Annotated in this window: 96 protein-coding genes, 1 other RNA gene and 16 pseudogenes (1 of these 113 only partly in view); 69 read left to right on the forward strand and 44 right to left on the reverse strand. The window is 62.5% G+C overall.

Annotated features, from left to right (window positions below; translation table 11 throughout):
- From CupriaWKF_RS32620 to CupriaWKF_RS32655, 8 genes are all read left to right on the forward strand, one after another.
- A protein-coding gene (locus tag CupriaWKF_RS32620; protein ID WP_276103469.1) for an alkene reductase crosses the window boundary here: on the forward strand, positions 1-991 show its 3' portion. The gene continues 119 nt to the left of window position 1, outside the view; 991 of the gene's 1110 nt are visible here — the last part of the coding sequence; the start codon falls outside the window, past its left edge; the stop codon is at positions 989-991.
- Positions 992-1059: 68 nt separating this feature from the next.
- Positions 1060-1722, forward strand: coding sequence for an NAD(P)H-binding protein (locus CupriaWKF_RS32625; protein ID WP_276103470.1), 663 nt, complete (start codon positions 1060-1062; stop codon positions 1720-1722).
- 104 nt (positions 1723-1826) lie between these two features.
- Complete coding sequence (locus tag CupriaWKF_RS32630) at positions 1827-2804, forward strand: tripartite tricarboxylate transporter substrate binding protein (RefSeq protein WP_276104094.1); 978 nt, start codon at positions 1827-1829, stop codon at positions 2802-2804.
- 135 nt (positions 2805-2939) lie between these two features.
- Complete coding sequence (locus CupriaWKF_RS32635; RefSeq protein WP_276103471.1) at positions 2940-3440, forward strand: helix-turn-helix domain-containing protein; 501 nt, start codon at positions 2940-2942, stop codon at positions 3438-3440.
- A gap of 276 nt (positions 3441-3716) precedes the next feature.
- Positions 3717-4142 (forward strand): organic hydroperoxide resistance protein, encoded by a 426-nt coding sequence (locus CupriaWKF_RS32640; RefSeq protein ID WP_276103472.1) that lies wholly within the window; start codon positions 3717-3719, stop codon positions 4140-4142.
- A gap of 62 nt (positions 4143-4204) precedes the next feature.
- Positions 4205-5542: an epoxide hydrolase gene (locus CupriaWKF_RS32645; RefSeq protein WP_276103473.1), complete on the forward strand. Its 1338-nt coding sequence runs from the start codon at positions 4205-4207 to the stop codon at positions 5540-5542.
- Between the two features lie 333 nt (positions 5543-5875).
- Positions 5876-7168: a cytosine permease gene (locus CupriaWKF_RS32650; RefSeq protein ID WP_276103474.1), complete on the forward strand. Its 1293-nt coding sequence runs from the start codon at positions 5876-5878 to the stop codon at positions 7166-7168.
- Between the two features lie 71 nt (positions 7169-7239).
- The gene (locus CupriaWKF_RS32655; RefSeq protein WP_276103475.1) at positions 7240-9594 is read left to right on the forward strand and encodes an ATP-binding protein; all 2355 of its coding nucleotides are present in this window, start codon (positions 7240-7242) and stop codon (positions 9592-9594) included.
- On the opposite strand, the gene CupriaWKF_RS32660 is transcribed toward CupriaWKF_RS32655, so the two are convergent.
- A complete protein-coding gene (locus tag CupriaWKF_RS32660; protein ID WP_276103476.1) occupies positions 9513-10268 on the reverse strand; it encodes a response regulator transcription factor in 756 nt (251 codons plus the stop codon). The genes CupriaWKF_RS32655 and CupriaWKF_RS32660 overlap by 82 nt on opposite strands.
- Before the next feature lie 193 nt (positions 10269-10461).
- On the opposite strand from CupriaWKF_RS32660, the gene CupriaWKF_RS32665 reads away from it, so the two are divergent.
- Together CupriaWKF_RS32665 and CupriaWKF_RS32670 are read left to right on the forward strand one after the other, a co-directional pair.
- Complete coding sequence (locus CupriaWKF_RS32665) at positions 10462-11922, forward strand: amidase family protein (protein ID WP_276103477.1); 1461 nt, start codon at positions 10462-10464, stop codon at positions 11920-11922.
- Between the two features lie 35 nt (positions 11923-11957).
- Entirely contained in the window at positions 11958-13262 is a 1305-nt protein-coding gene (locus CupriaWKF_RS32670) for a cytosine permease (RefSeq protein ID WP_276103478.1), read from the forward strand.
- Positions 13263-14050: 788 nt separating this feature from the next.
- On the opposite strand, the gene CupriaWKF_RS32675 is transcribed toward CupriaWKF_RS32670, so the two are convergent.
- From CupriaWKF_RS32675 to CupriaWKF_RS32695, 5 genes are all read right to left on the reverse strand, one after another.
- Positions 14051-15139: a porin gene (locus CupriaWKF_RS32675; RefSeq protein WP_276104095.1), complete on the reverse strand. Its 1089-nt coding sequence runs from the start codon at positions 15137-15139 to the stop codon at positions 14051-14053.
- A gap of 532 nt (positions 15140-15671) precedes the next feature.
- A complete protein-coding gene (locus CupriaWKF_RS32680; protein WP_276103479.1) occupies positions 15672-16427 on the reverse strand; it encodes an IclR family transcriptional regulator in 756 nt (251 codons plus the stop codon).
- Between the two features lie 146 nt (positions 16428-16573).
- Positions 16574-17908: an MFS transporter gene (locus CupriaWKF_RS32685; protein WP_276103480.1), complete on the reverse strand. Its 1335-nt coding sequence runs from the start codon at positions 17906-17908 to the stop codon at positions 16574-16576.
- Between the two features lie 199 nt (positions 17909-18107).
- Positions 18108-18953 (reverse strand): fumarylacetoacetate hydrolase family protein, encoded by an 846-nt coding sequence (locus CupriaWKF_RS32690; RefSeq protein WP_276103481.1) that lies wholly within the window; start codon positions 18951-18953, stop codon positions 18108-18110.
- 48 nt (positions 18954-19001) lie between these two features.
- A complete protein-coding gene (locus tag CupriaWKF_RS32695; protein ID WP_276103482.1) occupies positions 19002-20510 on the reverse strand; it encodes a bifunctional 3-(3-hydroxy-phenyl)propionate/3-hydroxycinnamic acid hydroxylase in 1509 nt (502 codons plus the stop codon).
- 115 nt (positions 20511-20625) lie between these two features.
- Here CupriaWKF_RS32695 and CupriaWKF_RS32700 point away from each other — a divergent pair, with 115 nt between their 5' ends.
- From CupriaWKF_RS32700 to CupriaWKF_RS32720, 5 genes are all read left to right on the forward strand, one after another.
- Entirely contained in the window at positions 20626-21174 is a 549-nt protein-coding gene (locus tag CupriaWKF_RS32700) for a VOC family protein (protein ID WP_276103484.1), read from the forward strand.
- Positions 21171-21593 carry a nuclear transport factor 2 family protein gene (locus tag CupriaWKF_RS32705; RefSeq protein ID WP_276103485.1) on the forward strand — a complete coding sequence of 141 codons (423 nt, stop codon included), beginning with the start codon at positions 21171-21173 and terminating at the stop codon, positions 21591-21593. The genes CupriaWKF_RS32700 and CupriaWKF_RS32705 overlap by 4 nt, the downstream gene beginning before the upstream one ends.
- A 48-nt stretch (positions 21594-21641) precedes the next feature.
- Entirely contained in the window at positions 21642-22652 is a 1011-nt protein-coding gene (locus tag CupriaWKF_RS32710; RefSeq protein ID WP_276103486.1) for an NAD(P)H-quinone oxidoreductase, read from the forward strand.
- Between the two features lie 1513 nt (positions 22653-24165).
- Positions 24166-26082, forward strand: a complete 1917-nt coding sequence (locus CupriaWKF_RS32715; RefSeq protein ID WP_276103487.1) for an AI-2E family transporter — start codon at positions 24166-24168, stop codon at positions 26080-26082.
- 215 nt (positions 26083-26297) lie between these two features.
- Entirely contained in the window at positions 26298-26519 is a 222-nt protein-coding gene (locus CupriaWKF_RS32720; RefSeq protein WP_276103488.1) for a hypothetical protein, read from the forward strand.
- A gap of 9 nt (positions 26520-26528) precedes the next feature.
- On the opposite strand, the pseudogene CupriaWKF_RS32725 reads toward CupriaWKF_RS32720, so the two are convergent.
- Positions 26529-26672, reverse strand: a pseudogene (locus CupriaWKF_RS32725) (ATP-binding protein); the annotation flags it as partial.
- Between the two features lie 270 nt (positions 26673-26942).
- Between CupriaWKF_RS32725 and CupriaWKF_RS32730 the strand changes: the two are divergent.
- The 12 genes and pseudogenes from CupriaWKF_RS32730 (at position 26943) to CupriaWKF_RS32785 (ending at position 42093) form a co-directional block, all read left to right on the forward strand.
- Positions 26943-27215, forward strand: coding sequence for a helix-turn-helix domain-containing protein (locus tag CupriaWKF_RS32730; RefSeq protein ID WP_276103489.1), 273 nt, complete (start codon positions 26943-26945; stop codon positions 27213-27215).
- A 258-nt stretch (positions 27216-27473) separates the two neighbouring features.
- A pseudogene (locus CupriaWKF_RS32735) lies at positions 27474-27896 on the forward strand (phosphate acyltransferase); the annotation flags it as partial.
- A 4-nt stretch (positions 27897-27900) separates the two neighbouring features.
- Positions 27901-29091 (forward strand): acetate/propionate family kinase, encoded by a 1191-nt coding sequence (locus CupriaWKF_RS32740; protein ID WP_276103490.1) that lies wholly within the window; start codon positions 27901-27903, stop codon positions 29089-29091.
- A complete protein-coding gene (locus CupriaWKF_RS32745) occupies positions 29088-29735 on the forward strand; it encodes a 3-oxoacid CoA-transferase subunit A (RefSeq protein ID WP_276103491.1) in 648 nt (215 codons plus the stop codon). Before CupriaWKF_RS32740 ends, CupriaWKF_RS32745 begins: the two co-directional genes overlap by 4 nt.
- Before the next feature lie 29 nt (positions 29736-29764).
- Positions 29765-30430 carry a 3-oxoacid CoA-transferase subunit B gene (locus CupriaWKF_RS32750; RefSeq protein WP_276103492.1) on the forward strand — a complete coding sequence of 222 codons (666 nt, stop codon included), beginning with the start codon at positions 29765-29767 and terminating at the stop codon, positions 30428-30430.
- 411 nt (positions 30431-30841) lie between these two features.
- A complete protein-coding gene (gene fabI, locus CupriaWKF_RS32755) occupies positions 30842-31600 on the forward strand; it encodes an enoyl-ACP reductase FabI (protein ID WP_276104096.1) in 759 nt (252 codons plus the stop codon).
- A gap of 182 nt (positions 31601-31782) precedes the next feature.
- Positions 31783-34101: a DUF3141 domain-containing protein gene (locus tag CupriaWKF_RS32760; protein WP_276103494.1), complete on the forward strand. Its 2319-nt coding sequence runs from the start codon at positions 31783-31785 to the stop codon at positions 34099-34101.
- 555 nt (positions 34102-34656) lie between these two features.
- Entirely contained in the window at positions 34657-34911 is a 255-nt protein-coding gene (locus CupriaWKF_RS32765) for an RNA-binding protein (protein ID WP_276104097.1), read from the forward strand.
- Between the two features lie 40 nt (positions 34912-34951).
- Complete coding sequence (locus tag CupriaWKF_RS32770; RefSeq protein ID WP_276103497.1) at positions 34952-35971, forward strand: hypothetical protein; 1020 nt, start codon at positions 34952-34954, stop codon at positions 35969-35971.
- A gap of 529 nt (positions 35972-36500) precedes the next feature.
- Positions 36501-37898 (forward strand): TolC family protein, encoded by a 1398-nt coding sequence (locus tag CupriaWKF_RS32775; protein ID WP_276103498.1) that lies wholly within the window; start codon positions 36501-36503, stop codon positions 37896-37898.
- Complete coding sequence (locus tag CupriaWKF_RS32780) at positions 37895-39007, forward strand: efflux RND transporter periplasmic adaptor subunit (RefSeq protein ID WP_276103499.1); 1113 nt, start codon at positions 37895-37897, stop codon at positions 39005-39007. The genes CupriaWKF_RS32775 and CupriaWKF_RS32780 overlap by 4 nt, the downstream gene beginning before the upstream one ends.
- Positions 39004-42093 (forward strand): efflux RND transporter permease subunit, encoded by a 3090-nt coding sequence (locus CupriaWKF_RS32785; RefSeq protein WP_276103500.1) that lies wholly within the window; start codon positions 39004-39006, stop codon positions 42091-42093. Before CupriaWKF_RS32780 ends, CupriaWKF_RS32785 begins: the two co-directional genes overlap by 4 nt.
- A 151-nt stretch (positions 42094-42244) precedes the next feature.
- Here the strand turns inward: CupriaWKF_RS32785 and CupriaWKF_RS32790 are convergent, their stop codons facing one another.
- The 3 genes from CupriaWKF_RS32790 to ppk2 all read right to left on the reverse strand — a co-directional run bounded on the left by CupriaWKF_RS32790 (position 42245) and on the right by ppk2 (position 45735).
- A complete protein-coding gene (locus CupriaWKF_RS32790; protein WP_276103501.1) occupies positions 42245-43963 on the reverse strand; it encodes a SulP family inorganic anion transporter in 1719 nt (572 codons plus the stop codon).
- Positions 43964-44037: 74 nt separating this feature from the next.
- Positions 44038-44835: a potassium channel protein gene (locus CupriaWKF_RS32795; protein WP_276103502.1), complete on the reverse strand. Its 798-nt coding sequence runs from the start codon at positions 44833-44835 to the stop codon at positions 44038-44040.
- A gap of 78 nt (positions 44836-44913) precedes the next feature.
- A complete protein-coding gene (gene ppk2 / locus CupriaWKF_RS32800; protein WP_276103503.1) occupies positions 44914-45735 on the reverse strand; it encodes a polyphosphate kinase 2 in 822 nt (273 codons plus the stop codon).
- A gap of 995 nt (positions 45736-46730) precedes the next feature.
- On the opposite strand from ppk2, the gene CupriaWKF_RS32805 reads away from it, so the two are divergent.
- From CupriaWKF_RS32805 to CupriaWKF_RS32820, 4 genes and pseudogenes are all read left to right on the forward strand, one after another.
- Positions 46731-46985 carry an RNA-binding protein gene (locus CupriaWKF_RS32805; protein WP_276103504.1) on the forward strand — a complete coding sequence of 85 codons (255 nt, stop codon included), beginning with the start codon at positions 46731-46733 and terminating at the stop codon, positions 46983-46985.
- Between the two features lie 597 nt (positions 46986-47582).
- Positions 47583-48300, forward strand: a pseudogene (locus CupriaWKF_RS32810) (IS3 family transposase); the annotation flags it as partial.
- 125 nt (positions 48301-48425) lie between these two features.
- On the forward strand, positions 48426-48968 hold the full coding sequence (locus CupriaWKF_RS32815; protein WP_276103505.1) for an Hsp20/alpha crystallin family protein: 543 nt from the start codon (positions 48426-48428) through the stop codon (positions 48966-48968).
- A gap of 134 nt (positions 48969-49102) precedes the next feature.
- The gene (locus CupriaWKF_RS32820; RefSeq protein ID WP_276103506.1) at positions 49103-49351 is read left to right on the forward strand and encodes a hypothetical protein; all 249 of its coding nucleotides are present in this window, start codon (positions 49103-49105) and stop codon (positions 49349-49351) included.
- A 125-nt stretch (positions 49352-49476) separates the two neighbouring features.
- Here the strand turns inward: CupriaWKF_RS32820 and ssrA are convergent.
- Positions 49477-49801: a transfer-messenger RNA gene (gene ssrA, locus CupriaWKF_RS32825) on the reverse strand.
- Between the two features lie 428 nt (positions 49802-50229).
- Between ssrA and CupriaWKF_RS32830 the strand changes: the two genes are divergently transcribed.
- The 5 genes from CupriaWKF_RS32830 to CupriaWKF_RS32850 all read left to right on the forward strand — a co-directional run bounded on the left by CupriaWKF_RS32830 (position 50230) and on the right by CupriaWKF_RS32850 (position 54276).
- The gene (locus tag CupriaWKF_RS32830) at positions 50230-50712 is read left to right on the forward strand and encodes a universal stress protein (RefSeq protein ID WP_276103508.1); all 483 of its coding nucleotides are present in this window, start codon (positions 50230-50232) and stop codon (positions 50710-50712) included.
- Positions 50713-50721: 9 nt separating this feature from the next.
- On the forward strand, positions 50722-51558 hold the full coding sequence (locus CupriaWKF_RS32835) for a universal stress protein (RefSeq protein WP_276103509.1): 837 nt from the start codon (positions 50722-50724) through the stop codon (positions 51556-51558).
- 847 nt (positions 51559-52405) lie between these two features.
- Complete coding sequence (locus CupriaWKF_RS32840; protein WP_276103511.1) at positions 52406-53245, forward strand: universal stress protein; 840 nt, start codon at positions 52406-52408, stop codon at positions 53243-53245.
- A gap of 317 nt (positions 53246-53562) precedes the next feature.
- Positions 53563-54021, forward strand: a complete 459-nt coding sequence (locus CupriaWKF_RS32845; RefSeq protein ID WP_276103512.1) for a BON domain-containing protein — start codon at positions 53563-53565, stop codon at positions 54019-54021.
- A gap of 45 nt (positions 54022-54066) precedes the next feature.
- Complete coding sequence (locus CupriaWKF_RS32850; protein WP_276103513.1) at positions 54067-54276, forward strand: hypothetical protein; 210 nt, start codon at positions 54067-54069, stop codon at positions 54274-54276.
- A gap of 59 nt (positions 54277-54335) precedes the next feature.
- On the opposite strand, the gene CupriaWKF_RS32855 is transcribed toward CupriaWKF_RS32850, so the two are convergent.
- The 3 genes from CupriaWKF_RS32855 to CupriaWKF_RS32865 form a co-directional block, all read right to left on the reverse strand.
- Positions 54336-54626, reverse strand: a complete 291-nt coding sequence (locus tag CupriaWKF_RS32855; RefSeq protein WP_276103515.1) for a universal stress protein — start codon at positions 54624-54626, stop codon at positions 54336-54338.
- A gap of 70 nt (positions 54627-54696) precedes the next feature.
- The gene (locus CupriaWKF_RS32860) at positions 54697-55965 is read right to left on the reverse strand and encodes an IS256 family transposase (protein ID WP_276098122.1); all 1269 of its coding nucleotides are present in this window, start codon (positions 55963-55965) and stop codon (positions 54697-54699) included.
- Positions 55966-56027: 62 nt separating this feature from the next.
- Positions 56028-56321, reverse strand: coding sequence for a hypothetical protein (locus tag CupriaWKF_RS32865; protein ID WP_276103516.1), 294 nt, complete (start codon positions 56319-56321; stop codon positions 56028-56030).
- Between the two features lie 134 nt (positions 56322-56455).
- On the opposite strand from CupriaWKF_RS32865, the gene CupriaWKF_RS32870 reads away from it, so the two are divergent.
- The 4 genes and pseudogenes from CupriaWKF_RS32870 (at position 56456) to CupriaWKF_RS32885 (ending at position 59041) form a co-directional block, all read left to right on the forward strand.
- On the forward strand, positions 56456-57061 hold the full coding sequence (locus CupriaWKF_RS32870) for a SagB/ThcOx family dehydrogenase (RefSeq protein WP_276103517.1): 606 nt from the start codon (positions 56456-56458) through the stop codon (positions 57059-57061).
- A 30-nt stretch (positions 57062-57091) separates the two neighbouring features.
- On the forward strand, positions 57092-57718 hold the full coding sequence (locus CupriaWKF_RS32875; RefSeq protein WP_276103518.1) for a phosphoribosyltransferase family protein: 627 nt from the start codon (positions 57092-57094) through the stop codon (positions 57716-57718).
- Between the two features lie 72 nt (positions 57719-57790).
- Positions 57791-58138: pseudogene (locus tag CupriaWKF_RS32880) on the forward strand (ABC transporter permease); the annotation flags it as partial.
- Positions 58139-58663: 525 nt separating this feature from the next.
- Entirely contained in the window at positions 58664-59041 is a 378-nt protein-coding gene (locus tag CupriaWKF_RS32885; protein WP_276104145.1) for a hypothetical protein, read from the forward strand.
- A gap of 538 nt (positions 59042-59579) precedes the next feature.
- Here the strand turns inward: CupriaWKF_RS32885 and CupriaWKF_RS32895 are convergent.
- On the reverse strand, positions 59580-59987 hold the full coding sequence (locus CupriaWKF_RS32895; protein WP_276103519.1) for an HIT family protein: 408 nt from the start codon (positions 59985-59987) through the stop codon (positions 59580-59582).
- Positions 59988-60256: 269 nt separating this feature from the next.
- Here CupriaWKF_RS32895 and CupriaWKF_RS34445 point away from each other — a divergent pair.
- Positions 60257-60457 (forward strand): annotated as a pseudogene (locus tag CupriaWKF_RS34445) (ribose-phosphate diphosphokinase); the annotation flags it as partial.
- 74 nt (positions 60458-60531) lie between these two features.
- A complete protein-coding gene (locus CupriaWKF_RS32905) occupies positions 60532-61077 on the forward strand; it encodes a TraR/DksA C4-type zinc finger protein (RefSeq protein ID WP_346348633.1) in 546 nt (181 codons plus the stop codon).
- Between the two features lie 272 nt (positions 61078-61349).
- Here CupriaWKF_RS32905 and CupriaWKF_RS32910 read toward each other — a convergent pair whose 3' ends face one another.
- Both CupriaWKF_RS32910 and CupriaWKF_RS32915 read right to left on the reverse strand, forming a co-directional pair.
- Entirely contained in the window at positions 61350-61592 is a 243-nt protein-coding gene (locus tag CupriaWKF_RS32910) for a hypothetical protein (RefSeq protein ID WP_276103522.1), read from the reverse strand.
- Between the two features lie 50 nt (positions 61593-61642).
- Positions 61643-61777 (reverse strand): annotated as a pseudogene (locus CupriaWKF_RS32915) (SagB/ThcOx family dehydrogenase); the annotation flags it as partial.
- Between the two features lie 539 nt (positions 61778-62316).
- Between CupriaWKF_RS32915 and CupriaWKF_RS32920 the strand changes: the two are divergent.
- The gene (locus CupriaWKF_RS32920) at positions 62317-63960 is read left to right on the forward strand and encodes a SulP family inorganic anion transporter (protein ID WP_276103523.1); all 1644 of its coding nucleotides are present in this window, start codon (positions 62317-62319) and stop codon (positions 63958-63960) included.
- A gap of 249 nt (positions 63961-64209) precedes the next feature.
- Here the strand turns inward: CupriaWKF_RS32920 and CupriaWKF_RS32925 are convergent.
- A pseudogene (locus CupriaWKF_RS32925) lies at positions 64210-64287 on the reverse strand (adenylate kinase); the annotation flags it as partial.
- Complete coding sequence (locus CupriaWKF_RS32930) at positions 64272-65603, reverse strand: ISL3 family transposase (RefSeq protein WP_276103524.1); 1332 nt, start codon at positions 65601-65603, stop codon at positions 64272-64274. The pseudogene CupriaWKF_RS32925 and the gene CupriaWKF_RS32930, both read right to left, overlap by 16 nt.
- Positions 65604-65682: 79 nt before the next feature.
- Here CupriaWKF_RS32930 and CupriaWKF_RS32935 point away from each other — a divergent pair.
- Positions 65683-65910: pseudogene (locus CupriaWKF_RS32935) on the forward strand (IS30 family transposase); the annotation flags it as partial.
- 260 nt (positions 65911-66170) lie between these two features.
- On the opposite strand, the gene CupriaWKF_RS32940 reads toward CupriaWKF_RS32935, so the two are convergent.
- From CupriaWKF_RS32940 to mdlC, 9 genes and pseudogenes are all read right to left on the reverse strand, one after another.
- Positions 66171-67316: an alpha-hydroxy-acid oxidizing protein gene (locus CupriaWKF_RS32940; RefSeq protein ID WP_276104098.1), complete on the reverse strand. Its 1146-nt coding sequence runs from the start codon at positions 67314-67316 to the stop codon at positions 66171-66173.
- Between the two features lie 65 nt (positions 67317-67381).
- Positions 67382-67563 (reverse strand): annotated as a pseudogene (locus tag CupriaWKF_RS32945) (4-hydroxybenzoate 3-monooxygenase); the annotation flags it as partial.
- A gap of 340 nt (positions 67564-67903) precedes the next feature.
- A pseudogene (locus CupriaWKF_RS32950) lies at positions 67904-68562 on the reverse strand (3-keto-5-aminohexanoate cleavage protein).
- Between the two features lie 98 nt (positions 68563-68660).
- Positions 68661-68858 (reverse strand): annotated as a pseudogene (locus CupriaWKF_RS32955) (porin); the annotation flags it as partial.
- Positions 68855-69799, reverse strand: a complete 945-nt coding sequence (locus tag CupriaWKF_RS32960; protein ID WP_276103526.1) for a 2-dehydropantoate 2-reductase — start codon at positions 69797-69799, stop codon at positions 68855-68857. The gene CupriaWKF_RS32960 and the pseudogene CupriaWKF_RS32955, both read right to left, overlap by 4 nt.
- Positions 69800-69815: 16 nt before the next feature.
- On the reverse strand, positions 69816-71198 hold the full coding sequence (locus tag CupriaWKF_RS32965; protein ID WP_276103527.1) for an MFS transporter: 1383 nt from the start codon (positions 71196-71198) through the stop codon (positions 69816-69818).
- A gap of 271 nt (positions 71199-71469) precedes the next feature.
- On the reverse strand, positions 71470-72660 hold the full coding sequence (gene pobA / locus CupriaWKF_RS32970) for a 4-hydroxybenzoate 3-monooxygenase (RefSeq protein WP_276103528.1): 1191 nt from the start codon (positions 72658-72660) through the stop codon (positions 71470-71472).
- A gap of 13 nt (positions 72661-72673) precedes the next feature.
- Entirely contained in the window at positions 72674-74122 is a 1449-nt protein-coding gene (locus tag CupriaWKF_RS32975) for an aldehyde dehydrogenase (protein ID WP_276103529.1), read from the reverse strand.
- Positions 74123-74172: 50 nt separating this feature from the next.
- Positions 74173-75792: a benzoylformate decarboxylase gene (gene mdlC / locus CupriaWKF_RS32980; protein WP_276103530.1), complete on the reverse strand. Its 1620-nt coding sequence runs from the start codon at positions 75790-75792 to the stop codon at positions 74173-74175.
- A 121-nt stretch (positions 75793-75913) separates the two neighbouring features.
- Between mdlC and CupriaWKF_RS32985 the strand changes: the two are divergent.
- A pseudogene (locus CupriaWKF_RS32985) lies at positions 75914-76827 on the forward strand (LysR family transcriptional regulator).
- Between the two features lie 333 nt (positions 76828-77160).
- On the opposite strand, the gene CupriaWKF_RS32990 reads toward CupriaWKF_RS32985, so the two are convergent.
- Positions 77161-77415, reverse strand: coding sequence for a hypothetical protein (locus tag CupriaWKF_RS32990; RefSeq protein ID WP_276104146.1), 255 nt, complete (start codon positions 77413-77415; stop codon positions 77161-77163).
- On the opposite strand from CupriaWKF_RS32990, the pseudogene CupriaWKF_RS32995 reads away from it, so the two are divergent.
- A pseudogene (locus tag CupriaWKF_RS32995) lies at positions 77410-77613 on the forward strand (lipoyl synthase); the annotation flags it as partial. The gene CupriaWKF_RS32990 and the pseudogene CupriaWKF_RS32995 sit on opposite strands and share 6 nt — an antisense overlap.
- Before the next feature lie 312 nt (positions 77614-77925).
- Here the strand turns inward: CupriaWKF_RS32995 and CupriaWKF_RS33000 are convergent.
- Positions 77926-79386 (reverse strand): aldehyde dehydrogenase family protein, encoded by a 1461-nt coding sequence (locus CupriaWKF_RS33000; RefSeq protein WP_276103532.1) that lies wholly within the window; start codon positions 79384-79386, stop codon positions 77926-77928.
- Positions 79383-80329, reverse strand: a pseudogene (locus CupriaWKF_RS33005) (LysR family transcriptional regulator). The gene CupriaWKF_RS33000 and the pseudogene CupriaWKF_RS33005 overlap by 4 nt, the downstream one beginning before the upstream one ends.
- A 388-nt stretch (positions 80330-80717) precedes the next feature.
- On the opposite strand from CupriaWKF_RS33005, the gene CupriaWKF_RS33010 reads away from it, so the two are divergent.
- The 5 genes from CupriaWKF_RS33010 to CupriaWKF_RS33030 all read left to right on the forward strand — a co-directional run bounded on the left by CupriaWKF_RS33010 (position 80718) and on the right by CupriaWKF_RS33030 (position 86351).
- Positions 80718-82166, forward strand: a complete 1449-nt coding sequence (locus CupriaWKF_RS33010; RefSeq protein ID WP_276104099.1) for a UbiD family decarboxylase — start codon at positions 80718-80720, stop codon at positions 82164-82166.
- A gap of 4 nt (positions 82167-82170) precedes the next feature.
- Positions 82171-82764, forward strand: a complete 594-nt coding sequence (locus CupriaWKF_RS33015) for a UbiX family flavin prenyltransferase (protein WP_276103533.1) — start codon at positions 82171-82173, stop codon at positions 82762-82764.
- A gap of 69 nt (positions 82765-82833) precedes the next feature.
- Entirely contained in the window at positions 82834-83796 is a 963-nt protein-coding gene (locus tag CupriaWKF_RS33020; protein WP_276103535.1) for a tripartite tricarboxylate transporter substrate binding protein, read from the forward strand.
- A gap of 16 nt (positions 83797-83812) precedes the next feature.
- On the forward strand, positions 83813-85570 hold the full coding sequence (locus CupriaWKF_RS33025; protein ID WP_276103536.1) for a GMC family oxidoreductase N-terminal domain-containing protein: 1758 nt from the start codon (positions 83813-83815) through the stop codon (positions 85568-85570).
- Between the two features lie 79 nt (positions 85571-85649).
- Complete coding sequence (locus CupriaWKF_RS33030; protein WP_276103537.1) at positions 85650-86351, forward strand: sterol desaturase family protein; 702 nt, start codon at positions 85650-85652, stop codon at positions 86349-86351.
- A gap of 20 nt (positions 86352-86371) precedes the next feature.
- Here CupriaWKF_RS33030 and CupriaWKF_RS33035 read toward each other — a convergent pair whose 3' ends face one another.
- Positions 86372-87277, reverse strand: a complete 906-nt coding sequence (locus CupriaWKF_RS33035; protein WP_276103538.1) for a LysR family transcriptional regulator — start codon at positions 87275-87277, stop codon at positions 86372-86374.
- 452 nt (positions 87278-87729) lie between these two features.
- On the opposite strand from CupriaWKF_RS33035, the gene CupriaWKF_RS33040 reads away from it, so the two are divergent.
- From CupriaWKF_RS33040 to CupriaWKF_RS33065, 6 genes are all read left to right on the forward strand, one after another.
- The gene (locus tag CupriaWKF_RS33040) at positions 87730-90768 is read left to right on the forward strand and encodes a molybdopterin cofactor-binding domain-containing protein (RefSeq protein WP_276103539.1); all 3039 of its coding nucleotides are present in this window, start codon (positions 87730-87732) and stop codon (positions 90766-90768) included.
- A complete protein-coding gene (locus CupriaWKF_RS33045) occupies positions 90765-91580 on the forward strand; it encodes an FAD binding domain-containing protein (RefSeq protein WP_276103540.1) in 816 nt (271 codons plus the stop codon). Before CupriaWKF_RS33040 ends, CupriaWKF_RS33045 begins: the two co-directional genes overlap by 4 nt.
- A gap of 44 nt (positions 91581-91624) precedes the next feature.
- Complete coding sequence (locus tag CupriaWKF_RS33050) at positions 91625-92140, forward strand: (2Fe-2S)-binding protein (protein WP_276104100.1); 516 nt, start codon at positions 91625-91627, stop codon at positions 92138-92140.
- A complete protein-coding gene (locus CupriaWKF_RS33055; protein WP_276103541.1) occupies positions 92133-93737 on the forward strand; it encodes an AMP-binding protein in 1605 nt (534 codons plus the stop codon). The genes CupriaWKF_RS33050 and CupriaWKF_RS33055 overlap by 8 nt, the downstream gene beginning before the upstream one ends.
- Positions 93738-93740: 3 nt before the next feature.
- Positions 93741-94556 carry an enoyl-CoA hydratase/isomerase family protein gene (locus CupriaWKF_RS33060; RefSeq protein ID WP_276103542.1) on the forward strand — a complete coding sequence of 272 codons (816 nt, stop codon included), beginning with the start codon at positions 93741-93743 and terminating at the stop codon, positions 94554-94556.
- 178 nt (positions 94557-94734) lie between these two features.
- Complete coding sequence (locus CupriaWKF_RS33065) at positions 94735-96078, forward strand: MFS transporter (RefSeq protein ID WP_276103543.1); 1344 nt, start codon at positions 94735-94737, stop codon at positions 96076-96078.
- 147 nt (positions 96079-96225) lie between these two features.
- On the opposite strand, the pseudogene CupriaWKF_RS33070 reads toward CupriaWKF_RS33065, so the two are convergent.
- Positions 96226-96417: pseudogene (locus tag CupriaWKF_RS33070) on the reverse strand (amidase family protein); the annotation flags it as partial.
- A gap of 105 nt (positions 96418-96522) precedes the next feature.
- Positions 96523-97086, reverse strand: coding sequence for an IclR family transcriptional regulator C-terminal domain-containing protein (locus CupriaWKF_RS33075; RefSeq protein WP_276103544.1), 564 nt, complete (start codon positions 97084-97086; stop codon positions 96523-96525).
- A gap of 82 nt (positions 97087-97168) precedes the next feature.
- Here CupriaWKF_RS33075 and CupriaWKF_RS33080 point away from each other — a divergent pair, with 82 nt between their 5' ends.
- Both CupriaWKF_RS33080 and CupriaWKF_RS33085 read left to right on the forward strand, forming a co-directional pair.
- Positions 97169-97471 (forward strand): ABC transporter substrate-binding protein, encoded by a 303-nt coding sequence (locus CupriaWKF_RS33080; protein ID WP_276103545.1) that lies wholly within the window; start codon positions 97169-97171, stop codon positions 97469-97471.
- 192 nt (positions 97472-97663) lie between these two features.
- Positions 97664-97963, forward strand: coding sequence for a hypothetical protein (locus CupriaWKF_RS33085; RefSeq protein WP_276103546.1), 300 nt, complete (start codon positions 97664-97666; stop codon positions 97961-97963).
- 413 nt (positions 97964-98376) lie between these two features.
- On the opposite strand, the pseudogene CupriaWKF_RS33090 reads toward CupriaWKF_RS33085, so the two are convergent.
- From CupriaWKF_RS33090 to CupriaWKF_RS33100, 3 genes and pseudogenes are all read right to left on the reverse strand, one after another.
- Positions 98377-99513, reverse strand: a pseudogene (locus tag CupriaWKF_RS33090) (IS3 family transposase); the annotation flags it as partial.
- Between the two features lie 119 nt (positions 99514-99632).
- On the reverse strand, positions 99633-100112 hold the full coding sequence (locus tag CupriaWKF_RS33095; protein WP_346348634.1) for a GNAT family N-acetyltransferase: 480 nt from the start codon (positions 100110-100112) through the stop codon (positions 99633-99635).
- A 314-nt stretch (positions 100113-100426) separates the two neighbouring features.
- Positions 100427-101491 carry a porin gene (locus tag CupriaWKF_RS33100; protein ID WP_276103169.1) on the reverse strand — a complete coding sequence of 355 codons (1065 nt, stop codon included), beginning with the start codon at positions 101489-101491 and terminating at the stop codon, positions 100427-100429.
- A gap of 488 nt (positions 101492-101979) precedes the next feature.
- Between CupriaWKF_RS33100 and CupriaWKF_RS33105 the strand changes: the two genes are divergently transcribed.
- Both CupriaWKF_RS33105 and CupriaWKF_RS33110 read left to right on the forward strand, forming a co-directional pair.
- Positions 101980-103245 (forward strand): M20 family metallopeptidase, encoded by a 1266-nt coding sequence (locus CupriaWKF_RS33105; RefSeq protein ID WP_276102980.1) that lies wholly within the window; start codon positions 101980-101982, stop codon positions 103243-103245.
- Complete coding sequence (locus CupriaWKF_RS33110; protein ID WP_276103547.1) at positions 103245-103871, forward strand: trimeric intracellular cation channel family protein; 627 nt, start codon at positions 103245-103247, stop codon at positions 103869-103871. The genes CupriaWKF_RS33105 and CupriaWKF_RS33110 overlap by 1 nt, the downstream gene beginning before the upstream one ends.
- A 201-nt stretch (positions 103872-104072) precedes the next feature.
- Here the strand turns inward: CupriaWKF_RS33110 and CupriaWKF_RS33115 are convergent, their stop codons facing one another.
- Together CupriaWKF_RS33115 and CupriaWKF_RS33120 are read right to left on the reverse strand one after the other, a co-directional pair.
- A complete protein-coding gene (locus CupriaWKF_RS33115) occupies positions 104073-105341 on the reverse strand; it encodes an IS256 family transposase (RefSeq protein ID WP_276098122.1) in 1269 nt (422 codons plus the stop codon).
- A 523-nt stretch (positions 105342-105864) separates the two neighbouring features.
- Positions 105865-106251, reverse strand: coding sequence for a hypothetical protein (locus CupriaWKF_RS33120; protein ID WP_276103548.1), 387 nt, complete (start codon positions 106249-106251; stop codon positions 105865-105867).
- A 366-nt stretch (positions 106252-106617) separates the two neighbouring features.
- Here CupriaWKF_RS33120 and CupriaWKF_RS33125 point away from each other — a divergent pair, with 366 nt between their 5' ends.
- The 3 genes from CupriaWKF_RS33125 (at position 106618) to CupriaWKF_RS33135 (ending at position 108311) form a co-directional block, all read left to right on the forward strand.
- Complete coding sequence (locus CupriaWKF_RS33125) at positions 106618-106935, forward strand: hypothetical protein (RefSeq protein ID WP_276103549.1); 318 nt, start codon at positions 106618-106620, stop codon at positions 106933-106935.
- 67 nt (positions 106936-107002) lie between these two features.
- Positions 107003-107431, forward strand: coding sequence for a GNAT family N-acetyltransferase (locus CupriaWKF_RS33130; protein ID WP_276103550.1), 429 nt, complete (start codon positions 107003-107005; stop codon positions 107429-107431).
- 658 nt (positions 107432-108089) lie between these two features.
- On the forward strand, positions 108090-108311 hold the full coding sequence (locus tag CupriaWKF_RS33135) for a hypothetical protein (protein ID WP_276103551.1): 222 nt from the start codon (positions 108090-108092) through the stop codon (positions 108309-108311).
- A gap of 532 nt (positions 108312-108843) precedes the next feature.
- Here the strand turns inward: CupriaWKF_RS33135 and CupriaWKF_RS33140 are convergent.
- Entirely contained in the window at positions 108844-109179 is a 336-nt protein-coding gene (locus CupriaWKF_RS33140) for a hypothetical protein (protein ID WP_276103552.1), read from the reverse strand.
- Positions 109180-109350: 171 nt separating this feature from the next.
- Positions 109351-109674, reverse strand: coding sequence for an H-NS histone family protein (locus CupriaWKF_RS33145; protein WP_276103553.1), 324 nt, complete (start codon positions 109672-109674; stop codon positions 109351-109353).
- A gap of 185 nt (positions 109675-109859) precedes the next feature.
- Between CupriaWKF_RS33145 and CupriaWKF_RS33150 the strand changes: the two genes are divergently transcribed.
- The 3 genes from CupriaWKF_RS33150 to CupriaWKF_RS33160 all read left to right on the forward strand — a co-directional run bounded on the left by CupriaWKF_RS33150 (position 109860) and on the right by CupriaWKF_RS33160 (position 111994).
- Complete coding sequence (locus CupriaWKF_RS33150; protein WP_276103554.1) at positions 109860-110609, forward strand: DNA/RNA non-specific endonuclease; 750 nt, start codon at positions 109860-109862, stop codon at positions 110607-110609.
- 216 nt (positions 110610-110825) lie between these two features.
- A complete protein-coding gene (locus CupriaWKF_RS33155; RefSeq protein WP_276103555.1) occupies positions 110826-111200 on the forward strand; it encodes a PHA-granule associated protein 4 in 375 nt (124 codons plus the stop codon).
- Positions 111201-111349: 149 nt separating this feature from the next.
- Positions 111350-111994: a pyridoxamine 5'-phosphate oxidase family protein gene (locus tag CupriaWKF_RS33160; RefSeq protein ID WP_276103556.1), complete on the forward strand. Its 645-nt coding sequence runs from the start codon at positions 111350-111352 to the stop codon at positions 111992-111994.
- 68 nt (positions 111995-112062) lie between these two features.
- Here CupriaWKF_RS33160 and CupriaWKF_RS33165 read toward each other — a convergent pair whose 3' ends face one another.
- On the reverse strand, positions 112063-112488 hold the full coding sequence (locus CupriaWKF_RS33165; protein ID WP_276103557.1) for an NUDIX domain-containing protein: 426 nt from the start codon (positions 112486-112488) through the stop codon (positions 112063-112065).
- A 332-nt stretch (positions 112489-112820) separates the two neighbouring features.
- Between CupriaWKF_RS33165 and CupriaWKF_RS33170 the strand changes: the two genes are divergently transcribed.
- Both CupriaWKF_RS33170 and CupriaWKF_RS33175 read left to right on the forward strand, forming a co-directional pair.
- Positions 112821-113135, forward strand: coding sequence for an IS3 family transposase (locus CupriaWKF_RS33170; RefSeq protein ID WP_039014754.1), 315 nt, complete (start codon positions 112821-112823; stop codon positions 113133-113135).
- Positions 113084-113914: an IS3 family transposase gene (locus tag CupriaWKF_RS33175; RefSeq protein ID WP_276103558.1), complete on the forward strand. Its 831-nt coding sequence runs from the start codon at positions 113084-113086 to the stop codon at positions 113912-113914. Before CupriaWKF_RS33170 ends, CupriaWKF_RS33175 begins: the two co-directional genes overlap by 52 nt.
- Before the next feature lie 104 nt (positions 113915-114018).
- On the opposite strand, the gene CupriaWKF_RS33180 is transcribed toward CupriaWKF_RS33175, so the two are convergent.
- Positions 114019-114294: a hypothetical protein gene (locus CupriaWKF_RS33180; protein WP_276103559.1), complete on the reverse strand. Its 276-nt coding sequence runs from the start codon at positions 114292-114294 to the stop codon at positions 114019-114021.
- 467 nt (positions 114295-114761) lie between these two features.
- Positions 114762-114992, reverse strand: coding sequence for a hypothetical protein (locus CupriaWKF_RS33185; protein ID WP_276103560.1), 231 nt, complete (start codon positions 114990-114992; stop codon positions 114762-114764).
- Positions 114993-115343 lie beyond the last annotated feature (351 nt).

A 115343-nucleotide genomic window follows, 5' to 3' on the forward strand; every position in this document is an offset into this window, starting at 1 on the left:
GGCGCCGGCGTATTACGGCCAGCGCGCTACGGGTGGTGGCTTAATCATCGCCGAAGCGACCCAAGTCACACCCTCTGGCCAGGGCTATCCCGCAACACCCGGAATCCACTCCGCCGCGCAGGTGGAAGGCTGGAAGAAGGTAACGGATGCAGTCCATGCAAAGGGAGGGCTCATCTTCCTACAACTCTGGCACACCGGCCGATCGTCCCATTCGAGCTTCCAGCCAAATGGCGAGTTGCCCGTCGCGCCTTCCGCGATCGCCATCGAAGGTCATTCGGCATTGACGCCGGAGTGGAAGAGGGTGCCGTACGAGACGCCGCGCGCGCTTGAACTTGCGGAGATTCCGAAGCTCATCGAGAGCTATCGTGAAGGCGCGCGAAATGCAATGACTGCAGGATTTGACGGCGTAGAACTGCACAGCGCCAACGGCTACTTGATCGAACAGTTCTTGCACAGCCGATCCAACCGTCGGACGGATAGCTATGGCGGGTCAATTGAAAACCGGGCGCGGTTGCTCCTTGAGGTAACGGTGGCGCTGATCGAAATTTGGGGCGCCGATCGCGTCGGTGTTCGACTGTCGCCGTTCGGCACGTACAACGATGTCGGTGACGACGATCCGATTGCCCTTTATAGCTATGTCCTCACTCAGCTTGGCGAGCTTGGTATTGCCTACGCTCACCTGATCGAAGCACGTGATGGCGCGGGGATGGAAATCGATGCCCCGCAGGCAGTGGACCAGCTCAGGCCCTTCTGGCACAAGACCTTGATCGTTGCGGGAGGCTTCACGGCCGAGTCGGCGGATGACGCGATCCGCTCGGGTCGCGCCGATGCGGTGGCCTTTGGAAGGCAGTTCATCGCCAACCCGGACCTGCCTCACCGGCTTAAGGTGGGCGCTTCGCTGAATGCCTATGACCGTTCGACGTTCTACGGTGGGGGCGCCGCAGGTTACATCGACTATCCAGCGCTGGAGACGGCACGCGCGGCAGAGTGACCGCCGGGCCCGAACTGGGGCCTTGACTCGCAAGCCAGCAACAATTCCCAATGACCCAGGAGTACCGAATGCATGTAGCTCTACTGGCATCCACAGGCCGTGCAGGCCGAACCATCCTCGATGAGCTCGTTCGGCGCGGCCATCATGTCACGGCAGTGGCGCGAAACCTGGACAAGCTTCCTGAGGGCCTTCCCGAAACTGTCACGGCGGTGCAGGACGGCCTGACGAGCGTCGACCGCATCGCGGAAATTATTCGCGGAGCGGATGCGGTGGTGAGCGCCTTTGGTCCATCGAGCAGTGATCCGCGCTATTCGACGGATATTAGCTATACGGATCAAATGGTCAGTGTTACCGAGCGACTGATTGCCGCGGTTCGCGAGGCCGATGCACCTCGCCTGATTGTGGTGGGAGGAGCCGGATCCCTTGAGTTCTCTCCCGGCGTGACTGTACTTAAGTCTGGCTATTGGCCGGAGCCTTACGTCAACATCGCCACTTCTCACATGAAGGCCTTTGCCGCGCTGCGGGCATCCGACATCAACTGGACATACTTCAGCCCGCCCATGTTGATCACCCCTGGTGAGCGAACCGGTCAGTTCCGCCTGGGGGGCGACAGCCTTATCAAGGATGCGGAGGGGAAAAGCCTGATCTCGTTCGAAGACTATGCGGTCGCGCTGGTCGACGAACTCGAAAAGCCAGCGCACGAGCGCGCCCGCTTCACCGCCGGCTACTAACAGCGTTCTGGTACTGGCGAATCCCGATGGCTGCCGCAGCCTAGCCGGTCAGGTATTCATCCCAACCTGGAACAACAAACATGCGTATTCGATTTATCAATCGGATGGCCCACTCCCGGCGTCGAGCCATCCTGGGCCTGGCCGCCATGCCGCTGGTGGTCGCGAGCGCCTTCGCGCAAGACTGGCCCAGCAAGCCCATCAAGCTGATCGTGCCGTTCCCGCCGGGCGGTCCCACGGATACTGCATCGCGCATCGTGGCACAGAAACTGGGCGAGGCGCTCAAACAGCCGGTGGTGGTGGAAAACCGGGCTGGCGCATCAGGCTCCACCGCCGCCTCGCAGGTGGCCAGGGGCACGCCCGACGGCTACACGCTGATGATGCTGGCCATGCCTACGCTGTTAGCGCCGCATTTGTATAAGAGGGCGGGATATGACACCACCAAGGACTTCACGCCCGTTGCGACCATTTATGACCTGCCGATCGTGATGGTGGTCAACCCGACGGCGCTGCCCAACGTGACGGATCTGTCCAAGCTGATCGCGCAGGCCAAGGGCCAGCCTGGCAAGCTCAATTACACCAGTGCGGGCGCGGGCAGCTTCGGCCACCTGAGCATGGAACTGCTCAAGCAGATCGGCGGATTTGACATGCAGCACGTGCCATACAAGGGCGCCGCGCCCGCGATCAGCGACACCCTCGGTGGGCAGGTGCCCGTGATGTACGCCGACCTAATTGGCGCACTGCCGCACATCCAGGCAGGGAAGCTGCGTGCGATCGCGATCGGCTCGCCGCAGCGCGTGAGTATCCTGCCCGATGTCAAGACCATTGCCGAGCAGGGCTTCCCGGGCTACGACGCGGTGTCCTGGGGCGGCCTGTTGGCGCCGCCGGGAACGCCCAAAGAGGTGGTGGACCGCATCTCCGGCGAGGTCGGCAAGATCCTGGCCAACAAGGATGTCCAGAACAAGCTGCTGAAGGCCGGGGCCATCGCCAACTTCCAGCCGCCAGCGCAGATGAGCCAGCGCATCGGCCAGGACTACGCCAAGTGGGGCAAGGTGATCCGCGACAAGGGTATCGCGGCCGAGTAAGACGCTGGCGGTACCGACGTTACCTTGGGGTACTACAAAAGCGATTGCGCGGCGGTGGATCTTGGTGATTCTTCCACGCGTTAAGTGATGAGTACCGTCGTATATGCGCACGCAATCTGATAAAGGATGTCAACGATGCGTTATCTTTCGTTACCCCACGGCGTGGGCGAAGTCGATTCCTACGTGGGCAGGCCGGCGGCGGAAAGGCGCTGCTCGGTGGCAGAGGCGACGCGAGTGGTCGGCGACCGATGGGCGATCCTTGTCATGCGCGAAGCGTTCTACGGGCGTTCCCGTTTCGAGGAATTCGAAAGATCGCTTGGCGTCGCGTCAAATGTCCTGAGCGGACGTCTCAAGTCGCTTGTCGGCGCAGGCCTGCTGGAACGTCGGGCGAGTGTCGAGGCAAAGCGGCCTAGCTACCACCTGACGGAGAAGGGACGCGCCTTCTTCCCGGTCTACTTGGCGCTCAAGTGCTGGGCAGACGACTGGTCGAGTAGCCAGGAAGGCGTCGTGACGGAGACGGGAACGCCGAGCAGCACCGGGTTCGCCTCCGCGGCTGCCATCCGTGCAGGCAGAGAAGGGGTGCGCGCAGGCGCTCGCTTCGTTGGGACGGGCGACCGTGGCCACGCGGCGAAGTGACGAACCTTCCGCGTTGCGCGGCAGCAGGGAGTGACCACGAGCTCATCCGAGCGAGCGGCACGAACCGTTGTCCGGCCATGCGAAAAGGGGCGGTTAAATCGCGTTTCTGTCGTCGCGCAGGTGATCGTTCCGGAGCATTATTATGGGCATCACGGATTCCATCGCCCATCGCGGTTGTCTGCCTTCGCGGTTTATGTCCTGAATCGCGCCATGTCTGTCATTTGAGTGGCGACGTCAAGCGCCAATCATTAGTAAGACCCAATCAAGGAGATCATCATGATCCAAGTCGACAAAGTTCTTTACATCGGCAAGACCCACACCACGGGTGGACGCGACGGCGCGGCCCGCAGCGCGGATGGGCGCCTCGACGTCAAGCTGTCGCCCCCTGGTGGCGCAGGCAGTGGAACCAATCCGGAACAACTATTTGCCGCTGGCTGGTCGGCCTGCTTCATCGGCGCGATCGGCCTCGCCGCCCGCGCGAGAGGCGTGACGCTGCCGCCTGACCTGGCGGTCAACGCCGAAGTGGATCTGGGCATGGCAGGCGAAGCCTTCCTCCTGCAGGCTCGCCTGAACGTCAGCATGCCCGACATCGACGCGGCGACTGCAAGAGCGCTGGTGGATGCGGCTCACCAGACCTGCCCCTATTCGAAGGCCACTCGCGGCAATATCGGCGTGGAGATCAACGTGGTGCAAGCCGCTTGACCTTTGCCGGCCAACTCGTCATTCCAATGTCACCACCGATTCATGCGCTTAAGGAAAGCTCGATGACACTGTTCAACAACCCGACTCCTGAGGAGAACCGGTTCACGCGACGCCATTTTCTCGGGGTCTCCGCAGCAGCGGCAGGCTACGGCATGGGCCTGATGTCGCTGTCCGGCGAAGCGTCGGCCGCAACCACTGGTGCCGGGAAGCCCGACGCCATCCGCCCATTCAGTGTCTCCTTCCCGCAGGAGGCCCTGACGGACCTGCGCCGGCGTATCGCTGCCACCCGTTGGCCATCACGTGAAACCGTGGACGATGCATCGCAAGGCGTGCGGCTGGCGACGATGCAGAGGCTCGCCGACTACTGGGCGACCCGGCACGACTGGCGCAAGGCAGAGGCCAGGTTGAATGCGTTGCCGCAATTCATGACGACCATCGATGGCGTCGATATTCATTTCGTCCACGTTCGCTCGAAGCATCCGGGTGCGCTGCCAGTCATCATCACCCATGGATGGCCCGGATCGGTGATAGAGCAGTTGAAGGTCATCGGGCCACTCACAGACCCGACGGCTCACGGCGGCCAAGCCTCCGATGCGTTCGATGTGGTGATCCCGTCGATTCCTGGTCACGGATTCTCCGGCAAGCCAACGACCACGGGCTGGGATCCTGTGCGTATTGCCCGCGCATGGATCGTGCTGATGAACCGCCTCGGTTACAAGCAGTACGTGGCGCAAGGTGGAGACTGGGGCGATGCCATCACCGAGCAGATGGCGCTGATCGCGCCCCCGGAACTGCTTGGCATTCACGTCAATATGCCCGCCACCCTGCCGGCCGACATATCGAAGGCGCTCAAGTACAACGAACCGGCACCGGCGGGACTCTCTGCTGACGAACGGCACGCATACGAGCAGCTCGACACCTTCTACAAGCACGGACTCGGCTACGCTATCGAGATGGCGAACCGTCCCCAGACGCTCTACGGGATCGAAGATTCCCCCATCGGGTTGGCTGCCTGGATGCTCGATCATGATGCCGCGAGCCAGGCGATGATCGCCCGCGTGTTCGATGGCAAGAGCGAAGGTCTCACGCGTGACGACATCCTCGACAACGTGACGCTGTACTGGCTGACAAGGACTGCCGTCTCGTCGGCGCGCCTGTACTGGGAAAACAATCTGGCGTTCTTCGACGTCAAGCACCTCGCCATACCGGTAGCCGTCAGCGTCTTCCCGGACGAGATCTACGCGGCGCCGCGAAGCTGGGCCGAGCGTGCCTACCCGAAGCTCATCCACTACAACCGTCTGCCGAAAGGCGGCCACTTTGCCGCATGGGAACAGCCGATGGTCTTTGCCGACGAACTGCGCGCGGGCCTCAGGACGTTGCGAGATGGTAAATCTGCATGAGGCGGCACCGGTCCTTTGGACCTGATGGGATTAGTGGAAGAGCAAAAGGGTACAAGATGAGGTTATCAATCAAATGTTTACTGGGCTTCGCCATCGCGGCGGCGTTCACCGTCGCCGCCTTCGCCTCTCGCGAAGCCCCGACACCGGCGCGCGGCTCGGGCAAGGCAGTGACAATGCCTGAAACAAGGGGAATCAGTTTGCGCGTGGCCGGGACGGCCGGAACCTGATGGCAAGGCTATCGCCGGCCTCCGTTAAGAACCACTGGCATCCCGCGCCTGTGGGACTATCTGGCATGCAGATCAGCCTCCAGCATGACTGGATTGACCAGGATCCATGAACTGTCTTGACGAATCAAGTGACGGCAGCGTTACGAGGCCCATCCCGCTACCCCGGCGGCGTGGCCTCCTGTTCCCCGCGTTTGCGTGGACGGGCTTCTCGTCCGCATTTGCCTCTATCATCGTCGGCGGTTACCTGCAGGCCTCCCTGGACACGTTCGACGCGCTGTTTGCGGCGATCCTCGGCAACTGGATTCTCTTCATCTATTCGGCGGCAATAGGTTTCGCCGCCGGGCGCTGGGGCCTGAGTTCGCAACTCGTGCTGGAAGGCGTCTTTGGCCGCTGGGGTGCCGTCATGCCCGGCGCGTTGCTGGGGGCGCTAGTTACGGGCTGGTTCGCGTTCCACGTTGCCGTGACGGCGAACATCCTGGTCACCGCGCTGCACGTGCAGGGCGAATCGGCGCTCGCAATCTGCCTCATAGGCGTCCTGTTCGCGATGCCGGTCATCGTCCGCATCAGCCGCGGCTTCAACATGACCGCGATCGGGATCCCTGCGATGGCCATATTCGCCATCGTCGTCTTCGCGCATCGGCTCGCACCCAGGTGGGACGCGCTGCTGGATGGTCCGATCGGCGGGCCGATGCCGTTCGGAACGGGCGTGTGCATTGCCTTCGGCACCTTCGTGGTGAGCGGTACGATGACGGGCGACATCGTAAGGTATTGCCGCACCGGCAACGAAGCGGTACAGGCGACGGCATTCGGTTTCCTGTTCGCGAACCTGCCGTTCCTGATCCTGGGTGTACTGCTGGCGGCATCAGGCATCAAGGTGAACGACCTCTTCACTGCGGGCAATGCGCTGTCGTGGCTGCTGCTTGCGCTTGTCATCATCGCCAACTGGACCACCTGCGATGCGTGCCTGACAAACGCCGCCGTGACGTTCAAGAGTGCGTTTCCGACACTGCGCTGGATGGGTGTCGCGGGCGCCGCTACGCTCCTTGGCATTTTGCTCGCCATCACCAATAGCGTTGGCGATGTGTCCGGCTGGACGCTGCTGCTCACAGCCATGGCATCTCCGATCGGCGGTGTGATCATCGCGGATTACTACGTCGTGCGCGTACGGGCGGGTTTTTCGCGCGCACGGACAGCGTCGGTGAACATGGCGGCATTGCTCGCCACCGGAGCAGGGATGCTGGTGGCGTTGCTCTGTCACCGGCTGATTCCGGGCGTGGTCACACCGCTGGTTAGTGCGCCCGTTGCCGGATGCCTCTATCTCGTCATGTCCGGCATCGCTTCACGTCAGCTTGGCGCAGATCTCGGCGGCCAGTCTGCCGGGGCGGAAGCGCTCGACTGATACGTATGTTCGGCGCCCGAAGCAGAACGGTCACTCCGCGTCCCCCTGCCGAGGCGAGAACCGCCATTGTGGTGATCGTACTCATCTCCTCGCTCGCGTATCTGCTATTCCAGGCACGCAAGGACGCACTCGACAATCTGCTACTGCATCAGGCACGTCTTGCCATCCAGTTTGCTTCTGCCGAACTCCGTTCCGATACGTCGGGGGGCGCGACGCTTATCGACGACGGCGAATTCCGTTCGGGAAACCCGCTCGCCGGCATCTCCGCATGGCCGGGGCAGATGACGACCGCCATTCCGCTCGCATCGGGCTGCGCGGCAAGTCCGCTTTGCGATGATTTGTCGGGAGTGCGGAGCGAGGACACCAAAGGCCGGTTCGTCATCCGGAATGGGGCGCTATTCGCTTCGCTTCATGGCAGCAAGGTCGTCGTCACGACGTCCGCGCCACTCTCGGCGCTGACGGCGGGCCTGTTCGGCCGTCTTGCGATGGATATTGCAGGGGTGTTCTTCCTTGGGTGTCTGCTCCTGCTGGTGCGCGAGAGCCGCCTGAGCGACTACTCGGTTCACCGCCTCCTAGACGCTTCTCCCATTCCGCTTCTTTTGATCGATGCGCAAGGGCAGGTCGAATTCGCCAACCGCCAGGCGATTGACCTCTTTCTGGACGACCCGCTGCGCACTCCGGGACGGCTGCAGGAAGCACTGCGGCGCGAGGGGGAACTGTTCACCTGGCTGGTCTCTGAACAGGGAACGGGCGACGCGACCGAGACCTGCGAATTCGAGACTGGCAGGCAGGCAGGTGCAGTGCGCCACCTGCTGGTCTCGCGACAGTCGCTGGCGGTTCGCTCGAAGCGCATGATCATCGCGAGTGTGGCGGACATTACGGTGAGGCATGAAGCCGAGAGCGCGCTCGTCAAGGCGAAGAACGCGGCGGAGGCGCTCGAGCGGATGAAGTCCGAATCGCTTGCAATGATGAGCCATGAACTGCGCACGCCCGTCAACGGGGTGCTCGGGCTTGCGCAACTGCTGGTCCAATATGAGCTCCCCGATGGCGCGGCCCAGATCGTGCGGCGGATGATCCAGGCAGGCAAGACGCTGGCCGTCATCATCAACGATATTGTCGATTTTGCGTTGCTCGAGGTTCGGCACATCCGGCTGGAGCGGCGCCGCTTCGATCTGCGTGAGGTGATCACGAGCGCGGCCACACTGGCGAGCGCGGCTGCCGCGGAGAAGGGATTGATGGTCCGCGTGAGCGCGCTCGCGCCGTTGCCGCCAGCCGTGTTCGGTGACCCTGCACGCTTGCAGCAGATCATCATCAACCTCGTCGGCAATGGCATCAAGTTCACTGACGCCGGGCATATCGAGGTCAGGACGGATGTCACTGGCCGCGTCAACGATTCGATCGAAATCGTCATCGACGTAGCCGACACGGGGATCGGCATTGCGCCAGAAGTCATCCCGCAGCTCTTCCGGCCGTTCTCGCAGGCGGAAGCCGGACATGAAAGGCGCTTTGAAGGAACCGGCCTTGGCCTCGCCATTAGCAAGGGCCTTGCCGAAGCTATGGGCGGCTCGATTTCGGTGCGCAGCATGATCGGGGAAGGCACGACCTTCTCGGTGCGCCTGCCGTTCGACCTTGCGCTGGGTAAAGCGGAGCGCGCACCGAGGCCGGCGCCTGCCTCGCGCGTGCTGGTTGTCGACGACGTGGCGCTGAATCGCGATGTCGTGGGCGAATTGCTGCGCGCCGAAGGATGCGATGTGACGACTGCCGGCTCTGGGCAGGAGGCGCTGGATATCCTCAAGACCCGACAATTCGACCTGATATTGATGGACATCCGCATGCCCGTGATGGACGGTCTTGCCACCACCGCCGCGATCCGGTCGAGCCGCGAGCCGAACCGGCATACAGGTCCGATACTCGGGCTGACGGCGAATCCGCTGCCGACCGACAGACCGCTCTATTTGCTGCGCGGCATCGACGGAATCATCGAAAAGCCGGTCGAGGTGGAAGCGCTGCGCTCGGCGCTGAGGCAGGTGGCGCTGCCGGTGACATCCGCTGCCATCGAAGAGCCGGAGCGCCTCAGCCGGCTGCGCCAGAAGCTCGGGCAGGATCGCACCCTGCGCATCGTCGTGGCGTTCTCGCAAACGGCGGCCGATGCAGTGGAAGGCATCGCGACCGGCTGCGCCCGCGCCGCGCTGGACACGGTCGCGGAAGGCGCGCATCGCCTTGCGGGCGCCGCATCGAACGTCGGATTTGACCAGTTGGCGGAGGCGGCCGCTAGGCTCGAGCAGATTGCCCGGACAGGCAGCGCCACAGAAGTCCTGGATGCGGCGTTGACGGTCGTGACGATCTACCGGGACGTGGAGCGCTTCGTGGGCGTCCTAATATCGCCCGCGGCCGCCGGGCCCGAGAACAGATACCCGGTGCCGTGAACCGTCTTGATCAGGTGCGGGTTGTCGGGGTCCGCCTCGATCTTGCGACGCAAACGACGCACCAGCGTGTCGACCGTCCGGTCCATTGACTCGAAGCGGCGCCGCTTGATTGCCGAGATCAGCCGCTCCCGCGACATAACGTGGCCTGCGTTCCTGACGAGTACCAGAAGAAGGTCAAACTCCGCGGTCGTGAGTGGCACGTTCTCACCTGCCGGATCGGTCAGGCTGCGGCCACGCGTGTCGAGCCGGAACTGGCCGAACGACAGCGTCGAGGGCGCAGCGACGCCGCGGCTGTGTTCCACACGCCGCAGCAGGTTGCGCACGCGCGGCAGCAGTTCACGTTCATCGATGGGCTTCGCAATGTAGTCGTCCGCGCCATATTCGAGGCCGAGAATGCGATCCACCCGGTCGTTGCGGCCCGTGATCAGGATGATGCCCATTTCGGACTTCTCGCGCAGGTCGCGCGTCAGCGACAGGCCATCGCGGCCTGGCAGCCGGATATCCAGCAGCACGAGATCCACGGGACGGACGAGCATCAGGCGGTCGAGTTCGTCGGCATCGGCGGCACAACAGATATCGTAGCCCTCCGCCTCCAGAAAGCCTTCCAGTGTTTCGCGAATGGACGGATCGTCGTCGACCACGGCAATGCACTGGTCTGTCCGGCTGTGCTGCATGGGGTCCTCGCGAAGTCTTCGGCCACCTGTCCGGGGCGCCGGCCGACGCTCGTGCGTCTCATGTCGTTTTTGCGCCTCTATTCACAAATTTTAACAAACCGCCATAGCTTGTTCAATTTGCGGGGCAGACTCGTTCACAAGATCGCCCGATAGTGAGGTCACCACCCCAACAAAACTGCTACAGGGATTGACCATGGATATCAAGCAACAGATTTGCGGCATGGACGCGGTCGGCCTCGCAAGGGCCATGCGCAGCAAGGAGCTTTCGCCCGTCGAAGTGGTCGAGGCCCATCTGACGCGGATGGAGGCTGTCGAGCCGGCGATCCATGCGTTCTGCACCATCACGGCGCAAGCGGCGCGCGACCAGGCCCGCCAGGTGGAGGCGCGCATCCTGCGTGGCGATGAGGTCGGTCCCTTGGCAGGCGTGCCCGTCGGCATCAAGGACCTGGTTTGCACGGCTGGCATCAGGACGGCTTCCGGATCTCCCGCATACAGGGATTTCGTGCCCGACGAAGACGACGTCGTGGTCGAGCGCCTGAAGCAGGCCGACGCTATTATCGTCGGCAAGACCAACGTCCCGGAATTCGGATACAGCGGTGTCGGCCACGACCCAATATTCGAAACCACCCGGAACCCATGGAACCTGGACATGACGCCGGGCGGCTCCAGCGCAGGCTCCGGCGCGGCGGTGGCAAGCGGAGAGGTTCCGTTTGCCATCGGCAGCGACGGCGGCGGGTCGATCCGCATTCCGGCGGCGCACTCGGGAATCTACGGCATCAAGCCGTCGATGGGACGCGTGCCGCTTTACCCCGGTTGTCGCGATGAACGCTATCCGGGGGTGTCGAGCTGGGAGAGCCTCGAACATATCGGCCCGATGAGCCGGACCGTGGCGGACAGCGCCCTGATGCTGTCGGTCATCGCAGGCCCCGATTCGCGCGACCGCCATTCGCTGCCAACCGCTGGCTTCGATTGGCGCCAGGCGCTCGATGGCGACCTGAAAGGGCTGCGCGTCGCGTACAGCCCGGACTGGGGCTACGCGGCCGTCGACCCGCAGGTGCGACGCGTCGTTGATGACGCCGTGCGTGTCTTCGAACGCGATCTCGGCTGCAGCGTCGAGATCGCGCATCCCGGCTGGAGCGATCCCTTCGACGCGTTCTGGGCAATCGTCGCGATGGATACCGACCTCAAGGGCATGCGCGAAATGGTGGCGCAATGGGGAAAGGAGATGTCGCCACACCTGGTCGCATTGCTGAATCATCCGTGGACGGCGGAGGACTTCACCAATGCAATGGTGACTCGTAAGAGCGTGGTAAACAAGATGTGGCGCTTCATGGCGAACTATGACCTCCTGCTCACGCCGACGCTGGCGGTTCCGCCGTTCCCGGTGCATTGCCAGGGTCCCGAGAAAATCGACGGACGCATGGTTGCGCCGACACAGTGGCTCGCCTTCACCTATCCGATCAACCTGACTGGACAGCCGGCAGCCTCGGTGCCCGCGGGCTTCACCAGCGATGGGTTGCCGGTCGGCCTGCAAATCGTCGGGCGTCATCTCGATGATCCGTTAGTGCTGCGCGCGTCGGCGGCGTTCGAGCGGGCGCGTCCGTGGCGCAACACGTTGCCGCCGCTGCTCAAGGACCTCGGTCTCGTGCAGTGACCCGCCTGTCTAGTAAAGAAACCCAGGGGAACACCATGACCCATCCAACCGATCAGCATGGGCTCGACGAAGAGTTCGAGCACAAGCCCGTCCCGCTCTCGCATCGTCATCGGCTGTCGTCGGTAGCGGCGGTGTGGTTCGGCTTTCCAATGATCATTACGAACGCGGTATTCGGCGGGATCATCGCCTATAACCTCGGCTTCTCGCGAGCGCTGCTCGCGATCCTGATGGGCAATGCGATCCTGCTCGCCTACGTCGGCACGCTGAGCTTCATCGCCGGCAGTACCGGGCGCAATTTCGGGCTCCAGGCCGAACGCACGTTTGGCAGGAAGGGCTATGCGGTCACTTCCGGCTTCCTCGCGAGCGTCGTCGTGGGATGGTACGCGTTCCAGACGGGCCTCACCGGCACGACGGTCCATGCGTCGTTCGGCTGGAACGAAACGGCCACCATCATTGGCGCCACCGTGCTCTACACCGGCGTGACGTTCATCGGCATTCGCGCCCTGTCGATCGTCGGCATGATCGCCGCGCCGCTCTACGTGGTGCTCGGCCTCGTGGCGTTGTACCTGATCGGATCGGAGCATTCGCTGGGAGCCGTGTTTCACTACGACGGGCTTGGGGTGGGCAGCATGATGTCCTTCGGCGGCGCGGTCACGTTGGTGGTGGCGACCTTTGCCGATTCCGGCACGATGACCGCAGACTTCACCCGCTGGTCAAAGGACGGAAGGAGTGCAGTCTACGCGACGCTGACGGCGTTTCCGTTTGCGAACATAACAGCCCAGCTTTTTGGCATCCTGATCGTATGCGCGGGCGCTGCCGCGGCGCCGGCCACGCAGGGGGGCGACTTCATGTCGGTGCTCACCGGACATGGGGGCTTGCTGTCGGCCATTGCGCTGGTGTTCGTCTTTGTGAACCTGGGGTCCGTATGCACGCATTGCCTCTACAACGGTGCGGTTGGCTGGGGACGCATCGCGAGCAAGAAGATGCGAACCATGACGGTCCTGCTTGGCCTGCTTGGCGGGTTGCTGGCCGTGGCCGGCGTGTGGAGCCTGTTCCTGGACTGGCTGAACTTGCTCGGCGTGCTGGTACCGCCGATCGGCGCCGTCATCATCGTCGACCAGATATTCGTTCGGCATTACTCGCATGACGATGACGTACCGAACTTCCGCGGCAGCGCCTTCGCCGCGTGGGCACTGGGCGCGCTCTCCGCATTGTTCGTTCACGGGATGGCGCCGTGGTTTTCGGAAGCCGTTGCTGGGATGCTGGTCGGTGCCGTGGCGCATTATGTGTTGTCGCAGGGTGCGCTGCGCGAGGTGCGTCAGCGCAATGGCTTGCTGTAGGGGGGCGCCGTTCTGCGAGCCGCAAAACGGCGGCCCTGCAAAACGCGGGGGGCGAATCAACGCAGAATGACAAGAGGCAGTGCTCGCCCCCGGGGCGCCGAAATGTCATAGCGATATCGCAGGTAACAGTCCATCCGGTCGACTCCGTCATTCATGACTGCGCGTAGCCGAGGCGATTTCTTAGCCGTGGAATTCGCAAAGTCAAGGAACGCCCGCAGCTTCAGTGGTATCTGGCCCTGGCTGAAGTATATGAGGCTAACGGGCACCCGATGACAGTAATGGCGGCTTTGGGATGCAGAGGCGTCGCTCAATTGACTACGTGACGGAAGTTGCGAACGGCAGTTAGTGGCCGACAAGCGCCTGCTCGCCCTGAACCCCGCTACGCCGGCGCAGCCCGCAAGAGCCCCAATCGGCCGTTCATCAAGTGACGGGTGTGGAGCGAAGCAGCCGCACGCCACACGCCCAGCAGGCTCACGGCCCCTTGCTGGGAGTTGAAAGGCCCGGGCTTTTCCCGAATTCACTACAGACCCGCGCCTCTAGCATCGTTTCACACCCGGCAGATGTTTCACTTGGACGCGATCTCGAGAATGCCGTCGGCCGCCAAATTTGCCTGGAGGCATAACGATTTCCCGGAGGCGACGCGCATGAGCTGTACTCCTCTATCCGCAAGCTGCTGGACCTTTCGGGTGAGACGAGATTGTTCATGTGCCCGTCGGCGATGATCGAGCCAACGGCCGAGGGTGCTCCATCGACGACCTCCACGCACCCTCACGAACGACAGGCACTGCTCAGAACACCTGCTTGATCCCGAGCATAGCCCCCAACTGCGTGCCGCCCGGGACCGTGTTTGAAGCCGGGCTCGAACTCACCGATGTAGTCAACTTGCCGCCGTTGTCGATGAACCCAGCGGTTGCATAGACGGAGGTCCGCTTGCTGAACGCATACATCGCGCGCATCGCGTAGAGCCAGGACTTGTTGCTACTGTTGTGGTAGCGCTGGTGGTAGACCTGCCCCGCCACCGTCACAGACGGCAGGACGTCATAGGCAAGTCCCGCCCAGTAGAGGTCGCTCTTCGGCGTCGGAATGCCGTTGTTGTCGTGCCGCAGCCAGCCGATGCCCACCTTTGCGCGGTCCAGCAATGCGTAGCCGGTCAGCGCGAGACGATCATCGGTCTTTGCGCTCGATGTCAGGCCGCCGAATGCGCCAGGGCCCCCGCGCACCGATTCGTACAGCGCCGAGGCACCGAACCTGGCGGTCTCGTACAGGACCATCGCGGACCATTCACGGCAGGCGCTCTTGTCGGCGGGGTTCTCGCCTGCGCAGTTGGTGGCGCCGGGGCCGAACGGTGCGGCTGCCGTATCGCGACCGAAGCTGTATGTGGCACCAAGCGTCAGGCCGCCGAACTTGCCTTTGTAGGAGATGCCGTTGTCCATGCGGGCATTCGGAATGGTCGGGTCCAGCGAACCCGAACCGAAGATGTTCGGCCCAAGGATATCCGCGTCGAGCGTCGCCCAGAACATCATGGTGAACTGCCGCCCGATCGCAAACTCGCCCCACGGCCCAGACAGCCCTACCCACGCCTGGCGCCCGAACAGGCGGCCGCCGTTTGCCATGCTGCCGGTATCCACGCCATAGCCGGACTCGAGCATGAAGTTGCTCTTGAGTCCGCCACCCAAGTCTTCGGAGCCACGCATGCCCCAGCGCGATGGCACGGTGCCGGTCAGGCTGGGCTGCCGTACCACGCTGTCCTGCGCCGGGCCGATATGGTTGACGAACTCGATGCCGGTATCGATCAACCCATACAGCGTCAAGGATTGTGCACTGGCTATCGCAGGCAATGCCGCCGTGAGGGCAACCGCAAGACTCTTCAAACGCATCATGTTCTCTCCTTTTTGGTTTTGGCTCTTGTCGAACGCACTGTAAAAACCGGTGCAAAGGACGAATGCCTCCCGCCGCCTGCGCAGGGCGGAATGTCAGTCGGCAACCTTCGCGATTGCGGCCCGCTCCACGGGACGCATTGATATCAGGTGGGCGGCATGGGCCGCCTCAGTGTCGTGAGCGTGCTGCGGCGCAGGCTTGGGACGGCATGCTTTCTTTGATGAGTCGAACTATCAAAATAAGATCCCGTGTTCTGATTCGCAATGCGAATTGAATTCTAACTATCATATATTGATAGTCAACAACTGGTTAACCCGAAATCGCCAGGACCGCGGCTAGCAGGCGGCACTGCGCTGCCGGCTTTGTGGGGCGATGCCCCAGGACAAGAGAAGAAAAAGACGGGAATCGACGCTGCCATGGCTGCGCTGTGACAGCCATAAACAGTCGAGAAGCTGGCCGGCCGGCCAACTCCTGGGGGAAAATCTGCGACCGAATCAGCCGATCCGGCGACAGGGGAGCTTGCGACGGCGGTTACCTCGGCACCGCGCCCTTCGTGACGGCGGAGGAAATCTTCGCCGCATTGTCCTGGAGCAGTTCCAGCAGCTTGGCGTGGTGCATGAACTCAAAGCGCCGCAACGGGATTACCAGCGCGAGCGCCCCGACCGCGTGCGAGCCGCTGGCAAAGAAGGGCACGGCAATGGCCCCGACATCCGACTCCAGTTCGCCCCGGGACATGTAGTAGCCGGCCTTCCGGATTTCCTGCAGCTTGTTCCAGAACTCCTCGAAGGTTTGCCCCATGCCGGCCTGGCGGACCGCTGCGGTGTGCTTCTCGAACAATCGTGACAGCCGAGCGCGCGAAAGCGTTGCCAGGATGACCTTGGGCGCCGCGCCCCGGAACAAGGGCCGCGGCCGGCCGCGGCCATAGGCGAGGTGCAGGCCGTCGGCGCCGGACTCCCGGTGGGTATCGACAATCTCGTCGTCGAAGATGCGCGTCATCACGCAGTCGCAGCCGGTCTGCGCGGACAAGCTCTGCATCAGCGGCTGGCCCGCGCAGAAGAACGGGTCGACCGTGCGCAGTTGGTAGTCCAGCGTCATCACGCGCGGCCCGAGTGCATAGCTGCCATCGCCCAGGCGCGCCAGCAGCCCGGCGTCCACCAGCTCACGCACGTAGCGATAGCCGGTCGGCGCCGAACAGTCAAGGTACTCGCAAATTGCCTCGGACGACCATGTGGGCTTCTCGACCGTGAACAGGTCGAGGATCGATAGCATCTTGGTTAGGCTGGACATAAAGAAGTGCCGGACAGTCACGAACTGAGAGTGGCGTCATTCTAACGCCCCGCCCGTGGCCGTTTCGCTGCGACACGACAACGCACTGTCAAATGCCGAACGCATCATCGATGCCGACGAGCCTCTTGACAGGGACCACAGGCTGCTTACGAAGCCCCGACTGATGAGACCTGGCCAGTCCTGTCCTCTGCGTAAGTCCGGTCCAGCACAACGATCGATACCCCGGCGATGGCGAGTACGCCCCCAAAAAACTGGTACAGATGCAGCGGCGTCCAGCCGTGGGCGAGCATGTATCCGGTCCAGATCGGCACGATCACGGCAATGCTGCGGCCAAAGCCGATCATCAGTCCCACGCCGGTCCCACGCGCCACCGCCGGATACACCGACGGGCTGATGGCATAGAACGCGACAATGCCGCCGTTCACGAACAGGCCGACCAGCACCGCGAGCGACAAGGCCATGGAGACATTGTGGATCTGCGTGGCATACAGCGCAAAGCTGAGCGCGCCGCCGAACAGCACGCCGGCCGTCACCAGCACGGGGCGGAACCTGAGAGACAGCGCAGCGAACAGCAGCGCCGCTGCCACCCCGCCGACCATCAGCATCATGCCGGCACGCACGCCGAATGCCGGGTTGCCGCTGCTATCCGCGATGATCTTCGTCGTCCAGGTATTCGCAAAGTAAAACGCCGCGGTCAGGCCGGCGTAGCCGATCCACAGGCAGATGGTGCGCCTGAGCATGCCACCGCCGAAGATTGCCCTGAGCGCCACGTTGCGCACCGCCTGCATGGAAGCGGGGGGCAGCGCCTGCGACTGGGGGAAGCCCAGTCTGGCTGCGATCGCGTTGTACTTCTCCAGCGCGCGCCGCGGTCGCTTGTCGACCAGGTACTCGACCGATTCGGGTAGCACGAAGAAGACCAGCACCATCATCAACAGCGTGAGCATGCCACCGAAGATGAAGGGGGCGCGCCAGCCGTGGCTCGCGAGCAATGGGGTGACGATGAGCCCGGCCAGCGCGGAACCCAGCGGCAGGCCGATGCCGTACAGACCCATTACGACGCCACGATGCTTATCGGAACTGAACTCCGAGACCAGTACATTGATGCTGGCAATGACGCCGCCGATGAACAGGCCCGCGAACGTGCGATAGGCAATCAGCTCCGCCAGCGTACTCGACGTTGCCGACAGCAGCATGCCCGCCGTGATGAAGCCAAGGCACACCAGGATCTGCGTGCGCCGGCCGATCCTGTCGGCCAGCGGCGAGACCAGGATCGCGCCGAGCGCCATGCCGAGGACGCTTGCACTGAGCAGATAGCCTGCCTCGACCGGGCTGAGCGACCATGTCTTTGCCAGCGTGGGGATGACGAACGGCATGACGATGATCTCGTATCCGTCAATCATGGTGATGAGAATGCAGATCGCGACGATGAGAATCTGCGACGCACGCATTGGCTGCGTACGCACGGCCTCGCGTATATCCATGCTTGTCTCCGCTTTATGTCTTTTATGGGACGCACTGCATCGGCAGTCAGGCCATGTCCCGGGGGAAACTGCCGAAAAACAGGGCGAAAACCTGCCCGTGACGCCCGCAACGGGCGCCAGAGCTTCAGGAACATCGTTCAGATTTCCGGTGTGCCAGGGCTCGGCGCGAGGCCTGGCCGCACCGGAACTGCGGTATGGCTTACTCCGCGCGAATCGGGTTCGAGAGCACGCCGAGCTTGCTGACTTCGATTTCCACGACGTCGCCGTCTTTCATGAACACCGGCGGGTTGCGCTTGGCGCCGACGCCGCCCGGCGTGCCCGTGACGATCACATCGCCGGGCGCGAGCGTGACGAAGCTCGAGCAGTAGGCGATCAGCGTCGGGATCGAGAAGATCAGCATGTCGGTGGTAGCCCGCTGCATGACATTGCCATTCAGGCGGGTCTCGAGCGTCAGCACTTCATTCTCGCCAATCTCGTCCGACGTCACCAGCGTGGGGCCGAACGCACCTGTGGCTTCGAAGTTCTTGCCCGGACCCCATTGCGAGGTATGGAGCTGCCAGTCGCGGATGCTGCCGTCGTTGTAGCAGGCGAAGCCGGCAATATGCTGGAAGGCACGGTCCTCGGAAATGCGGCGGCCACCCGTGCCAATCACGATGGCGATCTCGCCTTCATAGTCGAGACGATCCGACTCCGGCGGCAGCAGGATCGGCTGCTGGTGACCCACCTGCGAGGCTGCCACGCGCATGAAAATTGTGGGGCGGTCGGTGCGCTGCTTCTTGGTCTCCTGGACATGCTCGTCGTAGTTCAGGCCCGCGCACAGGATCTTGTCCGGATCAGCCACGACCGGGCGATAGGCATCGATGTCCTGCAGCGCGAAGTCGGCATCCGATTTGACGGCGGCGTCCTTCAGCGCGTCCACGCCGTCGCGGCGCAGCGCTGCGCCCAGGTCTGCAAGCCCGAGGCGGGCACCGAGGTCAATGACGCCCTGGTTCAATACGGCGCCGAAGCTGTTCTTGCCTTGTCGCGAAAAGCTGATGAATTTCATTTGGGTCTCCTGTACGGAATTCAGTGGGGGGGGAATACGGGTTTGCTGTCAGGCCGCGACAACGGCTGCCTTCGCGTTCTGCAGCAATGCAGCAAGCTGGCGCATCAGGGCCTGCAGTTGTGGCAGGTTCGCTGCCGTGCCATATACGTAACGGTCCGGTCGGACAATGATGGCGGCGGCATCGAGTTCATCGAGCCATGCCAGTGTCGCGGCGCTGTCGTCCTCGATGAATTTGACTGGATACGACGTGTACGTGCGCAGCGCATCGCGCTGGTTTTCGTTGAGCAGGCCGGGTTTCATCAGAACGGCAAAGTCGCGTCCGGCGCGCTGATCGAGACGCATCCCCGTCGACAACGCCGGTTGGGCCGATACCATGCCGCTAGGCGGTTCGCCCAGGCGGAGCGCGCTCGCTCCCAGGCGGGGGCTCAAGCTGCGCAACTGGCGCGGCGCCGCGGCGAGCGTGCGGTCGCGCTCAGCGGCCGCGGCAGGATCGCGCGCCTGGATGATCCCGCCGAGTTCTACGGCAAGCCGGATGTATTCGCTGACGTGTGGCGCGCGCTCTTCCTGATAGGAATCGAGCAGCTCATCCGGAGCACGGTGCCCGAGGATGGCCGCAAGCTTCCATGCAAGGTTCGCGGCGTCGCGGATGCCTGCGCAGAGCCCTTGCCCCAGGAACGGCGGCGTTTGGTGCGCCGAATCGCCGGCCAGCAGCAACCGGCCCTTGCGCCAGCGCTGCGCGACGACGGCGTGGAAGGTGTAGACCGCCGCGCGTTCAAGATCGGCATCTTCAGGCGTCATCCATTTATCGATCAGCGACCACACCGATTCGGGCCGCGCGATCGCCGCTGCATCTTCGTCGGGGAGCAGCATGATCTCGAAGCGGCGGCGGTTGCCAACGCCTCGCACATAGGTCGCGGGACGAGCAGGGTCGCAGAACTGCACGCTGCAATCGCCGAGCACGGACCACGGCCGCTTGAGCAGCGCGTCGAAGACCAGCCAGCGTTCGTGCAGGCCCAGGTCCGTCATTTCGCCGCCGATCAGGCGGCGAACCAGTGACCGCGCGCCATCGGCTCCCACCACGTAGGCCGCGTCGATCGCCTCGAGTCTGCCGCAGCTCAGGTCTTCGAAGCGCACCGTGACATGGCTGGCGCAGTGTTCCAGCGCATAGACCTCGCAGCGTGAGCGCACCGAGATGTTCGGCTGGCTGGCCAGGCACTGGCGCAGCGTGCGTTCCAGGTCAGGCTGGTGAAAGCGGTAGCTGGAGTGCCACCCCTGCGGACCGACCTCCTCGGGCCGCGGCCAGTCCACGAGTAACTGGCCTTCCGCATTCACGAATTTCATGCCCGTGGACACCAGGCAATCCCCGGCGACTTCGGCAGATACCCCGATCGCGTCGAAGACGCGCATGCATTCCGCATCAAAGTGCACGGCCCGGGGCAGCGGATAGGGCGCAGCCTCTCGTTCGAGCACGGCTACCTTGAGGCCGTATCGCCCCAGGAGGTTGGCCAACGTTGCGCCGACCGGCCCCATCCCAATCACTGCGACATCGACAAGCATCTCGTCTCCAAATCATTTGACTATCACAATTTGATAGCAGTATTATTCTCGAGACACGATTTGTCAAACTGAATCTTGTTCGTTATCAGGATTCGATACCACAAGGAGACGACTAATGCGCAAAGGCCTCTCGTTCAGCCACGTTGGCATCTATGTGCGGGACCTGCCCGCGATGACGCGCTTCTATACGGAGCTGCTCGACTTCACGATCACCGATGCCGGCAAGCTCGAAGGCCCCGCTGGTCCGGTCGAACTGGTCTTCCTTAGCCGGGACCCGGCCGAGCATCACCAGATCGTCCTGGCCACGGGCAGGCCGGAGCAGTTGCCGTTCAATGTCATCAACCAGATCTCGCTGCGCGCGGACAGCCTGGCCACGCTGCGCGGCCTGTACGAACGCATGGCTGCCGCGGGCGCGACTGACATCCACCCGATCACCCACGGCAATGCGGTGTCCGTGTACGCGCGCGACCCGGAAGGCAACCGGCTGGAGTTGTTCGTCGACACGCCCTGGTATGTCAGCCAGCCGATGCGGGTCCCTGTCGACTTCTCCGAGTCCGACGCGTCACTGATGCAGAAGATCGAGGCTCACGCGCGTTCGCTGCCGGGCTTTGAGCCGCGCGGCGCCTGGCAGGCGCGAATGGCCGAAAAGATGGGTCTCGTATGAACTATCCACTCTCTATTGAGCGAGCCAGCCTGCTGACGACTTCACCGTTGGTCGAACATATCGACCAGGTCGAACAGGCCCGGTGCGATGCCACCGTGAACGGCGCGCACCACGTGCTGGCCGACCTGCTCGCCGACGACCTGCTGTTTATCCATTCGAGCGGATACGTGCACGGCAAGGCGGACTACCTGGCGTTCCTGGCGGAGAAGATCAGGACTCTGGAAATCGCGCGGCCGTCGCCGCCCGCGTACAAGCCCGCGGGGACGTCGGTACTGGTTTGCGGACCGATCGACCAGACACTCGTGCGACGCACGGACGGCAGCCGCGTCGAAGTCCGCTCTTACACCACGCAGGTGTGGACGCGATCGGGCGATGGCTGGCGACTGATCCACCACCACTCCACGCGGCGCGCCGACTAGGTGCGGTCTGAGTCGGCACACCCTTGCATCCTTGAACGAACTCTTCGCATGACCTTACATTCCGAACTCAACCAACAGACGGCTGTTCACATCAGCGCGGCCGGCGGCCCTGAAGTGCTGGTGCCGCAACAAGTGGCGATCCCGACGTGCGGGCCCGATGACGTACTGATCGAAGTCGCCGTCGCGGGCGTGAATCGCCACGATGTCAATCAACGCCGCCGCGGTCCCGACGCGGTTCATAGTCCGATTCCGGGGCTGGAGGTTTCAGGCGTGATTGTTGTGACCGGCGCGAACGTCACCGGCCTGCGGCCGGGGGAGCGCGTTTGCGCACTCGTCAATGGCGGCGGCTACGCACAGTTCGTCGCGGCCCACCAGGGCCAGGTACTTCCCGTGCCGGCCGGTATGACGATGGCCGACGCCGCGGCGCTTCCCGAAGCACTGTTCACGTTGTGGCACAACTTCTTCGATGTCGCGGGGCTCGTCGAGGGCGAATGTGTGCTGATCCATGGCGGAACCAGCGGCGTCGGCTCGATTGCCATCCAGGTGCTGACAGCCATGGGTTTCACCGTCTATGCCACGTGCGGAACCGACGAGAAATGCGAGATCGCCGAACGGCTCGGCGCGAAGTCGGCGTTCAACTACCGGAAAGGGCCGTTCGAGCAGGCCGTGCTGGCGCAGACGGGCAATCGCGGGGTTGATGTCATTCTCGATATGGCGGGTGTCGAGTATGGGCATCAGAATGTCGCGGCACTGGCACCGCGCGGACGCATCGTCCATCTCTCTCCAGGCCATGGCGCTGAGCTCAGCATTCCGCTGCGCGACCTCATGCGCAAGGAAGGTGTGGTAACGGGATCGCTGCTGCGACCGTTGTCCGACGATGAGAAAGGCAGGATCGGTGCCCGGCTTCTGACCATGGTCTGGCCGCTGCTCGGGACGCGGGTACGGCCCCTTATCGCGGCACGCTATGCGCTGGCCGACGCGCACCTCGCACATGCGTGCCTCGAAGCCGGAGATGTGGCTGGCAAGATTCTGTTGGATGTGGTGGCTGCCGACTGCTGAAGCGCTCGTCGCCGTGACGAGACGGACGCCGCATAGGGGACCGGCCGGTCCCCGCAGGGCCAATGCCGATCCGCGGAATGGACCGCTTGTTTGCCAGCCAAGGAAAACTGCTCAGCACGAGCGGCTGCGGAATCGTGTGCGACTCAGGCCAGGCGCGACAGGCGTGCGGCGACCAGCCCGTGACACCGTACACCAAGGTAGCCGCTATCATTGCTTCGCATACCGGGTGTCCGCAGCAAGCGCATAGTCGGCTTGCAGGACCATTGCGCCATTGCTCGTTTGCCACCCTTGGCGTGAAGACAAAATTCCGCCAGGCATTCATGTCGCGCTTTATCTGCGATGCGAACTCCGGCTTATCAGTCCGGTTGAGAATCAGGTCTATTCCTTCCAGGCGCTTCTACTCCCCCTGAGTCCTCGCGAAAGGCGGGCCAAGATTTCCACCGGCACGTTCGTGGGCGCCATGAACACGACTTGCCGCCCATGTACCTGACGGCAATCATGCCGTGATGATTGTGCTGATTGAGGACCTCCATGCCAGCGGTTCGGTGGAAGTGGATCCCTATGCCCAGCGCGTCCCCCGCGCCCCACTGACACGCGTGTGACAGTGCAGGTGATTCGCTCTGATGAGCCGAACGTCCGCAGTCTGGCGAGGAGCCGTCTTTTGGGTGGCCTTGCAAGTGCGCCGGCAAACGGCCGAGGATGGCCAACTTGAGGCGGCCGAAGGGGAAGGGCGCCGGTTGTCGCTACCCGACCCACTACGGTCACAGGACCATGCGTTTCGCCAACGGCAGTTTTCTGGGCGAAGCAGTCGTCTGAATGGCACGGTCGGGGCGACATCGCACGTCGCTTCCTGGGCCGGTCTCTGCCCACATGTTGCGCACCTGCGCTTCCTCGAACATCTCTTTCACCACTGCTGCTGGCAACGGCCGCGCTACGCTACAGAACGGCCGTCCGAAGATTGCGCAGTCTTATCCCCGAACCAACTGCATGTACGCCGTCCGCGCGGAGAACTGGAAACCTGGGGGGAGAGTCCACGGGCGGCGTATTCAATTTTCGGGCCGACGTTCGCTCTCGGCGTCATTGTGGGCAAAACCCTTCTGCGCTGTCTCCCCGATCTTCCTAGATCTCCGCTCGACATCTGCTTTGGCAGCATTGAGTACGTCCTTCACCGCAGACCCCTCCTGCGCCATCGCGCGCACCGCCCCTCACAGGGGCGGCATTGTCCAAGTTTGCCGAACCTTGTGTACAACCCATGACGGCTGCCCAACCGGTATCTGCCGTCTTAAGCTGTTGCACAGGAGCGGCAATGCGCTGTTTCTACATGCCCATTTCCAACTAGAGAGGACAATGCTAGTTGCTCAAGGGATTTCATCACCGGACCCTCGGCGTGTATGGCTGCCGCGTTGGTGACCATGTGCACGCTGTCCTGGTGCTATCCTGAGCAGGCTTGAGCGATGCGAGCCAACTGTCCCGTTCTGCCCGAGCCACTGCGAACATCGATAGGAACTAGCGCGTGCCCAATATCGCGAGAGATCAAGCGAGCGCCAACCATCTGAACAAGATTGTTGGTACGGCAATCGTTCTGGCAATTCTGTACTTCGCTCGCGACGTGCTGATTCCAGTCACGTTGGCCTTTATCCTCAGCATCTTCATCCAACCGCTCGTTCGCGGACTCCGCCGCATCGGCCTTGGCCAAGTAAGTTCAGTTGCCCTCGCTGCGCTGGTACTCGCAGTGGGTCTATCCTTCAGTGGCTTGATCATCGGCACGCAGCTCATTCGCCTAGGGAGCAGCTTGCCGCAGTATGAAGACACGATACGCAGCAAGCTCCGGACGCTTGACGAGGTTACCCTCGGCAAGTTGAGCGCGATCACGGATCAGGCCGGCCGCGTGGTCGGCAAGCTCGGGAGCGACACACGACAAGGTAGGACACCCGCGCAGGGTTTGCCGCAGCCAGAGGCGAATAATGTTACCCCGCCTATCCCGGTCGAGGTCCATCAACCTGAACCCCGCCCGATAGAGCTCCTCACGCGAATCGTGAATTCAATAGCACGCCCGCTTGGGACGGCCGGCGTGGTGTTTGTTGTGCTGATCTTCCTGTTGCTCGAACATGAGGCGCTTCGGGACCGGTTTATCCGGCTGGTGGGCGGCAGCAATCTGCGTGCTACGACAGCATTCGTCAACGACGCAGGCGAGCGCATCTCCCGCTTTTTCGTCTCGCAATTTCTTGTCAACATCGCAGTGGGTGTAATGATCTGGGTGGGGCTTGCCATCGCCGGCTTGCCCCAGGCGCCGTTGTGGGGAGCGATGGCCGGACTCCTCCGCTTTGTGCCTTACGTCGGGATCTGGATCGCAGCTTTCTTCGCTGTATTGCTGGCCACGGCCATCACGCCGGGCTGGACGTTGGCGCTCATCACACTCGCCCTGTTTTTTGCCATCGAGCTCCTTGTTTCCCAACTCCTTGAACCTCAACTGTATGGTCACGCCACGGGACTGTCACCGCTCTCGGTGGTGATTGCGGCCATCTTTTGGAGTTGGATCTGGGGTGCGGTCGGATTGGTCCTCTCAACGCCACTGACTTTGTGTCTGGTCGTGGCGGGACGCTATATCCGGGCCCTCAGCTTTCTCGAGATCCTGTTGGGAGAAGTCCGCGCCCTTACCCTGGCGGAGAATTTCTATCAGCGTGCCCTCTCGGGCGACGCACAGGAAATCTTGGCCAGCGCGAGGCGATTTCTTCGGAGCAAGCCCCTCAGCGCCTACTGTGACACCGTCCTGATGCCGGCCTTGCATTTGGCCCATGCTGATTTCTCGCAAAGGGAGATTACCCGCACCGAACAACTCAAGGTGAATAGCGCAATCGCCTCGGTGATGGTCAGCCTCGAAAGCAAACGAAGCTGGTGGCGGCCCATTCCCCGAATCTCGGTTCTGGAGGGCACCACGGTCGCGCGGCGGCTGCGAGAGCAGCGAGAACGACAGATGGGGAGATGGCAGGGTCCCCTAGATGTGCCGGCGGGTACAGTCGTACTAGGCATCGGTGCGGGGTCGCTCATTGACGAGCTGGCCGCGGAAGTGCTGGTGCGTGTCCTGCGCGCACAGCATCTTGACGGGCGTCATCTCTCGCTTGAGGATCTGAGGTCGGGGCCTCCAGTGCCCGAGAGTAAGCCCGAGGCGGTCGCGGTGGTTTGTCTGGTCAGCGTGGTCTCAGAACTGACGCAAGACGAGCCGCTGGCCGCTGCGATCGCAGGAATCCGCCGGCGCTTTCCCCATGCAAAGGTTCTTGTGCTGTGCGCGTCGAATCCATTCGATCTGCATGAGAAGAGCCACGCTGTGGTAGCTGAAGCTGATTTTACGGTGCACTCATTTGCCGAAACCACAGAGAGCTGTACCAATCTGCTTCAGGGGCAGGTGTCGGCGACACCCAAACAGAATTAATTGACCTGACCGCCCGATTGTGACCGCGCGGGTTCGACCAGGAAACGAGGCCCAACAGGCGACGACGCCCACCCGTTGAATAATGCGAACCCGAAGCAGGAAACTGAAAATCGATGACAAATTTGTCGTCAACCTGCCAGTCGTTGGTTGGAATCCCCCTCCTAGACCCCGTTCCACGGCGGGACATTTGCCCGCCGGGCAATCGTCAGGACGCCATGAAGCATGCACACCGATTCATCGCCGCGACAGTACTGGCCACAGTGCTGGGTTCCGTCGCACAGCTTGCGTCAGCGGTCGCGGATCCTTCCGCAACCGCTTATGACGCGGGCAACGTCGACCAGGTCCACCGCCAGCGCGATCCCTTTACCGATGGCGCCGACAACAACGCGCGCGATCCCTACCTGGATGGCGCACACCTGCCGGCGCAACAAGCCTGACCTGCGGGCTTATTCCGACGCTGGGCGATGCGGGAAGTCCAGCCGGAAGCTGGTCATCCCGCCCGGTGTCGATTCGGCCTGCACGGTCCCGCGGTGGAGATCCATGATTGTCTTCACGATCGCCAGGCCGATGCCGGAGGACTCCCCTGAGTTGTCGGCAGGCCGGGTGTTGGGGCGAAGACTGCCATGACCTTGGCGGCTTTTGCCTCCTTCGTCTCGCCGGAGCTAAGGCCGGCAAGACTGGCGTGTGAGGCCAGTCTTGCGGATCACGCGACGCAACATCATGGCGGCGCTGATTTGAACAAGTTGTCATAATGACGATAACTACACCATGACAAGAAGGCTACCTCATCGAAGACCGAGGCGGAGCGACAGGATGTTCACCCGAACGAACATTCAGGTGTCGAAAGTCCGCTGCCGCACGTGGACCACCGCCGCCAGCGCGTCGGCGCCGAACGTCGCGAGCGAATGCGTTGGAGGCTTCTGAACAGTGCACTGAAGCTGGTAGGGAGCAAGGGCCACGCCGCCATGTCGGTCGATGACGTGATCCGGGAGGCGGGTGTGTCACGCGGGACGTTTTACAAGTACTTCGCGTCTCCGGATGTCCTTATCCGGGAATTGGCCACTGAAATTGCTAGCCAAATCGTCCGCACTGATGGCATTTCGGCACCGATCGAGGACCGCATCCGAGAATGACTGCCGCGCCGCTGCTATGAACGACTGGATCGGGCGTTATGCCGATAGCAGCACCCACTCAAGGGCAACCGCGCATTCCTTGACGTAGAGCAAGGTGGTTCGGCCCGCGTGTGCCAGTCTTTTTCGAGTGCTGTCACGGAGCCCAGTTTGAACAGCACGCGGACAGCACAAGGAGCCGGGGAAAGGTCATGAGGACTTCGCGATGAAACGGTTGCTATTCGTATGCAAGCGCCTCGTACAGAGCAGAGAAACCACAAGGAGGTAAGGGTGGCGATCCTCTCGGCGATGGAGACCGTCAATCCGAAGGTCCCGTCCACCATCGAAGCTGCGGCGCTGTGCAAGATGGTTGAACGTCACCAGATCACTGGTGCGATCGTCGACGGCCCGCTGGCCCTCGACAACGCCATCAACCTGGAGGCCGCCCGCATCAAGAAAATCGATTCGCAGGTTGCGGGCCGCGCCAACGTGCTGCTGGTGCCCGACCTTGAAGCAGGAGGCAACATGCTCGCCAAGAGCCTGTCCTTTCTCGCCGGTGCTGATGCGGCCGGCATCGTGCTCGGCGCGCGGGTACCGATCATCCTCACCGGCAGGGCGGACTCCGTGTCGACCCGGCTGGCATCCTGCGCGGTTGCCGCGCTGGTGGCAAAGGCCCGCCGCGAGTCGGGCAAGGCACTGGGGTGATGCCATGGCCGACGTGATACTGGTACTCAATGCAGGCTCGTCGAGCATCAAGTTCAGCGCCTTCGGTGCCCACGGCGACGAACCGGATCTTTTGCTGCGCGGCAGTATCGAGGGCATCTACACGTCGCCAGCCTTTCGTGCCACCAACGCGTCGGGCGCGGAGGTGGAGACGAAGCACTGGGGCGACGGCACGGAACTGGGACATGACGGCGCCATCGCCTTTCTTGCGGAGTTCCTGCGCGGGCACGGCGAGGGTCACCATCTGGTCGCGGTGGGGCACCGGGTGGTGCACGGAGGCGTACAGTTCACGCAGGCGGTGAAGGCCACTCCCGAGGTCGTCGCTGCGCTGGACGCCCTGAGCCCCCTGGCCCCTTTGCACCAGCCGCACAACCTCAAGCCGATCCGGATTCTCGCGCAGCGACGCCCGGAGCTACCGCAAATCGTCTGTTTCGACACGGCGTTTCACCGCGGCCAGCCGGAAGCGGCGCAGGCTTTCGCGCTACCTGCCTCGATCACGCAGCGCGGCGTGCGGCGCTACGGCTTTCACGGGCTTTCCTACGAGTACATTGCCAGCGTCCTGCCGGCTGTCGACGCTACCGCCGCCGCGGGTCGCACCGTGGTTGCGCATCTGGGCAATGGCAGCAGCATGTGCGCGCTCGTGGCCGGGCGGAGCGTTGCCAGCACAATGGGATTCACCGCGGTGGACGGGTTGCCCATGGGCACACGCTGCGGCAACCTGGATCCCGGTGTCATCCTGTACATGATGGATGAGCTCGGCATGGATGCGCGCGCAGTCGAAGACCTCATCTACCGCAAGTCCGGGCTGCTCGGCGTATCCGGCATTTCCAGCGACATGCGCACGCTGCTCGCCAGCCAGGATCCTCGCGCCCGCTTCGCCGTGGAGCTCTATACCTACCGGATCGGGCGTGAGCTTGGCTCGCTGGCGGCAGCGGCACAAGGGCTGGATGCGCTCGTATTTACCGCCGGCGTCGGCGAGCATGCCGCGCCGATTCGCGAGCAGGTTTGCCGGCAGGCGGACTGGCTTGGCATTGTGCTTGATGCCGGGGCGAACGCCAGGGGTGAGCCGAGAATCAGCACGCTATCGAGCAAGGTGCCAGTGTGGGTCATCCCGACGAACGAGGAACTGATGATCGCAAGGCACACCAGGTCGGTGATCGGAACGGAGGCGCTATGAAGATCATCTCACTCGAAGGTGCGGTCGCCTTGATCCCTGACGGCGCAACGGTCATGGTCGGCGGCTTCATGGGCGTCGGCACGCCGGAGCGTCTGATGAACGAACTCATGCGCCAGGGCAAGCGGGACCTCACGGTGATCGCCAACGATACCGCGGTGCCAGGCAGGGGCATAGGCAAGCTGGTTGCGGCGGGCGTCTTGCGCAAGGCGATCGTCAGTCACATCGGCCTCAATCCCGAAACCCAGCGCCAGATGATCGTGGGCGCGCTGGAGGTCGACCTGGTGCCGCAGGGGACCCTGATCGAACGCATCCGCGCGGCCGGTTGCGGGCTGGGCGGCATCCTGACGCAGACCGGCGTCGGGACGCTGGTCGAGGCAGGCAAGCGCAAGCTGGAGGTGGAGGGCATCGAGTATCTGCTGGAGACACCGCTGCGCGCCGACTTTGCGCTGGTGGAGGCATTCCTGTCGGACTACCAGGGCAATCTGGTGTATGCGCTGACCGCGCGCAATTTCAACCCAGTCATCGCCATGGCGGCCGCGACGGTCATCGTGGATGCAGCCCACATCGTGCCGATCGGCATGATTCCGCCCGACCATGTGATGACGCCATCGGTCCTGGTGGATTACCTCATCGCGCATCAATGACGCCGGCAGGCGCAGGAACAGGAAAAGCCATGGACGCACAAACGGTGATAGCCAGGCGCGTGGCGCAAGAACTGCGCGACGGCATGTTGGTCAACCTCGGCGTAGGCATCCCCACGCTGGTGGCCAACTATGTGCCGCAAGGCATGCACATCTTTTTCCAGTCCGAGAACGGCCTGATTGGCACCGGCCCAATCCCGGAGGCCGGCATGGCCGAAGGCTTCCTGACCGACGCGGCGGGCCAACCGGTCACCGCGTTGCCCGGGGCCTGTACGTTCGACAGCGCCATGTCCTTTGGCCTGATCCGCGGGCATCACCTCGACATGACGGTGCTGGGCGCACTGGAGGTCGATGAGGCCGGGCACCTTGCAAACTGGACCATTCCCGGCAAGCTTGTGCCGGGAATGGGCGGGGCCATGGACCTGGTGGCTGGCGCCAGGCGCGTTGTGGTAGCCATGCAGCATTGCGCAAAGGGCAAGTCCAAGCTGGTCAGCCAATGCACTTTGCCGCTGACCGGGCTGCGGCCAGTGGACCTTGTCGTTACCGAACTGGCAGTGATTTCATTCGCCACGGGCAAGGCGGTGTTAATGGAGACGGCGCCCGGCGTGTCGGTCGAGCAGGTACAAGAGGCGACTCAGGCCAGGCTTGTGGTGCCCGCGCGGGTGCCGGAGATGTTCTTCGATGGAGCAGCAATATGACAGCGGAAACACTGTGGCCGACCCTGCCGCTGGTCTCGCGCGGGGCCGCTTGCTGAGCCTCCGTTTCGCCCTCGCGCCCGTCGGCGAGGTAGAAGGCGAACAGGTTCGCTCGGAACGACCCGGATCGCTGGCTTGCTGAGGCACCGCGCAAAGAGGGGTCCCGGTGGCCCACATGGCACGAGTGGCTGCGCGCGCACTCCGGCGCTCCGGCCAAGCCGCAGCTCATGGGCTTGCCAGCAGAACGGCCTCTCGACGACACGCCGGGGCGCTACGTCCTGGAAAAGTGAGCGCTACGCGAACGCATTAACTACTGGAGATTCAGTCATGACCGATACCCCCATACCGGCCGATCCGCACAAGGCGATCGATCCGCTGGCCACCGTCTGGGACCCGAACTCGCGCGTCGGCGACATGCTGAAAGGCAAGCGCGGCCTCGTGATCGGAGTCGCAAACGCCGATAGCATCGCGTACGGCTGTGCCGTCAAGCTGCGCGCATTCGGCGCGGACGTCGCGCTGACCTACCTGAACGACAAGGCCAAGCAGTACGTCGCGCCGCTCGCCGACCAGATCGACGCTTCGCTGCTGCTGCCGCTCGACGTCACCCAGCCCGGGCAGATGCAGTCGGTGTTCGACCGCATCCGGGCCGACTGGGGGCGGCTCGATTTCGTCATCCACTCGATTGCGTTCGCGCCGCGCGCCGACCTGCACGGCCGCGTCGTCGACTGCTCGCAGGCCGGATTCCTGCAGGCAATGCAGGTGTCCTGCCATTCCTTCCTTGAGATGGCGCGGCTCGCCGAGCCGCTGATGACTCAGGGCGGCACGCTCATCACCATGAGCTATTACGGCGCGGACAAGGTGGTGAACAACTACAACATGATGGGCCCGGTGAAGGCGGCGCTCGAGGCCTCGGTGCGCTATATGGCGAAGGAGCTCGGCGCGCAGGGCATCCGCGTATTCGCCGTTTCGCCCGGCCCGCTGCGCACCCGCGCTGCAAGCGGCATCGCTCAATTCGACGAGCTGATCGACATGGCGGTCACACGCTCCCCGGGCCAGCGCCTGGTCGACATCGCCGAGGTCGGCCGGGTGGTTGCCTTCCTCGCCGGCCCCGCTTCCTCCGGCATGACGGGCGACGTGGTCTACATCGACGCCGGCCTGCACAACATGGCTTGACCGCGGCGGCGCCGTGCTGACCCACGCAATTCCGAATGAGGCTGCGCAGCAGGGTTACGACTTGACGTCGGATGCCACCAGGATGTGCGTGGTGCCGCGACGCTCGGGAATGAACTGACGCGTTTTCGATACAAATGGTGCCGGTGCGAACCGTTTGCCGGCACCCAGGAAAGGAAGACCTGATGAGCAATACAGCCAGACAACTCTCCCAGAGCCACGACATCTCCGCGAAGGTCGCGCAGGTACTGCAGACGCGCACGAAGCTTGCGGTGGAGCGCTTCGGCGAGCGGGTACAGAAGGCCTGTGCGGGGCAACCCGCCGGGCTGATGGCGAGCCCCATGATGCCGTGGCAGATGTGGGCGGGCGGTGCGCAATACGCGGTGGACTTCGGCCAGCGCTCCATCCTGCTCTGGGACACGCTGCGCCAGCGCGGCAACAACTTCATCGAGCACGAGCAGCAAGGCTTGCCGCCGGTGCTGCACTTTGACTACGAGACGATCATGGACGGGCGTTCGCTGGAGCGTCCGGTCAACTACGCGCTGGTGCGCATCGTTCCGCCCGAGGGCACGACGGTCGATCCCAGGCGCCGCCCCTACGTGATCATCGACCCGCGTGGCGGCCACGGACCGGGCATAGGCGGATTCAAAGACGATTCCCAGGTCGGCGTGGCATTGCGCGCAGGCCATCCGGTGTACTTCGTGATGTTCTTCCCCAATCCCGAACCGGGACAGACGCTGCTGGACGTGTGCAATGCCGAGCGTGAGTTCGTGCACCGCGTGCGCTCGCTGCACCCCGACGCCGAGAAGCCCGCGGTCATCGGCAACTGTCAGGCCGGCTGGGCGGCGATGATGCTGGCCGCCTCCGACCCCGACGACATCGGCCCGGTAGTGATCGTCGGCGCGCCGATGTCCTACTGGGGCGGCGCCTGGCGCGAGGGCGAGGGCGACAACCCGATGCGCTATGCAGGGGGACTGCTCGGCGGCACCTGGCTCGCCTCCCTCACCTCCGACCTCGGCGCCGGGAAATTCGACGGCGCCTGGCTGGTGCAGAACTTCGAGAACCTCAACCCTGCGAACACCTTCTGGGACAAGTACTACCGGGTGTTTGCCAACGCCGACACCGAGCCGGCACGCTTCCTCGAGTTCGAACGCTGGTGGGGCGGCTATTACATCTTGAACGGCGAGGAGATCGAATGGATCACGCAGAACCTCTTCGTCGGCAACAAGCTGTGGTCTGGCACGGTGAAAGCCGGCCCGCGCGGCGCGCTCGACCTGCGCGAGATCAGGGCGCCCATCGTGCTGTTCGCCTCGCTGGGAGACAACATCACGCCGCCGCAACAGGCCTTCAACTGGGTCGCCGACGTCTATGGCAGCACGGACGAGATCAAGGCCAACGGGCAGGTGATCGTCGGTCTGATGCACGAGGAAGTCGGCCACCTCGGCATCTTCGTTTCCGGCCAGGTGGCGAGGAAGGAATACACCCAGATCGTCTCGGTTCTGAAGTCCATCGAAGCGCTGCCGCCCGGCCTGTACGGAATGCGGATCGCGGAGCAGAAGGACGCCGGCGGCAAGCCGGCGTACGAGGTGAGCTTCGAGGAACTGCGTCTGGAGGACGTCGCCGCTCGCCTGAATCGGTTCGAGCGCGCCGATGAACGGCCCTTCGAGGCGGTGAGCGTCGTCTCGGAATTCAACCAGTACGCGTACGAGCTCTTCGGGCGGCCATGGGTCAAGGCGCTAGCAAACGAGTACACCGCCAAGCTGGGGCGCATCTTCCACCCGTTGCGCCTGCAACGCTGGGCGATCTCCGACCTTAACCCCTGGCTGTGGTGGCTGGGGCCGGCCGCCCAGGCCGTGAAGGCCCAGCGCCAGGCGCCGGGGGCCGAGCATCCGGCGCGAGGGATCGAGGAGATGATGTCCGAGCTGTCCAGCGCGTCGCTCGACTGCCACCGCGCCCTGCGCGATGCGCTGAGCGAGGCTGCCTTTTTCCTGATCTACGGCAACCTGTTCGCCTTCTACCTCGCCGACGGGCGCGAGGGCGAAACGGAGGCGCAGCAAGCGGCCCCGCGCGAGCTCCCCTTCGTCAAGGAAGCGCTGGCTTCGATCGGGAGCGGCGGCTACGCGGAAGCACTCGCGCGGGTCGCCGTGCTGCTGGCGCGCAAGGGCGAGGCGCTCCCGCTCTCCCGCGTGCAACTCGCGCAGGAGTTGATCGAAGACTATCGCGAGCTGCTGCCGGATCTGCCGCGCGACCAGGTGCGGCGCATCGGCGGCGAGCAGGCAATCATCGCGCGCTACGAGCCGGAAAAAGCAATCGAGACGCTGCCGCTACTGCTGGTCGAGCATGAGGACCGGGATCGGCTGCTCACGCTGCTAGAGCGCGTGCTCGCCGACGAGCGGGTGCAGGGCATCCAGCCCACGGCCGCGCAGACGGCGATGCTCGCGCGCATCCGCGGCGTGCTCGGCGAGGCGGGCAGCAGCGGGGCCCTGCGCGCGGTTGGTCGGTGACGGAGCGGTAATCGAACGAAATGCCGGAAGGGTAGACGTCTATGCGAATCGTGATTCAAAACCTGCCCCACGACGTGTCGGAAGACGGAGTCCGTGAGGCCTGAGTGCATACGCACCGGTCGAGAAAATCACACTCATCGTGGAAGGCGACATGCCGACCGCGGTCATCGAGATGGAGATGACGCGCGCGTAGGCCACGGCGCTGGCCCTGAGAATCAGCGGGCATATCTATCACGGCCAGCGCCTGCAAGCCTGGTGCCGCGGTGGACCGGTTAGCGGTGGCACTCTCGAACGGACCCGGCGTTCAGCGGGGCCCACCGCTGAACGCCGGGTGACGAAACCATGGATTCCTGATGCTGGTGGCCGAGCGCGATCACATCGCTGTCACCGATCCGGCGCTAAACGCCTACCAACAGGCATTGGAGGCCGAGCGACTGGTCTTGTAGAAGGGCGGGCATTTCGACCCATACCTGTCAGAGCTGGCAACCGCTTCGCGGGAGGCGGCGTCAACATCATGGCGTAGCGCGCCCCGGCAGCAACTGAGGAGAGTGAATCATCTCCTTGCTATTACTGGAGAATATCGAGAGCGGCACGACCGATGACGAGATCAAGGCATTCCTGGTCAAGTACGGCCTCCCACCGTTCGACGAAATCGAGCATGTTCCGGGGGACGGGTCACGGCCAGCCGTGACGCTGACCTTCTATTCCCTCGATCCGGATGCATTGCGCAAGCTTCAGCCGCGCATCCACAACATGTTCTGGAAAGGCCACAACCTCAGCGCGCTTGTCATGGCGGAGCGCTATAGCTGACCTCGCAGAGCAGGGCGACGCGTGTGAAGGGAGCAGTTGCATGAGTATTCTGAACTGGCTGCGGCGGCGTGAGGCCGGGGCGCACCCGCATGACGAGCAAGAGATCGCCGGGTTGACGGAGCGCGTGCTCGGGTTCAGCCCGCGTCTGCGGCTGGTGCCGCGCTACCAGCAACGGCTCGGCCCCGCGGTCGGCATGGCGCTCGATTATGTGCAGGGCCTCGTAGCCGGCTTGCCGGCGCCGCGGGAAGCCAGCGCGGCAACGTGGGGAACCGATCCCTATATTCATGCTTTTTTTGGCACGGCGCATGACGTGGAGCTCGCCTTCAGCCGCTCATCGGACCTACGCGAGTTTTTCGATGCGTCCACTGGCGCGGACCACGCCTACGCCGTGCTGGGCATGAGGATGACGGAGCGCCGTACGTTAGGCATGACCCTCGAAGAAGATTTGATGCGTGCCGAGGTGCCGCAGACCACGGTCAGCTTCAGTGACCATGAGGTCCGGATTTGCGGCTCGACCGATGCGACGCTGCGCGAGGAGATCGCCCGGCGAATGCTGGATCAGATGGCCCTCCAGAGTCTTGCCAATATTGCTGCCGACACATCGCGGCGCGATGTGCTGGAGCGGGAGCATGGACTGCTGAAGGCGCGCTTGCGCCTGCTGGAACGGCAGAGCACCGGTTTGCGTTCGGTGATGGGCGGCGACGAGCAAGCGGACGCCGGGGAACGGGCCCGGTTGCGCGAGCAGATCGAACAGAACGACAGGGAACTGGGCGAACTGGGCGACAAGTCCGGCGCGCTTGACCGCCAGTTGGAAGGCATGGCGGCGGTGTTCAAGGATGCAAGGTCGTGCTTCTCCATTGAAAGCCGGCGCAGGCGGCTAAGCTTGATGAATGTGCTTTTGCCGGAGGGCAGCACCGTGCCCGGGCATGAACTGGAGTTGCTGACGGCGCGTGTTCCCGGCGATCCGCCGCTGGTCCGGACGTTCGCGCTGGTGCGCTTCGCACGCGCAGCGATGTTGTCGCGCATGAGCCTGCTCGACGAGGCCGAGCGCTTGCTGTAGCGGGGAGCGGGAGAAGGTGGGTGTTTCTGGTGTGTTGAGGTCTCCAAACATGCCTGGGGAATGAATTCGAATCATTTGCGGAAATCCTGCCATTCCTGCGCAGGGTGCATAACGCTCAACGATAGACGTCTACCCCGGGCGAGGGGCCGCCGCACGGCCTTGGCCGCCCGAGCTTCACAGTGCCAGTCTCATGATCTGCGTCAAGGTTTTGGGCTACAGAATGAGTAACGTGATTTCAGGCTGACAGGTAACCGCGGTCGCAGTGCCAGTCGCAATCGTCTGCATAAGAGACCTGGCGTGGTGGACCGGCTGGCGTTGGGTCTGTGCCGCGAACCCGAATCACGCCGGCTTTCCATTACGCCAGTCGCAAGACCAACTCTGCTGGCCCCCGCGAGCAATGCTGCCAATATCTACCATTTTTCACACGACGAGGCGTCCACCGCGCCCTGGTGAAGTACCGGGTCGTTGCAGGGCGGTCGCGTTGACCGTGTCGCTGGCGGTTGTTCTGGCTGGTTGCGCAACACCGGTGATGCAACCCTCGATCGAGGTTCCCGGAAGGTTCGCGGCTAGGTCGGCATCTGTGGAGGAGCCCGAGGCCGCCTGGTGGGATAGCTATGGCGATCCGGTGCTGTCCGATCTGGTTCGTCGCGCGGCGCACGAAAACCGGGACATCCGGATAGCGGCGGAACGCGTGCGCGCAGCGCGAGCCGGAGAAACGATCAGCCGGTCGTGGCTCTTGCCGACCGTGATCGTTGGCGCCAACGGCTTCAATCACACGACGACTTACGATACTGCCCTGAAAAATTTCGTGCCTGAAGCGGCCAATACGCGGGCGGGACAGGTCGGTATCGCCGCCTCGTGGGAAGTCGACCTGTTCGGCCGCCTGCGGGCAGGTGCGAAGGCGGCTGCAGCCGATGCGGCCGCAGTCGAGAATACCGCGCGCGGCGTGCGCCTTCTCGTGTTGACTGACGTTGCAACGAACTACTTTACGCTCGTCGGGGCGTTGCGCCAACTGGAGACCGTGCGCGCGATCTCGGCTGCGCAAGATGAGACGCTACGCCTGGTGACCGCCCGTGAACGGGTCGGGCTCGCAACGCCGTTCGATGTCGAGCGCGTGAAAACAGAAGCATCCAAAACGCACGCGGCGATACCGCCGCTCGAGACGCTTGCTGCGATCTCGCGCCATCACATTGCGGTGCTCGTGGGAGACCAGGCTTTCAACGCCGCGGGCATCACGCCATCGGGCGTCGATGCCATCGTCCCGCCCGCGCATCCGGGGCAACCGGCCGCCCTGTTGCAGCGCAGACCGGACCTGCTCGTCGCAAGCGCGCAACTCGATGCGGCCAACGCGCGCAGGCAACAGGCGATGGCGGAATGGTTTCCGCGGCTTATTCTCGGCGCAGTGTTCGGCCGTGAGTCGATTGACCTCAACGGCATTGCGCTCGGTCCTGCGCGATTCAGCAACGTAGCGGGGCTCATCGCAATGCCGATCTTCAATGCGGGGCGGACGCACGCGATCAACGACATCGCCGAAAGCGGTCAGAAGGAAGCGGTGCTCCACTATGAGGACGCGATCGTGCGATCGCTCGAAGACGTCGAGAACGCGCTGGTCGCGCTCGATGACGAGCGCCAACGGGCGCAACTGCTGCACGACGCCGCGTCGACGGCGGAAGCGGCGCTGGGCCGCGCGCAATCCCTCTACGACCGCGGCCAGATCGATCTGCTGCCGCTGCTCGATGCTCAGCGGACACGGTTGGCCATCCGTGCGATCGCCAACGACAGCAGCACGCAATTGCTGCTCGCCAGCGTCCAGCTCTACAAGGCGCTTGGTGGAGGCTGGGAGGTTTTCGAGCCCGCGGCCGCGCCTGATGTTACGCCGGTTTCGGGCAATTCATCAAGCATGGATCGAGACAAGGGGCCATCGTGAAAACCTCCATACGCGCGCTGTTCGCGGTGTTGCCGAGTGCCGCGATGCTGGTCGCATGCGGATCGAAGCCCGCCCCCGAGGCGCTTCGAGCGGTCCGCACTGCCGAGATCCGCTATGACGATAGCGCGGTGACGGACCGTTACGTTGGCACGGTGCAGTCGCGCCATGAAGTCAACGAGGCGTTCCGTGTCGGCGGCAAGATCGTCAAGCGCAAGGTCGACGTCGGTCAGAAGGTTCGCGAGGGCGATGTACTGGCAGTGCTTGACGACACCGACTATCAGCTTGCCGAGGAAGCGGCGCGGCAGCAGCTCACCGCGGCCGTGTCACAGGCGAGGTTCGCCGAGTCCGATCGGCAGCGGCTCAATTCGCTCAAAACTGACGGCTCCGTCAGCGTCTCCGACGACGAGAAGGCGCAGACCGGTGCGCAGACAACCTCGGCGACGGCAGAGGCCGAGCGGAAGAAACTCGAGCTCGCACGCAACCGGCTGAAGTACACGGTGCTGCGCGCGTCGCAGAGTGGCGTCGTCACCGCCGTGCGTTTCGAGGTGGGAGAAGTTGTCGCCGAAGGACAGCCGATGGTATCGATCGCGAACGAGGGCGAGCCAGAAATAGTCGCCGATCTGCCGGAAGATCGTCTCGCAACGTTCAGGGCGGCGCGATACAAGGCGTGGCTCGCTAGCGCGCCCGAGCAAAGCTTCGAGGTCGAGTTGCGCGAACTCTCGCCACAGGCCGCGGCACAAACCCGGACATACCGCGCCCGCCTGAAGCCGGCAGCACCCAGGCTGCTGCCGCTCGGCGCGACCGCTACGCTGCTGGTCGAACGTTCGGCTGGCGAAGCCCCGGCAGCAGTGATCCCTGCCTCGGCCATCACGCAGAACAAGGGCCAGCCCGCCGTCTGGGTGGTTCGTCGCGAGGGTTCCGGGTCGGTGGGCACCGTCGATCTGATCCGCGTTTCGGTGCACGGCTATCGCAATGACGATGTGCTCGTTTCCGGACTGCCCGCTGGCGAGCTAGTCGTTACTGCGGGAGTGCAGAAGATGGCCCCGGGCCTGAAGGTCGCGCTTGCAGGCGCGGCGGGCGCCTCGCAAACCGGGCAAGCTGTGCCATGAAGCCGTTCAATCTCACCGAATGGGCGCTGACCCACCGCGCCATCGTGCTGTTCCTGATCCTCGTGGTCGGCATTGGCGGTTCGCTCAGCTTCGCAAAGCTCGGCCAGCTCGAGGATCCGAACTTCTCGGTACCGTCGATGACGGCGTTCGTGATCTGGCCCGGCGCCACTGCGCAACAGGTCCAGGACGAGGTGCTCAACCGCATGGAGAAGAAGTTCGAACAGCTCGATCATTTCGAGAAAGTCGTGACCTATGCGCGCCAAGGCTACGGCGGCATGACGATCACAGTGAAGGGCGGCACCTCCCATGCAGACCAGCGCGAGGCCTGGTACCAGGCGCGTAAGAAGTTCACCGACATCAAGCTCGAGCTCCCTGATGGCGTCATCGGTCCGATCTTCAACGACGAATACGGCGACGTGACCGGCCTGCTCTATGCCGTCAAAGGAGATGGCATCAGTCAGTGGGAGCTATCCGACGTATCGGAAAATATCAAGCGGCAACTGCTCAAGGTGCCGATGGTGAAAAAGATCGACATCTATGGCAAGCAGGCCAAGAAGATTTACGTCGAATTCTCGAACGAGCGGCTCGCCGCGCTCGGGATTACGCCGCTGCAGATCGCTGAAAGCCTCAGAAGCCAAAACAGCCTATTGGCCAGCGGACAGATCGACACACACGGCGATCGCGTGCTCGTACGCGTGAGCGGCCAGTTCAACAACCTGGACGACATCCGCAAGGTTCCGATTGCCGCCGGCGGGCGGTTGCTCAAACTCGGCGACTTCACATCGATCACACGTGGATACGAAGATCCTCCAATTTACACGGTGCGCCATAACGGGCAGCAGGTGCTGATGCTCGGCATCACGATGACCGACGACGGCAACATTGTTGACCTCGGCAAGGCGATCGAGCAGGGAGTCGCAAAAGTGCAGCTCGAGCTGCCCTATGGCGTTGAACTCGAGCGGGTGGCTGATCAGCCGACCGTCGTCAGCGATTCGATCTGGGAGTTCGAGCGCTCGCTGCTGGAAGCGCTGACCATCGTGCTCGCGGTCTGCCTCATCAGTCTCGGCTGGCGCACGGGAATCGTGGTCGGCATTTCAGTGCCGATCGTGCTCGGCGTCGTCGCCCTGGTCATGCGTGCAATGGGCTGGAATCTCGAGCGCGTCTCGCTCGGGTCCCTGATCATTGCCCTCGGTCTGCTGGTGGATGACGGCATTATCGCGGTCGAGATGATGGTTGTGAAAATGGAGGAAGGGTGGGACCGCGTGAAAGCGGCCGCCTACTCGTACACGGCGACTGCGATGCCGCGGCTGACTGGCGCGCTCATTACGGCTGCCGCCTTCATGCCGATCGGTTTCTCCCAGTCGACCACCGGCGAGTACGCGGGCGGCATTTTCTGGATCGTCGGCACCGCGGTGCTGTTCTCGTGGGTTGTGTCGGGGATCATCACGCCGTATCTGGCCGTCAACATGCTGCCGAAGGACCTCGGAAAGGAGCACCATGGCGGCGACCCGTATGACACGCCTTTCTACCGCAAGCTGCGAACATGGATCGACCTGGCTCTCGTGCGACGCTGGTGGGTCATCGGGGCGACGTTGACCGCGCTCGCCGCTGCGGTTGCCGGGAGCAGGTTCGTACCACAGCAGTTCTTCCCGAACAGCGCGCGACCCGAGCTGATCGTCGAGCTGCGACTCAAGGAAGGCGCGTCGTTCGCCGCGACTACCCAGCAGGTGAAGAAAATGGAGGCGGTGCTCAAGAAGGACCAGGACGTGCGTTTCTTCACGGCCTACACGGGGGCGGGGCAGCCACGCTTCTATCTCGCCCTCAATCCCGAACTGCCGAACCCGGGCTACGCTGTCTTCGTCGTGATGACGAAAGACACGAAGGCTCGTGAGCGCGTGCGCTCGCGCCTGATGGAAACCGTCAACGAGGAATTCCCGCAAGCGTGGGTTCGAGTCACCCGCCTCGAACTCGGCCCGCCGGTTGGGTTTCCGGTACAGTTCCGCGTCGTCGGCTCGGACACGCAGAAGGTCCGCGAAATCGCCCGCGAGGTCGAAAGAGTGGTGGCGTCGAGCCCCAAAGTGCGCGACGTCCAGCTCGACTGGAACGACCCGGTTCGCACGCTAAAGTTCGACCTCGACCAGGACAAGGCGCGCGCGCTCGGGCTGGCTCCGGCCGATGTCACCTTCGTGACCCAAACATTTACGAACGGCGCGACGCTGTCCCACTTGCGCGAGGGGGAGGATCTGATTGAAATAGTCGCCCGTGCGGTGCCTTCCGAGCGGCTCGATCTCGGAGCGCTGAAGGACGTGAGCCTTTATACCCGCGAGGGAACGGTGGTGCCGCTGGCGCAGGTCGCGCGCGTGCGGTACGAAGTTGAAGAGCCGGTGCTCTGGCGCCGCAACCGCGACATGGCGATCACCGTGCGCGCGGACGTCAAGGATGGTGAGCAGGGCGTGTCAGTGACCCAGGAAATCCGGCCGCTCCTGAAGGATATCGAGGTGAAGCTGCCCTTCGGTTACCGCATCGACGTCGGCGGCGCGGTCGAGGAAAGCGACAAGGCCAATCGCGCGCTGATGGCGGTATTTCCCGTGATGCTGGTCACCATCCTGACGATCCTGATTCTGCAGCTTCAGAGCTTCTCGCGCATGACGATGGTCTTCCTCACCGCCCCGCTGGGGCTCATCGGCGTCGTCGCGGCGCTGCTCATTTTCCAGGCGCCGCTCGGGTTCGTCGCCATTCTTGGCATTACCGCGTTGAGCGGGATGATCATGCGAAACTCAGTGATTCTTGTCGACCAGGTGCAGGCGGAAACCGCGCAAGGGCGGGACACCTGGACGGCGGTGGTCGATGCCGCCGTGCACCGCACGCGTCCGGTGGCGCTGACCGCAGCGGCCACGGTCCTCGCCATGATTCCGCTGACCCGAAGCATATTTTGGGCGCCTATGGCCCTCGCCATCATGGGCGGCCTTACCGTTGCGACCTTGCTGACCATTTTCTTCATGCCGGCTCTGTATGCGGCGTGGTTCAACATTCGACGCACGACCGAATCGCAATCGCGAAATTCGTCGCCCTCCAACCCTTACTGAACGGTGGTCGCGCGAACGGAAGACACGATGCCCAAACCAAATCGCAAATCGCGCGCGCCGCTGTCGAGACGTTCAAGTCCCCTCTGCTGCGGCTGCGGCATTGCGGTCTGGAATGCTGAACGAGCAGCCGGCCGGCTTGCTCGACACATAGCTACCCAAGTGGCCCCTGGCGATCGAGTGATCGCCGCGCCTGCCATGCCGCCACCACGCGATCGAGGTTGAAGTACATCCGGCCGCGCCCGAGGGCGTCGCCGAGCGGCGAGCGCTGCACCATCGCCAGTACGCCCGGGTTGAGACCAACGAGCCAGAGCTCGATGTCCTGCTTGCGCAGTTCCTGCTCCGCTTCCGTCAGCATCTTCAGCGCCGTGTACTCGAGATCGGACACGGCGCGCAAATGGAGCGCGACGATTTGCGGCTGATATTGGTTGATCAGCGTGCGAATCTTATGCCCGACGCTTTCGGCGTTCGCAAAGAATATTGGACCCTCCGGCCGCAACAACAGGAGGCCGGCAAAAGCTTCGTCGTCGGGGTGCTCAGCGGACAAAGGGCGAAACACGTTCGTACCCGGCTTGCGGCGCAAGACATGCACCGGTGGATCGGATGTATGGTAAGCAAGCGCCAGAAGTGAGACGACAATGGCGGTCAGTATGCCCGGCAGCGTTCCAAACAGCACAACGCCGAAGACCGCAATCACGGCCCAGAGAAACTCCGTGCGCCGCACAGCGGCAATCGCGCGAAATTCCGAGGGCTCGATCAGGCCGATCGAATAGACGATGACAACTGCCGCCATTGTGGCTTGCGGCATGAGTCCAATGAAAGGTCCAAGGAACAGCATCGTGCCTAGCGTGACGGCAGCGGTGACCAGCTCGGAAAGCTGGCTGCGGGCACCGACGAGCCGGTTGACGGCTGTCTGCGTCGTTCCTCCGCCGGCCGGCATCGAGCCCAACAGCGCGCCGCCCGCATTAGCCAGCCCGATCGCCAGCAACTCCCGGCTGGCATTTGGCATGGGTTCCCCGCGCTCAACGAACGCTCGCCCCGATGCGACGGTTTCGGTAAAGCTCATCAAAGCAATGCCCGCAGCAGCCGGCCCGAGCGATGCGAGAAGAGAAAGGTTCGGGATGGCGACGGAAGGCAAGCCTGGCGGCACATGGCCGACAATGTCGACCCCGTGAGATTGCAGGTGGAGCAGGCTTACGGCGCCGATCCCGCCCGCCACCGCTAACAGAGGGGCGGGAGCTCGTGGAAAGAAATGTTCGATTGCCACCAGAACACCTGCTGTCATCACTCCCACAGCGACCGTCGCTGCGCTTGCATGTGGAATACCCGTGACGATCGCCAGCATGTTGTGGAAAAACGACCCTTTTGGGAAGTGAATGCCGAGCAGCTTCGGCAACTGATCCAGCACGATCACAACAGCGAGACCAGCCTTGAACCCCGTTAACACTGGATCGGAGATGAAGCGGGCAACGAAGCCCAACCGCAGGAGCCCTGCGAGCGTGAGGATGGCACCGACCATCAATGTCAACGTTGCAGAGGCGCTTAGCAGGTCTGCCAGGCCCGCGCCCGGGACCGCCCGGGCCAGTGCCGCTGCGGTGAGGATCGCGATCGTTGCGGTGGTGCTCACGCTGAGCGGGCGCGATGTGCCGAGGAAGGCGTAGATCACCATCGGGACGAAGGCCGTGTAAAGCCCGACTTGCACGGGCAGCCCAGCGACAGTCGCGTAGGCCATGGCTTTCGGAAGGACGACCGCCGCAGCAGAGACACCGGCGACGATATCGGGCTTGATCCACGTCTTCCGATAGTCGCGGATCCATTCGGGCAGCGGAACGCGAAAACCGCCGGTGGAACGTCTTGATGACTCTTGTCCCATGGTCGCGCGGATCCCACAGTTGTTCAAAAAGCCACGACTCTAGAAAAGTCGCCTTGTCATACAATCACCGGGCTTCATTTGCGCTGCGCCTCGTGGTGGGCATCGATCTGCACGACCATGGCGCGCGCGACGATGTCGTTCTGGTCGATCACGGTCGACGCGCCTGCCCTTTGCAGCAACATCCTGCGCAAATCGTTCTCGCCTGATACCACGATCTTGAGGTCCGGATTGAGCGTGTGCGCCACCAGCGTGATTTCCAGATTGCTGTTGGGATCGGAACCCGTCAGGAAGAGCGCATGGGCGGTATCCAGTCTGGCACGTTCGAGTACGTCGTCGAACGAATTCTGATCGCCGAGCATGACCATGTATCCGAGTCGGGACGCCTTATCGGCCTGCTTCGCGTCGGAATCGAGAACTAGCACGGTCGATCCGGCGTCTCGGAGGCGGGCGGCGACCATCTGGCCAACCGCGCCAAACGGGCAAACCGCGACATGGTTGCCCAGCGTTTCCAGCGTCCGTTCCATGACCTTGTTCTCCCAAATAATCATCACGTCGTCGCCCGACAGCATCCCCGTTAGCTGGCGCAACGCGTAGCCTGCAACCACCATCGTGACGATAATGGCGACCAGCATGAAAACCTTCTGGTCCGCATTGAAGTCCGAGAAGTCGCCAAGTGTCGAGATGAGGTTGATCGCATCCCAAAACGCCGTGAACGTCTTGGTTCTTACCGGTGCATCCGTGTGGTCGAGCAGCGCAATCCCAAGCGTCGATCCCAGCAGCACCAGAAACAACAGCCCGATCGCAAGATGCGTACGGCGGCGCCATTCCTTGATTCGCAGACCACCCAGCCGTGGTTCCTCGATCCGGTACATTCTGATCTTCCTCTTGCGAGATCGGACCACGTAGCAGACGTCCAACAATCCATATTGCCTGTCAGTTGCAATGCGCCTTCAGAACTTCTCGGGCACGTACCTGAAATGGTGATCCGATTCGCGATAGCCTTCTGCTTTCTGTCGTTGGGGCAACGAAACCTTCTTGCGCGGCAAATCCTCGTACGGAATCTTGCTGAGCAGATGGCTGATAACGTTGAGTCGAGTGCGCTTTTTGTTATCAGCGTTTGCGACATACCAAGGCGAGTACTCTGTGTCGGTCATGGTGAACATTGCGTCTCGCGCTCGTGAGTAGTCGTACCAGCGGCGATAGGATTCGAGATCCATCGGTGAAAGTTTCCAGATTTTGCGCTCGTCGTGAATCCGGGCTTCCAGCCTGCGCGTCTGCTCTTCAGGGCCGATTTCCAGCCAGTACTTGATGAGGATAAGCCCAGAGTCGATGAAGGCACGCTCCACCATCGGTGTGGCCAACATGAACATCTGCACATCCGCCTCAGTGCAGAAGCCCATGACCCGTTCGACACCTGCCCGACTGTACCAACTTCGATCAAACACGACGACTTCGCCGGCAGCCGGCAAGTGATAAAGATAGCGTTGGAAGTACATCTGTGTCTTTTCGCGATCTGTCGGCGCTGGTAGCGCGACGACCCGGAAAACGCGCGGATTCACACGCTCGGTAAGCGCTTTGATCATGCCGCCCTTGCCGGCGCCATCACGCCCTTCGAATACGATACAAATCTTCGCACCGGTCCGCACCACCCATTCCTGTAGCTTGACCAGTTCAATGTGAAGCAAAGCCAACTGCTTATCGTATGCCTTCTTGGTTGGCTTGTTGCCTGTTTTCGCACCGTTCGCCTTCACCTCATTCCGGGACCCGGACATTGCATTATCTCCTCGGCAACAGATTCATGGCATCAGCATTCAGGAAGGCGGGTTTCGGCCACCCAGCGATGAACTCTTGCGACTGCATCGACCTGAAACTGACGCCTCGTCCCGTTAGCAAAAGACCCTCGAAAGGCATTTGCAGTCCCCTTCGAAAACTGCGTTTCCACCGCCGAAGCGTTCGGGCCCAACAAGGCGAAGCCGTTCCAGCTACGGGTCGAGCCATCTCCGCTCCTTCGGGTAAGTGGATGCCACCGGCTGTGCCATCGCAACGGTCATGCTAAAAGATTGGGCTAACCGGCCCCGGCGATATTGACGCAGATCAACCTTGCCCTTCTGAGCCAAGATGTCTGTGCGCGAGAGATGAACCGTCTTCCCGGTGGCCCGAACAGCCTCTGCGCTCGACGAGGTTGGTCGTATCGAGGCGATGCGGAAGCTGAACGCGCTTGACTTCGAAGATTGGCGATCGCCCCTGGTTGACCGTTGTCGGCGTAGCGGCAGTCATGGCACCGATCACACACTCCCTTCGCGACGGGCGGGCCGGCCGTGCAAGCAGCGCGAGCTACGGCTCAGCAGGCTGCGGCCCGGTTGGCCGTTACTGTCCGCGTTGCATGGTTGTCTGCCTCATTTTGCGCGTATCTTGCCCGCCGACAGGCGTCCTGTCGGCCACGTACTTGTACGCGTAGGCTCCGCGTAGCCTTCCGGTTTCTGCCGCTTGTGCAGGGACACTCGTGCGGCAGGCCCTGGTAAGGGACCCTGCCGATCAGGTCGCTGATCAGTTTGAGGCGTGCCCCCGCTCCTCGTCGTCGGACCTGATCACATATTTACAATGGCGCAATGGCGGTCGTGTCTTACGCGCATTCGCCAGCGTCGGTCCTCAGCTCACGCATGACCGGATGTTCTTCACCCTGGGCCTGGAAGCCGCCAGATTTCAGGCGAACCATGTTGGAGACCGTTGACGGACAACGGCCGCTGTATCCAAGCAAGAGGGAATCATGACACACCTGCTTTTGTCGAATCTCGAACCCGGCACCACGGACGACGAAGTCCGCGCGTTCATCCACAAGTATGGGCTTCCGCCCTGCGATGCCATTGAACGGGTCCCCGGAGATGGTACGCACCCGTCCGTCGTGCTGGATTTCAATGATTTGGATCCGGAGGCGCTGCACAAGTACGCCGAGCGCATCCACCACATGCTCTGGAAGAGCCGCGAACTGACCGCACAGGTCTTGACCGAACGCTTCCTCTGATCCCCGCCGTTGGCCGATGAAGCAGCGTTCATGAGGGCAAATTGAACAGCCGCTTCCTCAGAGCGAACCGACGTTTGAATGTCCGAGAGAAGGTGGAGGGGAAGGTCCGCTCGTGGCCGGGTGCGGCCCGACGCCGAGCACAACCGAGCGTTCCTCCTGGACCGTTCCGCGTGGGGCAGAAGTCGACCCGATCCCGACGTTCACTTGTCGGGCTATCAACGACCATATGTAGGGTACAACGGTCGCTGGGCATTCGCCCCGGACCCGATGCAGGGATTGCTATTCGTTCTGCGGTTACGCCGCCAAATGTCAATATTGGTTACCCAGGTGGCAACTATGCTTGATCCATTAGGCAGCCCGCGACAACGGAGATTAGCCATGACCATCGGGACTACTGTGTGCGATCCGCCACCGGACGCGCGCACGCTTTACCCTGCCACCGCGCTTTATGCGCGGATTGATTCCATCGACCTGACCGCCAAGATTGCCTGGGCCAATTGGTCTCCTGATGCTGAACTCGCCAGTCATCTGGAGTGTCCGGTCCTAGCGCTCAATCCCCGGGAATATCACTTTTTCGTCATGCCGCCTGAGGCTAACATCCACGGGCTGGCCCGGCAAGGCATACACGTCGGGCGCAAGCGCGTGGCGCGCCTGATGCGTGAAGCGGGCCTGCGCGGCGTGAGCCGGCGACGCTGGGTGAAGACCACGCGGCGAGCACCTGGTGCACGACCGGCTCCGGATCTGGTGCAGCGCCACTTCCAAGCTGACGTGCCGAACCGTCTGTGGGTCGCCGATGCGACCTACATTCCGACCGCAGCGGGCTTCTTCTATCTCACAGTGGTGTTGGGTGTACAGCCGGCGCATTGTGGGCTGGGCCATGGGCAGCCATCTGCGTACCGCGCTGATGTTGCAGGCACTGGATATGGCGCTCGCGCAGCGCCGCCCAGAGGATGTCATTCACCACTCGGATCAAGGCTGCCAATACACGTCTGTTGCCTTCGGGCGACGTTGCCGGGACGCCGGTGTTCAGCCTTCGATGGGATCGGTGGGCGATGCCTACGATAACGCCATGTGTGAGTCCTTCTTCGCCACGCTCGAATGCGAGCTGCTGATGCGATCGCGCTTCGCCACGCACGATCACGCACGTCGGGCACTGTTCACTTGGATCGAGGGCTGGTACAACCCGCATCGCTTGCACAGCGCTTTGGGCTATCGGTCTCCGCAGGAATTTGAAAAGCTGCCCGTCAATGGCAGGAATCCGGCGCTACACCGGGCCTACACTGCCCCATCACAAGGAGAAAACCCATCGACATAAAATTCAAATGCAGATCTGTCCGATGAAGCGGGGCAACCCCACACACTGTTTTGACACGAGTCAAACTACGGGCTGTGGCGGCACCTAGCATGGTCTTTACATCAACCCGACTGGAGGATTTTGAAATGACCGAGTCTAAAACTACGGCGCCCGACAAGAAAGGCGAGGTGGGCGCCAATCGTCCCTGGTCGCTGGAGGCTTTGCACCCCATCGAGAACCTACGGCGCGAGATGGAACGCTTGTTTGACGACTTCGATCGCGGCACGCATCTGACGCATATGCGCCTGCCGCGGTTCGGGCTCGAGCCGTTTGGGCGGCACGAATGGAGCATGCCCTCCGCGCCCTCCGTTGACCTTTCGGAGACCGACAAGGCTTATGAGCTGACGGCCGAACTACCTGGGATGGACGAGAAGGACATCGAAGTCAAGCTGGCCAATGGGGGTCTGACAATCAAAGGTGAGAAGCGCGAGGAAAAAGAAGAGAAAGAGAAGGACTATTACCTTCGCGAGCGTCGCTTCGGCTCCTTTGAGCGCTATTTCAAACTGCCAGAAGGGGCTGACACAAACAAGATCGAAGCCAGATTTAGCAAGGGCGTGCTAACCGTTACGCTTCCCAAAACTGCTGAGGCAGCGGGCGCGGCAAAGAAGATTCCGGTGAAGGGCGCCTGAACGCAGAGTGTCGTCCCGGTGGGAATCCTGCAATAGCTGGATTCCCGCTCTCGGGATTATGTCTGTGCAAGGGATGACCGCATCGACTTTGCCGCCCTCCGGCTTGCACGGTGGCCATTTCACGAGGAGTGGGAATGGATACGCAAAAAGCTGCACCGCGGGCCGCTACCGCCAGCGAGATCCGCGACATCATCGGATTGCTGGAGGACGAAGTGGTGGAAAGGATTCTGGATGAAGCACCCACCAGCGCCGAGGTCTTGGAAGCTTACACATGGTTTCGATCGGAGCACAGACTGCAGCGTCGTCATGGCTTCGAATTGCAGGGAAAGGCTGCGCGCGTTCTCGAGATCCTGGAAAGCGAGGAGCCTAGTTCGGAAGCCTGAGCAGAACTATTGTGTCATCGTCACTCGCTGCGGCAACATGGGCACGCCCATGCGCATTCGTCCAAGGGTGGTAACAGGCGTGATCGCGAGTCTCCAGATGGAAAAGGGGGAGATGTCAGCTGAAATGACAGTGGGGACCGAAGTCCCCACCGGCTGTCTTGGTCTACAAGGCTTCAGCGGCCCCGGCGTTGGCCTCAGGCGGCCAATGCAAAACGCTCATCGTTGGCGTCTATGGATTTGCTTCATTTACGTCGATCGCCTGACGGGTTGCCTGCGCCCCTTTGCACGCCCTGTCGAAACCGATGCACCCCCACCTCAGCGCATAGCAATACGCTCAGGTGGAGGTGAGGGGAGTCGAACCCCTGTCCAGAACGCCTCCAGATTGCCGGAATTACAACCATGTCTTCAATATGGAGGGGGCCGCAGTCTTTTTCAAGACCGTTCGAGGCCAGCCTTCAGCGCCAGTACCGATCGGCGTCAGGGCCCCCGAGAGGTCCGCCTCGACTGTCACTGCCGTGACGGACGATCCATATCGCCCCAGCGAGCAGGAGATGGCGCGCGACGACCTCTAAATTACTCGAAGACCTTGAGGATACCGTGCGGGTTCTGGCAGACAACCACGGCACCATGTCGAAGTACTTGGGCGAAGCAGGCTTGTTACGCGTTGCGGCTTGCCGAGCGTAGTCTGGATACTTTGATCCAGCCCAAATCGCGGTCTCCGAAGGGAACGAGTCTGACAGCTGACAGGGAAGTCACTGCCGCAATGGCCGCAGCGAGGCTTCCGCATGCGGTCGCTATGGCGAACAGGCCGCGAGGGCGGCAGGTCTCCACTTGCATACGGTAGTCATACCCGTTCTTAGCTCTAGCAAGGATCAGACATGTACCAACGCATTCTGGTCGCCCTTGACGGCGGCACAGCTTCCGAAGCCGCGCTGGATGATGCCATTCCACCTGCCCAGGCCATGGGTGCCGAGGTGGAGGTGATCTACGCGGTAGATGACAGCAGTCCGTTTCTCGACGTCACGGGGATGGACCCGGACAGGCTGATCGATGACCTGATGATGGTTGGGGAAAGCGTGCTCTCGTCCGCAGCGAACAAGCTCGGGCGGGCTGGCGTACGTCATTGCACGCGCTTGCTGAGCAAACACATGATCCAGGACGACATCGCAACTACCATCGTGGCGGAAGCTGCCGGATGGCCTGCAGACCTGATCGTAATGGGCACGCACGGACGCCGTAGCGCACGCCGGTTAATCATGGGCAGCGTGTCCCGAGGACGTCATCGTCCGGACAAACCTACCAGTGCTGCTGGTTTGTCAGGGCAGGGATGGCATCCACAGCCCGATTTCGTCTCACGGTAAGGAGTTGGTATGAGCTACAGCAGCATCCTGGTTCATCTGGACCGCAACAGGCACACAGCTAGCCGTCTTGCGCTCGCGTCGCAACTGGCGAGCTCACATGGCTGTCCGCTGATCGGCCTAATTGGAGGCTTCATTCCCGATCCGGCATGGTTCTATCTGATGGACAACGCCGCTCTTTACATCGAAGCAGACCGGCAGCGCCGCCAGTTGGCAAAGGAAAGCATTCGTGACCAGTTCCACGAGGCGACGAAACACCTATCCGCCGGCGTGGAATGGCGGTCGGCCGAGCATGATGTGTTGTCGACGGTGCTCCGGGAATCGCGCGAGGCAGGGCTGGTTGTTGCCGGTCAGTACGATGCAAACGGCGAGGAAGGCCCGGTCGCGGGACAGATCCTCGAGGTCTTGCTGTTGGAAAGCGGCCGGCCGGTTCTTGTGGTCCCGTGTGACGGGGGATTCCCTGCAACAGGTTCGCGTGTGATGGTCGCCTGGAATGGAAGCCGGGAAGCGACGCGGGCATTGCACGACGCGTTGCCGATGATCGGCGGAGCGACGGCACGCGTGCTATGCGCCCAGACTGCGGCCCAGGAGGCAAGGCCGGACGCGACGCCGGTGGCCCACGCGGTGCGTGTCCTCGAACGTCACGGAGTGACGGTGGAGGTCGAACACGGCTCCAGCGGTTCCGACCTGACCATCGGTGAACTGCTGCTGTCGCGAGCCGCCGACTTCGATGCCGACCTGATCGTCATGGGCGCATACGGCCACGGGCGGATGCGCGAGCTTGTCTTGGGCGGCGTTACCCGAACCTTGTTGTCGTTGATGACCGTACCGGTGCTCTTTTCGCATTGAGCCACGGATCGCCGTGCCGATGCCGGATCCCTGGCCTATCCGGCAAGTTCGCCCCCAATACCGATGGCGCGAAGAAGCCGGAAGGGAAAGCCCAGTGATCGCTGAGCCAGGTTGTCCGTCACGTTCGCCGCACGCCGGCTCCCTTGTCTTCCGTGCAACACAATAACAAGGTACCTCGAGTCGGTTACTTCTTGTGGTGGCGCGGCGAGTGACGTTGAACCGGATCAGGCCATTGTGATCGCTACAGCCTCTTCTGGCTTTCAGCGAGGACGCAAACGACTCGGAGTGCGCGCAGTCGTGTTGCGATAGGTCGCAAAGGCGGACGCTAGATCTTGACTGTGAGCCGAAATGGTCTTCCAGCGCGTCTGCGGTCACCTTAAGGTCAGGACGGATTCGGGAAAGAGAATCTGGCTCATGGCAGCAAACCCGCGTGCAAGCGGTTGACCGTTATCACTCTGCGTCGCTGCGCGCGAGCAGAACAGGAAGCCTGGTCCTGCCAATCACGCCTTGCGACACGCTTCCCATCACGAGGCGTCGGAAGCCACGCCGCCCGTGCGTTCCCATGACGATCAGGTCGGCCTTCACTTTCCGGCTTCCGAAACGATGGTGTCGGCAACCAGATCGGGGGAGTTAGCGCGCTCCAGCAATCGGGTGACGCACAGAATTCCTGCGACGCCGTCAAGGCTATATGCCACGACGCAGTGGGACTTGACGTGCATCAAGCGGGACGAGGGCGTTGCGGCGGCTGCGGGTCGCCGGCAGGAAGCTTGACATATGACAAGCCCACGCATGGACGAGGATCTACATTGAATCGCTGAACACCACATCGGATAAGCGGAGAATCTCCATGGACTTTGCCACCATCCTGGTTCACCTGGATGCCAGCAGACGCATGCACCAGCGCCTGAACATCGCCATTCAGCTTGCGAAGAAGTTCCAGGCGACGCTGGTCGGTATGCTTGCGATCGGGCAACCGGATCCCCGCTCCGTCCGCTATCTGGTGGATGGCGATCGGTACCTGGCGTCATACGGCGAATGGCATCGACAGGTCGCCGAAGTCGCCCGCCATGCATTCCAGGGGGGCACGGACGAACTGCTGACGCCGACCGAGTGGTACGCGCCCGAGTGGGCCACGGCCGACAACGTCGTGGCGCAAGCGCATACCGCGGACCTGCTGGTACTGGGGCAGCATGACCCTGCAGACAAGGATGCCTATGTCCAGCATCACTTCGTCGAGTCCGTCGTACTGCAATGCGGCCGGCCCGTGCTGGTCATTCCCTATGCCGGAGTCTTTCCGGAGATCGGCAAGAGGATCCTCGTGGCGTGGAATGGCAGCCGTGAAGCGGCGCGAGCCATCCAAGACGCTCTTCCGTTCCTCCGGCGCGCCGAGACTGTCGAGGTGGTTGCCTGGAACGCACCGAACCTGTCGGCGGACCTGTGGCTTTCGCCGCCGCGATTCGCCATCGAATGGCTGGCGCGACACGGCGTGCAGGCAGGGCTTCACGATTTCACGGCCGTCAGCGGCGACGACACCGGACAGATGCTGCTGTCGCTGGCGGCCGACTGTGGGGCCGACCTGATCGTGATGGGTGCCTATGGTCATGGCCGGATGCGAGAGCTTGTGCTCGGCGGCGTAACGCGCACCATGCTGCAATCGATGACCGTGCCTGTCCTGCTGTCGCACTGACACTTCCGGCGCGCAGGAGATAGCCATGAACAGGTGTTCAGCAATACGGGCGCGGGCAGTGGCGTGGTCTTGCCTGGTGTCAACGACGCAGTTCTTGTGCGAAGCCTGCACGTCGATGCCGAATTTCCCGCGTCCGCCCACGCCGCGGGCTTCCCTTGAAACAGGGCACGGCGCAACGAACGGGAGCGCGAGCGCTCCGGCCACGCCCCGGTCAACGCTTCATGTCTGAGTAGTCCGGGCGCAGCATTGGCCAGAGCCGATACTGCGCAGGCGTAGCGCGTCTCGTTCCGCTACGCGCTTGCCATGAGATCTTATCCATGAAAGCTGATCTTCAACTCAAGAATGGAGTCGATGAAGAGCTGAACTTGGATCCGGCCATCAATGCGGCGGCTGTCGGTGTCGATATCCATGAAGGCGTTGTAACGCTCAGCGGGCATCTCCTCAGCTACGCAGAGAAGCTCGCTGCGGAGCGAGCCGCCGAGAAGGTGTCGGGCCTGCGCGCGGTGGTCGTGAATCCGGATGTGAGGCCTGCAAGCGTCGTTAGCGACGAAGCGATTGCTACTGCTGCACGCGATGCTCTGCAGTGGGAGCGGATCGAAGCCGCGTCGCGTCGGCATGCCGAGCGTGAGGCGAAGCGTACTAATGTATCGATGCGGGACGGCACGGTGACGCTCAGCGGCCATGTGGGCACGCGCGCCGAGCGACTGGCGGCTATCGGCGCTGCATGGTCGGCGCCCGGCGTGGGCGCCGTGGTGGACAACCTGCAACTGTCCTGACAGGCGGTATGCCAGGGAGCGACGCTGGCGCAAGGAGGCTTGATTATGCCTTGGAGTTTCGGCAACTATCCCTCGTCGATGAAGAACCTTCCACCCGCAGTCAGGGAAAAGGCGATTGAGATTGCGAATGCGTTGCTGGACGAGGGGTATGCGGATGGCATGGCGATTCGCATTGCAATCGCTCAGGCGCATCGCTGGGCCGCGCGTCATGCCGATGAACTGGCCCCGCAGGAGCGAGGCCGCGCGTTGCCCTAATACCCAAAGCATCCCCAGGTCCCTTCCTCTCCGTGAAATGGGTCCTTGGGCGACGGTCGTCAATATTCCGCCGGGCTGCGCACAAGCAGGACAGGTTTGCGGCTCTGGTGGACGACAGCTTGAGCCACGCTGCCTACGACGACGCGAAGGTATCCGCGCCGCCCATGCGCACCCAGGACAATCAGGTCGGCATTGCACTGGTCGGCCTGTGCAAGGATGGTCTCGGCAAGGCGGCCCTTCGACACGGGCTTGTCCAGCAACGCCACGGCATGGGGATGCCCGCAGCGCCCAGCAGCTTCGACGCTCCGGCGAGGACTTCCTGTCCATGCGGAGAAGGTCTTGGTGGTCAATGAAAGCGACGCTGAGCAGCGCCCCGCGGAGGTGTCAGGAATTTTGTGTGCTGAGGTCGGTTAAAAAATCTCAGCTCATGGCGGAGGTGAATCGCTCGCCAAACAGAATGGCGAACTGATTGACTGCTTGCCGCCAGGTGATAGGTGGCATCTTCCAATCCTTTTCGATGTTGCGCAAGGCCAGATACAGCAGTTTGCTGGCGGCCTCGTCGCTGGGGAAGTGGCCGCGATTCTTGACGATCTTGCGCAACTGCATGTGCATGCTCTCGATGGCGTTTGTCGTATAGATGATTCGACGCACCTCAGGCGGATAGACGAAGAAGGGAATCACCTGTTCCCATTGGCGCTGCCACATGGCCGCGACGGTAGGGAATTTGCGTCCCCACTCACTTCCCGCAAAGGTGTCGAGCGCTGCGGCCGCCGCCTCGGCCGTGGCGGCCTGATAGATCGGCTTGAGCGCGGCAGCCAACGGCTTACGGTCCTTCCAGCTCGCCAGATTCAGCGAATTGCGGATCAGATGCACGATGCAGGTCTGGATTTGCGCGGCCGGATAGACCGCCTCGATCGCCTCGGGGAAGCCGCGCAAGCCGTCGACCACCGCGATCAGGACGTCGTGCAAGCCGCGGTTCTTCAGTTCGTTGAAGACCTTCAGCCAGAACTTGGCGCCTTCGGTTTGCTCGATCCACAGACCTAGCACTTCCTTGCGGCCGTCGGCGCGGATGCCCAGCGCCAGATAGACCGCCTTGTTCTTGACCGTGCCTTCGTCGCGAATCTTCAGTCGTAGCGCGTCAAAGTACACGATCGGATACATGGCCTCGAGCGGGCGTTGCTGCCATTGCTCGACGTCAGCCAGCACCTCGTCGGTGACCGTGGAAATCAGATCGGGCGATACCTGCAGCCCGTACAGCTCCAGCAGATGGCCCTGAATCTCGCGCACGCTCATGCCGCGCGCATACATGCTGATGACGTGGTCGTCGAAGCCAGGCAGCCGGCGTTGATACTTGCCGACCAATTGGGGCTCGAACGTCGCCTGCCGATCGCGCGGAATATCCAGATTCAGCTCACCGTTGGGCGTCAGGACCGTCTTGGGGCTGGTGCCGTTGCGGTGGTTGCCGGTCTTGCCTTGCTCGGCCTCGTTATCCAGATGGTGACTCAACTCGGCGGCGAGCATACGCTCGGCCAACTGCTTCTTGAGCTGGCCGGCCAAGCCCGATTCGCCCAGGATCGACTCGGCATCCTTGCTCTGCACCTGGGCCAGCAGTTGATCGATCAGCTCATCGGGAAACAGCTTCGGTGCCTTCGGGTTCTTGCTCTTCTTGTTCACTGTCGTGTCGGTCATTGGACGTTTCCGTAATCGTCTCATGACCTCGGCACACTAAAAATCTGACAGGCTCCGCCCCGCTATCGTCGACCACGTAGATCACCTTTTGCGTCCGCATCAGACGCTTTGGCAAGATCGATGGCTTGCATCACCGCCAGCCGCGAGGCGTGGCTGCCATCTGTCGCTTTCTTCTGTACATGGATGCCCCCTGTCTCCCAAACGACGGCGCAGAAAATTCCAATGCGCCTTTGAGCAGCGTGGGCGGGATGCTCATAGCAGTATTGACGCAACTCAAGGATGCAAGGGCCGGCTTGCGGCCAGCCGGCGAATGCGGCACGTGCAGACCAAATACCGATCTCTTTGATCCAGCCCAAATCCTGGCTCCGCCTGCCATCTACCTTAGCTGCACGGGTCTTGCCCCGCCGGGCTCCGAGAGGATGGCGGGCGTGCGCCTTGCATCCCGCCGAAGCGGCGCGCTGGCATGGCCCCGGCAGTTCTGGAGACCAACATGACCCATCCTATTGTTTCAGCCGAAGTCACAGTGGAGTTCGTGAACCTTCCCGAGCCCCGGACCGAAGGTGGCATGCCGCTGCTCACAGCGCTTCACAACAGGCGCTCCACCAGAAGCTTTGCGCAGCGCCCGCTGGACGACGTGCTGCTATCCACGCTGTTGTGGGCTGCCTTTGGCATCAACCGTTCCGATAGCGGCCTGCGCACGGCGCCTTCGGCCCGCAACTGGCAGGAGATCGATCTCTATGTCGCCTTGCCGGAGGGGCTCTACGTGCTCGAGCCTGTGGGCTGGCGGCTTCGCCTGGTGACCGGCGAAGACCTGCGGGCAGCCACGGGCTTGCAGGACTATGTGTCGACCGCGCCGCTGAATCTGGTCTATGTCAGCAGGCTGTCGAAGCTCGATGAGACCGACAAGCCGCTGCGCCAGTTCTATACCGCCCTGGATGCCGGGTTCATCAGCCAGAACGTCTACCTGTTCTGCGCCGCGTGGGGCTTGGCAACAGTCGCGCGAGGTTTGGTGGACCGTCGCGCGCTCGCCAAGGCAATGCGGCTCGATCCTGACCAGCGAGTCGTCCTGGCCCAAAGCGTCGGCTTTCCCGCGTAGCAGCAGGACGCGCAATCTAAAGGGGACAACATGCCGTTCATCAACAGAGAGGATGCCGCCGGGCAACTGGCGCGCGCACTGAGCAAGTTCGCAGGCAAGCATCCGCTAGTACTGGCGGTACCCCGTGGCGCTGTGCCGATGGGTGCCATCATCGCCACCGCCCTAGGTGGCGACTTGGACATCGTGCTCGTACGCAAACTTGGAGCGCCGGGCAATCCCGAGCTCGCCATCGGGGCCGTGGACGAGAGCGGCTGGACCTATCTGACACCCCAAGCGGCCATGGCCGGTGCCTACAGTGAGTACGTCGATCGGGAGCGCACGGCGCAACTGGAGGAACTGCGCCGACGCCGCGCCCGCTACACGCCCGGTCGCGAAGCAGCCAGTGCGGCAGGACGGTGGGTGATTGTCGTGGACGACGGCCTGGCGACCGGCGCCTCGATGATGGCGGCGTTGCATGCCATCCGGCAGCAGAAGCCACTGCATCTGGTATGCGCGGTTCCGGTGGCCCCGCCGCAGACGCTGGAGCGCCTGCGTCCGTTTGTCGATGAAATAGTGTGTCTGGAGGCGCCAACGCAATTCCATTCGGTCGGGCAGTTCTACCGCGATTTTCCCCAGGTCGAGGACGAGCAGGTCGTGGCCGCCCTGAACGCGCGCTGAGTCCGGAACATGCAAAACGGGGCCGCCGACACCGCTCCGGACGCTGGCGTAGGCCATCGGCAACGGGTCGCTATCCCGGGGATCCTGCTACTGGCATTCAAGCTGCTCGTCAATGATCGGGCCAAGTTCACCGGGTTGCTGGTTGGCATTACGTTCTCCGTGTTCCTGATGATCGGGACGACATCGCTCTTTACCGGCGTCTTGAACCGCTTATCGTCGACGGTGTTCAACATAGGCGCCAGCGCATGTGGGTCATGGATCCGGCCGTCAACACGGTGGCCAACACGATCGGCATGCCGGACTATGTACTGGACGGCGGGCGCTTTGCGGTGCCGCTTTACTCGGGCGGCGCGCTGGTGCGTCTGAACAGCGGTACCGCCTGTGACAGTTGTTGGGATTGACGACACGAGCCTGTTCGGCCCCTGCGGGTCGTACGCGGGTTACGCAGTCGGTGCGATTTGGCTCACATTGACCAGCACGCTCGTCAATACCGCGATTGCGCGGGCCGGCTATGCGGCACAGATCGTTCCGATTCCAGGTGAATAAGCTGGAAGACGGCCGGCTACTTTGCACAAGTGCGAGCTGCCCTTGCCGCTGAACTGAGCCGACACTCGGCTGCGCATGCGCCGCTCGGCAAGTCGCGTTCGAGCAGCAGCAGCGGCGGCGTGGGCTTTTTGCCCGGCAGTAGGGCGGTCTTGCCTCAGCCAGCCTGAAAGCCCACCCGAGCGCCCATGACGCAGATTGCCAACACGCGTGCGGCGAAAGGCGGGCAGGGAAAGTGATCGTTGGACTAGGCCACCACTACCTGCGCAAGCAGTCCCACGGTAGGGTTTGCCTTGTCGATCACCTATACCGGGGCATTGCTGCCTCGGCCGCTCTGGCTTCTCTCGGTAAGCGAGCGATGCCATTTGGCGACGCAAGCCTCGCCATACAGGAGCTGGCGCCATGACTCACACGTTGCCATCGTCGGCGGGTGCGCCTGATCAAGCCGAACAGGCAGCTCAACGAATTCGCCAACGCGCCGGTGAATTCCTTCCCCAGATTGGCATGATTCTTGGCTCCGGGCTCGGTGGTTTGGCGCGGGCAATCGAAAATGCCATCGTGATTCCCTATGCGGATCTGCTGGGATTCCCGCAATCCCTGGTTGAAGGTCACGCCGGTGAACTCGTCCTCGGCCGGTTGAGCGGGGTGGATGTGATGTGCATGCGAGGCCGGCAGCATTTCTATGAAGGGCATGGCACGACGGGTATGACGCAGGCGGTCCGAGCAATGAAACGGATGGGATGCGACCGGCTAATCGTGACATGTGACTGCAGCGACTGATATTCGACTGGCTCGAACAACAGGTGTCGTAGGGCTGGGGCACGAGGCCAACGCACTCACCAACCTGTCAGGCGGTTGGCAAACTCGCGCCAGAATCGTCGGGCGCGCCTTCTCTGGTGCAGTTGCTGTTCAGCCAATGCCAGCCGCTCGCACTCGCGTAGCAACCCTTCTTGGAACCGCGCCGGTAGTGAGGTGCTGTCGTGACACCGTACCTGGCCAGCGAACAAGATACCCAATCCGCTATCACAAGCCTTCCGGTTATGATGAGTCCGCACAACTGCGTCTCTTTGATATAAGGGACACTCGACCCGTACCGAAGCTTTTCTTGGACGGTCGGTTTGAAGGGCGGTGCATCTATCGATGCAGCAATGGCCGACAGTTAGCCGCCTTTCTGAGCCTCACTGAGGGTATTACCGGGTACTTTTCGTCTTGACTCTGCGCACAGGCGCGACTTTTCCCACCAGGGATGGTGCCAATCGGCCCGCGTCCGCGTGCCGCAGTCACTTGGTGGGGGCGAGCGAGCCAATCGCACAAGCGCTCAATCTCCGCCGTAGTCTTGCCTAGCCGGGATCACCCCTCGCACACCGCCGCGCGGGTTGCCCACATCGCCGGCATAGCGAGGGATCAGGTGGATATGAACGTGCATGACGGTTTGTCCGGCGTGCACGCCTATGTTGACCCCGACATTGAATCCGTCGGGATGGAATTCGGCCTCAAGGCGTGTCTTCATTTCCCGCACCAGCGCATGCAAGGCGGCAAACTCTGCTTCCGTCGCATCGAAATAGTCAGCGAAATGACGGTTCGGGATGATCAGCGCATGACCGGGCGCGACCGGGTACCGGTCATACCGGACGTGGGCCAACGCGTTGCGCGCTATGATCCCATCTGACGTGCAGAACCGACAGGGGCCTATGTGCAGGTCGGCCCGTGAGAGATCGTTTGGCATGAGCAAGTCCCCCTGTCATCTGTTGAGAACTCGTTGCCAACGCGGCTCGGGAGTTCGCGGCAGCAACCCTATCGATCCCATGGTAGGCCAGGCAGCCGACAGCGCCAGAGGGCTCCTACTCTCATAATCCGGAGTCAACCGGTTGAGCCCGATCGCGCCATATGGGCTCAAATGTCTAAATGCAATTAATCGCCAGCACTGCCAGCCAACACCCTTGTGGAGCTAGCAAGCGGCTTTCCGGACGGTCACCCTGGGTGAGAGGCGCGAACATGGACCGGGTTTTCATTGCCGCAGTCGGAAACGAGTGGCCCTGTGCGGAACTCGCCGGCCTGCTGCATGCCAGGACTGGCGAGGCCGAGGTACGTCATTTTCCTGACGGGGAGTCCTATGTCAGGCTGCTCCAGCCGGTGGCGGGCTGCGAAATTGCAGTGGTGTGCCGGCTGAATCATCCCGACCCGAAGGTGCTGCCGGTTCTGTGGCTGGCCGCGGCCGTCCGCGAAAGCGGTGCGGCGCGGGTTGGGCTGGTAGTCCGTACCTGCCCTATATGCGCCAGGACAAGGCCTTTCATGCGGGTGAAATCGTGTCAGCGCGGCATTTCGCCGCGCTGCTGTCGGCCCACTTCGACTGGCTGGTTACCATCGACCCCCACCTGCAGTGCAATGGCAGCCTGTCCGAAAGGAGAGACATCATGCAACAAGGCCTGACCAAGCGAGAAGTGGCAACGCTCGCCGCGCAGCTGGACGCGGTGGAAGCGCGCATCCGTGCCGCCGTGGGAGCGGGCGATTCTCCCCTGGCGCCGCCGGCGCAGCCGGAGCCGCGCGATGACGCCGAGATTGCCGAGCAGGAAATCGCGCAGCGCCAGGACGACGCCATGCTCGAGCATTACCGTATGCAACTGGCCGACATCGGCGCTGCGCGGCTGCGGATGTCAAGCGGCACGTATGGAGTCTGTATAGATTGCCGGCAGGCGATTCCCTTCGAGCGGCTGCAGGCCTCCCCGACGGCAAAGCGCTGCACTGCCTGCCAGCGCCACCACGAACATCTGTACGCACGCCAGGCGCAGGAGGCGTCTGGCAACGCGCCAGGATAAGCAGGGGGAGGCCGCCAGGCGCCGCTGGATCACTTACTTCGTTCCGGGGGTCAATGCCCAGGCCGCCGGCCAGCTCGCAGTCTATGTGACGCCGGCGGCGTAGGCAAAGAGCCACGCCTCTACCTGTTTTGGCGTAGCGGGCGGCTCAGGCCAGTCCGGCGTAAGCCGGACGCCTATGGTGGCGGTGGACGAAATGATATGCACAAGGGGAGTTGGCAACGGGGTACCAAGGCCGCCCTGGGTGCCAGGCTTGCGACGTAAGCAGTCGGCCTTTACACGAGATCGTACTCCCGCATCATCTCGGCGGTGACCGCGTTGACGACGGGCAGGCAGTCCGCGCTCACGCCGGGAAAGGCGTCGATGGTCCAGTTGCAGCCGCGATTTGCCGCCGGTTCGACGGGACGCGGGAGGGGGATTTCGCAGTTGCGGCAGGTGTCGCCGAGATCTGCGCTTTCCTGCAGGCGCCGCAGGATTTCATTGCGGATCTGCTCCGCATTGCCGGTGTTCTTGATCATATGTGCTCCTTCCGAATTGTCAACGGCTGGGGACTTGGGCCCGGAATCAGTCAGGTGGGCAGGTTCTCGGGACCATTCGGTCTGCCCACGGTCTGGGAAAAGATTGGCTCCTCGTCCTCGTTCAGGGACATGTGCTCCGCCAGCTGGCGCCGGTTTAGCCAGCCTCGTACAACAGCTCCCAGGCCGGCCTGACCGCGGCGCTCAAGAACTATCACGGGCTTTCCTCCGTGCTGGTCGCTGGTCAGAACGAGTTGGTTGGCCCTCAAGCGGGATTAACACTTCAAAAGCAACTCGCCAGCCAAGGGCCGTCCGATTTACTTGTGTTGCCCCAGGCGACACACAACACCTGGATGTCTGGCATTACAGAGGAGCAGTGGGACCTGCTGCTACGGCTCACACCTCAAGGGATGAGTGAACTGCGGGTCCATGTGCCCGCGACGTCAAGCCCGGTAGCTCCAAGCCGATTTCGTCTTCCAGCGCGTGGACCTGCGTTCTCAGGCTCCTGTCAGTGATGCGGATGAAGCGCCAGGGTTGCATGACCTGCTGGTCTATCTGCACCATATGGCCGGCCGCAAGGCACAGCTGGGTGCAGGGTCCTGACGCCCACTGGGCACATGAGGCTACCATCCATCTGTTACGCATCTGCAGGACAAGAACAATAGGGGGAGTCGTGACCACAACCGATTCGACGCACCCGACAGACAGCGCGCGCGGCGGTAGTCCGATGCGCGACGTGATCGCCGGCTGTTCGATTGCCGGCCTTTTACTGCCTGAGGCCGTGGCATACGCCGGCATCGCCAATCTTCCGCCACAGGCGGGTCTGATCGGCTTGCTGATCGGTCTGGTGGTCTACGGCCTGCTGGGGACCAGCCGCTTCGCCGTGGTGTCGGCAACATCGTCTTCGGCCGCCGTGCTGGCCGCCATCACGGTGTCGATGGCCGGTGGCGATCTGGCACAACGGCTGCTGCTGGCCGCCGGACTGGTGATCCTGAGCGGCTTTTTTCTTGTATTGGCTGGCCTCGCCCGGCTCGGTGGCATTACCGAATTCATTGCCAAGCCGGTGCTGCGAGGTTTCACGTTTGGGCTGGCCATCACCATCATCCTGAAGCAGGTGGCGAGCGTGGCGGGCGTGCATCCGACCCATGGCGACCTGCCGCGATTCACGTACGAGTTGATCCAGGAGGTATCGGTCTGGAACGTGAACGGGCTGATCGCTGCGCTGGTCGTACTGCTGTTGCTGTTCGCGATGTCGCCCTGGAAGAGCGTGCCCGGCCCGCTGGTCGTTATCGTGCTCGGCATTGTGCTCGCCCACGGGGTGGATCTGCATCACTACAGCATCGGGCAGGTCGGCACGATCGATCTGGCCGACGTCTCGTTCGAACTCCCTGACCTGCCTCGCACGGAGTGGCTGCGGCTTGGCGAGCTGGCGTTTGCGCTGGTCCTGATTTTGTATGCGGAGTCGTATGGTTCGATCCGCAGTTTCGCGCTCAAGCATGGTGACAAGACCTCGGCGGATCGGGATCTCGTTGCGCTGGGCCTGGCCAATCTGGGTTCGGGTTTGCTGCACGGCATGCCCGTGGGCGCGGGCTACTCGGCGACTTCCGCCAATGAAGCGGCCGGCGCACGGTCGCGCCTGGCTGGCTGGTGCGCGGCGGTAGTCGTCGCCGTGATCGTCGCGCTGTTGTTGCCGCAACTAGCCTTGACGCCCGAGCCGGTGCTGGCCGCGATTGTGGTCTACGCGGTCAGCCATACACTGCGCCTGAGCGTGTTCCGCCCCTATTGGGCGTGGCGGCGGGACCGGCTACTGGTTGTGGCGGCGTGCATAGCCGTGCTGCTGCTCGGCGTCCTGGACGGTCTGCTGGCGGGAATCGGGGTGAGTCTGCTGATCACGCTGCGCAATTTCTCTGAGCCGAACGTCAGCCAGTTGGGACGCCTTGGCAGCAGCCACGACTACGTGGACGTCACCGCGCACCCCGAAGCCAAGACGCTTCCGGGCGTGCTGATCGTGCGGCCCGAAGCACCGATTTTTTTTGCCAATGTCGAGCGCATCCTTGCGCAGGTGCGGCATCTGGCCGATGCAGGGCAGGGCGCCGTGCATACCTTGATCTTCAGTCTCGAGGAGTCTCCAGACCTCGATGGTTCGACGATCGAGGCACTGCACACGTTCGCCGCCAGCGCCGCGGCCCGTGGCCGACGTCTGCTACTGGTGCGATTGAAGCCCCCCGCGCTGGAAGTGCTGTCGCGATCAGCGGACGAAGCACTGCCGCGCGAAGCGCTGCACGAACTCAGCGTGGACGAGTGCGTGCAGTCTCTGGGGCAGGGCGGCGTCGCAGCCGCGACGACGGCTGCAGGACCAGCACGCTCTTGACGTAGAACGAAGCAAAATTGTCACTTCACCTACCTGGTGTGGATGTCCGTAGAGTAAGCTTTGATGTTATGGGATTTTTGAGCGCGTAACGGAGACCGACCGTCGTGTCTCTCGCCTCGCCGAGCGCACCGGTGCGAAGCTCGCGGTTTCGCAGTCACACGCTATTATCGATGGCCGTGGAGCAGCCAACTTCGGACTTGGGGATGGACCATTCCGCCACATAACCACGCGTATCAAGGCGCCGAGCTGCCAGGCCGAGTAGTAGTCCACCAGTGGACGGGTCTGCTGCGCGTAGATGTCGAGGCGCTTCTTTACCGTTTCTGCACGAAGCGCTCGTGGTCCGCACTCTTTGGCTCCTCGATGGCCAGGTTCCTCCATCCGACAAGCCATCCGAACACGCGCCGGGCCGACGGCATCGGCATCGTGGGCTCCAGGACAAGCGGGGTCTTGCCCAGCGGAAAGAGGAGGCGGGTCACGCAACTCTGCACGCAGGCGGGACTGCCCTTATAGCCGCGCTGCTTGAGTTCTTGCCAGATCAGTTCAGGAAAGCGACAGCCCTGGATGATTCGTTCCTCGATATAGTCGCGATAGGGATCCAAAGGCGTCGGACCCCGCGCCTTGGATGCGCGCTCGGGGAATGCCCCCGCGTGGACGTACTTCTGCACGGTTGCTTTGCTGATTGAGAGTTCGCGCGCGATTCCTCTGATCGTGCCGCCCTGGGCGCGTAGCGCCATCACCTCCTTATACAACGCTAGCCGCGTGGCGCGTCGCTGATCGCTCAGACGCTGCCATGGCCGTTGTGAGCTTCGGCGCGGAATCCCCTGCCGAGCCAGGGTCACCCTACTGACGTTTACTTGCTGGGCGGCTTGGCGCAGTTGTGGCCCGAGTCGGCATAGCAGCCGCTCGACGTTGTCGCGCAGGTTGCTCAGCAAATGCCAGCGATCCGAGACTTGCTTGGCTGCCGGCAGCGCGAGGTCGACCGCTTCGGAATAGGCCCCGGCCCGGTCCCTGGCGACGATCTCGATCGATGGGTGCGCACGCATCCACGCAGCCACTGCAATGGCGTCCCTACCTGCGAACACTTCGATCGGCTCACGTCGCTCCAAGTCGACGATGATCGTTCCGTACTGGTGACCGCGCGCGATTGCCCAGTCATCGATGCCGACGACCCGCGGTTGTGGTTTGCGCTTGCGCTCAGGTACTCTGCGCAATTCTCGCAGCACGGTGTCAGCACTGGTGCGCAAGCCCAAGGCGTCGGCAAGCCGGGCTGCTGCCTCACCACCGAGGGCGTGGCCCAGCGCGTACAACGCCCGAGCCTGCGATCGCGTACGACGTTGATACCGACCGGCCAAGGCGTGGATGTTCTCGGCAAACGTACGACGAGGGCAGTTGGCGTTCATACACTTGGAGCGACGTACCTCAATAGCGAGAACGACCCGCTGCTCGAGCATCGGACGTTCTTCCAGCTTGCGCACATAGCGGCCGTGGAGTCGGTGACTCCAACGATGGCAGGCCGGGCACGGTGCCCTGCGAACTGTACTGCGGGCTTCGACAGTAATGGTCTCCCCTTGCACTTCGCTGGAGACGAAGCGCTTCCCCACACGGGGGAGAATACGATCGATCCCACCGAGAACTTGCCTCATGGTAACGATCAACGTACGGCCAAACCGGCGGGAAATCAAGCCCTCGACCCGGCCGTCACACAAAGTGCGGGAGACCCCCGATATCAAGGCCTATTTCTGCGATCCTAAGAATCCCTGGCAGCGCGGCACGAACGAAAACACGAACGGGCTCTTGAGACAGTACCTCCCGAAAGGAACCGATCTCTCGGTCTATTCGCAAGACAAGCTCAATGCCATCGCCAGGCGGCCCAACGAACGCCCACGCAAGACACTAAATTTCGATACACCGGCTGAACGATTCCATCAAGCTGTTGCGTTGACCGGTTGAATCTGCGACCCACTGCCGCTGTTCCACCTTTGGTACGCCGAGCGTCGGCTGACGGAGTGCTACGACCGCTCGCTCGCTTTGTCGCGACCGCACCGTCGGCCGTTGCCGACTTTCGGCGCGGCTGCCTCAAACGTCTGCAACCGTGAGAGTGTCGAATCTTATTCATAACAAATCCGCCAGCTGGTATGCCCGATGTCATGGGCAGTGTGGGACGATTACGCGCGGGAAATATCACGTCGATGTGCCCCCGTACTCCCTCGCTACACAGGCCGCCGAGCGACACAGCTCCGATTGACTTCCATTATCGAACTGCACCCGACTAGGGCGAGCGTCCGGTCGATTTCTTCTTTGATCATTGCGACGACGTCAGATACACCAGTCTCGCCTTTCGCGGAAAGCCCGTACAAGGTGGCGCGTCCGAGCATTACGGCCTTGGCACCCAATGCGACCGCCTTTACCACATCGCCCCCTCTTCGAATGCCACTGTCCAGAATGAGGTTGGTGGTCGGAGTCCGATCAGAAATGCTCGGCAACGAGTCAATCGGCGCAGGAAGCTCTGCAAGCTGTCGTCCGCCATGATTTGAGACTATGATGCCGTCGGCACCGATTTCCACGCATCGTTCGGCATCCTCAGCCGTCAGGATGCCTTTGACGAGCAGTTTTCCAGGCCAGTCGTCGCGCAAGCGACGGAGGTCGTCCCAGCCGAAGCTCGCGTCCATTTCCCGCCGCAGCGCCGCAGCCTGCGACGCGGTATCAGACGCGTCGTCGGTCGCTAAGTTCTTCAACTGCGGCATGCCATTCGTTAGGTAGGACCAGAGCCAACGGGGATGTGAAATGCCATCGAGAGCTCCTCGTGCAGTGATTTTGAATGGCATAGCGAACCCGTTTCGCAGATCACGCTCCCGAAACCCATTCACCGCAACGTCCGTGGTTAGGATCAACGTCGAATAGTTAGCCGCTCGCGCTCGGCTGACCAAGCTGTTCGCCAGATTCCGATGTACCACGTATAACTGAAACCACAAGTCTCCGTCCGCTCCCTTTGATATCTCTTCGATGGACATATTCGACGCGGTAGAGAGTGCGAACGGAATCCCTGCCTTGCTCGCAGCGCGTGCAAGCGCAAGGTCTCCCTTGGGCCAGAACGCGCTATTAAGGCCTGTCGGCGCTATCACAAGCGGCGAGGAGATTCGTTTTCCCAGAAGCTCGGTAGACTGCTCCCGCTTGCTCACATCGATAAGACGCCGGGGACGCAATTCCCATCTATCAAAGGCAGCACGATTGTGCCTCAGGCCTGACTCGTCGTCCGCCCCGCCTTCCAGATAGTCAAATACCATCCTTGGTAACCGACGCCTAGCCTCAGAACGATAGTCACCGACGGAGAAGAAACCGGGAAATGCTCTTGTCATGATTGCGCCTTGCGTGATTGAACTGAAAAGCGGGAAACGCATTACGTCCGTCCTGGACAGCCTTTCTAGACGACAACGCTTCCGACATAGTTTTCGGCCATGGACTTCGCCGCTGTGCGCGACGTAGTGACGTGTTCGAGTTCGACAAGCTGCAACTGCTCGAAAGGCGACGGGTCGTCGAGACGGTGCATCAACCGCTTATCCAATAGGAGAAGTGTTCAGCGCGCCAGATTCGCGTCAAAGCCGTTGCGTCGGTTCCGTAACCGCAGTATGTATCCGCAAGCGAGGTGACCGTCCCCGCATGCAGGCAGCCATTCCAGGCTCCAAAGGCACGACGGCCTCAAGCGTTGCCACCACCACCTCACTGGCCCTATCTTGGTAAAGAGAAGACCGGGCAAATAGTCCGCACCGGCCGCGTTCCATTCTTCGAGCGTAACGGGAGGAGTAACGTCCAGAAATTCACCTCCACGTGAGACAGGGTAGTTCGTCATTGTATTCAGAATCGGTTCGAGGAGACCGATGCCACGTAAAGTCGGGGGGCTTTGGCCGAAGGCAGCCGCAGTACTACACGAAATGCCGCTTTTACCTCAACTGTGGGTAGGAAGTCCCAATAGTTGCCGAGCTTGCGTCACCGTGGCGACCGGGCGGCCGTATTCTGCGCACAGCCCCGCCACCTGCTCCACCAGCGCGGCATTCGACGGCGCCAGCGTGTGCTTGTCCAGTCGGACGTTGTCCTCCAGGCCGGTGCGGCAATGCCCGCCCATTTCGAGCGACCAGCGCGCCATGGTGATCTGGTCGCGGCCGATGCCGGCGCCGGTCCAGGTCGCGTCCGGCGACAGGCGGTGCAGCGTCTTCACGTAGAACTCCAGCACCTCGCGGTCCACCGGCATCGCACGCGGGTGGGGAAGTTGACCGAACCGGTGGCCAGCGAGGCCATGTCGGGACGCAGCGAGATCATGCCGCCGCGTTCCTTGCCGGCGCCGGAGCGGCCGCCGGTCGACACCTGCGTGATGATGCCGGGCGCGTACTTGCGGATGCCTTCCAGCACCTCGGAGAAGCGGTCTGGGTCGGACGTAGGCGTCTCGTCATCGTTGCGCACGTGGAGGTGGACTAGCGTGGCACCTGCCTCAAAGGCCGCCTGCGTTGACTCGATTTGCTCGCTTATCGTGATTGGTACTGCTGGATTGTCCTTTCTTCGTGGCAGGGATCCTGTGATTGCGACAGAAATGATGCAGGGATTGTTCATGTGATTATTCCGCGGATAGCGAACCTCGACGACGTCATACTCGTGGCATCAATGACTTGGTGGAGTAGCCGCACCTAAGCCGCTGGCCATTGCTTGGATTAGAACTTGTGCCTCATCCCCAGCATCGCCCCCAGCCGCGTCCCGTTGCCGATCGTGTTACCGCCGTTATTGAAGGTCGGCGAGCTGTTCAACGCGATCCACGCTCCTTTCAGATTGGTGTAGTCCACCTCCATATACACGTCCGTGCGCTTCGAGAACGCGTAGTTCAGCATGCCCGCCGTTCCTGATGCGTTCAAGAGAGAGACGGCTGATGCCAGGCAATTACCCGCGCCTCGACGAGGCGCACGAGCGACAGCAGCGTCTCGGTTGTGGGCAGCTTCATGTTTAAACTATCGGCCGTGGCGACCGCTGCTCCATTGATCGCTTCGATCTCGGTGCGGCGTCCGGCCTGAACGTCCTGCAACATCGATGGCTTGTGCCCCTTGTGCTGGGCAATGGCGCCTGCGACATTGGCTTTGCACTTAGCTGGATTCACTTCGATACCGAGCCTCTGTGCGACCGACAGGACTTCAACGACGATTTGCTCTGCGAGCCGGCTACCTTCAGGCGTAGTACCGAGTTGATCGACTGTGCACCCAGTTACGGCGCAGATGCTGTTGAGCGCGGCGTTGAACGCGACCTTCTCCCAAATCGCGGCCCATACGTTGGCGTCCGAACTGCACTGCAGACCGGCGGCCGAGAGCGTCTCGGAGACTGCGGAGACGATCGGTCGGACGTTGCCGTCAGCGGTCATGAGTCTAACGATACCCTGGCCATGTGAGTGCACGTGGCCAGGCGCAACCATGTCGGCCGGCCAGGTGGTCACGCCGATGAGGATGCGCTCTGTCGAGGCGAACTCGCTGATCTTCTCGACGTTGCCCAATCCGTTCTGCAGGGAAAGCACATGCACATCCGGACCAATCAGGTGCTTGACGCCCTGGAGCGCGGCGCCAGTGTGCAGGGTCTTGGTAAAGATCACCAGCAACTCGGGTAGTTCCCGAGCATCCTCAGGCCGGCAAATCTTGAGCGTCTTCACACGCCGATCGCTGTTGTCCGTGACCAATCGCAAGCCATCCGATTGGATTGCGGCGATGTGTGCATCGTTGATGTCGATCAGAGTGACGTCATTGCCGGACTCAGCCAGAAAGCCGCCAAACATCGAGCCCATGGCGCCAGCGCCGACGATGGTAATTTTCATGATTGCCCTCAGGATTTCAGCTAGTGATTGCCGCCGCGGAACCCGGCTTTAGTAGCCCCTCCCGCCTCGGGATGTGACGCCTGACGACAAGGAGCGCCAGCATCGCGAAGACCATCGCGGTGCCAAGTAGGGCGAGATAAGCCATCGCACCACCGGCCGTAATGACCACTGCCCCGGCGAAAGCACTGAGGATCGCACCCAGTCGTCCGAAGGCCAGCGCGGACGCGGTGCCGGTCGCCCTGACGCTGGTGGGGTACATGAACGCACACAGCGCGTACATGGTGGACTGCACTGCATTGACGAACATGCCATGCACACCGAAACCGAAGATCAACAGATTCGTGTCGCGCCCGACATTCAGGGTCTGCATCGCGAATGCACTTGCGGCTGCTCCGGCGCAGCACAGCACCAAGGGCCAACGTGACCCGAATCGCGTTATCGCAACAGCACAGACCAACGCGCCAATGACGCCTCCGAGGTTGTAGGCGGTCAACCCCGAGCCAGCGACGGCCATCGACAATCCTTCTGACGCCAGCATCGTCGGTAGCCAACTGAAGGCACTGTAGACGGCGGTAAGACACATGAAGAAAGCCGCCCAGGTTGCCAGCGTATCGCGCGTCAGACCGTCCGAGAAGAGTGCGCCAAAGCCGGCCCGCTTCTCCACGACCTGTTCCGCTACGTCGGTGTAAGTCACGTTGGCAGCCATCGGACGGCCCATACGCCCTAGCAGCTTGCCCAGTTCGTCCCAGCGTGCCGGATGGCGTGCAAGGAATCGAGGCGACTCCGGCAACGTGAACAGAAGAATGGTGGCCAGCACAATTGGAAAGGTTCCACCGATAAAGAACAGTCCGCGCCAACCGAATGCGGGCAGGATTTCGCCCGCAAAGAGGCCCGCCAGCATGCCGCCGAGCGGCACACAGACGATCGTCGCGGTCACTGCGAGCGTCCTGCGGCGCGCCGGCGTGAATTCGGCCGTGACCGTGGTCGAACTCGGCAGAGCGCCACCGATGCCCAGGCCGGCGACAAACCGAAGTGCGGCCACGGTCAGGACGTCGGGCGCAAGGCCGATGGCGCAGGTCGCTGTGCCGAAGACAAAGACGCTCGAAACGACCGCCATCCGGCGGCCGAATCGGTCCGCGAACAGGCCTGCGCAGGCGCTGCCGATTCCCATGCCAATGAGGCCAGCGGCGACCGCCGGGGCGAAGGCGCTTCGCGTGATGTTCCACTCCTTGATCATCAATGGAATCGCGAAGCCGATGAGTTGGCCGTCAAAGCCGTCCATCACAATGGACAGGGCCGCCAGGAAGACCACAAACTTTTGCATGGTCGTATAGGCGCCATCGTCGAGCAGACGACCGATATCGGCATTGCCCTTGAAGGGAACCGCTTGGGGGCTCATGCGCGTACTCCCAAGTTGCAGGTCGTGGGCAGCATGCGCTGGCATTGGCCGCGCGATGGAAAAGCTTGCGAGCCAACGGCTGACGGGGTTCGATCGATCATGTCTTGTCTCCTGATTGAGCGCTCTGACGTCCTGGCGCCCTGTTAGTAGCAGTCGCAGGGTCCAACCTATACGCCTGCCGGAAGATTGCTTTATTGAGAAAACGGCATACCTCACCACATAGCTTTCTGACAGCCTTCCGCCTCTTGCCGGCGGTCTGACGGACTGAGTCTCAGTCGTCCAGCGCGTCGAATGGCAAGCCGACATAGTTCTCGGCCAGCGCTGTTGAAGCAGCACGCGAGCCGGTTACGTAGTCGAGTTCGGCGACCTGCACCTTGTGCTGGAACTCGTCCGCGTTGGGGAAGCGATGCAGCATCGAGGTCATCCACCACGAGAAGCGTTGCGCCTTCCAGATGCGCCGCAGTGCAGTTTCGCTGTAGCGCTCGAGCAGATCCTGACGGCCGTTCTTGTAGAACTTGCCGATGGCCCGTGCGAGCACTCGTACGTCGGCCGCCGCGAGGTTCAGACCCTTGGCACCCGTGGGCGGCACTACGTGCGCCGCGTCTCCCGCCAGGAACAGGCGGCCATACTGCATCGGCTCCGTCACGAAACTGCGCATGCCGACCACGGTCTTGCTGAATATCTGGCCCTCTTTGGGGGCCCAGCCGTCACGCGTTGCCAGGCGTGCGCGAAATTCACTCCAGATACGGTCGTCGGACCAGTTCTCAATTTTGTCGGTCGGCTCGCACTGCAAGTACATGCGTTGCACATCGGGCGAACGCGTGCTGACGAGAGCAAAGCCGCGATCGCTCAAGGCGTAGACCAGTTCGTCTGATGACGGCGGTGCCTTGCACAGGATCCCGAGCCATCCGAAAGGATAGAGCCGCTCAAAGCCGCTAAGTACGCCTGTCGGAATCGATGGGCGACTAACCCCTTGCGTGCCATCGCAGCCGGCGATGAAGTCGGCCTCAATTGTCTGCAGATCGCCGCCCCATTGACGAAATCGCACGCTCGGTGACGTCGAGTCGAGGTCGTGGATGCTGACATCGGTCACTTCGAACCGAATGTCGCCACCCGTCGTCAGGCGCGCTTCCACCAAGTCCTTGATCACCTCGTGCTGTGCATAGACCATCACAGCCTTGCCGCCAGTGAGTTCTGGAAAATCGATGCGGCGATCATTGCCGTCGAAGCGCAGGATCGTTCCTTCGTGCCGAAAGCCCTCGCGCTCCATACGTGCGCCAACGCCAATCTCTTTCATGAGATCAATCGTGCCCTGCTCAAGCACGCCGGCGCGGATCGTGGCCTCGATGGCTTCGCGGCTTCGGGTTTCGAGGACAGTCGACTCGATGCCTTGCAAGTGCAGGATGTGGGACAGCAGAAGCCCGGCCGGGCCGGCACCGATGATGGCAACTTGTGTTTTCATTCCGGTGTTTCTCTCAGAAGGGGTAGTGACGCGGGGTCGTTTGAACGGTCACCCATCGCAGATCGGTGAAGGCCTCGACACCGGCTTTCCCGCCGAAATGGCCGATGCCACTGCCTTTGACGCCGCCAAATGGCATCTGCGCTTCGTCGTGCACCGTGGGCCCGTTCACGTGGCAAATGCCGGACTCGATGCGTCCCGCTACCTGGATGGCGCGGGCCACATCACGGCCGAAGACCGCGGCTGCGAGGCCGTATTCGTTATCGTTGGCGCAAGCGACCGCCTCTTCGACGCCACTGACACGCACGATGGCTTTCACGGGGCCGAAAGCCTCCTCGCGGAAGATGCGCATGTCCGGCGTTACGTGGTCGAGCAGGGTCGCGGGCATCAGCGTGTCGTTCGCCTTGCCACCCGCTACGAGCTTCGCGCCTTTCGAAAGCGCATCATCGATCAGTTCGTTGCAGCGCTTTGCCGTGCTCATGTCCACGACTGAGCCGAGGACCACCGGGCCAAGACGGGGATCACCGAGCGGAAGACTCGATGCACGTGCGCTCAGCTTGGCAACGAAATCATCGGCGATGGCCGAATCGACGACGATCCGCTCGGTCGACATGCAAATCTGTCCCGAGTTGGCGAACGCACCGAACACGGCCGCGTTGACGGCGGCATCGACATCGGCGTCGTCGAGGACAACCAGCGGCGCCTTGCCGCCGAGTTCGAGAACCACGGGCTTCAGGTACTTCGCACAGGTCGCGGCAATGAGCTTGCCCACGTGGGTGGACCCCGTGAAGTTGACTCGTCGCACAGCCGGGTGCGAAATCATGGCTTCGACTACAGCAGCGGCGTCGGCCGGCGCATTGGTGACAAAGTTCACCACGCCCTTGGGTAGCCCGGCCGCTTGCAGTGCCTCGATGATGAGGCCGTGTGTCGCAGGACAGATTTCGCTGCCCTTGAGCACCACCGTATTGCCACAAGCCAGTGGCGTCGCGATGGCCCGTACAGCCAGGATCACGGGCGCGTTCCAGGGAGCGATGCCCAAAACGACTCCCGCAGGCTGTCGCACACCCATGGCGAGGTTGCCCGGCACGTCGGAAGGAATGATCTCGCCGCCGATCTGTGTGGTCAGCGATGCGGCCTCGAGAAGCATACCGGCCGCAAGGTGAACGTTAAAGCCTGCCCAGATCGCCGACGCGCCGGTCTCGGACGCTATTGCAGCCGCGAACGCCTCGGCTTTCGCTTCGAGCGCTTGTGCGGCCTTCGTCAGCATCGTTCTACGCTCGGTTGGGCCCGTGTGCGACCAGGTCTTGAAGGCCGCGGCGGCAGCGTCGACGGCCGCGACCGCGTCTTCCTCGGTGGCCGCGGGCGCGACCGTCGCAACGCTGCCGTCAAGCGGATTGCGCCGCTCGAAGGTGGCGCCATTGCGGGCCTGGACTTGCTCACCGTTGATCAGCATCGAAATCTTCATTGGTTTGTCTCCGGAAGGGTCTTGTATGGAAGCGGGAGTGGGCGGTGTGCTCAGGCGACCTGAACCTCCACGATGTTTGGCGCCTTGCCGGCCATGGCAAGGTCAAGAGCCGCCCGCAGATCGCCGGGATCGCTGACGCGTGTGGCAGCGCATCCCATGCCCTTTGCCAGCGACACGAAATCGATGTCGGGCAGTTCCGTTCCCTGAACGACATCGGTTGCAGAGAACCCGAACACAGGCGCGAAATCCTGTAGCGCTGCGTACCTACGGTTGTTCAGGATCACGAAAGTGATCGGCAGCTTGAGTTGCGCTGCGGTCCACAGCGCTTGTATCGAGTACATGCTGGAACCGTCGCCCATCAGGCAGATCACGCGGCTGCCCGGTTTGCCGAGCGCTACGCCCACTGCTGCCGGCATGCCGTAGCCGAGACCGCCGCTGTCCATCGTGAAGAAAGTTTCGCTGCGGGTGATTGGCAGATAGGCTTGCATCACCGGGCGCGCGCTCGGTGCTTCCTCGACCACGATGTCCTCGGGCGCTTTTACTTCCGCTAACGTCTGAACGACATAGGCAACCGACATCAAAGGCGAAGGCTCTGCCCGTGGCGCCTTGATCCTTGCCGGCGGCACGGCCCGATCCTGGGGCGCGGGGCGGGCGAGCAGATCAAGTACTCCCAGGCGGATGCTGCCGACAGCCGACATTCCGACCGGCGTCCAAGCCGCGGTATCCGGGTCCTCGGTTAGCTGGCACAACGTAGCACCGCGTGGAATGTGTGGTCCCGCGCCTTCGACGTGATACGCGAACGCGGGCGCGCCAATGGCCAGGATCAGGTCATGGTCACCGAGTAGTTTGACGATCCGCTCGCGCATTGCGGGCAGGAAGCCAGCGAACAACCGATGATCCTCGGGGAAACTGCACCGGCCAGACATCGGCGCCGCCCACACGCGGGCGTTGTGCGCCTCGGCCAGAGCAACGACCTCGTTCCACGCGTTGTCCCGATCGATCGCGGCACCGACGACGATCGCCGGTCGATGACTTGCATCTAGCGCGTCGCCGATTTGTGCCAGAACGGCAGGCTGCGGGCGAAGCTCCGTACTCACAACCCTTGCCGGCACCAACTCTGCTGGCTGGTCCCAGTCGTCTACCGGCACCGACACGAGCACAGGGCCACGGGGCGGCATCATCGCGATGTAGTACGCCCGCGCGATGGCCTGCGGCACGTCTTGAGCGCGCGCTGGCTCGATGCTCCATTTCACATAGGGCTTGGGGAGTTCAGTGGCTTGGGTGGAAGACAGGAATGGGTCGAAAGGGAGGATCGAACGCGCCTGCTGGCCTGCCGTGATGACCATCGGCGTGCGATTTTTGTGAGCGGTAAAGATGTTGCCCATCGCATTGCCCACGCCTGCTGCCGAATGCAAGTTCACGAAGGAAGCGTTTCGCGTTGCCTGGGCGTAGCCATCCGCCATGCCGACCACGGTAGCCTCCTGCAAACCGAGGACGTAGCGGAAGTCGTTTGGGAAATCGCGAAACATTGGCAGCTCAGTCGAACCGGGGTTCGCGAACACGGATGTCATGCCGAAACGACGCATGAGGTCGACGACGGCGTGGCGGACGGTGACGGTGCTGGGTTGCTTGGCTGCTTCGACGACGGCGAGGGGTACGGGTCCGGTCATTTCGCGCTTTCCTTCTGTTGTGCACTGGACGAGTCGCAGCGCTTGTCTCGATGGCACAAGTGTGGAAGTTCGTCGCCCTCATGAAAATTGCTTTTTTGAGAGAAAATCATTACCGTTAGGCATGACTTTCGATCTCCAATATCTTGTCGCCTTCAACGCCATCGTTTCGTCCGGAAGCCTTGGTCGCGCGGCTCACGCCTTGAGTGTGACGCAACCGGCTCTTAGCCGCACGATTCGCCGGCTCGAGGAGCAGGTTGGCGCACCTCTGTTCGAGCGTCACTCAAAGGGGATGCAGTTGACGGACGTGGGCAAGGCGTTGCAGCCCCACGCGCTTCTTTTGCAACGCGAGTCTGAGCATGCGAATGAGCACATCAAGGCGATGCTGGGCTTGGCAAAAGGAACGATTCGAGTCGGCGCGGTCGGCAGCATTGCCTGCCTGGTGCTTCCATTGGCAATCGGCAGCACATGCAAGAAGTGGCCAAATCTTCAAGTCCAGATCATCGAAGGAGTCTGGGATCGCCTTGCTGATGCGCTTGTCTCGCACGAAATCGATCTGGCGCTGGGGGTCGAGGTTGAGGACACTGACGAGATCGTCGCTGTCAAGGATTGCCGTTGGGAGGACACCAGCTACGTGGTTGCTGGTCGGCGCCATCCTTTGCGAAAAAAAAAAAACCAAATCTGGAGCTCGCTGATACGCTGCAAGAGCGTTGGGCCATGCTTCCGAAAGGAACAGCGCCTTTCGAGCACATGAAGAAAGTTTTTTCGCGACAGAACCTGGCGTTGCCCAATGTCGTCGTCGAAACACGCTCCATCACTGCGCTCAAGAGCTTGATTGGCCATTCAGGTTTCCTCGGCTGGATGCCCGAGCCCATGTACGACGCCGAGCGGAAGGCGGGGCTCATCGACGCACTGGAGATACCAGGCGCCAGCGACAAGAGAGTTCTGACTGCGTTCCGTCGAAGGGCCGGCATGCTGCCCGGCCCTTCCATCAAGCTTCTCGAGGAATTACGCGCTCTAACGGCGCAACTACCGTGATTGTCGTGACGTTGGTTGAGCGGATCTTCGGGGACCGCGGTGGCTCGCTCGGCACGCCTGTGAAAGACTGAATTCTGGCCTCACACCTGCTGTGAGTTGCCGATGGCGACCGACAGCAACGGGATCCCAAAGCGATCTTCGGAGAAGCGGGGGCGGGGAACCGGATACTGAGTTGCTGTGCTGAAGTAACTGCAACCCTGCGCCGATGACGATGTCAGGGTGCTCTTCTTCCGTCAGGTGCAATGACCACTGTGCCCTCTGCGCGGCCGCCGGACAACTGGCGCCAAGAGTGCGACTTTGGCCGGGCCGCCGCTAGACACCCAAAAATCTACTTCAAGCAACTGCTTCAGAGAAATGCGAATTTCGGCTTATGCCTAACGGATCCGGCCCGCATGACATGTGTCGCCCCGAAGCTCCGTAAGCTGGCAGGAAATGCGCATTGTCGAAGATGAAGCGCGCCAGCTCGATCAAACCGTTGTCGCTCATGGCCAGAGCAAAACGCAGCACGTTGCGCAACTGCCGGACGTTGCCGTGCCATGAATGGCTTCGCAGCAACGCCAGCGCCGCCGGCGCCAGTTCTGCGCGCATATCGATATGCTGACCATCGGCCAGTACCTGGCGCCGTCGAACCACCACCTGCCGGTGCTGCGCTACGTCCATCCCGACACCTTCAAGATGTTCGAGGAAGAGGCCTACAAGATGGGCTTCACCCACGCCGCCGTGGGCGCGATGGTGCGCAGCTCGTACCACGCCGACCAGCAGGCGCATCAGGCAGGGTTTGCCTGAGCGCTCACCTTCAACAGCCGCTTTTGACGAAATCGACCGCGCCAAAATTTCAATTAACCGCCAGAGAGCTCAACAACCACAAAACGGATGACTCCGTTTGTTTGCGTCAGAGAGTGTTGAAACTGAAGCAGACCTCCGTGACTGGCTGTTCGATGCCACTAATCTACGAAAACTACGGTCGATCATGGGCATCGGGGACGACGATGGGAGGCATGGGCAGAAGCGGGGCAAGGGATTGAGGGCCAGGGGCACGGGTCGGCGGGCGCGCTGCTGTCGTATCCGCAGTCGACGTGCGAACCCGCTTGCCGCGAATCACGCCGCGCAAACTCTGCTGGTTCCTTGCGGCACGCCCGCCTGGATGCAGATGTGCTTCAACTCGGTAAAGTCGGCCAAGGCGTCGTACCCGTGGAGCCGTCCAAGTCCGCTCTGCCGATAGCCGCCCGTCTCCGCTTCGGCGAACAGGCGGTTGTGGTCGTTGACCCAGACGGTGCCGTTTCGCAAGGCCCGCGCAAGCCGCATGGCACGCTCGCCTTGTTGTGTCCACACGCTGGCGGACAGGCCGAAGACGGTGTTGTTGGCTTTTGCCAGTGCCTCGTCTTCGGTCGCGAAGGTCTCGAGCGTGGCGAACGGACCGAAAATTTCCTCTTGGCAGAAGAAGGCATCGGGGTCGCTGTGTTCCACCAGCGTGGGGCTCAAGAAGGCGCCACGCGCTAGCGCGCCGGTTGGCACGGCGCCGCGCAGCAGTACCGAGTCGGCCTCGTCGCAGGCGCGCTCGACGAGGGCGCTGATCGCTGCGCGCGTCGGGTAGTCGATCAGCGGGCCGATTTGCGTGTCTGGCTCGATGCCGGGGCCGAGGCGAAACGCGGCAAGGGCCGCAGTCAAGTGCCTGCGCATCTGCGGTGCGATGGCCTCGTGTACCAGTATGCGCCGCGCCGCCGTGCATTGCTGGCCCGAGATGATGGTGGCCGCTAGCGCTAGCCGTTTCGCAACCGCCTCCGTGTCGACGTCATCGAACACCAGGCAGCACGATTTCCCGCCGAGTTCTAGCGAGAGCTTTTTCACACTATCCGCGGCGGCAATCATGATCTTCTTGCCGGTCGCGGTAGATCCGGTAAAGCTCACCACATCCACGTCGTGCGAACGCACCAGGCGGTCCGATGCGGCATAGCCCGTTTCGCAGACGAAATTGACGGCGCCGGCCGGCAGGCCGGTCCGCTCGAACAAGCGCAGCGTGGCCGCTGTGAATAGCGTGGTTTGCGCAGCAGCCTTGACCACTGCCGTGCAGCCGGCGGCGAGCGCCGGTGCGAGCGAGCGCACGAGCAGCACCGCCGGCGCGTTCCAGGGGACGATGATGGCGGCGACGCCGGCCGGCTCTCGCAGGATGGTCGATATCGTGCCGGGCTCCGGCTCCAGCACGTGGCCCGGAATGTGCCGCGCCAGCCCGGCGTAATAGCGGACTTCCGAGATGGCGGCGCCGATCTCGCCCCGGGCCTGCGCGATGGGCTTGCCGTTTTCGGCGGTGAGCAGTCGGGCCAAGGCCTCTCGCTCTCCTTCGAGCGCACCAGCCCAGGCGAGCAGCACATTCTGCCGCAGGCGGGCATCGTGGCCCCACGTCGTGCGTTCAAAGACGTGCCGCGCGGCGGCAATGGCAGCGCCGGCTTCCGTCGTCCCGCCGTCCGGGAATTTTCCGATCAGGGTTCCGTCCGCGGGGTTGATGCTATCGGCACAAGGCTCGCCGGACCAGGTGCCGGAAATCCAGTGTTGCGCGTTCATTCGTTGTTCTCCTTGTTCGAGTCTGGACTGTCGGAAGACGCAGCGGCACGCGACGCGCGCTGGATCTCGCCGGAAATGATGCCGATCAGCGCTTCCGCGGCGGTGCTGGGCGGGCGGCGGGGGTGACTGATGCGCACGATGTGCCGGACAAGACGAGGGGCGAGGATGGAGTGCGCACGCAATGTGCCGTGGCCTACCGCGCGCTGCACCGCTATGCGGGGCAAGATGGTCGCCATGTTCGTCGACTCGACCAGCTTGACGATCGTGCCGAGCGCGTCGACCTCGTATTTCGGTGTGAGCATCAGGTCGAACTGGTGCGCCGCGCTGTCGAGAACGCCGCGCAGGCCGTGGCGTTTGGTTGGCAGGACCAGTTCCACCTGGGTAAGACTGGGCAACTGGACCGAGGCGGGCAGATCCGGGCCGTGGGCGGCGCTCGTTGCCAGCACCATTTCCTCGTCCAGCAGCGGCCGGGAGTCAAGGGACAATTTTGGGCGCGGGGCTTGTTGATGATGGCCACATCCAACTGACCGCCCGCTACCCAATCGATCAGCGTCGTGCTGTAGCCGTCAGCCACGGTCACCTCCACTTGCGGGTAACGCGCGCGGAAGCGGGCGAGCGACTCGGCGAGCGCGCCCTCCGCGATCGAGGCGATCAAGCCGATTGTGATACTGCCGGAAATGATCTCCTCACGTTGCACCAGTTGTTCACGCGCATGCGTGATGTCGCGCATGATGGGCAGGAAGAGCCCGTACATCTGGCGGCCTGCCGGGGTTGGCGACATGCCGTGCGCGCCTCTTTCGAATAGCTTTTGATTCAGCTCTTCTTCGAGTTTTGCGATCTGCATGCTCAGTGCAGGCTGCACGATATGCAGTCGCTTGGCCGCTCGCGTGACGGAGCCGTCCTCGAACAGTGCAATAAAGTACTGGATTTGCTTTAAGTCCATGTGCCAGGTGTGCCGCATTAATCCATCATTAATAGTGATACATGAGATCAATTTATGTGAAGCGGTGATTTCGCGGCGCGGGGCGAGAATGCCGTTAAATGCCGCTGATCGTGCATTTCCTCGCGGCAGCGGAAAAAAAGCGGGGCGCTTCCGGGGGTCTCTCTATTAGCGTTGCGCGCTTGCAGCGTGTCATCAGGTCAAATACTTATATCAACAACGATGATATTTCGAATCAATAAACACTATTAGACCTGATGTAGCTTCCTGACTAGGCTTGCCTCACCTTGCGTGCGGTGGGCCAGTCAGGACCTGGGCCGCACGCCGACGACTCAGGAGCAATGCAATGTTCAGGCACATAGCCGAATCAACGTACCGCGCGCCGGAACCCATGGCGTTGCCGGAGGAGGCGCTGACCCTGCGCAGCTGGCTGCGCCACCTTGGCAACACCGGCAGGCTGGCGGCAATAGACGAGCCGGTTGCGCTTGAGCACACCCTTGCCGCGGTCGCCAAGCGGCTGGATGGCGAGCGCGCGGCCTTCTTCAACCGGCCCGGTGGCCATGCGATTCCAGTGGTGAGCGGATTCATGTCTCGCCGCTCGTGGATCGCCGAGGCGATGAGGGTGCCCGAAGACGGCTTGCTGGAACGCTTCCGCAGTGCGGCCGCGCAGCCCCTGCCGGTGCGCGAGATCGCCCAGTGCGAGGCAGCGTGCCAGCAGGTCATCCACCTGGACAAGGTGAACCTACACGAACTGTTGCCCATCCCGACCCACAGCGAGCACGACAACGGTCCCTATATCACGGCCGGCCTGGCCATCGCGCGAAACCCGCGCTCGGGCGTGCAGAACGTCTCGATCCACCGCATCCAGGTGCATGCGCCGGACCGCATGGCCATCCTGATGCTGCCACGCCATCTCGACGCGTTCTACCGTGCGGCCGAAGCATGCGGCGAGGCGCTGCCGATCGCCATCGTCATCGGTGTCGATCCTCTCACCATGCTGGCTTCGCAGGCCATCACACCGATCGACCATGACGAATTGGAGATCGCCGGCGCGCTGCATGGGGCGCCGCTTCCCGTGATCAAGTGCCGCACCAGCGATGTGCGCGTGCCGGCCAATGCCGAGATCGTGATCGAGGGCCGGCTTCTGCCCGGCGAGCGCGAGATGGAAGGACCCTTTGGCGAGTTTCCCAAGTACTACAGCAGCGCCGAGTTGCGCGAGGTCATCCAGGTCGATGCTGTCACGCACCGGCATCGCCCGATCTATCACACCATCGTGCCGGCGGAGATGGAGCACCTGCTGCTTGGGGCGATTCCGCGCGAGGCCACCTTGCTGGCACATCTGCAGCGCAGCCATCCCGGGGTGCAGGATGTGCATCTGTCAGTGGGCGGCGTATGCCGGTACCACTTGTATGTGAAGCTCGACAAGAAGCGCGAGGGCGAGGCGAAGAACGTCATTCTCTCAGCGTTTGGCGCGCATTACGACATCAAGCAGGTGATCGTGGTGGATACCGATGTCGACGTCCACGACCCCGCCGAGGTCGAATGGGCGGTCGCGACGCGCTTCCAGGCGGACCAGGACCTGGTGGTGATCGCGGGGGCGCAGGGCTCGGTGCTCGATCCCTCCACGACCGTCGCGGCCAGCCTGTCCGGTATCGACAACCCGGAGCCGCACCTGCAAGGCATCTGCGCCAAAATGGGGCTCGACGCGACCCGCCCGGTCAAGTATTCGGGGCATGTGTTCACGCGCGTGCGGATTCCAGGCGAGTCGACCATCGATGTGCAGGCGCTGGTGTCGGCCGACCCATCGCGCTGGAAAGCGTATCTCGGCGATGGAGCGTGATGCCATGGCCAGCCAGAAACGCATCATCGTCGGCATCTCCGGCGCCAGCGGCGCCGCCATCGGCGTCAACCTCCTCAAGGCGATACGCAGCCTGGACAACGTCGAGTCGCATCTCATCGTGTCGGCTTCGGGCATGCTCACCGCGACCCAGGAACTCGGCATCAAGCGCAGCGAGCTCGAAGCGCTTGCCGACATCGTGCATAACGTGCGCGATATCGGCGCGACCGTAGCTAGCGGCTCCTTCGTGACCGCGGGCATGGTGGTTGCGCCGTGCTCGATGAAGACGCTGGCATCGGTGGCCAACGGGTACTCCGACAACCTGCTGACGCGTGCCGCGGACGTGGTGCTCAAGGAGCGGCGGCGCCTGGTGCTGGTGGCGCGCGAAACCCCGCTGAACCTGGCCCATCTGCGCAACATGGTGCACGCCACCGAGATGGGCGCGGTCGTGATGCCGCCCGTTCCCGCCTTCTACACGCGTCCGGTCAGCATCGAAGACGTGGTCAATCACACCGTGGGTCGCATCCTCGACCTGTTCCAGATCGAGCACGACACGCTGGCCAGCCGCTGGTCGGGGCTCGCTCACGATTTCGCCGGCTGAACGCCAGCGCAGCGAACCGGGGCGTCGATCCTGGCCGCGCCTTGAATACTGAACCAGCAGGAGACAGACATGAAAACGTGGCTCGCCCATGCCGGGCTCGCTTTGCTGTTGGCAACGGGACTTGCCCATGCGGACGGCTATCCCGCCAAGCCGATCCGCATCGTGGTGCCGTACCCGCCCGGCGGCTTTAACGACACGCTGGCCCGCATCGTCGGCAGCCGGCTCACCGCAGCCTGGGGCCAGCCCGTGGTGGTGGACAACAAGCCCGGGGCGGGCACGATCATCGGCACCTCGTTCGTGGCCAAGGCCGCGCCCGATGGCTACACCCTGCTGGTGGTGCAGTTCCCCTTTGGTGCCAATCCCTGGCTCTATAAGTCGCTGCCTTACGACACCCTCAAGGGCTTCACGCCCGTCATCCTGGCTGGGCAGTCGCCGATGACCCTGGTGGTGACAAGCGGGTCGCCGATCCGGTCCGTGGACGATCTCGTCAAAGCCGCGAAAGGCATGCCCGGCAAGATCAACTATGGCTCGTCGGGCAGCGGTTCATCCAATCACCTTGCCATGGCGCTGTTCGAGCGCAGTGCCGGCGTCTCGCTTGCCCAGGTGCCTTACAAGGGCAGCACGCCCATGCTGACCGACCTGGCTGGCGGGCAGGTCGAAGTGGCCTTCGACGCCTTGCCCCATGTGTTGCCGTTCGTGAAGTCCGGCAAGGTACGCGCGCTCGCCGTGGCGGACCGGAGCCGCTTCGCGTCGCTTTCCACAGTGCCCACCATGGCGGAGAGCGGCCTGCCCGGCTACGACGCGTCATCGTGGCACGGCATTGTCGCGCCGGCCGGCACGCCCCCGGAGACCGTGCGAAAGCTGAACGCGCAGATCAACGACGCGCTGCGCACGGCGGAGGTGCGCAACATCTTCCACGACCAGGGCGTCAGTCCGGCCGGCGGCAGCCCGGCGGACTTCTCGGCGTTCATCGGCAAGGAATTGGCGAAGTGGAAGCAGGTGGTGCATGACGCGGCGATCCCCTTGCAATGACGCAGCAACGACGCACATGACAAGGGGAGAACACGTGGGAACGCCGAGGGACCGCTTCGACTATGTGATCGTTGGTGGCGGGTCCGCCGGCTGCGTGCTGGCCAATCGCCTGTCGCGGGACCCGGGCATACGCGTCGCGCTGATCGAGGGGGGCGTCGATACTCCGCCTGGCGCGGTGCCGGCGGAGATTCTCGACAGCTATCCGATGCCCTTGTTCTTCGGCGACCGGTACATCTGGCCATCGCTGCAGGCGCGCGCCGTGGCAGGGGGGCCCGCCAAGCTCTACGAGCAAGCGCGCGTCATAGGCGGCGGATCGAGCATTAATGTGCAGGCCGCCAACCGCGGGCTGCCGCGCGACTACGACGAGTGGGCGGCGTCGGGCGCGCCCGGCTGGTCATGGCAGGACGTGTTGCCGTTTTTCCGCAAGCTCGAACGCGATGTGGATTTCGCCAGCAGCCCGATGCACGGCAGCGACGGCCCGGTGCCGATCCGCCGCATCCCGCCGCAGGCGTGGCCGCCGTTCTGCACGGCATTTGCGCAAGCGATGGGCCGCAGCGGTTTGTCCGCGCTGGACGACCAGAACGCGGAGTTCGGCGATGGCTGGTTTCCCGCTGCCTTCTCGAACGTCGATGGCAAGCGGGTGTCGACCGCCATCGCCTATCTCGATGCGCACACGCGCAAGCGGACCAATCTGCGGATCTTTGCCGAGACAACGGTGAAGGAGCTCGTCGTATCCGGACGGGAAGCGCGCGGGGTGATCGCCGTTCGTGCCGACGGAGCGCGGCTGGCGCTGGAAGCCGGAGAGGTCATCGTGTCCGCGGGCGCGCTGCAGTCGCCCGCTATCCTGATGCGCGCGGGGATTGGCGACGCGGCCGCGCTGCAGGCGCTCGGCATCGAGGTGGTGGCCGACCGGCCCGGCGTTGGCCGCAATCTCCAGGATCATCCTGCGCTGACCTTCTGCCAGTTCCTCGCGCCCGAGTACCGCATGCCGCTCTCGCGCCGGCGCTCGAGCATGACGGCGGCGCGCTTCTCATCCGAAGTGCCGGGCGGGGAAGCATCGGACATGTATTTGTCCAGCTCGACGCGGGCGGGCTGGCATGCGCTCGGTAATCGGCTCGGCCTCTTCTTCCTGTGGTGCAACCGGCCATTCTCGCGCGGGCAGGTGAGCCTTGCGGGAGCCCAGCCGGATGTGCCGCCAATGGTGGAGCTCAACCTGCTAGACGACGAGCGGGATCTGCGACGCATGGTGGCTGGTGTGCGCAGGCTGGTGCGGATTGTCGGTGCGTCGGCCTTGTATCAGCATCCGGATGATTTCTTCCCCGCTATGTTTTCGCCGCGCGTCAAGGCACTGAGCCGCGTGAGCCGCGGCAATGCGTTGCTCACCGGGTTGCTGGGGGCACTGCTCGATGTCTCGGGGCCGCTACGCAGAAGCCTGATCGCGCGCTTTGTCACGGGCGGGGCAAACCTGGCCAGCCTGCTCGCGGATGAGTCCGCGTTGGAGGGCTTCGTGCGCCAGAGCGTCTTCGGGGTCTGGCATGCCAGCGGCACTTGCCGGATGGGCGCGCATGCGGACCGGAGCGCGGTGACGGATGCAACGGGCCGCGTCCACGATGTCGGCCGGCTGCGCGTCGTCGACGCGTCGCTGATGCCTCGGCTGCCGACGGCCAATACCAACATTCCCACCATCATGCTCGCGGAAAAGATCGCCGATGCCGTGTTGGCCGAGCGCCGCGCAACCCGGCGGGCGTTGAGCGAAGTTGCCGATCCGGGCTGAACACCGAAGCTGAAAGCCAAAGGTGAACACCGAAGCTGCACTATGGCGCGCCACCAGCGCCTGGAACGAGGAGACGACGATGAAATACGATGACGAAGTCCGCGCACGCTCTTACCGCTTCCGCGACGAGTATGTCGCGTCCACGCCCGCGTGGTACCGCGGCGAACTGCATCTCGCCTTCACGCTGCTGTTCACGGGTGGGGTGATTGCCTGGTGCGCGATGAAACTGCAAGCACCGACGCTGGCGCAGTGGCTCGCGATCGTGCCGATTTTCCTGTTCGGGAACTGGGCCGAGTGGGCCGCGCACCGCTATGTACTGCATCGGCCGACGCGCTTTTTCAGCATGATCTACAAACGGCATTGCGCGGTGCATCATCGCTTCTTCACGCACCTTACGCTTGAGTACAAAGGCCAGAAGCACTGGCGCGCCTTGTTGTTCCCGCCCTTTGCGCCGGTAGCCTTCGTGCTGGCAGCCCTGCCGTTCGCGCTGGTGATCGGCGTGGTGTTCTCGAAGAACGCGGGCTATATCGCGCTGATGACGATGGCGGCGTACTACCTGATGTACGAGGGCCTGCATACACTGTCGCACATCACGGATAGCCCGCTGCTGGACCGGATGCCGTTCGTGGGGACCGTGCGGCGCCTGCACGTCACGCATCACGATCCTGAGCTGATGGCCACGCAGAACTTCAACCTGACCTTCCCGATCTGCGACACGCTGTTCGGCACGCGCAGCGATGCGCCGCGCGAGGTGCGCAGCCCGGTGGAAAGCCGGCGGTAGCCAGGGCCACTGCGCCAGGATCAGGCTGGCGTTCCGGATACCCTGCTGATCTCCTCGGCCACGATCGCGATCAGCGCGTCGGCGGCCGTGCTGAGCGGGCGCTGCGGATGGCTCACGCACACCAGGTGGCGCACGATGCGCGGCGCCAGGATCGGGTACATGCGCAGCCGGCCCTCATCCACCGCGCGCTGCACCACGATGCGTGGCAGCACCGTGGCAAAGCGCGTGGCCTCGACGAACTGCACGATGGTGCCGAGGATGTCGATCTCGAATTTTGGCTGCAGCGTGACGTCTTCGATCTGCGTCGCGGCGTCCAGCACGCCGCGCAAGCCATGACGTTTGGTGGGCAGCACCAGTTCCAGCCCGGGCAGCTTGGTGAGTTCCACCGCCGCCGGCAGTTCCGGGCCATGCTCGGCGCTGGTGACCAGCACCATTTCCTCGTCATGCAGGGATTGCACATGGAGCGAGAGCTTGCCACGGGGCTTATGCACCACCGCCGCGTCGAGCTGGCCGGCGGAGACCAGGTCGATCAGCGTGGCGCTGAATCCGTCCGCGACCGATACCTCCACATTCGGGTAGCGCGCGTTGAAGCGTGCCAGCGACCCCACCAGTACGCTTTCCGTTTCCGACGCCACCATGCCGATGGAGATCCTGCCGGCCACCTGCTCTTCGCGTTGCATCAGTTGCTGCCGCGCATTGGCGAGGTCCCGCGTGATCGGCAGGAACAGCCGGTACATCATGCGGCCGGCGGCGGTCGGCACCATGCCGTGCGGGATGCGATCGAACAGCTTCTGCCCGAACTCTTCCTCCAGCTTGGCGATCTGCATGCTCAGCGCCGGCTGCACGATATTCAGCCGCTTGGCCGCGCGTGTGACGGAGCCATCTTCGAACAGCGCGATAAAGTACTGGATCTGTCTGAGGTCCATGCTATGTGGGTCGATTCAGTATCAACGAATTTGTATAACGGGGCTGAGCGTATCAGCTTTTTTGCTGCGGCAGGTTTCGGGAAACCTGGCCGATGTGCAGGGAAAACCCTTATCTGTGACGTGCTGTGAGGCCGCATGCGCCCACTAAGGACCGCCCTGTATTGCATCATCAGAAGTGATGAACGCAATCAAAAAACAATATTAGAACTAATACCATATTCTCACTAAGCTCCTGTTCAACGTTGCATGAACCGGCGGATTCGCCCACCGGGTCCGGCGCGCAGAACGGAGTCAGGAATGAAAACAAACGATGCTGGCGGCATGACCGGCACGACACAGGAGACAGCGGCAGCGGGCGTTTGCCCCGCGCCGCGACACGCTTTCCCGTGCCGGCCCGCCATCCCCGCTAACCAGATGGACCGCCCGGGTCCCGCCACGCGGGAGGACCGGTCATGAGCGACAAGCGCAGCCTGCCGGCAGCAGCAGCGGCCCTCCACCTTGAATCCGCTGCGGCCGGGCGCCAGCGTCACGTGGGCCGCGCGATGGAGCGGCTCGAGGACGCCGCGATCCTCACCGGCCGTGGCCGCTATGGCGACGACCTGGGCGTGAAGCCCGGCACCCTGCACGCGGCCATCGTGCGTTCCCCGCATGCGCATGCCGAACTTGGCACCATCGATGCCACCGCCGCGCTTGCCGCGCCGGGCGTGCACGCCGTGCTTACCGGCGCCGACCTGGCGGCCTGGTCGCGTCCCTTCGTGGTCGCCGTGAAGTCGCCAATGGAGCAATGGGCGCTGGCCATGGACCGCGTGCGCTATGTGGGCGAGCCGGTGGCCGTGGTAATGGCCGAGAGCCGTGCCCTGGCCGAAGACGCGCTCGACTTGGTGCGCGTCACTTACCGCGTGCTGCCGCCGGTGGTATCGATCGAAGCCGCGCTGGCCGACGATGCGCCCATCCTGCATCCCGGCGTAGGCGCAAATGTGGTGAGCGACCGCCACTTCCGCTACGGCGAGCCTGAAGCCGCCTTTGCCGCGGCGCCGCACCGGGTCACGCTGACCGCGCACTATCCGCGCAACACCTGCACGCCGATCGAATGCGGCGTGGTGATTGCCGAGTTCCTGCCCGGTGACGAGGGCTACGACGTCACCTCCAATTTCATGGGGCCGTTCTCGCTGCATGCGGTGATGGCGATGGCGCTCAAGGTGCCGGCCAACCGGCTGCGCCACAAAGCCCCGCGCGATTCCGGCGGCAGCTTCGGCGTGAAGCAGGCCGTGTTTCCCTATGCGGTGCTGATGTGCCTGGCGTCCCGCAAGGCCGGCGCACCGGTGAAGTGGGTGGAAGACCGGCTCGAGCATCTCAGCGCCGCCACCTCCGCCACCGCGCGGCTGTCCACGCTGGAAGCCGCGGTGAAGGCTGATGGCCGCATCGTGGCGCTGTCCTATGACCAGGTCGAAGACTGCGGCGGCTACTTGCGCGCGCCGGAGCCCGCCACCTTCTACCGCATGCACGGCTGCCTGACCGGCGCCTACGACATCCCCAACCTGCTGGTGCGCAACCGGGTGGTGATGACCAACAAGACGCCCACCGGCCTGGTGCGTGGCTTTGGCGGCCCGCAAGTGTATTTCGCACTGGAGCGGCTGGTGCAGCGCATCGCGACGCAGCTCGGACTCGATCCGCTCGATGTGTATCGCCGCAACTTTGTTGCCGCCGATGCCTTTCCCTATCGCGCCGCCGCGGGCGCGTTGCTGGACTCCGGCAACTACCAGCTGGCGCTGGCGCGCGCGCTGGAAGAAGGCGGCTACTCCGAGCTGAAGTGCCGCCGCGAAGCCGCGCGCGCCGAGGGCCGGCTGTATGGCATAGGCTTTGCCGCCATCGTCGAGCCGTCCGTGTCCAACATGGGCTATATCACCACCGCCATGCCGGCCGAGGCGCGCAAGAAGGTGGGGCCGAAGAACGGCGCCATCGCCAGCGCCACGGTCAGCGTCGACCTGCTCGGCGGCGTGGTGGTCACCATCGCCTCGACGCCGGCCGGCCAGGGCCATATGACGGTGTGCGCACAGGTGGTGGCCGATGTGCTGGGCGTGAACCCGGCCGACGTGGTAGTGAACGTCGAGTTCGATACCCACAAGGATGCGTGGTCGGTCGCCGCCGGCAATTACTCCAGCCGCTTTGCCGGCGCCGTGGCCGGCACCGTGCACCTGGCCGCCGAGCGGGTGCGCGACAAGCTGGCCCGCATCGTGGCGCCGCAGTTCGGCTGCACGCCAGCGGAGGTGATGTTCGAAGACGGCCGCATTGCCAGGAAAGGCGCGCCTGAATCCGCCCTGCCGTTCACACGCGTAGCGAGCAATGCGCCGCACTGGTCGCCGCAGCAGCTGCCGGCGGGCGAGGAGCCGGGCCTGCGCGAGACGGTGTTCTGGTCGCCGCCCAACCTGGAAGCGCCGGATGAGAACGACCGCATCAACACCTCGGCCGCCTACGGCTTTGCCTTCGATATGTGCGGCGTGGAGATCGACCGCGCCACCGGGCGCGTGCGTATCGACCGCTATGTGACCGCGCACGACGCCGGCACGCTGCTCAACCCGGCGCTGGCCGATGGCCAGATCCGCGGCGCCTTCGCCCAGGGGCTGGGCGCGGCGCTGATGGAGGAGTTCCGCTATGGCGCCGACGGCAGCTTCCAGTCCGGCACGCTGGCCGACTACCTGATGCCGACCACCTGCGAGGTGCCCGATCCGGTGATCGTGCACCTGGAAACGCCCAGCCCCTTCACGCCGCTCGGCGCCAAAGGCCTAGGCGAGGGCAACAACATGAGCACGCCCCCCTGCATCGCCAACGCGGTGGCGGACGCGCTCGGCGTGCAGGACATCCGCCTGCCGCTGACCCCGGCCAAGGTGATGGCCATGGTGGGCTTCGACGATCCGCCACCGTCGCGCCCCGAATTGCTGGAAGCCATACGCGAGGCCGCCGTGCCCGCGGCCCGCAAGGGCAGTGGCAAGGCGCTCACCGCGCGCGGCTCGGTGGATCTCGACGCCACGCCCGAAGCCATCTTCGCCGTGCTGCTCGACCCGCAGGCGCTGGCCAAGGTGGTGCCCGGCTGCCACGCGCTCGAACGCACCGCCGAGAACCACTACCGCGCCGACGTGACAGTGGGCGTTGGCATGATCAAGGCGCGCTTCGAGGCCGAGATCGCCCTGTCGGACCTCGATCCCCCGTGCCGGCTGCGGCTGGCGGGCACCGGCATGTCCTCGCTGGGCAGCGCGCGCGGCGCCGGCCTGGTGGAGCTGGTCCCGCATGGCAGCGGCACGCGTCTGAGTTACGACTACGAGGCCGAGGTATCCGGCAAGGTCGCCGCCGTGGGCGGACGCATGCTGGAAGGCGCCGCCAAGGTGGTGCTGCGCCAGTTGTTCGAATCGCTCGGCCGCCAGGCCGCCGGCAAGCCGGTACGGCCGCAAGGCTGGCTTGCCCGCCTGCTGGCCCGTTTGGGAGTCCGTCGATGAAACCATCCGCTTTCGATTACCTGCGCGCCGAAACCACGCAGCACGCGCTCGATGCGCTGGCCCGTGGCGGCGAGGGCGCGCGCGTGCTGGCCGGCGGCCAGTCGCTGATGGCGGTGCTCAATATGCGCCTGGCGCAGCCGCAGCTGCTTGTCGATATCTCGCGCACCGCTGAGCTGAACACGGTGCGCGTGGAAAACGCTCACCTTGTGGTTGGCGCCGCGGCCACCCAGGGCGGCGTCGAATGGCGCAGCACGCTGGCTGACGAGGTGCCGCTGCTGGCCATGGCCTTTCCGCATATCTCGCATTTCCAGATCCGCAACCGCGGCACCGTGTGCGGCTCGGTCGCCCATGCCGACCCGAGCGCGGAGTTGCCGCTGGTACTGACCGCGCTGGGCGGCGAGGTGGTGCTGCGCTCCGCGCGACAGCGCCGCGTTTTGCCGGCGGCCGGTTTCTTCCAGGGCATGTTGATGACGGCGCGAGAACCCGACGAACTGGTGGAAGCGGTGCGTTTCCCGCTTCGGCGCCCCGGCGCGCGCTACGGCTTTGCCGAATTCTCCGCGCGCCATGGCGACTTTGCGCTGGTGGCCTGCGCGGCCACCGTCACCGATAACGCTATCGCACTGGCGGTTGGTGGTGTGGCGGACCGCCCCGTGCTGGAAACTTGGCCCCGGTTGCGGGGCGAGGACCTGGCGCAAGCCATCAATGATTTCAGTTGGAAACTGGGCGCGCAGGACGACGCCCATATCAGCGCGCAGTACCGCCGGCACCTGGTGCGGCAACTGGGCATGCGTGTGATCGAGGAGGCAAAATGAGCAAGACCACCAAGGGCGCCGAATTCGGCAAGCCCGCCGAGGTGATGGGCCGGCATGAGCGACGCCGCATAACCCTGACCCTGAACGGCCGCGAGCGCAGCGGCTATTGCGAGCCGCGCGAGCTGCTGTCGGATTTCCTGCGCCACGAGCTCGGCGCCACCGGCACCCACGTCGGCTGCGAGCACGGTGTCTGCGGCGCCTGCACGGTGCGGGTCGACGGCGTCGCCGCGCGCTCGTGCCTGATGCTGGCCGTGCAGGCCGAGGACCGGGCCATCGATACCGTCGAAGGCCTGGCGCCGTCAGAAGGCCTGAGCGACCTGCAGGAAGCCTTCCGCCGCCACCACGCGCTGCAGTGCGGCTTCTGCACCGCCGGCATTCTGATGTCGTGTGCGGACTACCTCGAGCGCGTGCCGCAACCCACCGAGGCGCAGGTGCGCGACATGCTGTCCGGCCATCTGTGCCGCTGCACGGGCTACACCCCCATCGTGGCGGCGGTGCTCGACGTGGCCGCGCGCCGCGCGGCTGCCGGCGTGGCCAGCGAGGAGGCCTGCGATGCTTGATCTTGGCCGCACCTTCCTGCAGAGCGTGGAGCGCAGCCCGCACGCGCCCGCCATCGTCGATGGCGACCTGATGCTCACCTATGCGCAGTGGTACGAGCGTATCCGCTGCGTGGCGGCCGGCCTGCGCGAGATCGGCCTGGTGCCAGGCGATCGGTTACTGGCCGTATTGCAGAACCGCTGGGAAATGGCCACGCTGCACTGGGCCTGCCAGTTCGCCGGCATCGTGATGGTGCCGCTGAACTGGCGCACCAAGCCGGAGGAGCTGGATTATTGCGTGCGCGATGCCGGCGTCAAGGCGCTGGTGTTCGAGCCGGTCAGCGCCGATGCCGTGCTGGCCAGCCCGGCGGCGCAGGCCGTGCCCTGCATTGCGCTGGACTGCGCGGCGGGCGGCTCGATGTCGTTCGCCTCGCTGCTGGACAGCGTTGCGTTGCATGACGCCCCGGTGGCCGAAGCGAGCGCTGTCTCGCTGATGCTCTACACCTCGGGCACCACCGGCAAGCCCAAGGGCGTGCCGCGCCGGCACCGGCAGGAGCGCGCCGCCGCGCTCGCCCACGTGGCGCAGAACCTGTATCGCCATGGCGAGCGCACCCTTGGCGTGATGCCGCTTTACCACACCATGGGCGTGCGCTCGCTGCTGGCGATGGCGCTGGTGGACGGCCTGTTCGTCTGCGTGCGGCGCTGGAATGCCGGGCAGGCGCTCAAGGAGATCGCCACCCACCGGATCACCTGCCTGTACCTGGTGCCGACGCTGTACCACGACCTGCTGGCCGATCCGGGATTCGATCCCTCGGCGATCCGCACCGCGACCAAGCTCGGCTTTGCCGGCGCGTCGATGAGCGACGGCCTGTTGCGCCGCCTTGCGCTGGCCTTCGAGCCGGAGCTGTTCGTGAACCACTACGGCTCATCCGAGGTGTACACCTTCAGCATCGACCAGCGCGCCACCCGCAAGCCCGGCAGCGCGGGGCGCGCCGGCATCAACACGCGCCTGCGCGTGGTGCGCCTGGACGCCCGCTCGCCCGACGATCTGGCTGTCACTGGTGAGGAAGGCCAGATCATCGCCGACCTGCGCGGCGATGAGGCCTTCGAAGGCTACTGGAACCGCGACGACGCCAACGCCAAGTCGCTGCGCGACGGCTGGTACTTCACCGGCGACACCGGCTACTTCGACGCCGAGGGCGACCTCTTCGTCAGCGGCCGGGTCGACGACATGATCATCAGCGGCGGCGAGAACATCTCGCCGGTCGATATCGAGTCGGTGCTGTCGCTGCATCCGGCGGTGGAAGAAGTGGCGGTGGCCGGCGTGCCGGACCCGCGCTGGGGCCAGAAGGTGGTGGCCTTCGTCAAGTCGCGCGGCAACGTCGATGCGCAGGCACTGGATACCTACTGCCGCGGCTCGGACCTGGTGAACTTCAAGCGCCCGCGCGATTACGTCTTCGTGGAGGAGATCCCCAGGTCGCCGGTCGGCAAGATCCTGCGCCGCAAGCTCTCCGCCGGCGAGTACGAGCCGGCCTCGCATTCCCGCAACCCTGACCTCAATCTCAACCCCAACCCCAACAAGGCAGCGGACGCCACGCCTGTCGACACGATCAAGGAGTAAGACATGACCCAGGTAACCGAACTGATCCATCCCGACCAGCAACGCCTGCAACAGCTCGACGGCTTCTCCGTGGAGATCAATGCCGCGCGCGAGCGCGCGGACATCATCCTGCACCGTCCGCCGTACAACGTGATCGCCATGGCGGCGCGCGACCAGCTGCGCGCCGTCATCGAAGCACTGGATGCCGACGAGCGCGTGCGCGTGATCGTTCTGCGCTCGCAGGGCGAGCATTTTTCCAGCGGCGGCGATATCAAGGGCTTCCTGGAGGCCTCGCCCGAGCACGTCTCGCAGTTGGCCTGGAACGTGGCGGCGCCGGCGCGCTGCAGCAAGCCGGTGATTGCCGCCAACCGCGGCTATTGCTTCGGCGTGGGCTTTGAGCTCTCGCTGGCCTGCGACTTCCGCATCGCCACCGAGACCACGCAGTACGCGCTGCCGGAGCAGAAGCTCGGGCAGATCCCTGGCTCGGGCGGCTCGGCGCGCCTGCAGAAGATGGTAGGCATCGGCCGCACCAAGGACATCGTGATGCGCTCGCGCCGTATCTCGGGCAAAGAAGCCTACGAGTGGGGCATCGCGGTGGAATGCGTGGCCGACGCCGAGCTGGAAGCCACCACCGATGCGCTGGTCGACGAGCTGCGCGGCTTCTCGCCGCTGGCGCAGCGCACCGCCAAGAAGCTGCTCAACGACACCGAGGATGCGCCGCTGTCGATCGCCATCGAGCTGGAAGGGCATTGCTACAGCCGCCTGCGCAGCTCGGACGATTTCCGCGAAGGCGTGGAAGCGTTCCACGGCAAGCGCAAGCCGGCGTTCCGCGGCAGCTGATGCAAATCGCGGGCGCGCCGGCAAGGCCGCCCGCATCCCGGACGAATTGACCGGATAACGATGCCCGCTGCCACGGCGCAAGCATCGCGGGGGAGCGCTCGCCTGGCGGCAAGGCACCGCCCGCGCGCCATCGCTGCCGTAATGATCCAAGCAGAGATCCAAATCAAAGGAGACAACAATGGAAGCCGTAGCAAAGAAGAGTACAGAGACGATCAGCGTGCCGCTGCCAGCGGCGAGCAATCGCCAGGTGTTTGGTGCCGTGACGGCGTCATGCATGGGATGGGCGCTGGACCTGTTCGACCTGTTCATCCTGCTGTTCGTGGCGCCGGTGATCGGCAGGCTGTTTTTCCCGTCGGAGCACGCCATGCTGTCGCTGGCGGCAGTGTATGCGTCTTTTGCCGTGACGCTGCTGATGCGTCCGCTCGGCTCCGCGATTTTCGGCTCCTATGCCGACCGCCACGGCCGCAAGGGCGCGATGGTGGTTGCGGTTACCGGCGTTGGCTTGTCCACGGCGGCGTTCGGGCTGCTGCCCACGGTGGGACAGGTGGGCCTGCTTGCGCCAGCCTTGTTCATCCTGCTGCGGCTGGTACAGGGGATCTTTGTCGGCGGCGTGGTGGCATCCACCCACACCATCGGCACTGAGTCGGTGCCGCCGTCCTGGCGCGGCGCCGTCTCGGGGCTGGTTGGCGGCGGTGGCGCGGGTATCGGGGCAATGCTGGCTTCCATCACCTACATGGCAATGACCGCGCTGTTTCCCGGGGATGCGTTCGACACCTGGGGTTGGCGCTGCATGTTCTTCTCCGGCATCATCAGCTCGGTGCTCGGCCTATTCATCTTCAATTCGCTGGAGGAGTCGCCACTGTGGAAGCAGTTGCAGGCGGCCAAGGGACATGCCGCTCCGGTTGAGAACCCGTTGCGTGTCCTGTTCTCCAGCAAGTACCGCGGCGTCCTTGCTGTCAACATCCTGCTCACGATCGGCGGTGGCAGCGCCTACTACCTGACCTCAGGCTATCTGCCGACCTTCCTCAAGGTCGTGGTGAAGGCACCGGCGGGCGCATCCGCGGCCATCCTGATGGCCAGCAGTGTCGGCGTTATCGTGGCATCGATATTTGCCGGTCACCTCAGCACGCTGATTGGTCGCAAGCGATCCTTCCTGCTGATCGGCGCCTTGAACGTGGTGCTGCTGCCGTTGATCTACCAACGGATGCCCGCGGTGCCGGATGTCACCACGCTTGGCATGTATGCTGTGGCGCTGGCGATGCTGGGCAGCATGGGTTTTGCTCCGATCCTTATTTTCCTGAACGAACGGTTCCCCACCAGCATCCGTGCCACGGGGACTGGCCTGTCATGGAATATCGGCTTTGCCATCGGCGGCATGATGCCGACGTTTGCGTCGCTGTGCGCGAGCACCCCCGCCGACCTGCCAAAAGTGCTGGGGATCTTCGTCGCGGTGGTCACTGCCATTTACCTGGCCGGTGCGGCGATCGTTCCGGAGACCGCCGGCCGCCTTGGGGAAAAGTGAGGGTGACTGCGCAGTTTGGGAAAACCGGCCGTTCAGGACTGTCGCAGGACTGGACGGTCAGGCATCCGTTCGTGCGCTGGCATGGGCCTCGACGGCGCCGCTGCGTCCAGGCGCTGTTTTGCCCAGTGTGCGGGGTGCGAGCTGCGGGGAGCGGGGGTTGCGCGTTGGGCCAGGATGGAACGCAGCAAACTCGGTTGTTGTGACCGTCTTGCCACGAATCACAGCTCCGGCAGTTTTCGCGAGCGTGACCGCCGCAGCGTCCATGCGGGGTCTGAAATTCTCATAGATGGGGTGGCCGTAGGTCGCGGGTATGGCGGCTGTGTCGATGAGGTCCTTCACCGCTGCAGCAGTTCGCCAACCGTGCACGATTCTCTCCCCGGCTAAAAGGACGCACCGATGGTAGCGGGTTGCCATTCCAAAACCAGACGGTCGCTCAACGGTGGGCTACGGTGATTCCACCTCTAACGCGCGAGTACTGTAAAGCTCACCTTCCGCGAGTAAATGAGCATATTGGGCCATGTCAAAGTTCGATTGATGAACAAAATTCTGAATAATGCGCGACTCCTTCCGGAGCAGCGCAAGAAATTCAATCTGGCGGCTGACAGGTAGGTGGTCTTCTAAGGCCGTGATCCTGATTGCTCCGAGTGGCGCGCCATGGCTGTCATGCACAACGATCCCGACTCTGCTCACGCCTTCGATGAGGCGGCTATCGTGCACGGCATACCCAACCTCCTGGGAGGCTCTGACAATCTCGAGCATTAGCGGGACGCTTAGCTTGCCGTAGCCGAACAAACGCCTCGCGTTGGCGCACACGATGCGCTCGATTTCATCGTCCGGCAGGGACATGAGCAGCGCAAGGCTTCCCGCCCCGACTCCCAGTGGCCGGTGCACGCCGATCTCCAGACTCGGGATATTGATGGCGTTCCGTCCTTCCGCACGAGCGACGGAGATGGCGTCCGCCCCGCTCCGGATCGTCATGAAGGCAATGCCGCCAGTCTCGTCTGCCAAACGCTTCAGCGATGGCTCGCAAAGGTGCCAGAGCTTGAAGTGAGAGGCCGCGGTCAGCCCTAACTCGAAGAGACCATACCCGATGGCGACGACGGAGTTCGGCCGGTACGGCTATAACCCGGAGATGGCGAAGAAGCTGTTGGCCGAGGCAGGATTTGCGAACGGTTTCAAGACGACGCTGAGCTATAACGCGGGCGATCCGGTTCAGGAGCCCATCGCCCTGATGTATCAGACGGCATTGCGGAAAATCGGGGTGGATCTGCAGCTAGAGAAGCTCCCGGCTGGGGTCTTCTATGAGGCCGTCACCAAGCGACAGAAGCCAATCATTTTCTATCTGGACTCGCCTTGGGTTTCCGATCCCGGCTATCGTGTCATTCAACATTGACGAGCGAACTGGTGTCACCGCCAGTGGCCGTCGCGCGGGCTTGTGAATGACGCGTCCCGCTGGAGTTTGGTACCAAAGACTGCTGGCAAGGGGGTTCTGATGCTTCAAACATTACGTGGCGCGGGAGGCGACCTAGTACTGACGATTCCACACTAGTTCGTTGAACGAAACGGCTTAGCTGAGGGGGAGCGCGTGCAACTACATCTTGTCGGCAAGAGGATGATTGTTGAGGTACCTAGCCGACCTCGCTATAAGCTGGCGGACCTGTTGGCAGAGATGCCAGAGGGCCTTCTGCGCATGGATGAGTGGGAGCAAATCCCTTCGGTCGGCGCGGAAAATGACACGGGCGGTACGGGGCCGGCCAAAGGCCTAATGCGCTTCGCCGCGTCGCAGGAGAATATTGATAGGCTTGCGATAAGGCTTGCCTTTTGCCTCGCTGCTCTTGGGGCGGTGGTGGCAATCGCGACTATTGCGGCCCTGACTGCAAAGTGACCACGGCGGGGACAGTGGAGCACGACCTTGATTCGATGGCCCACTATCCGTCCATAGGCGGATATTGAGATGTTCTCGTCGACGGCAATGTTCCCACCTCGAAATGGTCGGCATTGTCGGCCTAACTCGTTGATTCTTAAGGATTGGCCGTTGAAAAATGAAAACGTTGAAACTAACGGCCAATGACGCCTGAGGCACACTGCAATTGACGCCGCCGGCGTCCAGTTGTTGACCACAAGGACTGCCTTGGCGGTCAGCTTTCAATCAATCCTCGATGGAGCGCAAGTAGGGCTCTGGGGTTGCCCCGCTTCATCGGACAGATCTGCATTTGAATTTTATGTCGATGGGTTTTCTCCTTGTGATGGGGCAGTGTAGGCCCGGTGTAGCGCCGGATTCCTGCCATTGACGGGCAGCTTTTCAAATTCCTGCGGAGACCGATAGCCCAAAGCGCTGTGCAAGCGATGCGGGTTGTACCAGCCCTCGATCCAAGTGAACAGTGCCCGACGTGCGTGATCGTGCGTGGCGAAGCGCGATCGCATCAGCAGCTCGCATTCGAGCGTGGCGAAGAAGGACTCACACATGGCGTTATCGTAGGCATCGCCCACCGATCCCATCGAAGGCTGAACACCGGCGTCCCGGCAACGTCGCCCGAAGGCAACAGACGTGTATTGGCAGCCTTGATCCGAGTGGTGAATGACATCCTCTGGGCGGCGCTGCGCGAGCGCCATATCCAGTGCCTGCAACATCAGCGCGGTACGCAGATGGCTGCCCATGGCCCAGCCCACAATGCGCCGGCTGTACACCCAACACCACTGTGAGATAGAAGAAGCCCGCTGCGGTCGGAATGTAGGTCGCATCGGCGACCCACAGACGGTTCGGCACGTCAGCTTGGAAGTGGCGCTGCACCAGATCCGGAGCCGGTCGTGCACCAGGTGCTCGCCGCGTGGTCTTCACCCAGCGTCGCCGGCTCACGCCGCGCAGGCCCGCTTCACGCATCAGGCGCGCCACGCGCTTGCGCCCGACGTGTATGCCTTGCCGGGCCAGCGTCGCGTGAATGCGCGGCATGCCATAGGTGCCGTGCGAGCCCGTGTAGATGGCCCGGATGCGTGCCAGCAGGTCCCTATCCTGCTTTGCATGGGCCGATGGTTGGCGTTGATTCCACGCATGGAAACCGCTGCGCGAGACCTTGAGCAGCCGTGCCATGGTCGCCAAGGGCCAGGTGGCCTGATTCGCCTTCATGAATTCGAACCCTTGTCGGGTACTGTTCCGGTCTCCCGGGCGAACCAAGCCGCGGCCTTTGCCAAGATATCGCGCTCCATCTTGACCTGCCGAAGCTCTCTACGAAGATGGGTCAGTTCCTGGCGCTCGGCTGTGCTCAGGCCATCGTGACGTTTGCCCGCGTCACGGTCAGCCTGTGCGACCCAGTTGTAGATGGTCTGGGCAGTGGGTTCAAATTCCTTGGCCAGGTCTTCCGGCGTTCGGCCGGCGTGGACGAGGTCAATCATTTGCTGCCGGAAAGCAGCGGCATACGGCGCTCGAGTCTTGGCCATGATGGGTACCCCCTACGGTTCAAGATAGCGGGTGTCCAAAAAAGCGGGTCATCTCCAGCCGAGGCACACGCACGTGTTCTTGAACTGTGACAGGACGACAATCTCTCAGACTATTCGGGTTAATGCGAATTTGAATGCATCCAAGTATTCCACCCCCGAGTCAAGTCCCGAGTCATGCATTGGCCGGCTTGGCTATTGGCACGCTGATAAGCCTTCGCAGCTCGTACCTCATTTGGCAGTGCGCTATAGGGCGTCAACGAAAATCCATGCCTACAAAAGAAGTTCGCGCAAGACATCGATAGAACCACTGCCAGCCGACACCCGTCGGCTTGTGCTCTCATCAGGGCGGCCTGAACCAGATGTGATGCGATACCCTGTTCTCGGTAGTCGGGGAGCACTGCAACTGGCCCTACGACAGCTGTGGTGCCGTGACGTTCGGCGCCCGCGCATCCTGCTATCACTTTCGCCGCCACAGCAACGTGGAGCGTTGTCCTCGCCAGGTCAACATCGGAAGTATCTAACCCAGTTAGCTCTAGAAGGTCGGCCAGTGGCACCCACTCACCCGTTGCCGCTGCACGAATCGAAATGTCTCTCATCATGAGTCCTCCCGCGACGGTGCGCGATGAGACTGACTGTCCGGCGGCCGGCGGAGTCTCGCGATAGCCATACCGCCACGCGTCCTTCCTGGCAGCATTGACTTGGCTGCCCCCCCCAATTGAGCCATCGCTTCATGACAACAGCTAGCGCTTCCAACTCGGAGACGGCACTGGCGCGTCAACGACAATCACAGCTACAGGCGAAAAAAAGGCCGGCATTGCTGCCGGCCAACGTCCTTAACCCAGTGACAAGTCAAGGTCGATATGAGCTGTCATGGCACACCCAGCGGGTGTGCCGATTCTCGCGCCAAGGCGGATTAGAAGCGGTGACGCACGCCGACCATGGCGCCAGTCTGGTTCTGGCCCGGCAACGTATTGGCCGTGCCGGTCACACCAAAGGTGGCATTGCCCTTGTTGCTCACATAGCCGAGCAGCAGGTACGCGTCGGTGCGCTTGGAGAAGGCGTAGTCGGCGTTCAGCACAAACATCCACGAATCCTTGCTGTCAGTGCGGGCATCCGTATAGTAAGCCGCACCAGTCAGAGTAAAGGCCGGCGTGAACTTGTAGTTCGCGCCCAACCAATACAAGTTGTCGTGACGGGCCGTACCGGTGGTGACTTCGTCGCGCATCCAGCGATAGCCGGCGAATGCCTTGGCGTCACCGAAGGCATACGAGGCGCCAATCGCAGCACGCTTGGCCGTCAGGTCCGCCGACGCAAGGGTGCTGCCCTGGAACTGGTCATAGGCAGCGCCCACCGAGAAGGGGCCGTTCGCATAGGCCAGGCCACCTCCAAAATTGGTGCCGACCTTGAAATGACCCGGCACTTCACCGCCGAGACCGGAAGTGACATCGCGGCCGAAGCTGTAGAAACCGGTTGCCGTCAGACCGCCGAACTTACCGGTGTACTTGATGGCATTGTCCGCGCGGCCATTGAACTGATTATCGACGGAGTTGAGCGAGTACATCGGTCCCACTGCCATCGGGTCGTAGGCGCCGAACAGGTCATACAGCGAGTTCTGCTGCCGGCCGAGCGTGACAGCGCCGAAGTCGCCTTGCAGCCCGACATAGGCTTGGCGGCCGAACAGTCGGCCGCCCTGGGCAGATTTGCCAGTGTCGATGTCAAAACCGCTTTCCAGCACGAAAATACCCTTCAGATTGTTGCCGAGGTCCTCGGTTCCACGCAGGCCCCAACGCGAGCCAGAGAGACCGCCAGAAGTTACGCCAGTTACGGAGCCGCTTCCATTGGCGCCGCCATTGACATGGCTTTGGAAACTGATGCCAGCATCAGCGATGCCGTAGAGCGTCACGTTGGACGATTGGGCAAACGCGGCGCCGGACATGGCGCAAGTTGTGACTGCCACTGCAAGGAGAGTTTTTTTCACTGTCAATCCCGGTTTCTTTTTGAGCGAAGGTTCCTGGCGGTGGTGTCGCGGCTAGTACGCGAGCCGCGACTCCCCACCGACTCGGCTGCGAGATATTGCGACAGAAATGTGACAGTAACATGTAAGCAATTGTCCTAAAATATGGATAATTATTTCTCTTATATGAACAATGTGCCCGGGCCCTGTCACCTAAACTTCCGATGGCGGGCATGGCCGATACGTCTCCAATCAGGGAGACAAATTTTTGACGAAGTTCGTGTCGGTATGCCCCAACACCTCGGCTGGCGACAGCGACCTCGTAGACCGCCGACCTCAATGGCTTTGAACAGCTCAAGGGCTTCCGGAGAGGCAACGCAACCTCAGCTTGGGTTCCGACGCGGCAGAACGGCGTAGCAATAGGTCCATTCAAGGAAAGGCCAAGGTTTGCTCTTCTTGGACGAAGCAACCCGGATGAAGCAAACTGAACACTAAATGTCCGGAGGTGTTTCATGAACGCACTCGTCCAAGCTTTGGCGAACCGCAGCGACCAGTTGCTGGCGGAGCTCGAAATCATCTACAAGGACTTTCACCAGCACCCCGAGCTGTCGATGCAGGAGGTCCGGACCGCCAAGGTCGCCGCAGATTACATCGAGGCCCTGGACTATGAAGTGACGCGTGAGGTAGGCGTCACTGGTGTCGTTGGTGTGTTGCGCAACGGCGAGGGCCCCACGGTGATGCTCCGCGCAGACATGGACGCATTACCCATGGCCGAGAACACCGGGTTAACCTATGCCAGCAGCATAAAGGCCAAAGATGAAGACGGCGTCGAAGTCGACGTCTCTCATTCCTGCGGGCATGACATGCACGTGACATGGCTGATGGGGGTGGCGCGTGTCTTGGCCGAGCACCGCGACGCCTGGAAGGGCACGGTCATGCTGGTCTTTCAACCAGGCGAAGAAGTTGGACGAGGTGCCAGCAGCATGGTCGATGACTGGGATGCGGAACGCTTTCCCAAGCCAGACATCATTCTGGGCCAGCACGTCATGGTCGGCCCCAGCGGCACCGTCAGTTATCGCCCGGGCGTCATTCTGTCAGCGGGAGACAGTCTGAAAATCAAGCTGTTCGGGCGTGGCTCGCATGGTTCGCAGCCGCAAACATCCATCGACCCGGTCATTATGGCCGCATCCACGACGCTACGCCTGCAGACCATCGTCTCGCGTGAGATTTCGCCGATGGACAACGCCGTGCTGACCATTGGCTCCCTGCAAGCGGGTACCAAGGAAAACATCATTCCGGACGAAGCCACTATCAAGCTGAATATGCGCACGTTCGACGATGACGTGCGCGAGTACATGCTGGCATCCATCCGGCGAATCTGTTGTGCGGAGTGCGATGCATCCAACGCTGAGCGGCCTCCGGAGTTCACCACGCTCAGCACGTATCCTCTGACGGAGAACGATATCGCAGCCACAAGTCAGGTGGCCGACGCCTTCAAGGCGCAGTTTGGCGATAAGGCCTACGAGGCACGGCCGGCCTCGGCCAGTGAGGACTTTAGCGTCTTTGGCCGAGCCTGGAATGTGCCCTACGTGTTTTGGTTCATTGGCGGCACCGACCCTGAAGTCTATGCGCAGGCCAAGGCCGAAAAGCAGTTGAACAAAATACCGAGCAATCATTCGCCGAAGTTCGCACCCGTGATTCACCCGACGCTCGAAACGGGCCTGCATGCGATGTTGACGGCGGCCTCGGCGTGGCTTTGTACGGCTCCCGAGGCGTGATGGAACATAACCTCTTCGTTTTGGTGGACCTGCTGGGGACCTTCGCGTTCGCGGTCAGCGGCGCCCTTGCCGCTGAGCAGAGGCGGCTTGACCTGTTTGGCGTGCTGGCCATCAGTTACCTGACGGCTTGCGGTGGGGGAGTAATTCGTGACCTGTGCCTCGGTGCACTGCCGCCAGTCGGCATTTCGGACTGGCGCTACCTCGCAACGTCGGCGTTAGCCGCCGGGTTGGCAATCTGGGCGCGTCCAATCATCGACCACCTCAAACACCCCATTGTTTTCTTCGACTCGCTAGGGCTGGGCTTCTTCGCCGTCATTGGCGCGCACAAGGCGCTGCAGTTCGGCCATAACGTCGAAGTTGCGATTCTTCTCGGCATGGTGACCGCCGTTGGCGGTGGTGTGGTGAGAGACGTGGTCCTCAATCGCGTACCCATTATCCTCGAGAAAGAAATCTACGCCATTGCAGCGCTGGTCGGGGCAGCCATCCAGGTGCTTGGGCAACTCATGGATTGGAAATTCGCGCTCACGCCGTGGTTCGGCGCTTTGACTTGTTTTGGGCTCCGCGCCCTAGCGGTGCGCTATTCCTGGAGCCTTCCGGTTGTACGTGGAAGGGACGTAGCGCAATGAGTGCTCGCTTTATTGGGTCAAATTCGGTTTGCTGCTTATTCACTCGGCCGCTGTATATGACGCCGGTGGCAAGGTGAGTCAACCTCCTGTGGCAGTTGCATCTAAACCGTTGTCCAGCACACTGGTAGTTATATAGCAGCGAGTGAAAGGGCGGTGGGGGAGGTGTCAGGAATTTTGTGTGCTGAGGTCGGTTAAAAAATCTCAGCTCATGGCGGAGGTGAATCGCTCGCCAAACAGAATGGCGAACTGATTGACTGCTTGCCGCCAGGTGATAGGTGGCATCTTCCAATCCTTTTCGATGTTGCGCAAGGCCAGATACAGCAGTTTGCTGGCGGCCTCGTCGCTGGGGAAGTGGCCGCGATTCTTGACGATCTTGCGCAACTGCATGTGCATGCTCTCGATGGCGTTTGTCGTATAGATGATTCGACGCACCTCAGGCGGATAGACGAAGAAGGGAATCACCTGTTCCCATTGGCGCTGCCACATGGCCGCGACGGTAGGGAATTTGCGTCCCCACTCACTTCCCGCAAAGGTGTCGAGCGCTGCGGCCGCCGCCTCGGCCGTGGCGGCCTGATAGATCGGCTTGAGCGCGGCAGCCAACGGCTTACGGTCCTTCCAGCTCGCCAGATTCAGCGAATTGCGGATCAGATGCACGATGCAGGTCTGGATTTGCGCGGCCGGATAGACCGCCTCGATCGCCTCGGGGAAGCCGCGCAAGCCGTCGACCACCGCGATCAGGACGTCGTGCAAGCCGCGGTTCTTCAGTTCGTTGAAGACCTTCAGCCAGAACTTGGCGCCTTCGGTTTGCTCGATCCACAGACCTAGCACTTCCTTGCGGCCGTCGGCGCGGATGCCCAGCGCCAGATAGACCGCCTTGTTCTTGACCGTGCCTTCGTCGCGAATCTTCAGTCGTAGCGCGTCAAAGTACACGATCGGATACATGGCCTCGAGCGGGCGTTGCTGCCATTGCTCGACGTCAGCCAGCACCTCGTCGGTGACCGTGGAAATCAGATCGGGCGATACCTGCAGCCCGTACAGCTCCAGCAGATGGCCCTGAATCTCGCGCACGCTCATGCCGCGCGCATACATGCTGATGACGTGGTCGTCGAAGCCAGGCAGCCGGCGTTGATACTTGCCGACCAATTGGGGCTCGAACGTCGCCTGCCGATCGCGCGGAATATCCAGATTCAGCTCGCCGTTGGGCGTCAGGACCGTCTTGGGGCTGGTGCCGTTGCGGTGGTTGCCGGTCTTGCCTTGCTCGGCCTCGTTATCCAGATGGTGACTCAACTCGGCGGCGAGCATACGCTCGGCCAACTGCTTCTTGAGCTGGCCGGCCAAGCCCGATTCGCCCAGGATCGACTCGGCATCCTTGCTCTGCACCTGGGCCAGCAGTTGATCGATCAGCTCATCGGGAAACAGCTTCGGTGCCTTCGGGTTCTTGCTCTTCTTGTTCACTGTCGTGTCGGTCATTGGACGTTTCCGTAATCGTCTCATGACCTCGGCACACTAAAAATCTGACAGGCTCGGCGGTGCAGTTTTCGCCATGGCTTCTCCGCCCGCATGCCTGACGAGCGGCAGCTCCTCACGGTCTCGCAGCACCGCACTCATTGCCCTTCTTCTGGACTTAGTCATCGTCCCCGTGGTGTCCATGGTATCCATGGTGCCCGTGACCCCAGTACCCATACGGACCGTAGTATCCGCCGTGATATCCGCCATCGTACGGCACCACGACGCACCCCCCGAGCAGTGCAGATACGGCAATGAGCAATGCGAGAAGTGTCTTCACGGCGCGCTCCTCATCCTGAAAAAATGCGGAGAGACCAGGCTGGCCTCTCGGCTGCCTGGCCCTCTCCACAAAACGCCTACACTCGAGCTTCATTGCAATGACCTTCGCCCTTGGCAACGTACCCAGTCAGCTCGATGGAAGCGGCTTACTGCTTCTTCGTCTTGTCCACCTTGGCGGTGGTGCTGCCTTCGCTGTGCCCGACCGAACTTACGGCTTGGTAACGTCCGCCTTGGGCTTGGCCTGGCCGGCATCACTCTTCACATCGGCCTTCGACTTAGAGTCCTCGGTATTAGCGGTCCCCATCTTGCTCGCCTTGTGTTGAGCCCCCTTGGCGGCAGACTTATTGGATTTGGCCGTCACGTCGGGCTTTGCTTGGTGAGCGCTGGCTTGAGCCTTCGCTCCCCCCTCCTGCGTTCCGACACTTTTCTTGTTCTTGTCGGCATTTTCCTGCGTGGCGCTCTTTTCCTTGACGACCTTTACCTGGTTCTTCGTCGCCCCGGCTTGCGGCTGAGTCGCGGAAGCTGGAACACCAGTCTGCGCGAATACGGTACCGACGAGGGCTGCAGAGGCGAGAGCAGCGAACAGCTTCTTCATGACGTGGACTCCTGAGGAATTTTTGAAAGCTCGGCAATGCGCCGTGCTTACCGGCAGAAACGGCACTGTCTCGAGCCGAGTTGACTCAGAGCTGGTGACATTCCGTAACTTCTGAAACAGGCAAGCGTACAGCGCGACATTGAACGGGGGCGCCTCCAGCTTCAGCACAGCTCTTTGACGTTTCAGAAGTACTCCGACCTCAGGTCCCTGCTGAAGACGCTCGGGCGCCTGTGGGGCCCCCAAAGTCCGTCTGGAAACTCAGCGCCTCGACCTCGCGTTACAGAAAGTCACCGCTGTGCGAATCTGCTAATACATCGTCGAACCACGCTGACCTAGAGTCTCTACAAGAGAAATAAGGGGAAAATCATGCGAAAGGCCGCAGCGCTCTTGCTTCTGGTCGGCGTTACCGCTCTTGACTCCAACATGGCTGAGGCGCGGGTGGATGTCGGTATTGGTATTGGCATCCCTGCGCCTGTGGTTGTTGCCCCGCCGCCCGTCTACTACGAGCCAGCTCCCGTGGTCGTTCAGCCGCCGCCCGTGGTAGCGGCTCCGGCCTACTATTACGACGACTGGCAGGCCCGTGCCTGGAGAGAGCGGCAATGGCGCGAGCAGCGATGGAGGGAGCGAGAATGGCGGGAGCGGCGGCGCGAATGGCGGCGCTGGCACGACGACTACGATGACTGAGCGCTAGGCTTGTGGGTAAGAATCAGAACGCCGAGGCCTCGTCATCAATAGGTTTACGGGTAACACCATGAGGCCGCGTCTTGCGACCAAGGCAGACCTTCGTGATGTGGAAGCATTGCTTCAAGCGTGTTCACTTCCCGTCGGCGGAATATATAGGGAGGCGGTGCAATTTCATGTCAGCCGGGACAAGACTGGCCTCCTCGGCTGCGCCGGTATCGAGGCGTTCGGTGACGTTGGCCTGTTGCGAGGCGTGGCTGTCGCCGAGCGCGCGAGGCGGGCGGGGCTGGCCGCCTTGCTTGTGTGCGCACTGGTGGCCGACGTACGTTTGCGCGGTATCGAATGCCTGGTCGTCCAAACGGAAACTGCCGCTGGTTATTTCACTCGCCTCGGCTTCACGCCGGTCGAACGTGCGGCCATACCTCACGACCTGCTGCTTTCTCTTGAACTCGCTAACGCCAGTATCAGTGACACGGCTTTATTGAAGGCCAAGCTTTGACCTCGCAAGACACCGAGCTATCCCGCTACAGTAATATCGAGCCGCCTTGTGCCAAGGGCAGACAGTCGGCACAGGGCTGTTGCAGGAATGCTTCGATACGCACGTTCCATACCATTCCGGTTGCAGCAACCGATTCGCATGAATACATTGATGGGTAATGTGACTTTGCCGTGAGGTTTCGTCCATGAACTGGCGACGTAGCACAACAAGTCGACAGCATATTTGGACTAACGGCAGAAAACGTCAACGTAGAACCAGAAGCCAGTGGCCCGGTTGAGGAACTACCAATGCGAAAAGCTCGTGTCATTCTCTATATTTCGCGCAGACATCTCGATATCATCTTTGGATGCACGACACATGGCCGGTTCGTGCAGAAAAGAGAGGGTGGTTTCCAAATTTCGCTGACCACCGCTATTGCCTACCGGAAAGCGAGTTCCAGCGGATAGAAGTGGTGGCGACCAGTCTCACCGGCGTCAGGGCCGCTCACGTCGGACTAGCAAGAAGGCGAGTCCGTCGAATAGCATCCAGCGTTGCGCGGCGTCTTCGCCTAGTTGAAGACACGTGCGGACATGGCCTTCGCGACGCAGGTTGTTTCCGACGCAGGTTGTTTCCATTCCCGAAGAATTCAACGCTCTCACTCATCTGACCAGACGTCGAAATGGCTTTCAACAGCGCAACGCCTTGGGTCAACACATTTCCATCCGCCGACCGTGACTATGTTCGTGAAATTGTCCAAGGAGCATCCATTGCCGTCTCCGAACCCTTGGTTGGGAAGAACAATGGCGCACCCGGCATCGTCATGGCCGTCGGGGTGCGTTCATCTGATGGCAGCCTGCGTGCAATCGTGGCGGGTACCAACGAACACCCGCGTAGAGGTTGACACTGCCGTCAACTGCTTGCCACAGGAAGGAAATCCATGCTGACTGACACAATCCGGGAGAAATCCGAGTGCGAGCAATGCGGTGCGACTCAACCATTACCGCATGTGCGCGACTTACGGGTAGATACATCCCCACTTGTCGGTGACGCTCGACCAGCCTCGACAGACTTCATGCTGTGTACAAATTGTGGGAAAGCCGAGATGCTCCCAGTGCTGCTTGAGATAGATTCTATGTGGAACAGACAGGCTGCCGCGCTGAGGGTCCAGAGATGTCTTGCTTGCGGCGAAGGGCTTATCGATGAAGACGCGCTGCGCTCAGTACTCTCAATACAAAGCGAGTGCAGCGAGCAAGACGAATCGAGGCAACAGACTTCTTTCGCGGCCGCCGGAAGCGCCGCCAACGACGATTGAATAGGCAGTCGTGGTGGTGGTGCAGGAAGTGCGTTATCGCTCAGAAGCACAGAGGAACTCCCTCTTTCGGTCGAGCAGCGAAAAAGCCGGCTTGCGCCGGCTTCTCTGATTCGATGCTGGATTACTTACCGGCATCCGCCTCACACTTCTTCATGAACGACGACTTCGCAGCCCCTGCAAGCGGCTTCCCATCCTTCCCTACGGCTTTGGCTTCGCAAGCGGCCGACGCGTTGCCCTTGTTACCAGCTTCGCATTTCTTGATGAAAGAGGTCTTCGCCGCCCCGCTCAGCGGCTTGCCATTCTTGTCAACCGCTTTCGCCTCACAGTTTGACGCAGCCGGCTGAGTTTCAACGGGGGTTGCTGGCTTGGCGGCAGAGCTCGGCCCGGCCTTTTGCGCATAAGCTGCGCCGGTTGAGAGCAACATTGCGACAACAACGGCAGAAAGTCTTCTCATCACGGACACCCTCCTGGAAAAGTGAGGCAGCTTGCCCCGCCGTTAGGAACGGCTGGGGAGTCACTATCGTTGACGCCTCCCCCCGCCCGACACGGATAGCACCGGGGCAGGCTGCGTGGCAGACAAAGTCATTCGAATGTGTTTGAGCTGCGCCCCGGTCCTGGCATGAGCCTGCTACTCTGCAATCAGAAATTTCGTGCGGTTTTTGCCAAGCCAAGCGGGTGCTCGTCCACGGCCGGACCAAGTCGCACCAGTCTTCGGGTCCATGTATTTTGCCGGCAGCTCGGACTTTGCCTTGGCAGCGGGCTTGCCCGCCTTGCCAGCAGCTGCCGGACGGCCACGGCGACGCTTGGGAGCAAGGTCTTCGACCGTCAGTTCGTACTCGGCCATCAGCGTCTGGATTTTCTCGATTACACCAGCAATTTCGGTCGCGCGAACTTCAGCGAGTTGGGCTTCGAGCGCTTCTTTTTCTGCCATGAGCTGCTTGTAAGTCGCCATTTAAAATATCCCTCGTTGTAGGTGACTCACATCGTACAGCACTCTTCTGAGAGTGAACGGATTTTCGAGTCGAGCCTCCCCTCACGAGAGATTAGGTAATCTGCCGAAGTATCCTTTGGTGAGTGCTATCCTTCCGGCCCCTTCCTCGCAGTCAGGAAGGTTTAGATAGCCAAAGGAAGGAATCAATGCAATTTGTCTTACGGCTGGCCGCAACTGCTGCTGCCATTTGTCTTGGCGTCAGTGCCCCCGTTCAAGCAGCATCGGAATTTGACCGTTGCCCACAATTCTTTGCTCAAGGCGCAGTTCCGCAGGTCCGGAACGCCCGAAGCCTTAAGCCGCGCGCCCTGTGTTTTGATGCTTTCGCCGTTTTGCACTCCGGCACGACGAAGACGCCAGTCTATGTGGCCGAGCGACTGAATGCGGAGAAGGTCGCTGACGCGCAGGACGAAGAACGGACGAACCGCTTCTTCGCTGATGCTCGACTACCCCGGGCCGAACGCGCGGAACTCGATGACTACAAGAGCTCCGGCTATGACCGAGGGCACATGGCTCCTGCCGGGGATATGCCCAATGCCACTGCTATGGCGCAGAGTTTCTCCCTTGCCAATATGGTCCCCCAGGCCCCGCAGAACAATCGAAAGAGCTGGGCAGGCATTGAGAAGGCAACTCGCAAGTATGTCCTGCGCGCCAAAGGGGATGTGTATGTCATCACGGGACCTGTGTTCGGAACTGCCGCTCCGAATACCATTGGACCAGACCAAGTGTGGGTGCCCCAATACCTGTTCAAGCTTGTGTACGACTCGACGACCCATCGAGCTTGGGCTCACTGGATTGAGAATTCAGATTCAGCGCGCGCCGGCCGCCCCATCAGCTACCGCGAACTTGTGAAGCGAACTGGCGTGGAGTTCCTTCCCGGCGTTCCCTTGACGGAATGACGTCTCACCCTGGCATGCTGACGTTTCGTCGTCATCGTCAAAGCCCTTCCAGTTGACACGGGCAGGCCCTCTGGCCTGCCTCGTGCCCTTTCTCAACCACTTGCGCCAGCACAGCGAAGTCTGAATTGCGCAAACTAGAGACTCCGGTTACCGTATGTGAAATTGCCGCGTCGCAACAAAGGCTGACATGCGGCACGAAGTGAAGGAAGGAGCACCATGACGACGGCATGCGCCACGAGCAAAATTGAAGCGCTGCGCCTTCTTGACACCAGCGGCTTAACCTCGCTGGACTTGGCCTACGAGTCAGGGTGGCGGGACGCTATCGCGCTCAGTCGGATTGGCGACAAGCGCGGGATACGCGTTGAGTATCGCGGGCACGAAGATATCGCCGTTAGCTCGCCGGCGGCGCTCGTTGCCGGGCTCAGTCGACCTAAGCTGACTTTTCGGCAGCGCAATCTTTACTGCCACTTTGACTTGAGCAAGCTGCCTGCAAGCGACCTGGAGCCCCTGGAGGCAAAGGCAACGATGTTAGGGGACTACGTCTTGGCTGGGCACCTAATGCGAGAGGTAGATGCAGAATGGACAGATTGAGCTAACCCACATCGTCGTCGGCACTGTGCAGATGTAGCATGACCGAGCAGACAGATTCCTCGTCGATACAGTGGTCGCGCTCGATTGTGAATCCTCAGTCCGGTTACGTTGCTACCATGCTGTAAATTGAACTGTGCATTGGGGGCGAGATGCTAATCGAACACGCAATCAATCTACTGCACGAAGCTTCTTACGGCACTCTTGCCACCAATTCAGCTCTCCTGCCTGGGTACCCTTACGCAACTGTGGTGCCGTATGTTCCAGGCGAGGCGCACAACCCAGTTATCTGCATCAGTGCGCTGGCAGAGCACACCAAGAACCTGCTTGCAGACTCGCGGATTAGCCTATCAGTGCTGCAGCCTGGGGTTATCGACGTTCAAGCTGCCCGCAGGCTCACCATAGTTGGAGAAGCGGAGCGGTTTGCCCCGAGCTCTGCCGTCCTCAGCCGCTACCTGCGCTATGAGCCTGGCGCCGAGCAGCTTCTAGCTCTGGATTTCGCGCCATTTCGATTGAAGCCAACAAAAATCAGGTTCATCGCCGGAGTAGGTCGAATGGGCTGGGTGGAGAGCTCAGTCCTGGAAACCATGCCGCAAGTCCAGGAGCAAGAGGAATTAAATCTGGTACGCGAAATGTCGCGCATCGTCCCAACTGGCATCCGCGTACTCGGCGTCGATTGCTATGGCATTGACTACGAAATCAACGGAAGACGAGCACGACAGAGCTTTCCGAATGCGCCATTGGCTTGCGGAGCACTTGAGAAAGCCTCCTTGAGCATCGCACGTAGTCTTGCTTGACGCCCGTTCTCCAAGGCTCATAGGCGCGGCCAATTTCGCATATCAGACATGGTCTGGGCCCGGTCAAGTCAAACATTCGCGGTACCCACGACATCATGGGCCCAGCGCAGCATTGGCCAGAACCGTGGTGGCAACAGCTTTTGGGCTCCATCAAGCGATACCCATCGAAACTCGTGATGCTCCGGCCGACCAAGCTCAGCACTGACTGGGAGACTCACTTCACCCTGCCTCGACAACGCGAGATATAGGCGTGCAACCTTGCCTTTCGAGTACGGCTCGGCTTCTCGATAGTCCTCGCCCCATGGCAATTCCAGCTCAGACAGCCCCGTTTCCTCCTTGGTCTCGCGCAGTGCCGTTTGCAACAGTTCCTCGCCAGGCTCGGGCTGCCCTTTCGGGAAGTCCCAGTTTCGATACGCGCGCAGGATGAGACAGCACCACTGGCCGCCAAATTGGCGCATCACAACCAGACCAGCCGAACGTTTGATTGCTGCCATATTCAGTCGCTTTGAATAACAATTTCTCTTTTGGGCCCTTCCTGGGGGTCGTCTCTCGTTCATTGCATGTTCCGGCATACTGCTTCAGTGAGTAGGCACGTCGCCATGGCTTCGAGGCTCGCGATGTTAGGCACCGCCGGCCGCACGGCGCCCCCAAGCGGTCCACACCAATTTCGTGTCCAGCTTCTTCCGGTCTTGGCTCGCGATACTGCGAGCTCCGCGACGTTGACAGACTCTTATTCGACCACGAGTGGAGATGACCCGCTTTTTTGGACTGGAGATGACCCGCTTTTTTGGACACCCGCTATCTTGAACCGTAGGGGGTACCCATCATGGCCAAGACTCGAGCGCCGTATGCCGCTGCTTTCCGGCAGCAAATGATTGACCTCGTCCACGCCGGCCGAACGCCGGAAGACCTGGCCAAGGAATTTGAACCCACTGCCCAGACCATCTACAACTGGGTCGCACAGGCTGACCGTGACGCGGGCAAACGTCACGATGGCCTGAGCACAGCCGAGCGCCAGGAACTGACCCATCTTCGTAGAGAGCTTCGGCAGGTCAAGATGGAGCGCGATATCTTGGCAAAGGCCGCGGCTTGGTTCGCCCGGGAGACCGGAACAGTACCCGACAAGGGTTCGAATTCATGAAGGCGAATCAGGCCACCTGGCCCTTGGCGACCATGGCACGGCTGCTCAAGGTCTCGCGCAGCGGTTTCCATGCGTGGAATCAACGCCAACCATCGGCCCATGCAAAGCAGGATAGGGACCTGCTGGCACGCATCCGGGCCATCTACACGGGCTCGCACGGCACCTATGGCATGCCGCGCATTCACGCGACGCTGGCCCGGCAAGGCATACACGTCGGGCGCAAGCGCGTGGCGCGCCTGATGCGTGAAGCGGGCCTGCGCGGCGTGAGCCGGCGACGCTGGGTGAAGACCACGCGGCGAGCACCTGGTGCACGACCGGCTCCGGATCTGGTGCAGCGCCACTTCCAAGCTGACGTGCCGAACCGTCTGTGGGTCGCCGATGCGACCTACATTCCGACCGCAGCGGGCTTCTTCTATCTCACAGTGGTGTTGGGTGTACAGCCGGCGCATTGTGGGCTGGGCCATGGGCAGCCATCTGCGTACCGCGCTGATGTTGCAGGCACTGGATATGGCGCTCGCGCAGCGCCGCCCAGAGGATGTCATTCACCACTCGGATCAAGGCTGCCAAGGCGGATTCAACCGGTCGTCGCAACACCTTTAATCAAGGAGGTGTTTATGGGACGGCCAGCGGGGTGGATGCAGAAGTTGGCGGACTTGTTCGAATACATCGAAGTGTTCTATAACCGCAGTCGCCGTCATTCATCGCTGGGCTTTGTATCGCCGGTTCAGTTCCTGCAAGACTGGCTCAAGGCTCAACGGACCGAGGATGCGGCTGCATAAGCTGCGGCCTCTGGAAGGCGAAAAACAGAGGGAAGCTCAGCCGGAGATGTGGCGGATTTTTCACGAATAGCGGTCAACCCTCCTGTCCGTGCCTCACCTCGCCGTCATGCCGACACTCGGCCGAACAGGCCGCATTCGAGGTCGCTCTCGAATTCCTCGATCCAGGGCGAAGACTCGCCATCCTCATAGACACTCTGAGAGCCAGTTGCCATGCGCCGCACAGTGACTTGACGCGCCGCACCACCACTCGGGCTGGCGGAAATATCATTCACCTCGTCGATAATTTCGAAATCCTGGGGCGCAAGCCCGACTTGCCTGCACGCGACCGCGACTGCTTGTTGTTCTTCGGCGGGGAATTCGCGATATAGATGCCTAGCCATGCTACGTTCTCCATCAAATTTGACGACCGCCACATACCCACGTCGGGGCGGGTACAGCAATACGATATGAGGCAGTCGGCGTTAGGCCACGCAACCCACGTTCTCGTCCATGGCCCCACTCAGCATGCCATCCATTTTTAATGGCGTTCAGGCGCGTGGGAACCACGCCCGCCGTTCGTTTTCCCCTGTATGAGATCTCCACCGAGGCGCCGCGTCCCGACGAGATGTGGTTCCGTTCGCCGCGAAGCCGGGTCTGGGGCGGGTACTGGAAGCCGCGCGCGAAACCAGCGCGGCCTATGCGGACTACATCGCATTTGCCTTGGGAAGTTCGCCCGCTGGTTGAAGAATGGCGCAGGCGCATTTCCCAGATCAGGCCGAACGCGTGATGAACCGTGTGCGCGAGATCGGCGGCGGCAAGGCCTAAGATGCGGGCTTCGGACTACGTGGGTCTGGGCGGACCTGATGCGCTACAACCGCTCTGAACTGGATACATCACAATTCCGGACGCCGCCGCGATGGCCGCGCGCCACGGTCGAAACACAAGGCTCCTTGTTTTGAGCAGGCGCTCCTGCCAACTGGTTGCCAATCATCGTGCTTGCCAGTTCCAGAGCAGCCTTCGCGTTCGCAGGGGGAAGGCCCGAGGACAGCGCCAGCCTGACTGCGATGGCGGCCAGGCGTCCTTCTTCATAGGTAGGCATATCGATCTGTGCTCCTTTGCGTCGCCGGGGTCATGATCAGGCTGCGCATGCGGCCGCCGCGGGTTGGTGGCCCACTCACAGTATGGGCGATTTGCGCGCAGGCAGAGCCGGCGCTTGCAGCGGATTTGTGCAATCGCAAGCCGTGTCCGTTGACCGGTTGCTGTACTGTCCAGACACCTCACCGAGTCGAAAGCGACGCGTTGGCAGTGGTGGAGCGGTCTTGGCGACATCACTGATCACGTCGGACTAGTAGTGACCGATTATGTGACGCCTCCTCAATTGACGTGAGGCTTTCGGCACCTATACTCGATTCAGGCGATGGGGTAGCCATCGGTGATGCTTTGGGCATTC

The sequence above is a fragment of the Cupriavidus sp. WKF15 genome (assembly GCF_029278605.1).
In the GTDB taxonomy this organism is placed as follows: Bacteria; Pseudomonadota; Gammaproteobacteria; order Burkholderiales; family Burkholderiaceae; genus Cupriavidus.

Bases quoted from the DNA above. Each gene is read 5' to 3' on its own strand.
- CupriaWKF_RS32805 (WP_276103504.1), top strand. From the start codon at position 46,731: ATGACACACCTGCTTTTGTCGAATCTCGAACCCGGCACCACGGACGAC.
- CupriaWKF_RS33180 (WP_276103559.1), bottom strand. From the start codon at position 114,294: ATGGCTAGGCATCTATATCGCGAATTCCCCGCCGAAGAACAACAAGCA.
- CupriaWKF_RS32645 (WP_276103473.1), top strand. From the start codon at position 4,205: ATGACACTGTTCAACAACCCGACTCCTGAGGAGAACCGGTTCACGCGA.
- CupriaWKF_RS32640 (WP_276103472.1), top strand. From the start codon at position 3,717: ATGATCCAAGTCGACAAAGTTCTTTACATCGGCAAGACCCACACCACG.
- CupriaWKF_RS32770 (WP_276103497.1), top strand. From the start codon at position 34,952: ATGAGTATTCTGAACTGGCTGCGGCGGCGTGAGGCCGGGGCGCACCCG.
- CupriaWKF_RS32650 (WP_276103474.1), top strand. From the start codon at position 5,876: ATGAACTGTCTTGACGAATCAAGTGACGGCAGCGTTACGAGGCCCATC.
- CupriaWKF_RS33115 (WP_276098122.1), bottom strand. From the start codon at position 105,341: ATGACCGACACGACAGTGAACAAGAAGAGCAAGAACCCGAAGGCACCG.
- CupriaWKF_RS33110 (WP_276103547.1), top strand. From the start codon at position 103,245: ATGGAACATAACCTCTTCGTTTTGGTGGACCTGCTGGGGACCTTCGCG.
- CupriaWKF_RS32930 (WP_276103524.1), bottom strand. From the start codon at position 65,603: ATGAGGCAAGTTCTCGGTGGGATCGATCGTATTCTCCCCCGTGTGGGG.
- CupriaWKF_RS32895 (WP_276103519.1), bottom strand. From the start codon at position 59,987: ATGCCAAACGATCTCTCACGGGCCGACCTGCACATAGGCCCCTGTCGG.
- CupriaWKF_RS32990 (WP_276104146.1), bottom strand. From the start codon at position 77,415: ATGCGCGCAGAACTGGCGCCGGCGGCGCTGGCGTTGCTGCGAAGCCAT.
- CupriaWKF_RS32795 (WP_276103502.1), bottom strand. From the start codon at position 44,835: ATGTACCGGATCGAGGAACCACGGCTGGGTGGTCTGCGAATCAAGGAA.
- CupriaWKF_RS32705 (WP_276103485.1), top strand. From the start codon at position 21,171: ATGAACTATCCACTCTCTATTGAGCGAGCCAGCCTGCTGACGACTTCA.
- CupriaWKF_RS32670 (WP_276103478.1), top strand. From the start codon at position 11,958: ATGACCCATCCAACCGATCAGCATGGGCTCGACGAAGAGTTCGAGCAC.
- CupriaWKF_RS33065 (WP_276103543.1), top strand. From the start codon at position 94,735: ATGGAAGCCGTAGCAAAGAAGAGTACAGAGACGATCAGCGTGCCGCTG.
- CupriaWKF_RS33145 (WP_276103553.1), bottom strand. From the start codon at position 109,674: ATGGCGACTTACAAGCAGCTCATGGCAGAAAAAGAAGCGCTCGAAGCC.
- CupriaWKF_RS33105 (WP_276102980.1), top strand. From the start codon at position 101,980: ATGAACGCACTCGTCCAAGCTTTGGCGAACCGCAGCGACCAGTTGCTG.
- CupriaWKF_RS32680 (WP_276103479.1), bottom strand. From the start codon at position 16,427: ATGTCCAGCCTAACCAAGATGCTATCGATCCTCGACCTGTTCACGGTC.
- mdlC (WP_276103530.1), bottom strand. From the start codon at position 75,792: ATGACCGGACCCGTACCCCTCGCCGTCGTCGAAGCAGCCAAGCAACCC.
- CupriaWKF_RS33025 (WP_276103536.1), top strand. From the start codon at position 83,813: ATGACAAGGGGAGAACACGTGGGAACGCCGAGGGACCGCTTCGACTAT.
- CupriaWKF_RS32840 (WP_276103511.1), top strand. From the start codon at position 52,406: ATGGACTTTGCCACCATCCTGGTTCACCTGGATGCCAGCAGACGCATG.
- CupriaWKF_RS32710 (WP_276103486.1), top strand. From the start codon at position 21,642: ATGACCTTACATTCCGAACTCAACCAACAGACGGCTGTTCACATCAGC.
- CupriaWKF_RS32740 (WP_276103490.1), top strand. From the start codon at position 27,901: ATGGCCGACGTGATACTGGTACTCAATGCAGGCTCGTCGAGCATCAAG.
- CupriaWKF_RS33130 (WP_276103550.1), top strand. From the start codon at position 107,003: ATGAGGCCGCGTCTTGCGACCAAGGCAGACCTTCGTGATGTGGAAGCA.
- CupriaWKF_RS33055 (WP_276103541.1), top strand. From the start codon at position 92,133: ATGCTTGATCTTGGCCGCACCTTCCTGCAGAGCGTGGAGCGCAGCCCG.
- CupriaWKF_RS32720 (WP_276103488.1), top strand. From the start codon at position 26,298: ATGAAGCATGCACACCGATTCATCGCCGCGACAGTACTGGCCACAGTG.
- CupriaWKF_RS32815 (WP_276103505.1), top strand. From the start codon at position 48,426: ATGACCGAGTCTAAAACTACGGCGCCCGACAAGAAAGGCGAGGTGGGC.
- CupriaWKF_RS32875 (WP_276103518.1), top strand. From the start codon at position 57,092: ATGCCGTTCATCAACAGAGAGGATGCCGCCGGGCAACTGGCGCGCGCA.
- CupriaWKF_RS32775 (WP_276103498.1), top strand. From the start codon at position 36,501: ATGCAACCCTCGATCGAGGTTCCCGGAAGGTTCGCGGCTAGGTCGGCA.
- CupriaWKF_RS32700 (WP_276103484.1), top strand. From the start codon at position 20,626: ATGCGCAAAGGCCTCTCGTTCAGCCACGTTGGCATCTATGTGCGGGAC.
- CupriaWKF_RS32630 (WP_276104094.1), top strand. From the start codon at position 1,827: ATGGCCCACTCCCGGCGTCGAGCCATCCTGGGCCTGGCCGCCATGCCG.
- CupriaWKF_RS32690 (WP_276103481.1), bottom strand. From the start codon at position 18,953: ATGAAATTCATCAGCTTTTCGCGACAAGGCAAGAACAGCTTCGGCGCC.
- CupriaWKF_RS32820 (WP_276103506.1), top strand. From the start codon at position 49,103: ATGGATACGCAAAAAGCTGCACCGCGGGCCGCTACCGCCAGCGAGATC.
- CupriaWKF_RS33155 (WP_276103555.1), top strand. From the start codon at position 110,826: ATGACGACGGCATGCGCCACGAGCAAAATTGAAGCGCTGCGCCTTCTT.
- CupriaWKF_RS32910 (WP_276103522.1), bottom strand. From the start codon at position 61,592: ATGATCAAGAACACCGGCAATGCGGAGCAGATCCGCAATGAAATCCTG.
- CupriaWKF_RS32965 (WP_276103527.1), bottom strand. From the start codon at position 71,198: ATGAGCCCCCAAGCGGTTCCCTTCAAGGGCAATGCCGATATCGGTCGT.
- CupriaWKF_RS33045 (WP_276103540.1), top strand. From the start codon at position 90,765: ATGAAACCATCCGCTTTCGATTACCTGCGCGCCGAAACCACGCAGCAC.
- CupriaWKF_RS32685 (WP_276103480.1), bottom strand. From the start codon at position 17,908: ATGGATATACGCGAGGCCGTGCGTACGCAGCCAATGCGTGCGTCGCAG.
- CupriaWKF_RS33060 (WP_276103542.1), top strand. From the start codon at position 93,741: ATGACCCAGGTAACCGAACTGATCCATCCCGACCAGCAACGCCTGCAA.
- CupriaWKF_RS33125 (WP_276103549.1), top strand. From the start codon at position 106,618: ATGCGAAAGGCCGCAGCGCTCTTGCTTCTGGTCGGCGTTACCGCTCTT.
- CupriaWKF_RS32870 (WP_276103517.1), top strand. From the start codon at position 56,456: ATGACCCATCCTATTGTTTCAGCCGAAGTCACAGTGGAGTTCGTGAAC.
- CupriaWKF_RS33030 (WP_276103537.1), top strand. From the start codon at position 85,650: ATGAAATACGATGACGAAGTCCGCGCACGCTCTTACCGCTTCCGCGAC.
- CupriaWKF_RS32960 (WP_276103526.1), bottom strand. From the start codon at position 69,799: ATGAAAATTACCATCGTCGGCGCTGGCGCCATGGGCTCGATGTTTGGC.
- CupriaWKF_RS33165 (WP_276103557.1), bottom strand. From the start codon at position 112,488: ATGGCAGCAATCAAACGTTCGGCTGGTCTGGTTGTGATGCGCCAATTT.
- CupriaWKF_RS33050 (WP_276104100.1), top strand. From the start codon at position 91,625: ATGGGCCGGCATGAGCGACGCCGCATAACCCTGACCCTGAACGGCCGC.
- CupriaWKF_RS33020 (WP_276103535.1), top strand. From the start codon at position 82,834: ATGAAAACGTGGCTCGCCCATGCCGGGCTCGCTTTGCTGTTGGCAACG.
- CupriaWKF_RS32625 (WP_276103470.1), top strand. From the start codon at position 1,060: ATGCATGTAGCTCTACTGGCATCCACAGGCCGTGCAGGCCGAACCATC.
- CupriaWKF_RS33000 (WP_276103532.1), bottom strand. From the start codon at position 79,386: ATGAACGCGCAACACTGGATTTCCGGCACCTGGTCCGGCGAGCCTTGT.
- CupriaWKF_RS33185 (WP_276103560.1), bottom strand. From the start codon at position 114,992: ATGCCTACCTATGAAGAAGGACGCCTGGCCGCCATCGCAGTCAGGCTG.
- CupriaWKF_RS33120 (WP_276103548.1), bottom strand. From the start codon at position 106,251: ATGAAGAAGCTGTTCGCTGCTCTCGCCTCTGCAGCCCTCGTCGGTACC.
- CupriaWKF_RS32905 (WP_346348633.1), top strand. From the start codon at position 60,532: ATGCGCCAGGACAAGGCCTTTCATGCGGGTGAAATCGTGTCAGCGCGG.
- CupriaWKF_RS33010 (WP_276104099.1), top strand. From the start codon at position 80,718: ATGGCGTTGCCGGAGGAGGCGCTGACCCTGCGCAGCTGGCTGCGCCAC.
- CupriaWKF_RS32665 (WP_276103477.1), top strand. From the start codon at position 10,462: ATGGATATCAAGCAACAGATTTGCGGCATGGACGCGGTCGGCCTCGCA.
- CupriaWKF_RS33170 (WP_039014754.1), top strand. From the start codon at position 112,821: ATGGCCAAGACTCGAGCGCCGTATGCCGCTGCTTTCCGGCAGCAAATG.
- CupriaWKF_RS33015 (WP_276103533.1), top strand. From the start codon at position 82,171: ATGGCCAGCCAGAAACGCATCATCGTCGGCATCTCCGGCGCCAGCGGC.
- CupriaWKF_RS32885 (WP_276104145.1), top strand. From the start codon at position 58,664: ATGACTCACACGTTGCCATCGTCGGCGGGTGCGCCTGATCAAGCCGAA.
- CupriaWKF_RS32635 (WP_276103471.1), top strand. From the start codon at position 2,940: ATGCGTTATCTTTCGTTACCCCACGGCGTGGGCGAAGTCGATTCCTAC.
- CupriaWKF_RS32745 (WP_276103491.1), top strand. From the start codon at position 29,088: ATGAAGATCATCTCACTCGAAGGTGCGGTCGCCTTGATCCCTGACGGC.
- CupriaWKF_RS33160 (WP_276103556.1), top strand. From the start codon at position 111,350: ATGCTAATCGAACACGCAATCAATCTACTGCACGAAGCTTCTTACGGC.
- CupriaWKF_RS33095 (WP_346348634.1), bottom strand. From the start codon at position 100,112: ATGATGAGAGACATTTCGATTCGTGCAGCGGCAACGGGTGAGTGGGTG.
- ppk2 (WP_276103503.1), bottom strand. From the start codon at position 45,735: ATGTCCGGGTCCCGGAATGAGGTGAAGGCGAACGGTGCGAAAACAGGC.
- CupriaWKF_RS32850 (WP_276103513.1), top strand. From the start codon at position 54,067: ATGCCTTGGAGTTTCGGCAACTATCCCTCGTCGATGAAGAACCTTCCA.
- CupriaWKF_RS33135 (WP_276103551.1), top strand. From the start codon at position 108,090: ATGGCTTTCAACAGCGCAACGCCTTGGGTCAACACATTTCCATCCGCC.
- CupriaWKF_RS33150 (WP_276103554.1), top strand. From the start codon at position 109,860: ATGCAATTTGTCTTACGGCTGGCCGCAACTGCTGCTGCCATTTGTCTT.
- CupriaWKF_RS32750 (WP_276103492.1), top strand. From the start codon at position 29,765: ATGGACGCACAAACGGTGATAGCCAGGCGCGTGGCGCAAGAACTGCGC.
- CupriaWKF_RS32835 (WP_276103509.1), top strand. From the start codon at position 50,722: ATGAGCTACAGCAGCATCCTGGTTCATCTGGACCGCAACAGGCACACA.
- CupriaWKF_RS32790 (WP_276103501.1), bottom strand. From the start codon at position 43,963: ATGGGACAAGAGTCATCAAGACGTTCCACCGGCGGTTTTCGCGTTCCG.
- CupriaWKF_RS32940 (WP_276104098.1), bottom strand. From the start codon at position 67,316: ATGACAAGAGCATTTCCCGGTTTCTTCTCCGTCGGTGACTATCGTTCT.
- CupriaWKF_RS32845 (WP_276103512.1), top strand. From the start codon at position 53,563: ATGAAAGCTGATCTTCAACTCAAGAATGGAGTCGATGAAGAGCTGAAC.
- CupriaWKF_RS32760 (WP_276103494.1), top strand. From the start codon at position 31,783: ATGAGCAATACAGCCAGACAACTCTCCCAGAGCCACGACATCTCCGCG.
- CupriaWKF_RS33035 (WP_276103538.1), bottom strand. From the start codon at position 87,277: ATGGACCTCAGACAGATCCAGTACTTTATCGCGCTGTTCGAAGATGGC.
- CupriaWKF_RS32785 (WP_276103500.1), top strand. From the start codon at position 39,004: ATGAAGCCGTTCAATCTCACCGAATGGGCGCTGACCCACCGCGCCATC.
- CupriaWKF_RS33080 (WP_276103545.1), top strand. From the start codon at position 97,169: ATGGCGACGACGGAGTTCGGCCGGTACGGCTATAACCCGGAGATGGCG.
- pobA (WP_276103528.1), bottom strand. From the start codon at position 72,660: ATGAAAACACAAGTTGCCATCATCGGTGCCGGCCCGGCCGGGCTTCTG.
- CupriaWKF_RS32920 (WP_276103523.1), top strand. From the start codon at position 62,317: ATGCGCGACGTGATCGCCGGCTGTTCGATTGCCGGCCTTTTACTGCCT.
- CupriaWKF_RS33040 (WP_276103539.1), top strand. From the start codon at position 87,730: ATGAGCGACAAGCGCAGCCTGCCGGCAGCAGCAGCGGCCCTCCACCTT.
- CupriaWKF_RS32830 (WP_276103508.1), top strand. From the start codon at position 50,230: ATGTACCAACGCATTCTGGTCGCCCTTGACGGCGGCACAGCTTCCGAA.
- fabI (WP_276104096.1), top strand. From the start codon at position 30,842: ATGCTGAAAGGCAAGCGCGGCCTCGTGATCGGAGTCGCAAACGCCGAT.
- CupriaWKF_RS32975 (WP_276103529.1), bottom strand. From the start codon at position 74,122: ATGAAGATTTCGATGCTGATCAACGGTGAGCAAGTCCAGGCCCGCAAT.
- CupriaWKF_RS32695 (WP_276103482.1), bottom strand. From the start codon at position 20,510: ATGCTTGTCGATGTCGCAGTGATTGGGATGGGGCCGGTCGGCGCAACG.
- CupriaWKF_RS32660 (WP_276103476.1), bottom strand. From the start codon at position 10,268: ATGCAGCACAGCCGGACAGACCAGTGCATTGCCGTGGTCGACGACGAT.
- CupriaWKF_RS32860 (WP_276098122.1), bottom strand. From the start codon at position 55,965: ATGACCGACACGACAGTGAACAAGAAGAGCAAGAACCCGAAGGCACCG.
- CupriaWKF_RS32675 (WP_276104095.1), bottom strand. From the start codon at position 15,139: ATGCGTTTGAAGAGTCTTGCGGTTGCCCTCACGGCGGCATTGCCTGCG.